Consider the following 114,056-nt stretch of genomic DNA (forward strand, 5'->3'; position numbering starts at 1 on the left):
TCCCCGCGCCGCTGCGCTTGTGTCTTTTCCCTTGCCGGGGGGGCGCCCCCCGGGGGTGCGCCCCCCCCCCGCCCGTGCGCGGAGACCTCCAGGCCGCCCTCGGGACATGACGGGCAGTGGGGGCGGGCATGCGGCATCGTTGCCGGTGAGGATCGACAAGGCAGGAGAGGAGGAGCGGAGCAACGTGGTCGCGGACCCGAAGCGGAGCGGCAGCAATCCGGAGGAGGAGCACCTCGAGGACCGTAAGCCGCAGTCGGACGAGGCGCACAGCGCCTTTACTCCGCCAGAGGGGGTGCCGCTGCCGGCGCCGCCGGAGGAGGAGCACCCGACATCGGAGTTCGCCGTGCCCAGCGGTTTCGCTCCGGAGGCGGCTGCCGAGTCGGCCCAGCTGGAGGGGTCGGCCTTCAACCGGCCGAAGGGGCGGACGACGCAGACCAGGCAGCCGTCCGGCTACCCGGCCTTCACGCCGCCGCACGGTATCCCGGTGATCCGGCTGACCAAGGAAACTCCCTGGCAGGACCGGATGCGCACGATGCTGCGTATGCCGATCGCCGACCGGCCGGTGCCGGAGCGGGCGGAGAAGCACGAGGACGAGACCGGTCCGGCCGTCCCCCGCGTCCTCGACCTGACGCTTCGTATCGGCGAGCTGCTGCTCGCGGGCGGCGAGGGCGCGGAGGACGTCGAGGCGGCGATGTTCGGGGTCGCCCATGCGTACGGCCTGGACCGCTGCGAGCCGACCGTCACCTTCACCCTGCTGTCGGTCACCTACCAGCCGTCGCTGGTCGACGACCCGGTGACGGCCAGCCGGACCGTGCGGCGGCGCGTCACCGACTACAACCGGCTGTCGGCCGTCTTCCGGTTGGTCGACGACATCTGCGCGGAGGACGTCGAGGTCACGCTCGAGGAGGCGTACCGGCGGCTGGCGGAGATCCGACGGAACCGGCACCCCTACCCGGGATGGGCGCTGACGCTGGCCTCCGGCGCTCTGGCGGGCGCGGCGAGCACGCTGGTGGGTGGCACCTGGCTGGTCTTCATCGCGGCAGCCGTGGGTGCGATGCTCGGCGACCGGCTGGCGTGGCTGGCTTCGGGGCGCGGGCTGCCGGAGTTCTACCAGTTCGTGGCGGCGGCGATGCCGCCGGCGGCAATGGGCGTGGCGCTGAGCCTCGTGCACGCGAACGTACAGGCTTCCGCTGTGATCACCGGTGGACTGTTCGCGCTGATCCCGGGGCGAGCGCTGGTCGCGGCGGTACAGGATGGCCTGACGGGTTACTACATCACCGCCGCCGCACGGCTGTTGGAGGTCTGCTACCTCATCGTCGGGATCATCTGCGGCGTGCTGGTCGTGCTGTACGGCGGCGTGCAGCTGAACGCGACACTGAACCCGGAGGAGGCGCTGGGCGGCGACTCGCGGCCGGTGACGCAGATCTGCGTCGCGATGCTGCTGGCACTCGCCTTCGCTGTGCTGCTCCAGCAGGAACGTCACACCGTGCTGGTGGCCACCCTGAACGGCGGAGTGGCGTGGGTCGTCTTCGGCGCGCTGCACGACACGGGCGGATTGGATCCGGTGGCCGCGACGGCCGTGGCCGCGGGGCTGGTCGGCCTCTTCGGACAGCTGCTGTCGCGCTACCGGTACGCGTCGGCGCTGCCGTACGTCACGGCGGCCATCGGTCCGCTGCTGCCGGGTAGTGCGACGTACTTCGGGCTGCTGGGGCTGGCGCAGGGAAGCCTGGAGACGGGCATCGGATCGCTGACACAGGCAGCCGCCCTGGCACTCGCCATCGCCATCGGGGTGAACCTGGGTGGTGAGATCGCCCGGCTCGCCATCAAGGTCCCGGGCGCGGCCGAGGCCTCAGCCCGCCGCGCGGCGAAGCGCACCCGCGGTTTCTGAGGGCCACGGTTGCCCACTGGGGGGCGGTGGCTGGGATGGGGTCTGGCCCCGGCCTGGCCGGGTCGGGTCGGGCCGGGCCGGTCGGTCGGGCCGGGCCGGGCCGGTCGGTCGGGCCGGGCCGGGCCGGTCGGTCGGGTGGGCCGGGCCGGTCGGTCGGGTGGGCCGGGCCGGTCGGTCGGGTGGGCTGGGTCGGGCCGGTCGGTCGGGTGGGCTGGGTCGGGCCGGTCGGGCCAGTCGGGTCGGGCCGGGCCGGTCGGGTCAGTGGCAGGTCCGGTCGCGGGCAGGTCCGGTCGAGCGCGGTTTCCCGTTTCGTGCGGCCGCTCTGAGGATTCCTGCGGCTGAGGCCTGAGGTGAGGTGCCTGCCCAGGGGTTCGGGAAAGGCCCGGCCGCTGTACTGCGGAACGCCGGGCGGGAAGTGACCTCCCCGCCCGGGCCGCGTCAGCGTCGGGCGTGGCGGCCGCGCTGGCCCGGGGCCTGGGGGTCCGTCGGCTCGGGGGCCGCCAGGCGCTCCTTCTTCGACTTGCCACGGGCGCGGAGATATTCGATCACGATCGGGACGACCGAGAGCAGCACGATGGCGACCAGGATCGCCTCGATGTGCTTGTTCACGAAGTCGATCCGGCCGAGGAAGTAGCCGAGCAGGGTCACCCCTGCGCCCCAGAGCATCCCGCCGATGACGTTGAAGGTGATGAACGAGCGGTAGTTCATCCGGCTGACGCCCGCGATGATCGGCGTGAAGGTCCGCACGATCGGCACGAAGCGGGCCAGGACCAGCGACTTCGGCCCGTACTTCTCGAAGAATTCGTGGGCCTTCTCGACGTTCTCCTGCTTGAAGAGCTTGGAGTCCGGCCGGCGGAAGAGCGAAGGACCGACCTTGCGTCCGAAGAGATAGCCGACCTGGTCACCGATGACCGCCGCGAGGACGACGAGCACACAGACCAGCCACAGCGGGTAGTGCAGGTATTTGTCGGTCGCGACAAGCAGGCCGGTGGTGAAGAGCAGCGAGTCACCTGGCAGGAAGAAGCCGATGAGCAGGCCGGACTCGGCGAAGACGATCGCCAGGATGCCGATCAGCCCGAACGTCTGGATCAGATAGTCCGGGTCCAGCCAGCTGGGGCCGAGCGCGAGGGTGGTCACGGTTGACAGGCTCCTGGATCAAGGGCGCAGGCTCAAACGGTGCCCGGGCGCAGGTACGGCTGGATATGGCGCAGTCCAAAGCTATCAACGCCCACGGAGGGCGTCGGGTTCCAGTCCGCCCCACGGCACCGGGCGGGAGCCGTCGCCGGATCCTGCTGGCCGGCCGGCGCCTTCGGCCGGACGGCTCAACGCGGATATCCCCGGATGCGTCCCTTCCGGCGACAAGTGATCCTTTTCGGCAGGAGGTGGATGCGATGGGCATCGAGGAGTTCGGCGGCGGACAAGGCCCCCAGTCCGACGTCCTGGTGGTGACGACCAACGACGTACCCGGTTACCACGTTCAGCAGGTCATCGGCGAGGTCTTCGGTCTGACGGTGCGCTCGCGACACCTCGGCAGCCAGATCGGCGCGGGCCTGAAGTCGATGATCGGCGGCGAGCTGAGAGGGCTGACCAAGACGCTGGTCGAGACCCGGAACCAGGCCATGGAGCGGCTGGTCGAACAGGCCCGCGCGCGCGGCGGGAACGCGGTGCTGATGATGCGCTTCGATGTGACGGAAGCAGCGGACGTGGGCACCGAGGTGTGCGCGTACGGCACCGCGGTGGTGCTGGCTCCGCAGTCCTGACGCATTGCCGCCCTGACGTATGACGCGGGGCCCGGCGCGCGCTGCCGGGCCCCGCGCGGTCAGACCTTGCGGACGGCGTTGGCCAGAATCGCCTCGCGGACGAACTCGGCGAGACCGGGCCTGATCTGCTCGAAGACTGCGGTGAAGTTCGGGTCCGCGACATACATCTCGCCCAGCCCGGTGTGGATCTCGTAGGTGCAGTCGTAGAAGTTCCGGCTGATCTGCAGCCGGTGCTCCTCCGCGAGATCCATCGCCTCCGGAGAATCCGGTGTCGCGCCGGCCTTCATGAGGGCGGCGAACGCGCCGCTGTTCTCGGCGCTCTCCGCCTTGATCCGAAGCCAGTCCTCCTTGGTGTATGTGGCGGTCCTGCGCCGGGACTCCCGATAGGCGTCGGAGCCGCCCCAGCGCCGCTCGGCCTCCTCCGTGTACTGCTCCGGGTCGTGGTCACCGAAGACTTCGAACTTCTCCTCGGGTGTCAGATTGATGCCCATCTTCCGTGCCTCCATGGCGTGTTCGACGGCTGCGGCCATCTCCTGCAGCTTGGCGATCCCGGCGGACAGCAGCTCGTGCCGGCGCCGCAGGTGTTCCTGCGGGTCCGCGTCCGGGTCGTCGAGCAGGGCCGTGACCTCGTCGAGAGGAAAGCCGAGTTCCCGGTAGAACAGGATCCGTTGCAGCCGGTCGAGGTCGGCGTCGTCATAGCGCCGATGGCCCGCGTGGCTGCGGGTGCTCGGGGAGAGCAGCCCGATCTCGTCGTAGTGGTGCAGGGTCCGCACCGTGCACCCGGCGAAGCCGGCGACCTGTCCGACGGAATAGCTCATGACCTCCGCTCCCTTGTCCGGCTCGTCCGGCGTGTGTGCTCAGCCTGAGCCCTCACGCCACGTGAGGTGCAACCCCCGAGTTTCTGGACTGTTTTGCCCTATTAGTACGCCTATGGTGTGGCGGTGGTTCAGGAAGCCTCCTCCCAGCCCCTCATCACCGGCCCACGATCGCTGCTACCGCTGATCCTTCCGGCGCTCGCGGTCGGGGCGGGGTCGGCCCTGCTGCTGCTCGGAGTGACCGCCGTCTCCGAGGAGCTCAAGGATGTGCTCTGGACGACCCTGCCGGACACGCTGGGCATCGGCAGCTGGTCCTCGGGTTGGATGATCGCTGTTCTCACGGCAACCGGCCTGGCCGTGGGACTGGTGGTGTGGAAGGTGCCGGGCAACGCCGGACCGGACCCGGCCACCACAGGGCTGGTGGACCCGCCCGTGCCGGCCCGGGTGGCCCCCGGGCTGCTGCTCGCTTCTGCGCTGGCCCTCGCGGGCGGGGTCAGCCTGGGGCCCGAGAACCCCATCACCGCGGCGAACATCGCGCTCACCTACAGGCTGGGGCACAAGTTACGCCCGGCGGCCCCGGCTGTGCTGTGGGTGTCGCTGGCCGCCGCGGGCACCATCGGCGCACTGTTCGGCACCCCCGTCGCGGCCGCCCTCATCATCACCGAGAGCCTGGTGGGCCGCCCAGGGCCGGGCGAGGGCCGGCCTCCGCCGTCGCTGTGGGACCAGCTGTTCGGGCCCCTGATCGCCGCCGGGGCGGGCGGAATCACGACCGTGCTGGTCGCCAACCCGACGTTCGACATCGACCTGCCCGGTTTCTCCGGCTCCAGGTACCAGGACGTCCTGGCCGCCCTGGTGATCGCCTCCGTAGGCGCCGTCCTGGGCATGGCAGCGGTGTACGCGTTCCCGTATGTGCACCGGGCCTTCCGGTGGCTGCGGAACCCGGTGGCGACGCTGACGCTCGGCGGTCTGCTGCTGGGGCTGCTCGGCGCGCTGGGCGGGAATCTCACGCTGTTCAAGGGCCTGGACGAGGTGAAGGAGCTCGCCGCGGACGTCGACTCATGGTCGGCCGGTGACCTCGCGCTGATGACCGTGGTCAAGCTCGTCGCGCTGATGACCGCGTCCGCCTGTGGGTTCCGCGGCGGGCGGATCTTCCCCGCGGTGTTCGTGGGCGTGGCGCTGGGACTGTTCGCCCATGCGGTCGTACCGCAGGTGCACCCGACGCTCGGCGCGGTGTGCGGGGTGCTCGGCGTCCTGATGGCGCTGACCCGGCAGGGCTGGCTGAGCCTGTTCACAGCTGCCGTGCTGGCACCCGACGCCGAAGTGCTGCCGCTGCTGTGCCTGGCCTCGCTGCCCGCCTGGCTGCTCGTTACCGGCCGCCCGATGATGCAGCTTCACGAGGACAGCAGCCCGGTGCGGTGACAGAGGTCGCCATGCGCAGCAACCGGACAGGCCCGGCAGGCGGTATGCCCTTATCGTCGCGACCAGAAGGAGGGAACACCATGGGCTCCCGTCATCAAGGCGGGGCTCGCCGCCGCATGCTGAAAGGGCATCGCCGATGATGTCGCTGCACAAGGGACCGGGCCCCGCCGGATCCGAACGGACCGGGCTGTCGGTCAACCCCTTCTTCGGACCGGCCGATCCGGTCGGCGGGATGACCGCCGCCCCGCCCCGCCACCGGCTGCCGGCGGGCCCGATGAGGCCCGAGTCCGCGTATCAGCTCGTCCACGACGAGCTGATGCTCGACGGCAACTCCCGGCTCAACCTCGCGACCTTCGTCACCACCTGGATGGAGCCGCACGCCGGTGTGCTGATGGCCGAGTGCCGGGACAAGAACATGATCGACAAGGACGAGTATCCGCGCACCGCCGAACTGGAGCGGCGCTGCGTGGTGATCCTCGCCGATCTCTGGAACGCCCCCGACCCGAGCGGAGCCGTGGGCTGCTCCACCACGGGGTCGAGCGAGGCGTGCATGCTCGCCGGCCTGGCTCTCAAGCGCCGCTGGGCCAAACGCAACGCCGACCGCTATCCCGGGAGCGCGAGGCCCAATCTGGTGATGGGCGTGAACGTCCAGGTCTGCTGGGACAAATTCTGCAACTTCTGGGAGGTCGAGGCCCGTCAGGTCCCCATGGAGGGCGACCGGTTCCATCTCGACCCGCAGGCCGCGGCGGATCTCTGCGACGAGAACACCATCGGCGTGGTGACCATTCTCGGCTCGACCTTCGACGGGTCCTATGAACCGGTGGCCGAAGTCTGCAAGTCGCTGGACGCGCTCCAGGAGCGAACCGGGCTCGATGTGCCGGTCCATGTCGACGGTGCCTCGGGTGCGATGATCGCCCCCTTCCTGGACGAGAGCGTGGTCTGGGACTTCCGGCTGCCGCGCGTCGCCTCGATCAACACCTCCGGCCACAAGTACGGGCTGGTGTATCCGGGAGTGGGCTGGGCGCTCTGGCGGACCTCCGATGCCCTCCCCGAAGAGCTGGTCTTCCGGGTCAACTACCTGGGCGGCGACATGCCCACCTTCGCGCTCAACTTCTCCCGACCGGGAGCCCAGGTCGCCGCGCAGTACTACACGTTTCTGCGGCTGGGCCGGGACGGTTTCCGCGCCGTCCAGCAGACGGCCCGGGACGTGGCTCGCTCCCTGGCCGAACGGGTCGAGGCCCTCGGCGACTTCCACCTGCTGTCGCACGGAGACGAACTCCCGGTCTTCGCCTTCACCACTGCCCAGGACATCGTGAACTACGACGTCTTCGACGTGTCCCGGCGGCTGCGTGAGCGCGGCTGGCTGGTGCCCGCCTACGCCTTTCCCCCCAACAGGGAGGACCTGGACGTCCTCCGCGTGGTGTGCCGCAACGGCTTCACCGCGGACCTCGCCGAACTGTTCATCGAGGACCTGCGTCAGTTGCTGCCCGAACTGCGCGGCCAGGCCGAGCCGCTGAACCGCCCCGCATCCGTCGACACCGCGTTCCATCACTGACCCCTCCGTCCACGCCCCCCGTGAGCGCCCTGCCTTCATTTACACCGCAGGCCCCGGCGAGGTTCCCGCTCGTACGCCGAGACTCGTCATCGCGCCCTCGGCCGCGAACCTCAGCCGCGAACCTCGGCCCCGACCCATCGCTGCGGACCCATCGCTGCGACCCAGGGCTGCGACCCGGGCCAGGACGCCGTGGCCCAGCGCGCCCAGGTCCGGCGCAGCCCGGCGCAAGCACGCTCAGCGGCTGAGCCCGCGGAACCGGTGGACTGCCAGCGGGAAGAAGACCGCGATCAGCACCACGGGCCAGACCACCGCCATCAGCACCGAGTGCTGCGCGACCCATGAGTCCCCGCCCCAGCCCGGGTTGGCGAAGAGCTCCCGGACCGCGGCTGCCGTAGCCGACATCGGGTTCCACTCGGCGATCGCCCCCAGCCAGCCCGGCATGTCCTCCGGCGAGGAGAAGGTGTTGGACAGGAAGGCCACCGGCCAGACGAGGATCTGCACGGCCTGTACGAGTTCCGGCCTGCCCGCGACGAGGCCGAGACAGATGCCGATCCACAGCATCGCCAAGCGGAGCAGGAGCAACAGCCCGACGGCGAGAAGCGCTTCCCCGGCCGTGCCGTGCCAACGCCAGCCCATCGCCAGCCCCACCCCGATCATGATCAGCAGGCTGAGCACCGACTGGAGCATGTCGGCGGCGCTCCGCCCCACCAGCACCGCGGACGCCGCCATCGGCATCGAGCGGAAGCGGTCGATGACACCCTTGTTCAGGTCCTGGGTGATCGCGATCATCGTCGCTTCGAGACCGAAGGCCATGGTGAGGGCGAGCATGCCCGGCACCAGGATCTCCTTGTAGTCCCCGCCCCGGGGGACAGTCATCCCGCCACCGATGAAGTAGGCGAACATCAGCAGCATCATCACCGGGAAGACCAGCCCGACGATGATCTGGACGGGCTGCCGCGCCCAGTGCGCGAACTCGCGCCGCGTCATCGTCCAGGAGTCCACAAGAACCCGGCCCGCCCTGGATCCGCTGGATCCGCCCGTGCGGGAACCTCCATGTCGCAGGCCGGGAGCGGGAGTTGCGGTGGTCATACGACAGCCTCCTTCGCGGCCTCGGGCGTGCCTCCGGTCAGATGCAGGAACACCTCGTCGAGGGTGGGTCGGCGCAGGGCGATGTCCTCCGCCTCGATCCCGGCCGCGGCCAGGGCACGTACCGCCTCGGTCAGCGCGGTGATCCGGTCGGTCACCGCCGCGCTCACCCGCCGGCCGTCCTCGTCGGTCTCGACGGCACCGGTCCGGACCGCCGTGCCGAGCACCGAAGCGGCGGAGGCCAGTTGGGCACCGTGACGCACGACGACATCGATACGGTCACCGCCGAGCCCGGATTTGAGCTCGTCGGCCGTGCCGCCCGCGATGACCCGACCGCCGTCGATCACGGAGATACGGTCCGCGAGCTGGTCGGCCTCCTCCAGGTACTGGGTGGTGAGCAGCACGGTCGTACCGCCGCCGACCAGGGAGCGGACCGCGCTCCACACTTCCGTACGGCCGCGCGGGTCGAGACCGGTCGTCGGCTCGTCCAGGAAGAGGATCTGCGGGTCCGTGATCAGGCCGGCTGCGAGATCCAGCCGCCGCCGCATACCGCCGCTGTACTGTCCGACCGCCTTCCTTCCGGTGTCTGCGAGGCCGAACCGCTCCAGCAGCTCATCGGCGCGCAGCCCGGCACGGCGCGACCCCAAGTGATGGAGCCGCCCGAACATCTCCAGGTTCTGCCGGCCGCTCAACTGCTCGTCGACGGCCGCGTGCTGGCCGAGCAGCCCGATCCGGCGGCGGACCTCGTCGGGCTTCCGCAGCACATCGAAGCCGCCCACCTCGGCGCGGCCCCCGTCGTGCCGCAGCAGGGTGGCGAGGATACGGACGGCTGTGGTCTTGCCGGCTCCATTGGGGCCGAGCACCCCGTGGACGGTGCCGCGCTGGACGGTCAGATCCAGCCCGCTGAGAGCCTCCTTGTCCCGGTATCTCTTCCGCAGTCCTTCGACGACGATCGCGAGATCGAGGTCAGCCAATGTGATCTCCTCCCCCTCCTACGTAGTCAAATTTGACTACAGGCCACGAAAATACTCCCCGCTCCAGCATTGGTCAAACTTGATTACTGACGCTCTCGGTCCGGCGTCCCCTGTGACGCGTACGGGTTCTCGACGCCTTCAGGCAGTACGCCGATGAACGGCTCCCCCTCGCCCGCGAAGGTGTACGCCCCCCGCTCGATCCGCTCGATCAGCCCGCTCGTCCACTCGGCGCCGGTGTCCGCGGAGTACACCCACATGTTCATGATCTCGCCGATGTGGCCGAGCGACTCCGGCCCCTCTTCGGGTGTGTAGAACTCGGTGACTGCGGACCGCCACTGCTGGAGACCGCGTACCCGCTCCTTGAGCAGCGCCACCGCCTCGGCGCGCGGCAGGTCGACCATGAAGCCGATGCCGGCGGACAGCACGTCGATCTTCTGGTCGTGGCGGGACAGGGCCTCGCGCAGCAGTTTGAAGAACTCCTCCTGGCCCGTGTCCGTGAGCTCGTACTCCGTACGCGGCGGGCCGCCCGCCGTACTCGGCGCGATCTCATGGGCGAGCAGCACTCCCTGCTTCGCCATCTGTTTCAGGGCGTGGTAGATCGAGCCGGGTTTGGCGTTCGACCACTCGTGGGCGCCCCAGTACTCCAGGTCGTTGCGCACCTGGTAGCCGTGCGCCCGCCCATGCTGGCGGACCGCACCCAGGACCAGCAGCCGGATCGCTGACATCGCCCGTATCTCCCCATCCAGCCTGTTGTGTACGGCGCCAGACTAGGCCCTGTCCGGCCTGTCGCGCCGGGCACGGGAGGCTGCCCGCAACGGCCCCGCCCAAGGTTGACCAGCGGCGGGAACGCCGGCCCGTCCGGGCGGCCGCCGCTGCGGGCGGCGGCCGTACGTCCGGAGCGCAGGATTCCGGAGCCCGGGGACGGCCCGGCTCAGGACGCCGCGCTGCTCTCGGCGGCCAACTCGTAGGCCGTCTTGCCGTCCAGGGACTCACGGATGATGTCGGCATGGCCCGCGTGCCGGGCGATCTCCTCCACCAGATGCAGCATCAGCCAGCGCATCGACACCTGACCGCCGGGCGGGAACCACGGCGCCTCGGGGAGCGGGAAGGTGTCGTCCAGGCTCGGCACCGAGCGGATGAACTCCTCCGTCTCCTGGGCGGCCTTCTCCCAGAAGGCGAGCATCCCGGCGATCGTCTCGCCCTCCACCAGCCGGAAGCTGTCCGCCCAGTTCTCCTCGGTCCGCTCGATGGCGGGCGGCAGCTGCCGGGCCATGCGGAGCCAGCCGAGCTCCGTCTCCGCGACATGCTTGAGCAGCCCGGACAGCGAGAGCTCGCTGCTGCTGGGCTTGCCGGCCGCCTGCTCCTCGGTCAGTCCGAGGACCGACCGGCGGATGGCGCCGCGCTGCGCCTCGGCGAAGGCCAGCAGCGCGCCGCGCTCGTCGCCGCGGGCGTGAACGTGAGTGACCATGGTGTCCGCCTTCCGGGGCTTCTCCGTGCCGTCCTGACACAGACGACGCTACGGAGCCTTGCGGTCAGTTGCTGTCCGCAAGGGTCGTGCGGCGCAAAACGGTGCCGGAAACCGCGAGAGTCCCGGGCGTCGCCCGGACGAGCCCGGGACAGGCCTGGAACCGGGAGAGGCCGAGAGCCCGGGGAAAGGGCCGAGAGCCCGGGAAGGCCTAGAAGGGGAAGCCGCTGCGGCCGTGCTGGATGGAGATCCACTTCTGAGTGGTGAACGCCTCCACCATGGAGTCGCCGTTCAGCCGGCCGAGGCCCGATCGCTTCTCGCCGCCGAAGGCGACGATCGGCTCGTCGTGGACAGTGCCGTCATTGATGTGGATCATGCCGGTCTCGATCCGCTGCGCGATGCGGACGCCGCGCTCGATGTCGCCGGTGTGCACCGCGCCGCTCAGCCCGTACGGGGTGTCGTTGGCGAGCCGTACCGCCTCGTCCTCCCCGTCGAACGGCACCACGAGCACCACCGGCCCGAAGATCTCCTCGCGCAGCACGGGTGAGTCGGCGGCCAGGCCGGTGAGCACGGTGGGGGCCACGAGATTGCCCTCGGTGGTCCCGCGCAGCAGCGCGGTGGCGCCCGCCTCGATCGTCTGCTCGACGACCTTGGAGACCGCGTCGGCCTGCGAGGAGTTGATCAGCGGGCCGATGTGGGTCTGCGGATCCGCCGGGTCGCCGACCTTCAGGGTCTTGATCTTGGCGACGAACTTCTCGGTGAACTCCTGCTCGACGCGGCGGTCCACGAGTACGCGGTTGGCGGCCATACAGACCTGGCCCTGGTGCACGAACCGGCTGAACACCGCGGCGTCCACCGCGTAGTCGATGTCCGCGTCCTCCAGCACGATGACCGCGCTGTTGCCGCCCAGCTCCAGTACGGCGTGCTTGAAGTTGGCCGCGCACACGGTGGCCACATGCCGACCGACCGTGTCGGAACCGGTGAACGAGATGACCTTCGGCACCGGGTGCTCGATCAGAGCGTCGCCGATCTCCGCGATGTCGGTGATCACGACATTCAGCAGACCTGCGGGCAGGCCCGCCTCCTCGAACACACGGGCCACCAGGCCGCCGCCCACGATCGGCGTGTTCTGATGCGGCTTGAGGACCACCGCGTTGCCGAGCGCCAGCGCCGGGGCGACCGACTTGATGGACAGCAGGAAGGGGAAGTTGAAGGGGCTGATGACGCCGACGACACCGACCGGGAGCCGGTAGAGCCGGTTTTCCTTGCCGTCCACCGGGGAGGGGATGATCCGGCCCTCGGGGCGCAGCGCCAGCTGCATCGCCTCGCGCAGGAACTCCTTGGCCAGGTGCAGCTCGAAGGCCGCCTTCAGCCGGGTGCCGCCGAGCTCGGCGATGATCGCCTCGGTGATCTCCTGCTCGCGGTCCTCGATGATTCGAACGGCCCGCTCGAAGACGAGACGGCGCGTGTACGGATTGGTCGCGGCCCACTCGCGCTGCGCGCGCTCCGCCGCCCTGTAGGCCTGGTCCACTTCCTCGACGGTGGCCACGGTTATGGAGGCCAGCTTCTCCCCGTCGTACGGGTTGAAGTCGATGATGTCCCAGGAGCCGCTGCCGGTCCGCCACTCACCGTCTATGTACTGATGGGCCAGTTCTTTGAAGTAGGACATGCCATCCCTGTCTGGAGGGCGGGGTGCCCGGTGGGGCACCCGCGGACGGATGCGGGCTCCTGATGACATGTCATCGTACTGATGAGTCAGAGCCGTTGGAGAATCTTGGCGAGCAACTCCCGGCTGCTTTCCGGCGTCAGGCTGTCGTCGTGCAGCCGCTCCATGGCCCGCTCGTACTGGGCGACCTCGTCGCGCTTGTCGAGGTAGAGAGCGCTGGTGAGCTGCTCCAGATAGACGACGTCGGGCAGGTCGGACTCGGGGAACCGGAGCATGGTGAAGGCACCGCTCTCCCCCGAGTGGCCGCCGAAGGAGAACGGCATGATCTGCAGGGTCACCTGGGGCCGCTCGGAGATCTCGATGAGGTGCCGCAGCTGGCCGCGCATGACTTTGCTGCCGCCGTACGGCCGGTGCAGAGCGGCCTCGTCGAGTACGACGTGGAACTCCGGGCCGCGCTCGGAGACCAGCAGCTTCTGCCGCTCCAGGCGGAGGGCGACGCGCCGTTCGACCTCGCTCCGGGAGGCCTCGGGCTGGCCGCGGCTGACGACGGCGTGGACGTACTCCTCGGTCTGCAGCAGTCCGTGCACGAACTGCACCTCGTAGCCGCGGATGGACGACGCCGCGCCCTCCAGGCCCACGTACGTCTGGAACCAGCCGGGCAGCACGTCGCCGTAACTGTGCCACCACCCGGCGACGTTGGCCTCACGGGCGAGGCCGAGCAGTGCGTCGCGCTCGGCACCGTCGGTGACGCCGTAGAGCGTCAGCAGGTCCTCGACATCCCGTGCTTTGAAGCTCACCCGGCCCAACTCCATGCGGCTGATCTTCGACTCGGAGGCGCGGATCGAGTAGCCGGCGGCTTCACGCGTGACGCCGCGGGATTCCCGGAGCCGCCTGAGCTGGGACCCGAGCAGGATGCGGCGCACCATCGAGCCGCTCGATCCACCCGCCCCGTCCGTTCCTCCCCCAGCGACCGCTGGGTTGTGCCCCCTACCCGGCTGCACTGTGCTCATTTCCCGACTGCCTGTCTCCGTTGGTGATGCACTGCGACCGTCATCGGCCGAAGTCTGCCATCTCCGGGCTCCGTTGCGTGCCCGTCCGGTTACACAGACGCGAACTGGTCGGCAGAGGCTACGAAACCCGCCGAAGGAAGAATTGGGTGCCAATCGCCACGTGAGCATATAAGCCGGGCGCGTGCACGTGCATTTGCCCTTGCATCTGCTGTACGCATTGGGAACGATGGTGCACGAGCACCAGCACGCCGCCTTGACCGATTCCTATAGGGCCAGGAGTGCCTCGCATGGGGACCGAAGGATCGACCATGCTCCAGCCGTTACGGCAGGGCCTCCCTCCCATCGACCCCACGACTGTGTCGAGTTCCGTCGCCTGTTCGCTCTCCCCTCACTACGAATCGGTCAAAGATGCCCGCCAGTTCGCCATGGCCGCTCTCGGCCGCTGGGATCTGACCGAGCAGTTCGACAGCGTGGCGCTGGTGGTCTCGGAACTGGTGACCAATGCCCTGCGCCACGCGCTCCCGGACGGCTCCGCCACCGCCGCACCGGAGCCGCTCGTCCGACTGCACCTGATGCACTGGGCCTCGCGCCTGGTCTGCGCCGTACGGGACCCGAGCGACAGAGGACCGGTCGTCGGCGAGGTGTCCCCCGGCGACCCGGACTGCACGGCCGAATCGGGCCGCGGCCTCTATCTCGTCGAAACCTTCAGCGACAGCTGGGGCTGGCATCCGCTCGCCGGCACCCTGCGGGGCAAGGTCGTCTGGGCGCTCTTCCAGCTACCGACGGCCTCCTGGACAGTACGGTCCGCGGATTCAGCCCCCCAGTAGCTCAGTCCCGCACGAGATGGTCGAATTCCCCGTCCTTGACGCCGAGGAGCATCGCCTCGACCTCCGCCGGGGTGTAGATGAGCGCCGGCCCGTCGGGGAAACGCGAATTGCGCACCGCCACACCACCGTCCGGCAACTTGGCGAACTCCACGCACGCACCCTGGGAGTTGCTGTGCCGACTCTTCTGCCAGACGGCACCCTGCAGATCCCTGGCCGCCATGCCGTTCCGGTACGGGTGGTGCACAGGACTCTCCCGGGTAGTTGCTGGGGGGTCCCCCGGCCGAAGGCAGGGAGAGATCAACTGCCCTGGATCATAGCTCTGTTCATATGCCGATGCATGAGCGAATGCACGTGCACGGCGGGTGCCCGATCGGCTACTTGGAGGAAGAGGAATACGGCAGCAGTGCCATCTCCCGGGCGTTCTTGATGGCTCGGGCCAGCTGTCGCTGCTGCTGAGCCGTGACGCGAGTCACCCGGCGGCTGCGGATCTTGCCGCGGTCGGAGATGAACTTCCTCAGCAGACCGGTGTCCTTGTAGTCGATATAGGAGACGTCGGCAGCGTCCAGTGGGTTGGGCCGGGGCCTGGAATTCCTGCGGGTGTCTTTGCGGAGCGCCATCTCTGTGCGGCCCTTTCTCTCGGAGGGGAATTACGAAACGGGGTCGAGGAGGCTGTCGAACGCCCGCGGCAGTCGCTTCCACGCCTCGCGGCCGGCCGCGTACTCGGCGTCGGTGAGCAGGCAGGACTCCAGGAGTTCGAGCAGTGCGTCGCGGTCGAGGCCGGGCGAGGTGAACACGAGGTGCTGGGCACGGTCGCCGTGTTCGGGCTCCCAGTCGAGCGCGGCAGCGGCTCGCCGCATCGGCGGAACCAACTCCCAGGCCGCGTCGGGCAGGGCGGCCAGCCAGGGGCCGGCGTTCTCCACGCACAGCGCGCCGCCCGCCGCGTCCCAGGACAGCAGCGTGTCCGGACGGTCGGCGAGCCAGAAACGGCCGCGGCTGCGGGCGGCCGCGCAGGTCAGGTCCTCCAGCGCCGCGTACAGCCGCTCCGGGTGGAACGGCCGGGTGCGGTGCCAGACCGCGGTCGTGACGCCGTGCCCCTCGGCCTCCTGGGGCAGCAGCGCACACGCCGGGTGCTGGCGGGCGGCGGCGGCCTCCGCATCGAAGCCTGCGAAGGCCGCGGCCGCCAGTTCTCCGGAGCCGACGGGCACCTGGCGGGCGGTCGGATGGAGCTGGCCGAGCAGCGCGAGGTCGGCCGGGTCGGGCTCCCCGTCGCCGTCGCCGTTTCCGTCCACGTCGCCGTGGGCGGGCGCGATGGCGAGCACCGGGGCGTACTCCAGCTGCCGGGCCCAGGTGTCGGCGACCGTGCGCTGGTCGCTCGCCGCGGCCGCGAGGCCCACCTCGGCGAGGTCGTCGCCACAGCTCAGATACGGCACCAGCAGCGCCGGGTCCACGACCGTGATCACGCCGGTCAGTTCCAGGACCTCACCGCTGAGCGCGGCCACCACTTCGGCCATCGCCTTGGGTTCGACCGAGTCCCACAGCTCGACGACGGCCAGCCGGCACAGCCCGCTGCCGGCGAGCCGCTCCAGTTCGGGCACGAGGTCCTCGCGCAGCGCGCAGCACGCGCAGTCGTTGACCAGCGGGGCCTCGCCCGTGCCGAGGACGCCGCCGCTGTCGCGGACCGTACGGCGGACGGTGCCCTCGGCGGCCGTCGCCAGATCGTGGTGGAGCGCCACGCTGCCGGGCACCAGATGCAGCAGCCGCTCGACGGCGGTCGCGCGGGCGTCGGAGTGCAGACCGCCGACCAGGACCACCGGGAGCCTGCCGGATGCGTCCGGGGCCTCCATCAGCGGGCCTCGCGCTTGCCGTAGCGGCGCTCGAAGCGCTCGACGCGTCCGGCGGTGTCCATCACGCGCATCCGTCCGGTGTAGAAGGGGTGGCTCGCCGAGGAGATCTCCACGTCGATGACCGGGTAGGTGTTGCCGTCCTCCCACTCGACCGTCCGCTCGCTGGTCGCGGTGGAACGGGTGAGGAAGGCGAAGTCCGACGCGGTGTCACGGAAGACGACGGGCCGGTACGGGGGGTGGATTCCGGGCTTCATGTGCTCTCTCCTCCTCAGCGCTCTTCGCGGAAGGTCACGTGGCGGCGGGCGATCGGGTCGTACTTGCGCAGCTGGAGCCGGTCGGGGTCGTTACGGCGGTTCTTTCGGGTCACGTAGGTGTAGCCGGTTCCGGCTGTGGACCGGATCTTGACCACCGGGCGTAGTTCGTTGCGAGCCATGAGGGCTACTATACAGAAATGGTTTCCATTTTCATTAGGAGGGATCAGCCTTGTCGGCCCACTGCCAGCTGACCGGTCGCAAGCCGGGCTTCGGCCACCACATCTCCCACTCGCACCGCCGTACCAAGCGGCGCTTCGACCCGAACATCCAGCACAAGCGCTACTGGCTGGCCAGCGAGGGCCGCCACGTCCGGCTCACGCTGAGCGCCAAGGGCATCAGGACCGTGGACGCGCTGGGCATCGAGAAGGCCGTGGCCCGCATCCGGGCCCGGGGAGGGCGAGTCTGATGGCGAAGCGGAGCAAGATCGCGAAGAACGACAAGCGGCGGGCGGTCGTCGCCCGGTACGCCGCCCGGCGGGCCCTGTTGAAGGCCGTCATCCGCAATCCGCGAACCCCGGAACAGGAGCGGGCCGCCGCACAGCGGGAGTTGAGCCGGCAGCCGCGCGACGCCAGCGCGACCCGGGTCCGCAACCGTGACGCGGTCGACGGCCGTCCGCGCGGCCACCTGCGCACGTTCGGGCTCTCCCGGATCCGGCTGCGCGAGCAGGCGCACGCCGGATACCTGCCCGGGGTGCGCAAGTCGAGCTGGTAGCGGCCGGCGGCCCGGCGCGTATCCCGGTTGCCTGAGCAGCCGGACCGAAGCCCGCGGACCCCTGCGAGGGGCCCGCGGGCTTCTGTGCCCGTGGTCAGCGGCTGATCGCGCTTCCGTGTGAGCGGTCGGCGGCCGACCGCGGATCCGTGGCCGCGGTCAGCCGCCGACCGCGCCGGGTGCCCGCGGTCAGCGGCCGCCCCGGTCCAGAAGGGCTGAACCGATCGCAGCCGTCAGGTCCTCCAGGGCGTCCAGGAGCAGTTCGGCCCCGCGCCGTACGACGTGGTCCTGGCCGTCCGTCGGCTCCCAGGCGTCGAGGGCCTCCTCCACCGGGTCCCAGCGCGGGACCCGGCGCTCGCGCACATCCCGCGCCCCCTTCGCCGTGGCCTCCCGGAGTGTCTCGGCGAACCGCTCCGCCGCAGGCAGGGGTGGTTCGCCCCGCTCCGGCAGATGAGCCTCCAGCAGCATCACCGCCCGTCCCATCGCCGCCAGCGCCTCATTCGCGTCGTCCGCCGACGCGACGGTGAGGTCGGGGTGGCGTACGGGCTCCAGCTTGGCGTCGGCCAGGGCCTTTTCCCAGGCGGCCCGCGCGTCCCGGGCGGCGAGGAGGGCCCCCCGTACATCCGCGCGCCGCCGGCCCGCGGGGTCGGCGTAACTGCCGATCACCGCTGCGGCGTAACGCCCGTTCGCCGCGAGCCAGTCCGCGAGCCGGTCCTGCAGCCTCGGGGTCTCCCAGGCGGGGTAGAGCGCGTACATCAGCATCGCCAGCGCGCCGCCGAGCAGGGTCAGCAGCACCCGGTCCGGCACCGTCTGCTGCCACTCGTCGCCGCCCATGCCGAGCAGGAAGACCACGTACGCCGCCACGCACGTCTGCGAGGCCACGTAGCCGGTGCGCATCAGCAGGAAGTGCAGCCCGGCGCAGCACACCGCCAGGGCACCGGAGAGAAGGGCGTCGGGCCGGGCGAGCTGGACGACGCCGGTTGCCAGGCACACGCCCACCACCGTCCCGGCCAAACGCGCCACCACGCGCGCGTACGTTTGGTGGAAGTCCGGTCGCATGACCATGACGGAGGCCATCGGTGCCCAGTAGGCGTGCCCCAGCGGGAGTGCCGACGCCAGCAGATAGCCGAGCGAGGCGACCACCGAGAGGCGCACGGCGTGCCGGAGGACGGGCGAGTCCCGGCGGAGTTCGCCGCGCACGGCCCGCATCGCGACCGGCACCATGCGCGGCATGGTGGGCCGCAGCAGCGGCTCCGCGGCCGAGGCGTCGGAGGCGAGGGAAGAGACGGACGCCGACGGCGGGCCGCCGCCGTCCGTGGTGTCCAGCACCTCCCCCAGCAGCGCGATCAGCTGAGCCGCCGCGCGGTGGGCCGGCCCGGTCAGCACTTCGTCAGCGCCCTTGATCCGCAGTGCCTCGACGGCCTCCTGCGGCACCCGGGCGGGCTCGCCGTTCCGGATCGAACGGGAGACCGCGTCGAGCACCGCCCCGGCAGCGGCCAGCAACTCCCGCGCCCGGTCGCGCTCCGGTCCCTCTGCGGCCGCCCCGACCGCCGGGTCGGCGAGCGAGGCCAGTACGGGCCGGATGCGCTCGGTGAGGCCGCGGCTGCCGTGCAGTTCTGCGGGGCGCCGTCGCGCCTCCCTCGGCGTCACGGCTGCGGCGCTGCGGGCCGTCATCAGTGGCTCCGGGTCGAACGGCGCGGACGGGTCGTGCCGCAACCGCCGGGCGAAGTCCGCCACTGCTGCGAACGCGTCGGCGAGGGCCTGCCGGCGGGCCGCCCATCTGCGGACCGGGATCAGCAGGATGAGCGCCGCCTGCACCACGCCGCCGAAGGCGATCACGGCGGCGTGGCCGAGCGCGTCCGGGACGGAGGTGGGCAGGGTGACGGTCACGAGCATGATGCCGACGATCAGCGACGCCACGACCCCGGGGACGAGGCCGGCGGCCCAGGCCAGCCCGGCGAGGAACGCCCATACGGCGAGCACGACGACGAACAGCGCGACGTGGGCGTCGGCGAGATAGCCCAGAAAGGTGCTGAGCGCGAGGCCGGTGCCGGCGGCGAGGGCGATGACGGGGCGCGGCCGCCAGCTGCGCACGAAGGTGGCCGTGCCGGCGGCGAACGCGCCGAAGGCGGAGGAGGCGGCGAAGGCCGGGGACTCCAGCCACAGCGCGAGCCCGGTCACCACCGCCACCCCGGCGGCCCCCCGCAGCGCGACCACCGGCTCGACCCGAGTGCGCTCGACCCTCAGCCCGGAGCGAGCGGTGTCCTTCAGCGCCCGCGTCCACGTCACAACGCCGAGGATAGGGGGAAGAGGCGCACACCGGCCCCACGCCGCAGTACCGGTCGCGGTGCCCCGCAGGACGGAGTGAGGCGGCTCCGCGGGCGCCTTCAGCAGACGGGCGGAAACGACGGTGCGATCGGCCCCGGGGGCCTGCGCCCCGTAGCCGGTCCAGCCGGCTGCGGGCGGCCGGATCGTGGGGCGGCGGCTGTCGTTCCCGGTCCGGTGGTCCCCGGTCTACGCCGTCTGCTCGTCGCCGCTGCCGTGACTGTGGGTCAGCCGTTGGTGCGGATCACCGCGTCGCCCAGAACCTCCTCCGTCGGGCCGCTCTCGATCACATGGCCGTCGTGCAGCACCAGGACGGTCCCGGTGCGCTCCGCCACCAGCCGCAGGTCGTGGCTGACCAGGACCAGCGCCAGGCCGTGCGCCTCGCGCAGCCCCAGCAGCAGGTCCATCACGGCATCCGCGGTGTCCCGGTCGAGCGCGGACGTCACCTCGTCGCAGACCAGCACGTCCGGGTCGGCGGCCAGCGCACGGGCTATGGACACCCGCTGGCGCTGCCCGCCGGAGAGCTCGTGCGGCCGGCGGGCCGCGTGCTCGGGGTCGAGGCCGACCCGCATCAGCAGTTCGGCGACCTGGCCGGGCACCGCCTCACGCGTGCAGCGGCGGTGCAGCCGCAGTGGGCGGGCGAGGGCGGCGGACACCCGTACCGCAGGGTTGAGCGCGCCCATCGGGTCCTGCGGTACGAGCTGCACCCGGCGGCGCTGTTCGCGGCTGCGGGAGCGTACGCCGGGCGGCAGGGTCTCGCCGTCCAGAGTCACGGTCCCGCCCGACGCACGCTGGAGGCCGACGAGCGTGCGCAGCAGGGTGGTCTTGCCCGCGCCGGATGCGCCGACGACGCCGACGGAGGCGCCGGGCGGCACATCGAGGCCCACGCCGTGCAGTACGGGCGTCCGGCGCGGGCCGACATGTGCGGTCAGGCCGCGTGCGGACAGCCCCTCCTGGGCGGGCGTACGGGCTCCCCGGTCGCGCTCAGCCGCGGCCTCCCTGTCCGGGCGGCGGTTCGACACGGCGGCCGGTGTGCGCAGCCGGACGGCCGTCGCCGGAGCCAGTTCCACCACATCGTCGGCCAGCCGCCCCACCAGATCGGGGTCGTGGCAGGACAGCACCACGGCGAGCCGGTGCTCCGCGGCCAGATGGCGCAGCAGACCGGCGATATCGTCGCGGAGCGCGCCGTCCAGGCCCGCGGTGGGCTCGTCGAGGAGCAGTACGCGGGGCCTGCGGGCCAGCGCGCGGGCGAGCGCGACACGGCGCTGCTGGCCGCCGGACAGCTCGCCGCGGCGCCGTCCGAGCAGCTCGGTCGTGGCGGGCAGCCGTACCTCTTCGAGGAGGCTCAGCAGCTCCTCGCGGGAGGCGTCCCCGGCGGTCTCGGCGAGGAGTTTGCGCACACGCATCCGGGGGTTGAGGCCCGAGCCCGGGTCCTGCCCCAGATAGGCGATGCGGTGCCGGCGCAGCTCCCGCAACTCTGCCGCTCCACAGGCCAGGACGTCCAGGCCGAGGACGTCCACGGTGCCCGCCGTACGGGAAGTGCCGGACGGCAGAAGGCCGGTGACCGCCCGCAGCAGGGTGGTCTTGCCGGAGCCGGAGGGGCCGGTGAGGGCGACGACCCGGCCGGTGTACGCCTCCAGGCCGCCGCCGGAGAGCAGGGCGGTGCCGTCGGCGGCGGTCACGGTCAGCCCCGCGACCCGTACGGCCGGTCCGCCGTCCGCGCCGCCAGTGGCCGTACGGGTGGGATATCCGGCCTTGTTGTGGGTCACTGGACCGCCACCGCCTTCCGGCCGGTCTGCGGGGCGAGCGCGGCGGCGGCGAGGTTGACACTCATCGCGAGAAGTCCGATGGCGATGCTGGGGGCCACGACGGCCCAGGGGTTGAGCAGGATGCCGGGGGCGTTCTCACGGATCATCAGGGCCCAGTCGGCGGTCGGGGGCTGCGGGCCGACCTGGAGGAAGCCCGCGGTGGCGACGAGGTAGACGGCGGCGACGAAGCGCAGTCCGAAGAGCACGAGCAGGGTCGACCGGAGATTGGGCAGCACTTCGCGTACGACCAGGTGCCACAGTCTCTCGCCGCCCGCGACCGCCGCCTCGACATAGCCGGTGGCGGCGACGGGCGCGGCCGCGGCGGCCACGAGCCGTACGGCGTACGGGACTCCGAGCGCCACTGCCGCGGTGATCACCGCCGCCCGGCCGCCGTCAGGCCAGGACAGGGTGATGAGCAGAATGCCGAGGACGGCGGGCAGCAGCATCAGTACGTCGGCGGTCCGCTCGACGATGCGCCCGAGTGCGGGCCGCAGCGCTCCGGCCGTGCCCAGCACGGCGGCCAGTCCGGTGACGAGCACCGTGACGACGACCGAGGTGGCGATCAACTCCCCTCCCCCGGAGAGCAGTCGGCTGAGGACATCCCGCCCGAGCTGATCGCCGCCGAGCGGGGCCCCGTCGGTGCCGGGGGGCGCGTACGGCGCGGTGACGGGCGCATCGACGGCATGCGGCGCGATCCACGGGGCCCCTGCCGCGACGGCCACGAGCAGCAGCGCGGGCAGGGTCCGTACGACGGTCCGCCGGATCGCGGCCCGGCCTTCGCGCGCGCGGGCGTCGGGCTTGCGGCTGCCGCGCGAGCCGGGCGCCATGGGCTCCGGAGCACGCGTGCGTGCGACCGGCCAACGACTTCCGCGGTCCCGGCGCGCGCCGGCAGCGCTCTCCGCAGCGGACCGCGGCTCCGGCTCCGGCCGCGGCTGCTGGCCCGGCTCCAGCTGCCGGCCCGGCTCCGGCTCCGGCTCCTGCTCCGGCTGCTGCCCATCAGGCGCCGCCGGCACTGAACGTAGCTGGGCGGCATCCGCGTCGTCCGCCGCCGGACCGGAGAGGTCGCCGGTGAGTGCTGAAGAGGTCTGGGCCGCGCGGTCGGGGCGGCCCGTGGTGGACCGCCGCCCCGGGTCGCGAGCGGCCTCGGGTTCCTGCCTCTCCTCGGGACGGCCTGCCGGGCCGTCGTCCCGCTTCGCCGACTGCCACGTCATATGCGTCCTCCGGCCGCTCGGGCCCGCACCAGGTCGGCGAGCAGCAGTACGCAGGTGATCACCGCGCCGGTCACCATCACCACCCCAGCGATGACCGGGGTGTCCCGGTCGCCCACGGCCCCGGCCAGGACGGCCCCGATGCCCGGGTAGTTGAAGACCGTCTCCACGACCACCGCTCCACCCAGCAGCATGCCGGTCGAGGTGGCGGCGCCCGCCGCGACGGCGGGGAGGGCGCCGGGGAGCACGTGGTGGGTGAGGACGCGGCGCGGGGAGAGGCCGTCGAGGACGGCGGTTTCGATGTGCGGGGCCTTCGCCTCGTCCGCGAGCGCCGCCCGTACGATCCGGGTGTTCCAGCCGATCTGCGGTATCGCCAGGGCGAGTACGGGCAGCACCAGCATCTCCCAGGACGCCGGGGCTCCGTCGGCGCCCGAGGTCGTGACCGCGGGCAGCAGGTCCGTCCAGAGCGCGAACACCAGCACCAGAGCGACCGCGACGACGAATTCGGGCAGCGCGAGTACGGCCGTGGCGGAGGCCGAGACCATACGGTCCACGGCCCGGCCGGGCCGCAGCGCCGCCCAGCACCCCAGCCCCAGCGAGACGCAGACCGTCAGCAGCAGCGCGAGCCCGCCCAGCACCAGCGTGTTGGGGAACGGCCCGGACAGCAGGTCCCGGACCCGCTCACCGCGCGCGGACGTGCCGAGGTCGCCGGTGGGCAGAGCGGTCATCCAGTCGAGGAAGCGCTCGGCCACCGGCCGGTCGAGACCGAGGAGTTCGCGCCGCGTCGCGGTGTCGGCGGTGCTCTCCCCGCGCTCGGACGTCGCGTCGGCCGCGTCCCCCGGCAGCAGTTCGACGGCGGCGAAGACCAGCGCGAGGAGTGCGGCGAGGAGCAGCGCCCGCCGCGCCAGCAGGCTGCCGAACCGCAGCGCCGGCCCGGTGAGCCGGCCGGCCGTACGAGCCGTGGGCGGCGCCCCGTCCCGTACGGCCGGGCCGGCGCTCAGCGGTCCAGCCATGTCCGCTCGAGCTGGACCCGCCCGTAGCCGGGCAGCTTGGGCAGGTCGCGGACCTTCGCCGCGGCGAGGTCGATGCCATCGGCCATGCCCCACAGCAGATAGCCGGAGCGCTCGTGCTCGATCTCCTGGAACTCCCGCAGGACCTTCGCCCGCTCATGCGCGTCGGCGGTGCTCACGGCCTTCTTGTAGGCCTTGTCGAACTCCGCGTCGTTCCAGCCGGTCTCGTTCTGTCCGGAGCCGGAGACCATCGTCTTGCTGGCGAAGAAGACCACGGAGTCGTTGGTGCCCCAGTACGTGGTGTAGAGGTCGCCCTTGAGCCAGGTCTTGTCCCAGAAGGCGGCCGACTCCTGCTTGACGACCTTCACCTTCACCCCGGCCTCGCGCACCTGCGTGGCGAAGAGTGTCGCGGACTCGGCGAGGCCGGCGATGTCCTCGGTGGTGTGCAGGACATACGTCTTGGAGAGGTCGAAGTCGGCTTCCTTCAACAGCTTCTTGGCCTTGGCCAGGTCGCGGGTGCGCTGCGGCAGGTCCTCGGCGTACGCCGGGTCGCCGGTGCCGAGCACGTCGTTGGCGACCCTGCCGTAGCCGCTCAGGACCTGCTTGACCATGGCCTTCCGGTCGACGGCGAGGCGCAGTGCCTCACGCACCTTCGGGTCGGCGAAGGGGCCGTCGGCGGTGCGCATGACGATGGGCATCGCCATGTCGTCGGGCCGGCGCAGGACCTGGACGTCCTTGCGGGACTCGGCGGTACGGGCAGCCACGGCACCAGCGTTGGACGCCAGGTCGATCTGACCGGCGAGCAGCGCGCTCGCCATGGCCTGCGGGCTCTCGAAGATCTTCACCTCGATCGCGTCGAGGTAGACCCGGCCGCCGTACCAGTCGTCGTTGCGGACGAGCCGTGCGTTGCCGCCGCGGTACCAGTCGAGCTTGAAGGGGCCGGTGCCCGGCGCCTTCGCCAACTCCTTCTCCTTGGTCCCCTTCTTGAGGACGAAGGTGGTGAGGCGGGTGAGCTGCGGGAGTTCGGCGTTGGCGTAGTCGGAGACCAGGACGACGGTGTTCGCGCCCTCGGCCTTGATGTTCGCGGCCTTGATGCCCGGGAGGCGGGAGGCGCCCGACGGGGTGCCGCGCAGCCGGCGCAGCGACCAGACGACGTCCTCGGCGGTGACCGGGGTGCCGTCGTGGAACGTCGCCCCCTCGGCGATGCTGAACCGCCAGGTCTTGAGGTCTTCGTCGGAATTCCAGCTCTTGGCCAGCCGGGCGACGGTGTTGTCCGTGCCGCCGGGGACGGTGAGGGTGTCGTAGATCAGACTGATGACGAGGTAGTCGCTCTCGTTGGCCTGGGTGCCGTGCGGATCGCGTGTGATGGCGCTCGCACGGCCGAGGGCCCCGACGCGCAGGGTGCCCCCGGAGCGCGGCCTGCCGGAGCCCTTGGCGGACGAATCGGTGGCGGAGTCGCCGGTTCCGCAGGCGGTGAGGAGCGCGGCCGCGCCCATGCCGCCGCCGGCCCACAGCATCTGCCGTCTCGTCAGATCCACTCTGTCCTCGCTTCGCCTTTTGCGCACTGAAACAATTACTCAGGTTTGCCTACCCGAACGCCACTCCCAGGCAAAGGCTGAGGCGCAATTCGTGCGTACTCCAACCGGCTTGCGCCCGGCAATCCGACTTGGGCGCTTCAGGTTAGGTTAACCTTGCCTAAAATCATATGGCGTTGATACTTTTCCGTCGACCCGCCCCGAGCCTCCGCCTGGAACAACAGTCGTTCACCTCGCCCGTTCCCCACGCGGGCGAGCTTTGCCGTGCCCACGCGCGCCAAACCCCCAAGCAACGAATGGATTCGCACATGCATACGGGAGCCGCGCCCGTACGTCTGCTGGATGCCGACTGCGCCGAGGAGCTCACGCGATCCGCCGAGGAGCTGCTGAGCGCATCCGGCTCCGCCACCGCCCCCGGACTCCTCGAGCACGTCCCCGAATCCGCCGCCGCGCTCAGCGACAGAATCCACCACCTCTGCAGGCCCTGTGACACCCCCGACGGTGTGTTCGTTCTGCGCGGCCTCACCGTCGACGACAGCGCCGTCGGCCCGACCCCCGGCCACTGGTCCACCGTCGGCGACGCGGGTGCCGTCTGGGACGTCGCCCTGCTGCTGCTCGCCACCGTGATGGGCCGTCCGATCGCCTGGGAGGGCCAGCAGGACGGCCGCTTCGTGCACAACATCGTCCCCTCGCCCGGCCACGAGGAGGAGCAGACCGGGGCCAGCAGCAGCATCCTGCTCAGCCCGCACACCGAGGACGCCTTCCACCCCGGACGGGCCCATCTGCTGATGCTCGGCTGCATGCGCAACGACGCCGGGATCGCGACGACGGCCGCCAGCATCCGCCGGGCCGAACTCGGCGCGGACGATGTCGCGCTGCTCTCCGAGCCCGTGCTGCCCATCCTCCCCGACGACTCCTACACCGAGGCGCAGGCCAGCACCGAGGAACCGCCGGGCGTCCCCACCCTGTGGAGCGCCGAGGAGGGGCTCACCCTGCGCTTCGACCCCGCCTACACCCCGCTCGATCAGGCGCCGCCCGCACACCGCGCCGCCTACGGCCGGCTGGAGGACGAACTGGCCCGGGTGTCCGTGTCGGTGAGCCTGTCGCCGGGCGATGTCCTCATCGTGGACAACGACGTCGTGGTGCACGGCCGCGTCCCCTTCCGCGCCCGCTACGACGGCACCGACCGCTGGCTCAAGCGGGCCTCCATACGCATCCCCGGGCGCCGCACCCGCCCGCTCCAGGAGCAGGACGAGCACGGATACGGCCAGGCTGCCATCGTGGCCCCCGTCTGAACACGTCTTCGACACAGAGGAGTTGGCCCCCGTGCCGGACACGAACAGCACCGCGCCGCAGGGCAACAGGTTCAACAGATCCCTGCGGATCCTCAGCACCAGCGACCTGTCCGGCATCGAGATAGGCCTGACCGACGTCGTCTCCGTGGTCGAGCAGGCCTACCGGGCGCTCGCCGACGGCGTATCGGTCACCCCGCCCAAGCTCACCGTGAAGCCGGACGACGGCCACTCGGTGTCGTACGCCATGCTCGGCCGCGACGGCGCCCGCGAGGTCGTCGCCGTCAAGACCTCCTACAAGCACGGTCTGAAGCTCGACCGTGACCAGCAGCACTACTACACGGCGCTCACGCTCTACGACGACACCACCGGGCTGCCGATCGCGATGATGGACTGCGGAAGGATCGGTTCGCTGCGCACCCCCGCGGTCTCGGCGCTGCTCGCGCGCGAGTGCGCACCGCCGGATGCCCGTACGGCGCTGGTCGTCGGCACCGGCACGCAGGGCCGGCTGGCGCTGCCCTTTCTGCTGACCACACTGCCGCAGATCGACCGGCTGCTGCTCTCCGGAACCCACCCCGACGGCATCCGTGCCGTACGCGAACAGCTGGCCGCCCACTTCCCGGACCGGGACGTGGACCTCGTCACCGATCTGCGCGCCGCGGCCACCGAGGCGGATGTCGTACTGGCCACGGCAGGCCCCTCAACCCCCGCCGCCATCGAGGCCGACTGGCTGAAGCCCGGGGCGCTGTGCGTGCTGGTGGGGCACGGCCTGGAGCCGTCCACGCTGCACCGCGCCGACCGCGTGATCGCCACCAGCGCCGCGCAGATGGCCGTCACCGGAACCGACATGGCCGACGGATCAGGCGGCTTCCCCGCCGTGGACGCCGAGTTCCCCGAGGTGATCGCGGGGCGCGCCGAGGGCCGTACCGACCCCGCCGAGCGGATCTTCGCCTACAACAGCGGTCTCGTCGTCACCGATATCGCCCTCGGCCACCGCTTCGCGGAGCTGGCCATCGCGCAGGGCCTGGGCACGGCGGTGCCGCTGTGGCAGTGAACGGTCCGCCCGCCACCGAACGGGCCCTCTCCCTTCCCGCATACGACGATCCGCGGACGAGCGCACTGCTCGAGGGCGACCTGCTGCACGAGCTGTCGTACGCCTTCGGCGGGCCGTTCCACTTCCTGCTCCCCGACCGCTTCGACGCCAACACGGCCGCCTTCAAGGCCGTATTGGAGGAGTCCGGCACCGAGGGCCGGATCCACTACGCGAAGAAGGCGAACAAGGCAGCTGCCTGGATCGAGCGCTGCGCCCTCTCCGGAACCGGTGTGGACGTGGCGTCGGCGGGCGAGCTGCGCGAGGCCCTGGGCCACGGCGTCCGCGGCGAGAACATCGTCGTCACCGGGCCCGCCAAGGCCGAGGAACTGCTGCGCACCGCCGTCCTCCAGGACTGCCTGATCGCCGTGGACGCCCCCGACGAGCTGGAGCGGGTCATCGCACTGGCGGGCGCGCTGCGCCCGGCACGGCTGCTCCTGCGCCGACTTCCCCCGGCGCAGGAGCACAGCCGGTTCGGCTTCGACGACGCCGGGCTGGAGGCGGCGCTGCTGCGCTGCCGCGAGGCCGCCGACTGGGTACGGATGGAGGGCTTCAGCTTCCACTTGTCCGGTTACGCGGTCCAGCCGCGGGCGGACCTCGCCGCACAGCTGATCGCCCTGAGCCTTCGGGCCCGCGGCCTCGGCCTCCAGGCGGACCGCATCAGCATCGGCGGCGGCTTCGCCGTCGACTACGTGTCCGCCGGGGACTGGGACCGCTTCCAGCGCGAGCAGCGGCCCGAGGACTACCACGCGGGCAAGACCTTCCCGGACTTCTACCCGTACCACTCGCCCGTCGCCGGCGCGGACGCCCTGCGGGCCGTCCTGGCCGCCACGCCCGCCGGGGAGCGCTCCACACTCGCCGAACTGCTGCGCGAGGCCGGGGTCGTGCTTCTGCTGGAGCCGGGCCGCGCACTGCTGGACGGAGCGGGCGGTACGGTCTTCCGCGTCCAGGGCGTCAAGGCGCGCGACTACGGCATCGTGACCGTCGACGGCACCAGCCTCAGCCTCTCCGAGCAGTGGTTCAACAGCGAGTTCCTGCCGGATCCGGTGCTGGTGCCCGGCGCGCCCACCGCTTCCGGGGGCCCGTTCCCCGCCTGCGTCGGCGGCGCCAGCTGCCTGGAGTCGGACATGCTCACCTGGCGCAAAGTCCCCTTCCCCGCACGGCCCGCCGTCGGCGACCTTCTCGTCTACCCGAACACCGCGGGCTACCAGATGGACTCCAACGAGTCGCCCTTCCACGATCTGCCCCTGCCGCCGAAGGTCGTGGTCGAGAGCGGTGGCGAGCGCCCGCGCTGGCGCCTGGACCGGCATCCGTCCTCCTGACCCTCCCCCTCAGGACCTCATATCCCCCCAGGACCTCATATGACAGCGATCCTCGAACCTGAACAGGGCGCCCTGATGCGTCCCGCGGTCGTCAGCCGCGTATCCGAACTCATCGGCGGCACCCCGCTGTTCGAGCTGTGCCGGACCGAGACCGGAAGCCGGCTGCTGCTGAAGCTGGAGATGTACAACCCGACCGGTACGGCCAAGATCCGGATGGCGCGGCAGATGGTGCTCGACGCGGAGGAGCGCGGCGAGCTGCGCCCCGGCGGGCGGATCATCGAGTCGACATCGGGCAACACCGGCCTCGGCCTGGCCGTGGTCGCCGCCGAGCGCGGCTACACCTTCACCGCCGTGGTCGACAACCACGCGTGCGCCGACAAGCTGCGCGGTATGAAGGCCCTCGGGGCGGAGCTGGTGTACGTGGTCGACGACGGCACCGAGGAGCTGGCCACCGCCGCACGTGAGGAGCTGGCGGAGCGGATGGCGAAGGAGTCGGGCAACGCCGTCTTCACCGAACAGCACAACAACCCGGCCAACGCCGTCGGTTACTACCCCGTCGCCCGCGAGCTCGACCAGGCACTCGACGGCCGGATCGACGTACTCGTCGGGGCCGTGGGCACCGGCGGCGGGCTGTGCGGAACCGCGCGCGAGCTCCGCAGGACCGTCCCGGGCGTCACCACGGTCGGCGTCGAGCCGAAGGGGTCCATAGCCTTCGGCGGGCCGGCGCACAACTACTACCAGTCCGGCACCGGCACCCCGGAGGGCGCCGAGCTCGGCGCACTCGTCGACTTCGACCTCATCGACGAGGGCATGAAGGTCGGCGACATCGAGGCCTTCGCGACCGCCCGGGTGGTGGCGCGCCGCACCGGGCTGCTGATCGGCGGCTCGGCGGGCGGTGTCATGTACGAGGCACTGACCCGGCTCGGGTCACTGCCGCCCGGCACGACTATGGTCGCTCTGGTCAACGACGGAGGAGAGAAGTACCTGGACACCGTCTTCGACGACGACTGGATGGACCGGCGCGAACTGATCGACACCGCTGTCGAGCGCGAGGTCGACGAGATGCTCACCGAACTCCGCGGGAACTGACACCGATGCCCACACCTACGCCGACCCCGACCCCGACCCCGACCCCGACCTCCGCAGCGTCCCCGATCGCCGCGCTCCGCCGCGACAGCCGGGAACTGGCCGTGCTCGCCGTACCCCTTGCCCTCACTCAGCTCGCCCAGGTCGCCCTGACCACCACGGACACCGTGATGATGGGGCTGCTCGGCGTCGAGGCGCTGGCGGCCGGCGGGCTGGCGATGGTGATCTTCAACCAACTGCGCACGATGGGCGTGGGCCTGGTCACGGCGGTCGGCAACCAGGTCGCCGCGGCCTCCGCGCGCAAGTCGTCCGCGGAAGAGGCGGCGCAAGCGGCGGAAGAGGCGGAGGAGGAGCGGTCCGGCGGGGCGCGGTCCGAGACGGCACCCACCGACGAGGCACGCGCCCTTGCCACGCGGCCCGACAAGGCGCGGGCGGAGGTGCGCGAACTGGTCCGGGCCGCGATGGCCCTGGCGACCCTCGCCGGCGTCGCGGGCGCCGTCCTGATGGTGCTCATCGGCGAGGCCGTGGCCCTCCTCGGCCAGGACCCCGTCGTCATCGACCGGATGCGGCCGGTGCTGCTCGCCCTGGCGCCGGGGCTGGTGCCCTGTCTCTGGTTCCAGGCGATACGGCAGTTCACCGTCGGGATGCGACGCCCGCAGGCGCTGCTGCGGATCACCCTCGGCTCGGTGGCGTTCAACGCCGCCCTCAACTGGGCGCTCATCCACGGCCTGTGGATATTTCCGAAGCTGGGGCTCGCGGGCATCGGCATCTCCACCTCGTCCGTGTACCTCCTGTCCTTCCTCGCGCTGTACGCCTCCGCCCGGCGCGACCCCGAACTCGCGCCGATGCTCACCCTGCAGATCTGGCGCACCCGCCCGGCGACCCTGCGCAAGCTGCTCGGTCTCGGCACGCCGATCGCCGCCACCTACGGGTCAGAGGCGGGCTTCTTCTCCGTCGTCGCCCTTCTCGTCGGCAGCTTCGGCAGCGCGGCACTCGCCGCGCACACGGCCGTCAACCAGCTCGTCTACATCGTCTTCCAGGTATCCGTGGGGCTCTCGCACGCCGCCTCGCTGGGCGTCAGCCGCGAACTCGCACAGGGGCGGACCGACTCGGCGCGCCGGATCGCCCGTACGGCCCTGATCTGCGGCGCGGGCGTGATGACGATCGTCGCGGCGGTGTACGCGAGCGCCCCGGAGCTCGTCCTGGGCCCCTTCCTCGACAGCGACGGCGAGGCTCTGCGGATCGCCACCGGGCTGCTGCTGGTCGCGGCCGTGATGCAGTACGTGGACTGCGCACAGAACATCGGTGTCGGACTGCTGCGCGGCCTCGACGACACCAAGAGCGGCTTCCGCATCACGCTCATCGGCTACTGGCTGGTGGGCCTGCCCGCCGCCTGGCTGTTCGGCAGCGCGGCCGACCTGGACACCCTCGGCACCTGGTTCGGCCTGTTCACCGGCCTCGCGGCCACCGCCGTACTCCTGCTGCGCCGGTTCACCCGAGCCCTGCCGGAACCGGCGCCCGTCCCGGCGGTCTAGGTCCTGGTCCTGGTCCTGTCCGGCGGATGATCCGCCGGACACGGCCCTACCGCTTGGCGCACGGGCGGCGCCGACGCGGGGACAGGACCGGGCGGTCACTGTTCCGGTACCAGCCATGGCTCCTGCGGAAGCGGGCTCCCGGTCTCGAGGAGACTTCAGGTTGGACAGCACCGCCGCCAGGCCCGCGGCGGCCTCGTCGCGTTCGGCTTCGTCGGCGAAGTTCTCCGCCTCGCTCCTCGGACGACCTCGACGGTCGAACAGCTCGTCGGACAGCTGGCGGGGGTCCAGGCCCAGGTCGCCTCGTCGGCCGAGTCGGGTCTCGCGCGTACTCGGCGTACACCGAAAGCTGGATGGTCGGCGGATCGATGCCGGGCGGCAGCGGCACGGACGCCGGCACGCGGCGCGCATCCGCGCAGGGGGCCGCGCCCCCGGTCGCTCGGGCCGAACCGTCTGCGGTGCGGGTACGCCCCGTCCGGGCGAGGATGAGTCCATGCTGCTGGCCGATATCGCCCGGACCTCGCGGGAGGTCGCAGCCACCTCCGCGCGTACGGAGAAGGTCGCCCTGCTGGCCGGGCTGTTCCGCAGGGCCGAGCCCTCCGAGGCCCCGATCGTGATCACTTATCTGGCGGGCCGGCTGCCCCAGCGCAAGATCGGTGTCGGGTGGAGCGCGCTGCGCGAGCCCGTACCGCCGGCCGCCGAGTCCCATCTGCCCGTACTGGAACTCCACCAGGCGCTCGGCCGGATCGCCGCCGTGTCCGGCAAGGGCGCGCAGACCGAGCGCAAGCGTCTGGTGCGGGAGCTGCTCGCAGCCGCCACCGAGGAGGAACAGCACTTCCTGTTCGGGCTGATCAGCGGGGAGCTGCGGCAGGGCGCCCTGGACGCGCTCGCCGTCGAAGGGCTGTCGGCGGCGGCCGGCGCGGCCCCGGCGGACGTACGGCGAGCGGTGATGCTCGGCGGCTCGCTCGGCGCCGTCGCCGAGGCGCTGCTCGCCCGCGGCCCGGAGGCGCTCGCCGACTTCCGGCTCGAAGTGGGCCGCCCGGTCCAGCCGATGCTCGCGCACACCGCCAAGGACGTGGACGAGGCGCTGGACAAGCTCGGCCCGTGCGCGGTAGAGGAGAAGCTGGACGGCATCCGCATTCAGGTGCACCGGGACGGTGAGAGCGTGCGGATCTGGACCCGCACGCTGGACGAGATCACCGGCCGTCTCCCCGAAGTCGTCACCGCCACACGGAAGCTGGCGGCCGAGCGGGCGATCCTGGACGGCGAGGTCATCGCGCTGGGCGAGGACGGTCGGCCGCGGGCCTTCCAGGAGACCGCCGGCCGGGTCGGGTCCCGGCTGGACGTCCCGGGCGCGCGGGCGTCGCTGCCGCTCTCACCCGTCTTCTTCGACCTGCTGTCCGTCGACGGACGCGATCTGCTGGCGCTGTCCACGGCCGAACGCCACACCGAGCTGGCCCGGATCGTCCCGGAGCCGCTGCGGGTACGCCGCATGGTGGCCGCCGACCCGCAGGAGGAGGCGACGCGCGCCCGCGCGCGCGAGTTCGCGGCCGAGGCCCTGTCCCGCGGCCAGGAAGGCGTGGTGCTCAAGGGGCTGGACTCGGGGTACAGCGCGGGACGGCGCGGCGCGAGCTGGCTGAAGGTGAAGCCCGTGCACACCCTGGACCTGGTGGTACTGGCCGCCGAGTGGGGCCACGGGCGGCGCACCGGGAAGCTGTCGAACCTCCATCTGGGCGCGCGCCGGCCGGACGGTTCCTTCGCCATGCTCGGCAAGACCTTCAAGGGGCTGACGGACGCCCTGCTGGACTGGCAGACCGAGCGGTTGCAGGAGATCGCGGTCAGCGACAACGGGTGGGTGGTGACCGTACGGCCCGAACTCGTCGTGGAGATCGCCTTCGACGGGGTACAGCGGTCCTCCCGCTACCCGGAGGGGGTGACCCTGCGGTTCGCGCGGGTGCTGCGCTACCGCGAGGACAAGACGGCGGCCGAGGCGGACACGGTGGACACGGTCCTGTCCTTGCGGGGGTAAGGACTCTCCGGGCGGCCCGCCGCATGCCACATGCCGCCCGCCGCATGCCACATGCCGCCTGCCGCCTGCCGCCTGCCGCCTGCCGCCTGCCGCCTGCCGAAGAGTCCTCCGGACCGGCGCTGTCCTTCGCCTATGGCTGCCCCGTGCCAGGCCCTCCCGCTCGCATCCGGCGAGGTATTTCCCCGCCCCGACGGGGCAGACGCATTCTCAGAAGGCTTTTGCCACGGAGCCGTGGAGGACCCCATGGAGATCTCGGGCATTATCAGCGCCATCGTCATCGGCATCATCATCGGCGTCCTGGGACGGCTCGTGATCCCCGGCCGCCAGCACATCGGCGTCCTCTGGACGATCCTCGTCGGCATCGTCGCCGCGCTCATCGGCTCCGCCATCGCTCAAGGTCTCGACGTGTCCGATACGGACGGCGTGGACTGGGTCGAATGGCTGATCCAGATCGGGCTGGCGGCGGTCGGAGTCGCGGCGCTCGACCGGGCCAAGGCGCGCCGCTGAGCCACACGGCGGGCAGTCGGGCAGCGCGGCGCGAACCCGCGCCCCGGCACCCGCCACGAGGCGGCTGATCTGCCCGGACCACGTCCGGGGATCTTGGCGCGCCCGCGATTCCTCCCGCGGGCGTAAGGCGGAGCGCCTCGGTGCAACCGGCCCGGCCCGCGAGAACAATGCGGTTCGTGAGGCTTGTGAGGATGTGCCGCAGATCGCCCGCGCTCCGTGCGGGCGATCCGTCCCGCACGCCGGCGTCGGACGGGCCGCCCGGCGGCACGGCGTGACGGTGCTCCAGACGCTTCGTCGCAAGGACCCCGGTTTCGTCACCGTACGGCAGGCCGCCCGCGTGACCCTCGTGGCCTGCGCGGGCTTCTACATCACCCGGTACGCGTTCGGCGACACGATCACGGCCGTGTACGCGCTGTTCGGCGCGGTGGCGCTGGGGGCCCTCTCGCGGTTGCCGCCCCCTCCTGTGCGGCAGGCCCGGATCTGCGTCGCCGCTCTCCCGGCCGCCTGCGTACTCGTCATCGCCGGGACGCTGCTGGCGGGCAACGCGTGGGCCGCGGCGGCAGGCATGGCGGTGGTGGGATTCGCCGTCAGCTTCGCGGGAGTGGCCGGGCCGGCGCTGCGGGGCACGGCCAACGGCATGCAGCTCTTCTACATCCTGCCGTGCTTCCCGCCGTACGCCCTGGACACGCTCGACTCCCGGCTGGCCGGCGTCGCCATCGGGGTACTCGGCCTCGCCGCGGCCCAACTCCTGTTCTGGCCCGCCCAGTCGCCCGAGCGGTACGAGGAGCGACTGGCTCGCGCGGCGGCCGCGGTCGCCGAGTGGCTCGGCGGGCTGCCTGCGTCCCGGCAGGGACTCGGCCCCGACGCGCGCCTCGACACCTCACCAGCCGCGGGACCGGATACGGGCACGGGCACGGGTGCGGATACGGGCACGGGTGCGGGGCACGGTGCCGGGCGGGCCGCCGCGCCGGACGAGGCCGCCGAGCAGGCGCGTACAGCTCTGGAGGCCCTGCGGCTGGTCCATCTGCCCTTCCTGGAGCGCCCCGCCTCGCCCTCGGTGCACGACCGCGCCCTCGCCCAGGCGGCCATGGCGCTCCGGCGGTTGGGCTGCCATGTGGAGAACCTCGCGAGTGCCACGCCCGTCGAGCCCGCCGCAGCCGGCCGCGCGCTGCTGGCCGACGTACGGCAGGCGCTGCACCGTACGGCGGACTCGTTGGCGGCCGGGGTGACACCGGCGGACGCCCCCGCGCTGCGCGACGGCCTCGCCGCACTGGCGAACGAACGGGCCGGTGCCCTGCGGGCCGACCCGGATGGCTGGGCACGGCGCGCGCAGTGGGACGTACTCGCCCGCCAGGCCGCACTGCACAGCCAGGTCTTCATCACTGCGGCCCGGGTCGCAGCCGAGGGCGGAGCCGCCGTCGAGCGGGTGGCGGCGCCCTTCCGCTACGCCCGGCAGTCCGCCGCCACCCTCTGGATGCGACGCTTCCACGCCCACCTCACGCGGCGGTCGGTCTACTGGCAGGGGGCCGTACGCACCGGCCTGGCTCTGGCGACCGCCCGGCTGGTGGTGGAGCCGCTGGAGCTGACACACGGTTTCTGGGTGCTGCTCGCGACATTGACCCTGATGCGTGGCACGGCCGCCGATACCCGGGCGTCGCTGCGGCAGGCGATGACCGGCACGCTCTACGGCGCGGTCGCGGCGGCCGTGGTGCTGACCGTCGTGGCGGATCACAGCGTGGTCTACCGGGCGGCCCTGCCCCCGGTGATGTTCGGCGCCTTCTGCGCGACGCTGCTGGGGCCGGCGGCGGTCCAGGCCCTGTTCACGCTGGTGGTCTCGATGGCCTTCGCCCAACTGTCGGAGGTCACCTGGACGCTGGCCGAGGTGCGGTTCGTCGACGTGCTGGTGGGAGGCGTGGTCGGCGCTCTGATCGGCATGGTCGCCTGGCCGCGGGGGAGCGCGAGCGAACTGCGCCGGCTGTCGGGCGAGTTCATCGCGCGCGCCGGAACGGCCGTGCGCAGCGCCGTCGATGCGGCGTGCTGCCCGCGGGGGGACACGGACTCGGCCGCCGCGGCACGCATGGCGGGCGAACAGGCCCGGCACACCATGGGGCTGGCGCAGGCGGCGTACGAGCTCCACCTGTCCGAGCGGCCCGACCCCGTTCTGCGGCACGTGGACTGGCAGGCGATTCTCGGAGCGGGGAAGGAGATGGTGCTGGGAGCGGAGGGTCTGGCGGTCCACTACCCGCCCGGGGCGCTGGACGCGGGGCCGGGGGTGCGGACGTACCTCACCGGCGCGGCCGACCTCGTCGAGGAGGGCGGCGAACGGCTGGCCGCCGGGCTCGGCGAGGGAGCAACGGCCCCCGCAGCCGGTCACCACCCGGGCGCTGCCCTGTCCGGTTACCGGTCGATGGACCGCGCGCACAGGGCCGTCCCCGAGCGCCAGGCGGCTGGGGGCAGTCCCATGCCCGTGCTGCCCGTGGTGCCCCCGGTCGACGCGACGATGGACAGCCATGCGGTCCTCGCCGCGACGAACACCGCGGTCTGGCTGCACCTGGTCACCGTGGATCTCCGCAGACTGGCCCGCGAGCTGGCAGCCGGCCCGCAGCCGTCCGAAAAGGTGGCCAATCCGTAGCCGCGGCAATGCGTACGACAGCCCGCAGTTGCCAGTGGCGCCAACCCGATGTGATGGCGGAGCCTTCCTTCAGTTCGTGGGTGGGGCCATCAACGCTTCTCGTTTGCATGGCGTCAGGCCGAGACGGCAAGGCGGCCCGCACCGGCTCTGGGACGAGGTGGAGTCGGCGCTCACGACTTGGTGCACGCCGCCCTCCGCCCACGGCTGACAGCTCTGCCCCGCGCCGATGCACGGGCTCCGCGGAGGCCCGGACTCCACCGACGCACACTCCACGACGCCCGGAATCCGCCGCCGCGCCACCCCCGGCGCGAGCGGCGGCCGGCTGCCGCGCCCGGATCTACAGCGCGTCGACCGCGCTCACCTTCCAGCCCTCGGACGTCTGCACCAGCGTCATCCGCACCCTGTTGAGGTCCAGGCGCGGCCCGGAGACCTGGGTGCTGTTCGTGATCTGGTTCATGAACAGCAGGACGACGGCCTTGTCCGGCGTGGCGGACACCACGGAAGCAGCCGGGGCCCCACCGCTGGAGGGCTTGGCCACTGTGGCCTTCACCACACCCTGGTACTTGGTGGAGGTCGGGGCGACCACCGTCTTGGTCGTCTTCTGGTACTGCTCGCGGAAGTCCCCGGTCAGATGGCTGCGCGCCGCCGCGAAGTCCTTGTCCAGATGCCGGTAGTCGTAGGAGAGGATCACCGGAGCCGCCTTCTGGGCCGCGGCCAGGGCCTCCGTACGCGCGGTGTCCGCCCGCCCGGCGTCGCGGAACTTCCATCCGAGCACCGCGACGGCGACCAGGCCGATCACCACGAGGACGGCGAGGACGGCGCTGACCAGACCAGGCCGGTGGCGGGACGACTTCCCGGCAGCCGCCGTGTCGCCGCCCTCCGCGGCCTCGGCGTCGGCTTCGGCGGTCCGGGTCTTCGCTCCGGCCCCCTCCTTGACCTTCTCCTTGGCCTTGGAGTCCTCCCTGAACCATGCTTTTTTCCTGGTCCGGGTCTCCTCCGCCGGTTCCTGCCGTGCGGACTCGTCGCCGGATTCCTCCGGCCGGTTTGCTCTCTCGGCTCGCTTGGCCGCGGCGCGGGCGGCCGCCGCCACGGAACGCTGCCGGGGAGTGCCGGTGCCGGAACGCCCTCGAACAGTCGAATTCGCCACGGTGTTTCTCCTCACTGGCGGTGGAGCGGGTGGTGCGGGTGGTGCGGGTGGTGCCGGTACTGCCGTTGCCGGCGCTGCTGCCGGTGGAGCGAACGCGGCCGGCCGGGGACCGCGGTGACCCGGCGGGGGTGCCGGATCACCGCGTCAGTCGCAGGAGCGACAGCAGCCACAGCGGCCGCGTCAGCCGACGAACTCGACATCCGAGGTCAGCCATCGCCCGCCCTCATGTACGAGGTCGAGCTGCAATCGGTAGTTGCGGGCCTGCCCCTGCGGCGCGGCCGCATTGGACACCTTGCTGTCGACGACGACCAGCACGCGGGCGGCGCGGTCGTTCGCCCGGGCGATACCGGCTTCCAGGACCTGCCCCTCAGAGACCGACTTGTTGGCGGCCACCAGCTTCGTCAGCTGCTTCGTCCGCGCGGAGAACTGCTTCTTGAACTCACCCGTGGCGCTGCTCAGGACGTTCTTGCTGTCCCGGTCGTAGTGCCGGTAATCGAGCGAGGTGAAGTTGAGCGCGGACTGCCGGGCCGCGGCCACGACGTCCTGGTTCCGACTCTCCTCCTGGTGCTGCTGGTACAGCTGATATCCGAAATAGCCGGACACCAGGGCCAGCACGACGGCCGCCGCAGCGAGTCCCGCTGCGAAGCCCCTGCCCCGGCGGGCGGCGCGCACCGCGCCGCCCCCGAGGCGGCGCACCAGCTGCGCCGTCCAGGCCAGGAAGCGGCGCAGCGGCCGTACCGCGGGCGCCTGGAAGAGGGCGGTCATGCCATGGGTCCAACCAGCAGCCATTGCCATGACTCCTTTCCGAACGTGCTCTGTGCTCCGCCCGTCGAGCCGATCTGGACGGACGTCCCACCGGGCCCGCTGAGGGTTCCGGTCTCCGGATCGTACGGGGTGACGAACGATGCCTGGTCAGCGCCGCCCGACGACCCCGAGCCCGCGGGCCGTGGGGCATTCTGCGCGCCGCGGACCGACGTCTTGCCACCGCGCGGGGCGGTGCACCGGGCGGAGGTGTTCGCCGAGCGCTCACCGGTCTCGGACGGGGAGCGCCGCTGGGTACCGTACCCCTGTCGGCACGCAGGTGGGTGGTCGCCGTTGGCCACCATTCCGAAGTGCGTGGTGCCGTCCCCGGGAATCACGGTGTAGCTGCCCGCGACGACCACCGGGAAGGTGACCAGCGACTGCTCCACGCCGGGGAGCCGGGCCACGGTGACCTGCCCGCCGCTGATCAGGTTCCCCAGCAGGACCGGCAGGGCCGACCGGTTCGCCTTGAGCAGCGAGTCCAACTCGTGTGCCGCGGACGTACCGCTGCCCATCAGCTTGCGGATGTCCCCGTCGCTGGCCTTGATCTGGCCGGTGAGGTCCGCCAGGTCGCGGGAGAACGACTTGATCGCCGAGCCCTTGTCGATCTGCGTCTTGAGGACCTTGTTCGAGTTGTCGATCAGCGAGATCGTCTGCGGGAGCGAGTCGCTCGCCGAATCGACCAGCGCGTTGCCCGAGTCGACCATGCGGCTCATGCTCGGGCCGGTCCCGGCGAACGCTTTGCCCAGCTCGTCGACCGTGATCTGCAGGTCCTTGTGGTCCACCGAGGTGACCAGCCGGTCCATGCTGCGGACCAGCTTGGTGGTCTGCATCGGCACCCGGGTGTCCCGCTGCTTGATGCTGCCGCCCTCCTGCAGATACGGGCCGCTTCGTATCCGCGGCTGCAGATCCACATACTGCTCGCCGACCGCCGAGCGGTTCGCCACCACCGCCACGCTGTCCTCGGGGATCTGCGGCCCGTCCTCGAGCTCGAGGTCCACCGAGATGCCCCGGCCGGCCAGCCGCAGCTCGCCGACCCGGCCCACGGGCACGCCGCGGTAGGTGACCTCGGCGCCGGAGAAGATGCCTCCGGAGTCCTTGAAGTCGGCCCGCACGGTGTATCCGCTGCCGGTGACGGTGTCGACCAGCCCGGTGTACTCGGCGCCTACGTACGAGCACCCGATCGCGGTGACAGTGGCGAAGGCGACCAACTGGGCCTTGACCGTAGGAGTGATCACGGTTGCATCCCCCTCGTCATGAGGTCGGCGAGCGCGATGGAGACACCGCTTGGGTAGCGCGATCCGCCGGAAAAGGCGTCACCGCCGTGCAGCGAGCTCTGGGTGATCCCGGGCACATCCGGCAGTTCGGGAGCTTCCGGGTCCTTGGGGTCCGTGGGGTCCTCGGGCTTCGTGGGATCGTCGGGGAGCCCTGGGAGCTCCGGCTTCTCCTCGCCCGGCTTCCTGGGCTTCTTGGAGTCGCCGCCACCGCTACCGCCGGTGTTGTTGCCGTAGATGCTCTTCAGATCGAGATCCGCGGTGATCTTGAGGTTGGTGTAGTCGCCCTTGATGGCGCCCGTGACATTGCGCGGGAACGGATACGACGTCATCAGCTCAAGCGCGTTGGGAAGATCGGAGCCCGCCTTGTTCAGCTGGTGCAGGATCGGCTGCAGATGCTGGAGGTTGGCGACCGTGTCGGCCTTGGAGGCGTTGATCACCTTGGAGCCGACATTGCCGAGTTTGGACAGCGAACCCAGCATCCGGGTGAGGTTGCTGCGCTGGTCGGCCAGCACCTTCAGGGCACCCGGCATGGTGTCGACGGCCTCGCCGATCGCGGTCTTCTCCTTCCGCAACCGCGTGGCCAGCCTGTCGACGCCCTCCAACGCGCGGATGATCTCGCCGCGCTGCGCGTCGAGGCCGCCGATGAAGGTGTCCAGCTGGGTGAGCAGGGACTTGACCCGGTTCTCACGGCCGTGGAGAGCCTTGTTCAACTCCTGGTTGATCGTCCTGAGTTGGGCCACCCCACCGCCGTTGAGCAGCGCCGACAGGGCGGACAGCACTTCTTCGATCTCCGGGTTGCGGCCGCTGCGGGAGAGCGGGATCTTCGCGCCGTCGGTGAGCCTGCCGACCTCCTCGCCGTCCGTGGGAGCGGCCAGCGAGACGTACTTCTCACCGAGCATGCTGGTCTGGCCGAGCTCGGCGACGGCGTTGCGCGGCAGCTTCACTTTGTTGCCGATGCGCAGCCGTACGCGCGCCTGCCAGCCGTCCAGCTCCACCTTCTCGACGGCGCCCACGGTGACGTTGTTGACCTTCACCGCGGACTGGGGCACGAGATCGAGGACATCCCTGAAGTGCACGGTGACGTGGTAGGCGTCGTCGTCGGCCGCGGCGCCGCCGGGCAGCGGAATGTCGGCGAGCCCGTTGAATCCGCAGCCGGTGAGCAGCATCGCTCCGGCGGCCGCCCACAGCACCGCCTTCCGGGCGTGCGCCCGCTGTACGGGCCTTCTGTAGCGGGCGCTCATGTCCGGGCCTCCAGGATTCCGCCGAACGTCTTGTCCACCGATGGCGTCCCCGCGACCGGCTTGGTCGCGCCGGTGTGCGGGTCGGCCTTCGGTAGATCGGGCAGGGAGTCGAACAGCTTCCGCAGGTCCGTGCAGTCGCGTGCCTTGCCGGTCGTCTTGAGCACCGAGCACAGCAGCGATGCCGGATCCTGAGGCTCGTGCTCGTCGCCGTTGTTCCGGGTGTCGAGCGCGCCGGCTGCGGGGTTGTAGGCGTTCTGCAGGTTGCCCAGTCCGGCGGGCACGACATCCATCAGCTCCGCCAGCGCGTCGCGCTGGGTGACCAGCACGCGGGTGACCTTGCTGAGGCCCTTCACATTGGAGGTCAGCGACTTCTTGTTCGCCTTGACGAACTCGGCGACGTCGGCGAGCGCGCCCGCCAGGTTCTTCAGCGCCTCCCCGAGGTCCTTGCGCTCCCCGGAGAGCTGACTGGCGACTTTCGCCAGGCTGTCGTTGAACGAACGGACGTTGTCGTCGTCGGCCGCCAGCGCGGTGGTGAACACCTGCAGATGCCGTACGGTCCCGAACAGGTCCTTCCTGCCGTGGGACAGGGTGGTGACGGCCTGCGAGAGGTCCTCGACCATCTGGTGCATGTGCCGGCCCTGCCCCTGCAGGTTGTCCGCGCTGACGCCGAGGAGCCGGGACAGCGCCCCGTCCTTGTTGGCGCCGCGCGGCCCGAGCGCTTCGGTTGTCGTGTGCAGGCTGTCGAAGACCCGGTCCAGCTCGACCGGGACCGCCGTCCTGCGCTCGGGTATGACCGCGCCGCTCTTCATCGCGGGGCCTTTGTGGTAGACCGGCAGCAGCTGGACATAACGGTCACTGACCACCGAGGAGTTGATGATCGCGGCCTGGGCGTCGGACGGGATCTTGCGCTCCGGCCCGTACTCCAGATCCACCCGGACCCGGTGGCCCTGTGGCGTGATCTTCTTGACCTCACCGATCTTCACGCCGAGGACGCGCACATCGGAACCGGGGTAGATACCGACCGTCCGCGGGAAGTACGCGGTGACCTTGATCGGGTCCGACTGCGGCCAGAGCGCTACGGTCAAAAGCCCGGCGATGACCGACAGCACGGTGGCGAGCGCCAGTCGGCGGACGAGGCGCCGGCTCATCGTGACCCTCCCGAAGATGGTGTTCCTGAGTCGCCGCTCCGTGGGACCACGGGCCCGGCGGGCACCAGGTTCTGGACATAACTGTCGAACCAGCGGCCGTTGCCCAGCGTGTTGGTGAAGAGCCGGGCGTAAGGCGCGAGCAGCTTGACGCTGCGGTCGAGGCTGGACTGGTTGCGCTCCAGCATCGAGACCACCTGGTTCAGCCGGCTCAGCGCCGGACCGATCTGCTTGCGGTTGTCCTCGACCAGGCCGGAGAGCTGGATGCCGAGTGCGCTGGAGCTCTTCAGCAGGGCGTGGATGACCCGGCGCCGCCTGTCGATCTCCCGGAACAGCTTGTCGCCGTCGGCCATCATCTTGGTGAGCTCGCCCGAGCGGTCGGAGAGCACTCCGGTCACGCCGTTGGCGTGATGGAGGAGTTCGCGCAGCGACTTGTCGCGCGAGGCCACGCTCCGGGAGATCTTCGACAGCCCCTTGATGGACGCTTTCACCTCGGCCGGTGAGTCCTTGAAGGTCGTGGAGATGGTGTTCATGGCGGTGGCCAACCGCTCGTGGTCGACCTTCTCCGAGGTGGTCGTCAGATCGCTGAACGCCTGCACCACGTCGTACGCCGAGGTCGTACGGCGCAGCGGGATCTCGGTTCCGGGTTCCAGGTTGCCGGGGCCCTTCGGCTGCAGCGCGAGGTACTTGGAGCCCAGGATCGTCTTGACCCGGATGGCGGCGCCGGTGTCCGTACCGAACTGCGGGTCGCCCTTGACCCGGAAGGTCACCTTGACGTGGTCGCCGTCCAGATCGACCTCGTCGACCTTGCCGACCTTGACCCCGGCGATACGGACCTCGTCGCCGTCCTTCAGACCGCCCGCCTCGGAGAAGGCGGCGCTGTACTCGTCCCCGCTGCCGATCAGCGGCAGGTCGTCGACGTTGAACGCGGCGGCGACCAGCAGCGTGATCGTGGTGAGGCCGATGGCCCCGATCTTGAGGGGATTACGCTCACGGAAGGGGATCATCGGCCACACCTGGCCTGGGTGGAATGGAACTCGGGGGTGATCTTCTCTCCGGTCTTGGGCAGCACGACCCGGCCGTCGAAGTCGCAGAGGTAGAAGTTGAACCAGGAGCCGTACGTGGCGGTGCCGGTCAACTTGTTGAGCTTGTTCGGCAGTCGCTTCAGGACGCCCTCCACGGTCTTCTCGTTGTCGTTCAACGTGCCGCTGAGTTCGGAGAGTTCGGCGATGTCGGCGCGGAGCGGCTTGCGGGTGTCGCCGATCAGGCCCGTGGTGGCCGTCGCCAGGTCGTTCATGCCGACCAGCGACTCACCGATGGCCTCGCGGTCCCCGGAGAGCCCGGAGATCACCCGCTGAAGCTGCTTGAGAAGCCCGGAGAAGCGGTCGCTGCGCTTGTCCACGGTCTTCAGCACGTCGTTGAGGTTGGTGATGACGGAGCCGATCAGCTTGTCCCGGTCGGCGAGCGTCGTGGTGAGGGACGCGGTGTGGGCCAGCAGGCTGTTCACCGTGCCGCCCTCGCCCTGCAGGGTCTTGATGATCTCGGTCGCGAGCCGGTTGGTGTCCTTCGGGCTCAACGCCGCGAACAGCGGCTTGAACCCGCCCAGCAGCGCGTTGAGATCGAGCGCGGGCTGGGTCCTGGAGATCGGGATCCGGCCACCGGGCTGCAGCACCTTCCGGCTGGACCCCGCCCCCTCCGTCAGCGCGATGTACCGCTGGCCGACCAGGCTCCGGTACCGGACGACCGCTCGGGTGCTGGTGAGCAGCGGCCGGTCCTGGAGGACGGTGAAGGTGACCTCGGCCCGTGTCCGGTCCTTGATCTGGATGTCGTCGACCTCTCCGACCCGTACTCCGGCAACCCTGATGTCATCGCCCTCTTCCAGGCTGGTGACATCGCTGAACACCGCGGAGTAGGTGTCCCGGGGGGTGAAGGAGATATTGACGATGGTGGCCGCGAGCAGCGTGGTCGCCAGCACGGTCACCACCGCGAACATGGAGAACTTGATCAGCGGTGCCGCAGTTTCTGTCGCCCTCATGCGACGTTCACCTCCGTTCCGCGAGCCATCGGACCGAAGAGCAGGGTCGCGACCGAAGGCACCTGGTCGGCGGGCACACCCATGACCGGGGCGACCAGCGAGCCGACGACCTGCTGTTCGGCCGCCGTGCCGGAGACACCGCCCATGGGGCCGGCTGCGGAGCCGCTGCTTCCCGACGTGCCGTCATCGAGCTTCGTCGGTGGCGCGGGACGGTTCGGGTGGGGCAGCCCTCTGCAGTTGGGGCCGGAGCGGTCGGCATACTTCGGCTCCTCGCCGGGGTCGTAGGCGGGTCGCGCTTGGACGAATTCCAGGGTGATGTGCATCTGTCCGCCCTTGAACGTCTGCTCGGCAGCCTTTTCCTGCCTCACCAGGCCCTCCAGCAGACAGGGGTACTGGGGCGAGTAGCGGTCGAACAGGGCGAGCGTGGGACGGGAGACCCGGCCCAGCGTGATGAGCCGGTCGGAGTTCTGCTCCAGGAAGCCCCGCCAGGTGTCGGAGGCGGTGGCGGTCCCGGTCAGGACCGACTCCAGCTGGGCCTGCTTCTCGATCAAGGTCCGGCTGTTGGAGACGGAGTTCTTCAGCACCCGCATCATGTCGGGGGCGGCATCCCCGTAGATCTCCGCCACATCGGCGAAGCGGGAGATGTTCCGCTGCATGTCGGGCATATGGGGGTTGAGCTTGCGGAGGTAACTGTCCAACCGGACCAAATTGTCACCGATCTTGTCCCCGCGCCCTTCGAGCGCGGTGGACCAAGCGGACAGCGTGGCGTTCAGCTTGCCGGGCTGGACCGCGCGCAGCAGCGGCAACAGGTTGTCGTTCATCTCCTGGAGCTCGATGCCCGCCTTGGTGCGGTCCTGGGTGATGACGTCGCCGGCGCGGATGTGCCGTTCCGACGACCCCGGAGGCGGGACCAGTTCGACGTACTTCTCGCCGAACAGGGTCTTGGGCAGCAGGCGTGCGTGGACATCGGCCGGGATGAGGCTGACGTGCTCCGGCTTGAGCGCGATGTCCAGGGTCGCCTTCTTGCCGTCGGCGTGCACCTCGCGGACCTCGCCGACGATCAGGCCGCGCAGCTTGACGTCCGACCGCGGGTCCAGTTGGTTGCCGAGGGTGTCCGCCTCCAGCGTGATCCGCACCACCGAGGTGAACACCTGCTGGTAGGTGGCGACGGTCAGCGACAGCAGCAGCGTGAGCACGGCGATGAAGACGATGCCGTACAGCCGCAGTTTCGTGGTCGGTATCGAAGTCGACATCGGCTACCCCGCTATCCGTACAGTCGTGCTGGCGCCCCAGATCGCCAGGCTGAGGAAGAAGTCGAGGATGTTGATCGCCACGATGGAGGTGCGCACCGCGCGGCCGACGGCGACGCCGACCCCTGCCGGGCCGCCGCTGGCGTAGTAGCCGTAGTAGCAGTGGACGAGAATGATCAGGACGGCGAAGACGATCACCTTCCCGAAGGACCAGAGCACGTCGACCGGTGGCAGATATTGCTGGAAGTAGTGGTCGTACGTGCCGGCCGACTGCCCGTAAAAGCCGGTGGTGATGGTCCGGGCGGCGAAGTAGGAGGACAGCAGCCCGACCACATACAGCGGGATCACCGCGACGAAGCCGGCGATCATCCTGGTGGTGACCAGGAACGGCAGCGAGGGGACGCCCATCACTTCCAGCGCGTCGGTCTCCTCGCTGATCCGCATCGCACCGAGCTGTGCGGTGAAGCCCGCGCCGACCGTCGCGGAGAGCGCGAGACCGGCCACCAGCGGAGCGATCTCACGGGTGTTGAAGTAGGCGGAGACGAAGGCCACGAAGTTGGACGTGCCGAGCTGGTTGAGCGCGGCGTAGCCCTGCAGGCCGACCTCGGTGCCAGTGAAGAAGCAGAGGAAGGCGATGACGCCGACCGTTCCTCCGACCACCGCCAGCGCGCCACGGCCGAAGCTCACCTCGGCCAGCAGCCGCAGCACTTCCTTCTTGTAGCGGCGCACAGTACGGCCGGTCCATGCTATGGACCGCCCGTAGAAGGCCATCTGCGAGCCCAGCTCCTCCAGGGAGCGCATCGGGCGTGCGAGCAAACGATCCGACAGAGCCATCCTCATCCCCTCTGCGGAACGATTTGGAAGTAGATCGCGGTCATCACGAAGTTGGTCACGAAGAGCAACATGAAGGTGATGACCACCGATTGGTTCACCGCGTCGCCCACGCCCTTCGGCCCGCCCTTCGCGGTCAGGCCCTTGTACGAGGCGACGATCGCGGAGATGGCGCCGAAGACCAGCGCCTTCAGCTCGGCCGCCCAGAGATCCGGTAGTTGGGCGAGGGTGGTGAAGGAGGCCAGATACGCGCCGGGGGTGCCGTTCTGCAGGATCACATTGAAGAAGTAGCCACCGGCCACGCCGACCACCGAGACCAGCCCGTTGAGCAGCACCGCGACCAGCATCGAGGCCAGCACCCGCGGTACGACCAGCCGGTGGATCGGGTCGATGCCGAGCACCTGCATCGCGTCGATCTCCTCGCGGATCTTGCGGGCCCCGAGGTCCGCGCAGATCGCGGTGCCGCCCGCTCCGGCGATGAGCAGCGCGGTGACGATCGGCGACGCCTCACGCAGCACCGCCAGCACCGAGGCCGCCCCGGCGAAGGACTGCGCACCGAGCTGCCGGGTCAGACTGCCGATCTGCAGCGCGATCACGGCTCCGAAGGGGATGGAGACCAGGGCGGTGGGGAGAATGGTGACGCTGGCGATGAACCACGCCTGCTGGATGAACTCCCGCACCTGGAAAGGCCGTCGCGGCAGGGTCCGCAGGACGTCCAGGGCCATGGCGAACAGGCTGCCCGTGTGCTTGAGCCCCGCTGTGGGCGAGAAGCTCATGCGCCCGCCACCTCCCGCGGGTGCCGTGCCGCCTCACGCTCGGCGATCATCTCCCACCGGGGCGAGCGGGTGACCCCGGGGCTGGGCAGCAGACGGGGGGTGACGCCCGAGCCGGACGCGCCCTTGCCGCCCTGGGGGCCCCGGTGGTCACCGGCGTGCAGGGCGGCGAGCTCCTGCTCGACCTGGGCCGCGTCCTTCTCCTCCGCCATCCCGATCGGACCCTGCATCCGGCCGTTGAGGAACTGCCGCACGACGGGTTCATCACTGGCGAGCAGATCTTCCCGGGCGCCGAACATCACCAGCTCGCGCCGGAACAGCAACCCGATGTTGTCCGGTATCGCCCGGGCCGAGGCGATGTCATGGGTAACGATCAGAAATGTCGCGTCGATCTGTGCGTTGAGATCGACGATCAGCTGGTTGAGATACGCCACGCGCACCGGGTCGAGACCCGAGTCGGGCTCGTCGAACAGAATGATCTCCGGGTCGAGCACCAGCGCCCGTGCAAGACCCGCCCGCTTGCGCATACCGCCGGAGATCTCGCCGGGCAGCTTATCCTCGGCGCCGATCAGACCGACCATGTCCATCTTTTCCAGGACAATCTTCTTGATTTCACTCTCCGACTTACGGGTGTGCTCCCGCAGCGGAAAGGCGATGTTGTCGTAGAGATCCATCGAGCCGAACAGCGCACCGTCCTGGAACAGGACACCGAACAGCTTCCGCACTTCGTAGAGGTCGTGTTCGCGCAGGGTGGTGATGTCCCGTCCCGCGATCTGGATCGAACCCCGGTCGGGCTTCAACAGGCCGACGAGCGTCTTCAGGAACACCGACTTGCCCGTCCCCGAGGGGCCGAGCATGACCGAGACCTCCCCGGCGGGCAGAGTCAGCGAGACGTCCTGCCAAATGACCTGGTGGCCGAAGGATTTCGTCAACCCTTCCACACAGATCTCGACACCCATCTGGGACACCCTTCAGCCGTGGACAAACGATTCGAGAGTCTGCACGCGGCTCGATGATCGGCGACGCGTACATGGGGCAGGAGTACGGAGAGCGAGAGCCGGGTGTGCGGACGAGAAGGAGGAGTGCCCGCACACCCGGCAGTTGAGATCACCGCGTTTTCAGGCCTGGCCAGGACGTACGGCCCGCAGAGTTCGCGGCGGTCGGCGCCATGGCGAGCGGAGGCCCGGCGGTCAACGCCGCAGAGCGGCCGGCGGCCGAGTACGTTCCACGCATGCTTCGAGCCACTGGGTGACTCTCCTCCCATGTCCGTGCTCCCGTCCCCGGAGCAGGTCTGTCATTTGCTCTACGGGGGCGGGCGGTGCGTCCGTCGCTGAAAAGAAGGATTTCTTTGCGTAGAAGCCCAGTTACCGCAGGTGACAGGGCAGATCGACGGGGCAGCGCAACGGGGCCGGGCAGCATCGACGACGGCGCGACCGGGCCGTCACGGCCGGGGCTCGGACTCGGGCGGGCTCAGGGCTCAGGGCTCTCGCTCAGGGCCCTGGCTCGGGCTCAGTGCCGGACTCCGGCTCGGGATCGGCTCACCGCTACGGCAGCCGCGTACTGTCCGGAAGGAGATCCCTGGACGTATCGCTGGGGCCGGTGGGACCGGTGGGACCGGTACTGGCGGTGGACCCGGTGGGGGCGTCACCCGGAATGACCGGCACCTCGGTCTTCGAGACGGTCTTCATCCTGGAGGACCGCGGAACGGAGGCAATCGACGGGACCGGCGGAACTTGCGGAACCTTCGCGCTGAACGACACCGCCGGGACCGACGACACGGAGGGGGCGGACAGCGTCGGCAGCGTCGGAAGCGACACCGTCTCCGGGAGCGCGGGCAGCATGCCTGCCGGCAGCGACACCGGACTCGTGGGAACCGGACCGCCGGTGTCCGGCTCGGCACGGGTGCCGTTCGCCGGGGGGATCTCCTGGCCGCGACCGGACTCGGGGGGCTTCGCCGTCTCCGAGTTGTAGGACCGCGGGGGGTCCGCGCTGTCCCATTCGTGTGCGTACGGAAGGGCCAGTCCCAGAATGGCCAGCGTCGCTGCGGTGGAGGCCACGGTCATCGCCTGAGCCGTACTCCCCGCCCGGGGCCGGCCGCGCCAGCACAGCAAGCCGGCGACGACCAGCGTCCCGGCCAGCGATTTGCGCAGGGTTCGCCGGGCCCTGGCGAGCAGCGACTCGACGGTCCGATAGCTCAGTCCCATCTTCCGGGCGACCTGGTCGACGTCCAGGTCCTCCGACTTGAGCCAGAGCGCCTCCGCCTGCCGGGAAGGAAGCTCCCCGCTGCGGCGCGCCAGCCACTTCGCCTCCGCTCGGTCGCACACCGCCTCGTCGACGGGGACCGGGCAGGGCGGGGTGAGCTTCGGCCAGCTGCGCGCCTCGGCCTCGCGGTAGACCTGCCGGTACCGGTCCACGCACAGGCGCATGGTCACCGTCGTCAGCCAGGCACCCAGCCGCTCGTGGTCGACGTACGGGTTCTCCACGGCGCGGATCATCGCCTCGTGCACCGCGTCCTCGGCGTCCTCGACGCTCATGGACCGGCGGCGCGCCACCTTCAGGAGATGCTCGCGGTGGCTCCATATGCGCTGCCAGCGCTCGTCCGAGCCACCGTCCGGTCCACCTCCACCCGATTGCTCGGGATACATATCCGTCGCCATAAGGGCCCCTTCGCACTGTTGGGACACATCAAATACCTGGAGCTCCCGGAATTGCGGTTTCGTGCATTACGGAGAACTAACGATGATGCGCAGGTCGCCATCACGGAAAAGTTCGTGCGGAGCACGGACCTCTCTGCTGGGAGCACCCGGCGGCCTTGGCCGAACACAATTGCGCCCGCTGCCGGACCCCTCGGACTCGGGCGCCGACGGGGGCCGACATTACCGCCCGGTACTCGCCTTGTGGAGGGGCCGGACGTGCTCAATCCGGATCGTTGCCAACCGTGCACAACACGGTGTCGAACAGGGAGTACGCGCCCCGGGCCGGTCCGCGACGGCAGGGAGAGCCCGCGAGACGGTGCAGGGCGGCGGACTCGGTGAGTCCGGACCGAGGCCCCGCGGTGCGGGGAGAACCGGTGCCCGCCGACGGTCCCGGGACAGCGCAAAGGCCCGCCCTCCGGAAGGGAGGAGCGGACCTTGGCGTGAACGCTTAGCGGTGAACGCTTAGCGGTGAACGCTTAGCGGTGAACGCTTAGCGGTGAACGGTGAACGGTGAACGGTGAACGGTGAGCAGAAGGCCGCCGGGCACTTCGGCTCTCCGTCCATTGCACCGCACATCCGGCGCACGCACCGTACGGGCCGTCCCCGCCCCAACGAGGGCTGCCCATACGGTCAGTGCGTCAGAAGGTGATCAGGCGTTGATGCCGCCGAAGGCGGGCGCAGCCGGGGCGGCCGGGAAGGCGCCGAAGACCGGCAGGGCGGGGATGTTGGCGGCGTTGGTCAGGTCGGCCGGGGCGGCGGGGGCCAGGCCCTGCGCGCCGGCGGCGGCGTCACCGGCGATGCCCTGCGCGTCGGTGCTGACGGTGGCGGCGAGGCCCTGCGCGAACGGCTTGGCATCAGCGGCGACACCCTTGGCGAACGGGGTCGCGCCGGCCGCGACACCCTGCGCGAAGACGCCCGCGTCACCGGCGACCAGCTGCGCGAAGGGTGCGGTCTGTCCGGCCACGTTGCCGGCGAGCACACCGGCACCGCCGGCGGCCTGCTGCGCGACCGGGGTCACCTTGACGACGGCCTCGTAGGCGACGGGGGGCAGGACGTCGGTGGCGGTCTGGTCCACGGTCGGGCGGGCACCGGCCACGGCACCCTGACCGGCGGCGGTCAGCTGCTCGAGACGGGAGGCGGCCAGGGCCAGGCCGCTGAGCAGGTCCTCGGTCTTGCCGGGGGCGGAGGGCGCGGCCGGCGCGGAGGGCAGGTCGGAGGGAGCGGTGGGGGTGGCCGGAACGGCCGGGGCGGCGGGCGCCGCGGGAGCGGCCGGGACACCCGGGGCGGCCGGCAGCTTGCCCTTGACGGTCTTGACGGTCTTACCGGCCTTCTTGGTGGCCTTCTTGGCTGCCTTCTTGGCGTCGGCCTCACCGCCGGTGACGCCCTGCAGCTTCTGCTGAGCGGTGTTCTTGGCGCCCGAGACGGTGCCGGTCACATCGCTCAGGCCGTCGGTGGAGGGCAGGCCGCCACCGAGCTTGCCGGTCGCCTTGCCGGCCGTGCTCTGGGCGGTCTCCTTGACGGTGTCGCTGGAGGGCGCGGTGTCCTGCACGGACCCGGCCACACGGGTCGCGGTGTCGGTCACGGAGCCGGTGGAGGGAACGTCGGGCAGCTCCTCCGCGGACGCGGCGGCGGTGCCGAGGGCCCAGAGGCCGGTGGCGGCAGCTGCGATGACAAAGGAACGACGGATGTTCTTACGCATGAGGGGGGTCCTTCGAAATCAAGGGGTTTCCGGGGGATGGGCAGACCTGTTCCGCCCCCGCAGCGGCAGGTCCAAAAGGCGGAGGAACGGCCTGCCCTAGCCCGGGAATTCGAGGATTTCGGTGGATCGCTCACGCGTCGGCGCAGAACTCGCCTCGCGCACCGCGCCGGCCGGCAGACCGTAGCGCGGGGTGTCCGACACCGGAGTGGCGTGCGAGTCCCCACCACGGGGGCCGCTGCTGTCTCCGGCGTTCTGGGACGTGGACCCGCTCTGCGCGGGTGCCTGGGGGAAGTGCGCCGGGAGCCGGTCCCGGTGCTGCTGCGCGTCGTCGGCGTCCGCCTGCTCCGCGCGGTGCTGCTGCGAGGAGAGGTCGGCGGCGAGGACGGTGGCGCGGTCGGCACGGCTGTCGGCGGTCTGCTTCGCAGCGCCTGCCGAGGTGTCGGGTGCCTGCAGGCCCGGGCCCTGGCGGCCGGTCTCCGGCCGCTGGCTGTTCTCGTCCCGGCTGCTCTCGGGCAGTCGTACGGGACCTCCGGTGGTGTCCTCGACGAGGTCACCGGCGGGGCGGGCGAGCCGCTCCGTCCGCCCCGCGATCGGCCGTACCGACTCCTTGACCGCGTCCTTCGCGGTCACGGTCTTCCGCTGCCCCTCGGGCTTCGCGGAGTGCCGCTGGGGGTCCTCGGCCAGATGCTCCTTGGCCTTCTCCCGTACGTGCTGGGCCGGAGCGAACAGCTTCCCGCCGTGCGACGAGCCATCCGACTCCGCCGCGTGGGCACTGCCGCCGAAGAGGAAGGCGAGTCCCAGCAGGCCCCCGAGAAAGAGAGCCACGAGCAACGCACGCCGCGCCACCACGGTGCGCGGACCGCGCACCGTGACAGGTATGACGTACGAAGCAGACAAGGGGGATACCTTCCGGTACGACAACAGGCTGCGTCCTCATCGGGTAAGTGCCCCGAGTTTTGCAGCAGTTCCGGGTGACGAGATTGATCCTTGCATGATCGAAGGGGGGCCGCGCAAGTTCCGTGTTACCGATGAGCCGCCATGTCCGATATGAGAAAACGCGATCGTTCCTCCGAACCCCCGTGGGAAACATTCCGGCAACCTGTGAGTCACCAACTCCCTTCCCCACGACGGTTCCCAGCCGGTATCCGACGAAGGAACCGCTTCACCGCGCACCCCGAATGCGTCGCCCTCAGCCGGGTTGTGATCAGCGTCATGACAATCCGGACCCGCCGACAGCACGGGTGTCGCCTCCGCGATGGCACGTAGTTTCGCTCACACGGCGAGCAATTCAGCGGTAAGCAGACCTGACCCCCTGGCCACAAGCTGAGACTGGAACTGTGACGGCGGCACGAAAGACACCCACCCCGCCGCAGACGCCGTATCAGCCGAACAAGAAAGCCCAGGTCAAAGAATACCTGGGCTTTCCTTGCGTGGAGCCGCCTAGGGGAGTCGAACCCCTGACCTACGCATTACGAGCACGCTAGGGATCATGTTGACCCGTGATGCGCGATCGCGTCACGTCCCGTCTTCGCAGATCAGAGCACCTGTCGCAATCCCGCTGTTCGTGCCCCGTGTTGCACCGTCCAAAGGCGTCCGCGCTCCCCTTGCGCTCCCCTGACCTTCATCCGTGACAGACCAGGACCGGACAGCCATCGCCTGTGGCACCTCAGACGGCTCTTGTCAGCCTCCCATAACGCTCACTTCCCGGGCAGCACGACAAATACCGAGTTGACAGTGCCCGTGACGTACGTCAGCACGCTTTCTCGGCATCTTGGGTTGTCGGCCCGCACCGAGGGCCGAAGTCAGGAGTGGTCATGGTGGTGGCTGGAGCCACCGCCGATTCTGCCGGGCTTCTGGCCGGGGGCGGTCACCACGAACTGACCCATCAGGCCCTGGTCCTCGTGGCACAGCACATGGCAGTGGTACATGTACGGGAACCCGGGGTCGCTGTGGTCGCGGAAGCACCGTCGAGCACCGGGGTCGCGCAGCCGCCGCAGACTCCGTCCTCGCAGGAGAAGTCCAGGGTGGGCCCGACCTCCTGAAGGGCGGTCAGCAGGCTGGTGCCTGGGGGCACCGCAACGATCCTGCCGCTGCGGGCGAGTTCGGCCTCGAAGGGCGTGTCCGATCCCGCACCGGACCGCGCGGCGGCGGCGAAGCGCTCCAGGTGCAGCCGCCCATGGGGGCAGGCCGCGGGCATGGCCGCTGCGACCGCGTCCATCAGCGGGGCGGGCCCGCAGCAGTACACCGCGACGCCCCGCGGCGCGTGGGCCAGGAGCTCGGCGAGGTCGGGACGCGGATCGGTGTCCGAGGCCGACACCAGGACTCGGTCCGGGTAGTCGCGCAGGAGGTCGTCGGCGTAGGCCATGGCCCGCCGTGATCCGCCCCGGTATTCCAGCCGCCAATCGGCGCCCCGGGACGCCAACCGGCGGATCATCGGCAGGAGCGGTGCGATGCCGACGCCGCCCGCGAGGAACAGATAGGACGGGGCGTCGGCGAGGGGGAAGTGGTTGCGGGGGCCGCGAACCGCGACAGCCGCCCCGGGGGCAAGGGTCTGCGCCTCGACGGAGCCGCCGCGGCCGCGCGGTTCGCGCAGTACGGCGATCCGGTAGACGTCCCGCCGCTCGGGATCACCGCACAGCGAGTACTGGCGTACCGTCCCCGACGGCAGGACCAGGTCGATATGCGCCCCCGGCTGCCAGGCCGGCAACTCCCCGCCGTCCGGGCGCCGCAGTTCCAGTTCCACGACCTGCTCGGCGGCTCGGCGGACGGCGGCCACGGTCACCCGCGTCTGCGCTGCGGGGACCCGCTTCGCACTCGGGCCTGCGGATCGCGCCGCCGCGGCCCGCGACCCCAACGGGTCCTGCCGCCGGGCTTGAAGACGGAGAGGAACACCGCGGTCCACAACAGAACAGTGAAGACAACCAGGCAGACCACCAGGGCGAGGCCCGTGCCGCCGGGCTCCTGGGACGGCTCGAGAGCCCGGAGCTCCTTGATCCACTTGTGCTCGAAGAAGGCCGCGAACAGCGGCAGGCTCAGGGCGATGACGAACTTCAGCAGCACCCACCAGTGCCGTATCAACCCCCACGGCGTGCCCAAGGAGACCACGACACCGGTGATCAGGGCCAGCGCCATGCTCGGGATGACCAGCGTGAGGTCGAACAGGTGCATGATGTCGTACGCGGTACGCCGCGTTCCGTGGCCGTCGGCGGTCAGCCCCACGACGGACATGACCACCATCGCCAGCGACAGCCCCATCCAGCTGACACTGAAGCCGATGTGCAGCATCAGCCAGACCTTGCGCGCCCTGCGCCCCAACTGCGGGAAGCGCGGCTTCATCAGCACGGCCAGCACCGCCGACCCGAGCATCCCGCCCAGCGGCTCGTAGTTGCCGAAGCTGAAGAGGAACTGCAGCGGGACGAAGGCGAGGTGAAAGACGATCAGCGTCCGGCGGGCGCGGGCCCCCGACGCCGGCCGTCCCAGCCCCCATCCGGCGACGGCCACCAGCGCCACCGCCAGCAGATACCCGACCACACCGGCCATCTGGAGCACGGGGAACGCGGGATCCGGGCGGACGTACAGGACGACAGCTGCGACCAGGCAGAAGAGGGCGAAGACTCCTTGCGCCGCCCGCGACGCACCGTTGTTCCGCCGACACGGGGCGCCGTCCGGACCGGCGATCGGGCCGGGCGCCGTGGTGTGCTCCGGGCGCTGCGCGGGGCTATGGGGATTCGTAGAGGACATGGCCTCAGCGTCGGCCGGGCGGCGCCTCTCGCACATCGGCCGTTCCCCGCCCGCTGATCGGCGGAAAGGCGCAGGCCGCACCCGTCCGCGTACAACGAAAGACTGACCCTGCCCGGTTCGCGGTCCGGTTAGGGTCGTGCGCCATGGAACGGAGTTCCCGGTACGCGGCGGCCGTCAGACGCTTCCGCCCGGTCATCGAGGTGCGGGTCGCGGTTGCCGTGGCCGTGGCCGTGGCCGTCAGCACGGCTACCCGGGACGGCGGTTCGGCGAAATTCGCGTATGTCGACTATCCCGGCGGGCAGCCGCCCCTGTGGCTGGCTGCCGGGCTGGGGCTGCTGGTCGGCGCGGCGGTCTGGCAGCGACGACGCCGTCCGGAGCTGCTGCTGGTCGCCGCTCTTACCGCCTTTGTGGTCCTGTCGGCGTGGATCGTGGTGATGCTCGCCCAGTTCACGCTGGCGGAGCGGACGGCCTCCTGGCGCAAGTCGGCGGTCGCCACCACCGCCGTCCTGGCGGTGGTGATCGTCCCGGTCTGGCGGATGGGCGGCCCCGATGCCAGCGCCCCCATGGGCCTGGCGATCGGTGTCGTCCCGGCACTGATCGGGCTGTACGTGGGGACGCGCCGCGAGTTGCTGGCGGGGCTGCGCGAGCGGGCCGAGCGGGCCGAGCGCGAGCAGCAGCAGCGGGTGGAGCGGGCACGCAGCGACGAGCGCGCCCAGATCGCCCGCGATATGCACGATGTCGTCACCCACAGGGTGTCGCTGATCGTGCTCCATGCCACGGCCCTGGAGGCGACCAAAGGCGACAACGCCGTCACCATCGGCCGGCAGATCGGCGCCATCGGACGCGAGGCACTAACTGAACTCCGCTCGCTGGTAGGCGTGTTGCGCGCCGACGAGGCGGCGCCGACCGCGCCGCAACCCGGTCTGGCCGACCTGGAGGCGTTGGTCGACGCCTCGCGCCGGGCGGGCACACCGGTCACCCTGGAGACGGCCGACCCCATCGGAGCGGCGGCCGCGGGTCTACCCGCCCTGATCGAGCATGCCGTTTACCGCGTCGTCCAGGAGGCCCTGAGTAACGTCCGCAAACACGCGGGACGGGCCAGGACCCGCGTCCGGATCTCCTGCACCCCGCAGCTGCTGCACCTGGCGGTGACCAATGAGCATGGCGCCGCCGGACCCGAGCAGGGCCTGCCGAGCGGCGGACACGGCCTGCTCGGCATCGCCGAGCGGATCCGGCTCCTGGGCGGCACCCTGGACGCCCGGCCGACCCCGGAGGGCGGATTCGAGATCTCCGCGCAGGTCCCGCTCGACCCGAATGCGGTCAGGCCGGAGGCAGTCCGATGAGCGGGAGTGACCCGACGCGGGTGCTGATCGTGGACGACGAGTGGATGGTGCGCTCGATGCTGCGCACCATCATGGAGTCCGCACCCGATCTGACGGTGGTGGGCGAGGCCGCCGACGGCGCCGCCGCGCAGCGCATGGCCGCGGCCCTGCGGCCCGACGTGGTCCTGATGGACATCCGCATGCCGGGGGCCGACGGGCTGACCGCCACCGAGCGGATCACACAGGCTGCCTCCGCCCCGCGCGTCGTTGTCCTCACCACCTTCGACCTGGACGAGTACGTGCGCGCGGCGATCCGCAACGGCGCCGTGGGCTTTCTGCTCAAGGACGCCTCGGCGGAGGAGATGATCACCGGGGTGCGCAGCGCCGCTCGCGGCGACGCGATGCTCGCGCCGCGGGTGACCCGGCGGCTGCTGCGGCACTTCGCGGCCGACGACGCGCGCGATACTCGGGACGACCGCCGCAGGACGGAAGCCCGAGAACGGCTCCAGGTGCTGACGGCGAAGGAGCGCGAGGTGCTCGCGGAGCTGGGCGGCGGGTTGTCCAACACCGACATCGCCGCCGCCCTCGGGATGAGCGAGGCGACGGTGAAGACCCATGTCAGCCGGATCCTCACCAAGCTCTCCTGCACCAATCGCGTCCAGGCGGCCATCCTCGCCCACCACGCCGGACTCCTGGATTGAGGCTTGACCGAGCAGGCCGCCACCACGGCCATCGTCGACCGCCTGACGTTCAACGGCACGATCATCGAGACCGGCACCGACTCCTAATGGGCGGTGAAGCGGGTCATCACCGACCGACTCCGGAGCCGAGGAACCCGCCAAGGCCAGCTGACCACCTGAGACGCGACTCGACGGCCCGCTTCAGGGCAGCCCCGGGAGGCAAAACAGCCCGGCCGGGGCCAGCCGGTCACTTTCGCCAGAACAGGTGGTGCGTCACACCGCTCGGACTGGGCACGACCTCCAGGTGGAACCGGTCGAGCAGCTCATCGGGTGACTCCCAGAGCCGTGCCCCGGATCCGAGCTTCACCGGCGAGACCGCCACATGCAGGGTGTCGACGAGGTCGGCATCGAGGAACTGCCGGATGGTGGTGGCCCCGCCGCCGAGCCGGACGTCCTTGCCCTGCGCCGCCTCCCGCGCCTGTGCGAGGACCGTGGCCGGGTCGCCGTCGACGAAGTGGAAGGTCGTGTCGGAGAGTGTGAACGAAGGACGCTTGTGGTGGGTCATGACGAACACCGGGGTGTGGAACGGAGGTTCGTCTCCCCACCAGCCCTGCCACTCGTGGTCCTGCCAGGGGCCGCGCTGCGGCCCGAACTTGTTGCGGCCCATGATCTCGGCGCCGATGTTGCGCGCGAAGTCCCGCGTGAAGTAGTCGTCGAGGCCGCGGCTGCCACCGGGGTCGGTGCGCCCGGGCCAGCTCGCCGTGGCGCCGGCCCAGGCGACCAGCTTCCCGGGATCGGCGTGGCCGAAAGGACGCTCAAGACTTTGGTCCTCGCCGGCACCGAATCCGTCACTCGAGACGGTGAAGTTCTGAACTCTCAGTAGCTGAGACATCTGTTCCTCCTGTGTTGTCGATATCGGTGGTGAGACTCTCCGGGCCGGGCAGACTCATCGCTGCATCCGTGACCGGTCAGAAGCTGGGCTGCCTGGTATTCGACGATCCGGCGGACCTCGACCTGCCCGTAGCGAGCCGTCGGCACCCGCTCGGCCCAGGACAGCGCGGCGTCCTCGTCCGCCACCTCGACCTCGATGTATCCGGCGACCGTGGCCCCCGCGCCGATCACAGCGCCGGCCCGCACCTGGGCCTGTCCGTCCCGAACCATGACGGTCTGCGCCTGGCCTGCCGGGTGGAACCCGGACTCGTGGACGAAACTCCCGGCCGCCTTCAACGCAGCATCCAATTCCACCCATTCGTCGATCTCACCATGCCCGGGCCCCGCCTGCACGGGGTCGCAGGGCGTACACCAGAGCGAACTTCATCAGCCGTGTCCCTTCACAAGATGTCCCTGCGACCACCTCGCGGTCGCCCGCATTGCCCGGTTGCGGCACCTGAAGATCTGCCGGGATGCCCGGCTCCTGTGGAGCCGGGCCCGGCCCCCTTGATCACCCGCCGCAGCGGATGGGGTCCGCGACGTGTCAGCGCACGACGTCGAAGACGTTCTTCTGCATGCCGTTGGCGTACGCCTCGTGCTCGACCAGCTTCAGCTGCTGCGCGTCCTTGTCGGTGGTGCTGAACAGGCGCTTGCCCGCGCCCAGCAGAACCGGGAAGACGAGAAGGTGGTAGCGGTCGATCAGGCCGGCGTCGGAGAGGTTGCGGTTCAGCGTGGCGCTGCCGTGGATGATGATCGGGCCGCCGTCGGTCTTCTTCAGCGCGGCGACCTCCTCCAGCGACCGCAGGATCGTCGTCTTACCCCAGTTGTCCACCAGGTCTCCCTCGGTGAGGGTGGTGGAGACGACGTACTTCGGCTTCTCCTTGTAGTCGGCGAACTCCGCCATGTCCGGCCAGACGGGGCTGAACGCCTCGTAGCTGGTGCGGCCGAACATCATCGCGGCGGCTTCCCGCTGCTCCCGGCCCTTGATCTCGTAGGCGGCCTCGATGAACTCGACGTTCTTGAACGTCCATCCGGAGTTGCGGTAGCCGGGCTCGCCGCCCGGTGCCTCCACCACGCCGTCGAGCGAGACAAAGGCGGAACTGATCAGAGTGCGCATCTTGAGTCTCCTGGTTTCTTGATGATTGGTGTGGCTGCTGTGGTCGGTGTCGGCCTCGCGGACCCTGGTCGCGGTCGCCGGTGCCGCCAGGAGGCAGCGCCGCTCCGGAGTGGGGGCAGCGGGCGGGGCGGGGTGTGGTGCCGTCCCAGGCTGCACCACGGCACGAGAGGTGATCAACACTCAAATGGGGCAGCGGCGTTAACCCGGCGCTAAACGATCCGGTCCGCCGAAGCGCGGCACCCGCCGCACCGAAGGCGGCGCGGAGCGGCTGACGCGACTGCGGCCGACCAGCAGTGCGCCGACCCCCGCGGCGGGGTAGCGTGGCGCGTTCTCAAGCAGGCCGAGTCACGGGAGTCGTCGTGGAGTTGCGGGACATCGAGATTCTGCTGGTGCTCGCCGAGGAACTGCACTTCGGCAGGACCGCGGAGCGGCTGCACATCACTCCGTCCCGGGTCAGCCAGTGCGTCAAGGCGCAGGGCCGCATAGGCGCGGCGCTGTTCGAGCGGACCAGCCGCAAGGTGGTGCTCACCCCGATCGGGCGTCAGCTGGTCGACGACCTGGCGCCGGTCCACCGCCACTTGCGGGAGAGCCTGCGGCGCGCCGAGCAGGCGGCCCGGGGGACGGTCGGCGTGCTGCGCCTGGGCATGATCGCCGCCAATGTGGACGATCTGCGGCCTTACTTCGACGCGTTCGCCGCCGCGCGCCCCGGCGTCGAGGTGCAGATCCGCACCATCGGATTCGCCGACCCCTTCGCCGGGCTGCGCGCCGGAGAACTCGACATCGCCCTGGTCTGGCTTCCCGTCCGGGAGCCCGATCTGACAGTGGGCCCAGTGATCCACATCGAGCCGGTGGTGCTCGCCGTCTCCTCCTCCCACTCGCTGGCGCGCCAGGCGTCGGTCTCCCACGAGGACCTCGCCGACCAGATCACCATCGGCGGCGCCGCGCCCGCGTACTGGCGCGAGGCCATGGTGCCGTCGCACACCCCCAGTGGCCGTCCCATCCCGGTCGGGCCGACCGCCTCCGACTTCCTGGAGATGCTGCCGATCTTGTCCACCGGCGAGGCCGTGTCGCCGGTGCACCTGCAGGCCACCCGCTACTTCGCACGGCCCGACGTCGCCTATGTCCCCATCCACGACGCCGCGCCGGCCCGATGGGCACTGGTCTGGCGCACCAGCGCCGAGACCGACGCCATCCTGGCCCTCGCGAAGATCGTCGAACAGCTCGGGCCGCTGGAGCAGTAGCGGCCGGCCGCAGGGCGCGACCCCGAACGCACCACCCGCCGCGCGATCACAGCCCTCAACCAGCCCGGCCCGGCTACAGCGTCAGCCTCGACCCGACCGACAACGCCGCCCGAGCCCCAGCGCCGAACATCCGGCGACCATCACTGCCACCGGGCCCCAGCTCTCCCCATGACCATCCTGAGTTGCGACTACTTACGCGTCAGAGGTCATCCACCAGGCGGACCCCAGGAAGACGAGCCCGAACCTCGTTCACTCCAGGCATAGCCACCCCTTGATCCGTTCCGGCAAGACGTCCGGTAGCTACCTCAGCTACCTGCCGACCAAGCACCGGCCAGACGGAATGGCTGGATCGCTCCGAGGCGCGCCCATCGAGCAGGCGACAGCGACTCAGTCGATGCGCTCTAGCGCAGGGCTCTCGTCCGTAAATCCGTTACGGCAATGTGCACCGGTGTTGCCGTCAAAGACTGCCGTCATGTCACGGGTCTCGGAGCTGCGGTTTCGTCCACGAGTCCGTGTTCCGTCGGTCGCGGGTTGAGGTACGGCAAGCTTCCCGGAGGAGGGGATGGCTTTATCCGCAGGAACGGACAGCACTTCGACAGTGGTCCAGGAGGTGTCTTGCCGTCGGCACTGGCTCGGAATATTCAGGGGTTCTGACAGCACCGGGCCTTCCTAGCGGGCCGAGCGCGGTGGTTGGTCAACGCCAGTCGTCGATCACATACGCGTCGGGGTGGCTGTACCCGGGTTCGTTGGGCCTGTGCATGGTCACGCCCTGCAACCAGGTGCGGAAACCGCGGTCGATCATGCGCCGGTAGGCATCCGGGTGGCCCAGGTTCATGCCAGCGTCCAGTTGCCTCAGCCCGCGCTCGGCGGCCAGCCGCTCGCACGCGTCGAGCAGTCGCTCGAACCGGTCGGCGGCCTCCGGACCAGGACGTACGGCGCCGAATTTGACGAAGCACACGTCCGCGCCAGCCTCCGACCCGGCTCCGCAGTGGCAGACGGCCAGGCCGTCGAGCTCGGAGCCGGCGCCATGGAGCAGGATGGTGTCACCGAGTCCCTGCGCGTGCGCGGCTACGATCTCGCGTTCCAGGCTCAGGCCCTCGTACACGGCTCCGGTCAGTGCGCTACAGAGGCTCAGCGCGTCGGGCCGCTCGGCGGCGGGCAGCTCGCCATAGAGCACCCGGCCGGGGACTGCGGCACCGTCTGTGACCTGCTTCTTCATGATGGCTGTGAGGAATCGAGGCCAGAAGCCGTACCGGCGGTAGAGCTCAAGATGCTTGGGACTGTGCGAGAAGGTGAACAGGCCGAGGTGGCGATTTCCCCAGGCGTCGAAGCAGTCGATGACCGGCTCCATCAGACGCCTGCCGATGCCCTGGTCCCACAGATCCGGACGTACGGTCAGCGGTCCGAAAAACCCGACGCTGCCCCAGTTGGCGGCGAAGTTCGATCCAACCACTTCGCCCTCGACCGTCGCCGCGAACGCCGCCTGTGGATCGGCCGCCCAGCGGGTGCGGACGTAGTCGACGGTCCCGAACGGATCAGGTGCCCCCAGGAAGGTCCCGAAGGCGACCCTGCAGATCTCATCGGCCCGATCCAGGTCCGCCTCATCCAGCGGGCGGACTGATACCGGGGCCGCGCCACTCTTGCGCTCCGCTCCTGGTGGGACCATCACTCTCTCCTTCCTACCCCCGTTCCATCGCACCACGGAGGTGCGCCGCAGGCGAGGTGAACGGTCCGGCGACACCCCCGAGGATCGAGGACCAAGCCGGTCTACCTTGCCTTTCCGCGGGAAGCGCAGCAGGAAGCCGGCGCCAGCGACCACCATGGCCGCCTGGATCGTTCTCTCCGACTCCACACGATGTAGTCATCACACACGTGATGACCTATAAGCGACCCGGGTCGGCTACTACGGGTGCCGAGGCTCAGGAAAGCCACCCCTGCCCTGGATGGGGAGTCAGCCGACGGGTGCTGTCCGTTCTCGTGAACATTGACCTCGCCCCCGGGCGGGCGCCTCCCAGAGTGCTGAACAACCGCTGTCGTGATCCGGGTTCTGGCGCAACTTCTGTGGCCAGCAACGGTGAGTCACCGTGCTCGACACACCTGTCCGATCAGATCACCTGTGCCCCAGGCGGTCACCGTGTCCGGATGCCATCTATGAACCTGCGTCACTCGATCCCATATGCGCTATATGGCTACGAGGGCGCAATCCTCGTTCAGCGCCAGCACCGGGAGGGCCAGGGCCTGTAGTCCCTGTTCCAAGCGCTTAGGGTTTCGTCATGATGACGCGACCGACCGCGGTGACAGGAGCATCGGGCCACGTTGGCGGTGCCGTCGTGAGACGGCTTGTGGATGCAGGGCACACGGACGTGCTCGCGTTGGTCCGGGAGCCGTCTCGATTCATTGATCTTCACCGAGTAGCGGCAGTGCGCCGAGCCGACTACACGTCGCGCGAGGAGATGGCAGCAGCTCTGACTGGCGTCGGAACGCTGGTCTTCATAGCCAGCGATGGCGAGGCAGCCCCGATGCTCGTCCATCACATCAACGTTCTGGACGCGGCCGCTCGGGCGGGAGTCGAGCACGTTGTGTATCTGAGCATCCTCGATCTTGAGCTGGACTCGCCGTTCTGTTTTGCCCCGGTGCACCGGGAGACCGAGAGAATGCTGCGTGACAGGCATCTTCCACACACGGTCGTGAGAGCCTCTATCTACGGCGAGTTCTTCACGCGCTGGGTCGTCGAGGCGGCAGCATCCGGCGACCTTGCTCTGCCCATGGGCGATGGTCGGGTGTCGCTGGTTTCACGTGGGGATGTTGCGCGTTGCCTGGCCGAGTGCGCTGTCCGCCGCTCCGGCGCCCTGGTGAAGGCAACCGGCGGACGCAGCTACGAGCTTGCCGAACTCGCTGACATTGCCGCTCGGTTCAGCCCGTACCCGGTCAAGAAGATTGACATCGAGCCGACAGATTTCAGCTCGCTGCTTTTGCGTCAAGGCGTCGCACCGTGGTGGGTCTACGCCTTCACCAGCATGTTCGAGTCGGTGCGTGAGCAACGCTTCGAGGCGGTCACCAGTGATGTCGCCACGTTGACGGGCCTTGCGCCGGTCGATTTCAGCACCAATGCTGAACTTGCCATCCAGGCATCGCCGCGTTGAGCAACAACGGTGTCATGGCGCGAGCAGGACTCGCTTCCGCAGGAGGGCGAAGCCCGCACGGCCGAACATCTGGCGTTTGAGCATCTTGATCCGGTTGACATGGCCTTCGACGACGCCCGAGTTCCAGGGGAGAGTCAGGCCAGCGATGACGGCGTCGCGGTCGCGGTCGATGCCTGCGGCGAGGGTGTGGAGGCTGGGGAGATCGTCCTGGCGGACGGCGTCAAGCCAGTCCGGCAGACGCTCGCCCTGGCGCTCGGCGAGCATGGCTGCGAAGGAGCGGACGTGCCTGGTGAGAGCATCGAGTTCGGGGCAGTTGGCCCGGACGCTCTTCAGGTGGAGCTGTTCGGTCTCGGAGAGGGATCCGGGCGAGGGCTGAACCCATCCGGCGACATCCCGGGGCGATGGGGGCCGGGCGGTCACGGGCCGTGGCGAGGTGCGCTTCTGGCGGAGGTAGGCGCGAACGCGCTGGTAGCTGCCCTTGTAGCCGAGCGGGACAATCTCTTCCCACAGTTTCCAGGCGTTGGTGCAGCCCTCGTTCCAGCGGTCGTCGAGGTAGATCTTGTACTCATCGAGGACGGAGGCCCGGGTCTGCCACTGACCGGTGAAGAGGTCTTCCGGCTTGGCGGCGTCTGCGTACCGTTTGACGGTTCGGCTCGTCATGCCGAGCTGGCGTTGGATCGCGCGACGGCTGTGCCCTGCCTCCACCAGGGGCATGAACGGTGGAGTGAATGGTCCGCGTACGGTCGGCAAACCGGTGACCGGTCGGCCACGGTGAGCCGGGCGACTCCTCCACAGGGCCGGGCTCGGCCTCAGGCGTCTCAGGTGTCTGAGGAACCAGGACGCGCAGGCACCGACGGTGCTGGGCGATGCTCCGCTCGGCGGCCTCACTGAGGTTGTGCCAGAGATGCCACCGGTCCGCGACCTGAACGGCCTGCGGTGCACCGGCGGTAGCGCCCTCGGCGAAGAACGGCGCACGGTCCCGGCACACGACCTCGATCCCCGGCCTCTGGGCCAGCCACGTGGCCAGGCTCAATGCCTCCCGGTCGGGCAGCAGGACGACGGGACGGCGGGTTTCGACATCTACGAGGACGGTGCCGTAGAGGCGGCCCTTGCGGGTGGCGTACTCATCGACGCCGACCACCCGCGGGGGGGGACTCCTCCGGCTCCGGAAGTGCATCGACCAGTCGCAGGACCGTGCTACGGCTGACAGACACGCCGAAGACGTGGGCCAGGCGGGCGCCGGCCCGGCCCGCGAGAGCGAGACCAATCGCGGCCAGAGTCGAGCGCAGCCGCTCGGTCCTCTGGGCGTGCCTTCGGGTCAGGCCGGCTACCTGCTCGACGAACGTGCGGCGCCCGCATTCGTCGTTCTGGCAGGTGAACCGGCGGACCCGCATCTGGAGTACGACGCTTCGTCCCGCGCTCGGGACATCAGCGGGAAACCGCAGGTACGAGCCGTGAACCCGGACGGACCACGTCCCGCAGCCTGGACACGAGGTACCCGCCGCAGTGCACCGAGCTTCAACGCGCACTGTCGCGACGAGAGGAGACCCAGACGCCCGCCGACCTCGCCGGCTGCCTCGCTCTCGCGGCCATCGCCACAGCGGCCGGCGGACGAGTGAAGGTATGTGTGCGCGGCCACTGGCGCGAGCCCGTGAACATCTACACCGCCGTTGCGCTGGACCCCGGCAACCGCAAGTCCGCCGTGTTCGACCTGATGGTGCGCCCCCTGCTCGCCGCAGAGAAAGCCCTCATCGAGCTGTCCGGCCATGCGCGGGCGGAGGCTGAGACCACGCAGCGGCTGGCCAAGGCCGCTGCGGACAAAGCCGCCGCCAAAGCCTCGAACGCCGACCCCGAACAGCGCGACCTGCTCACCGCCGACGCCGTCTCCCTCGCGCAGACGGCGGAGGAAATGACCGTGCCCGCCGTTCCGCAGCTCGTAGCCGACGACGTGACCCCGGAGAACGTGGGCACGCTGCTCGACCAACAGGGCGGTCGGATCTCCTGCCTCAGCGCGGAAGGCGAGTTGTTCGACATCATCGCCGGGCGCTACACCGGCAAGCCCAACATGGGCATGTTCCTCAAAGGCCACGCGGGCGACATGGTCCGCGTCAATCGGCAGGGCCGCGAAGCCCAGCACATCGACGCCCCCGCCGTCACCATCGGTCTGGCCGTCCAACCCGAAGTACTGGACGCCCTCAACCGCATCGACGGGGCCGACGGGCGCGGCCTGCTCGCCCGATTCTTGCACTCCAAGCCCGTCTCCCTGGTCGGCCGCCGCAACCTCACCCCAGATCTCCTCGACGAGGAGGCGGCGGCCACCTACGCCAAGCGTTTGGGCGGCCTCACACTCGCCCTCGCAGGCTGGACCGACCCCGCACTACTCCAACTCACCCCGGAAGCCGACGCCGTCCTGCTGGCCTTCCAGAAGGTCACCGAATCGCGGCTCGGCCCGGATGGGCCTCTCGCTCCGATCGTAAAGTGGGCGTCCAAGCGGGACGGGGCCGTGGCCCGCATCGCAGGGCTGCTGCACCTGGCCGCCCACCCCGAGGACGGATGGCACAAGCCCATCGAGGCCGCCACCATGGCCGCCGCCACCGAGCTTGGCGTCTACTTCACCGCCCATGCCCTGGACGTGTTCACCGTCATGAGCGCGGACCCCGCTCACGATGCGGGCCTGAACGTCCTGGCCACACTCGTCAGCAACCGGCCCGCGCAGTTCACCAAGCGGGAGCTGTTCCGGATGCTGCGCCGGGCCGACTTCCCCGCTATCGGGGACCTCGACCCCGCCCTGAGCCTGCTCGAAGAACACGGCTGGGTCCGCCAACTCCCGCCGCCACCCCGTACCGGACGGGGAGGTCGGCCGCCGTCGCCGCGCTACGAGACCCACCCCCGCATCACGTGGGCGCTCTGACAGAACCCCCAACCCGCTGACACAACTGACAGAACCCCTGACATCGGCCGCTGACCTGCACAAACATCCGTGATCGCGGTTTTGACAGAACTGAATTACAACTCGACAGAACCTCCGCGCTCCCTGCCGAGCATCCGCTGACACAACTCATGCACCGGAGGTTCTGTCAGCAAAAAATTCAGTTCTGTCAAAGATCACGGACACCATGAAATTGCAGGTCAGCGGCCTGCCAGGGAGGTTCTGTCAGTTCTGTCGGTGATTCCCCCTTCCCTGCCGAGGAGGCACCCCGGATGAGCACCGCGATTGCCGCCCCAGTCGACCGACTGCTGTACAAGCCGGAGGAGGCAGCCGAAGCGCTCTCGCTCGGCCGCTCCACCGTCTACGAGCTGATGGCTGAAGGCGCCCTGAAGTACATCAAGTTGGGCCGCACTCGCCGGATTCGGCGCGCTGACCTCGAAGCCTTCGTGGCGCACCTCGCCACACTGCCCAACTGACCCGAGCACGTCCCGCCCCGAGCACTGCGCTCGGGGCGCCTCCTGCATGGAGGAGCGCATGAGCCCCCGCAAGCCCAACATGGAATCGTCCATCTACTTCGGTACCGACGGCTGGTGGCACGGCCGCGTCACGATGGGCGTGAAGAACGACGGAAGCCCCGACCGTCGCCATCGCCGCGCCAAGACCGAGCCCGAAATCAAGCGCAAGGTCAGGGAGTTGGAGCGTCAGCGCGACCAGGAGCGTGCCCCCGCTGCGGGCCGCAAGCCGACGGTCGCCCAGTGGATGAACACGTACCTCACCGACATCGCGAGCCTGAAGCTCAAGCCGCGCTCCCTGGACGACTACTGGTCGAAGACCCGCAACGACATCGTCCCGGGCGTTGGCCAACACCGCATCGACAAGCTGCAGCCAGAGCACTTGGAGCGGATGTACCGGGCACTACTCGATGCCGGGCACGCCCCCTCCCACGTGGTGAAGGTGCACCGCATCCTGTCCCGCGCCCTGAAGATTGCCCACCGTCGCCGCATCGTCGGAGAGAACGTCGCCACGCTCGTGGACCCCCCGAGCGTCGACGAGACCGAGGCCAATCCCTTCACCAAGGAGGAGGCCAAGGCATTCCTCGAAGCCGCCGCAAAGCGGCCCACGTTCATGCGCTGGATCGTCGGCGTCGGTATGGGGTTCCGGCAGGGCGATACGCTCGGACTGCGGTGGCCGTACGTCGACCTGGAGGCGGAGCTGTTCCGCCCTGAGTGGCAACTCCAGCGCCTCACGTGGCGGCACGGCTGCGGCGACCCACACGCCTGCGGAGCACGCCTCCATCGCTTCGAACCCTGCCCGCCGAACTGCGCCACGCACAAGGGCTACAAGCGCGGCTGCCCGAAGCCCTGCACCAAGACGTGCACCAAGCACGCGAGCGCCTGCCCCGAACGCAAGGAGGGCGGGCTCGTCTTCACGCGCCCCAAGACCAAGAAGAGCCGGAACGCCGTCCCGATCCCGCCCGTCTTCATTCCGTTCCTGCGCGACCACAAGGATCAACAGGAGGAGATGCGAGCCGCCGCTGCGGAGCTGTGGCAGGAGCACCACGTCGTGTTCTCGCGGCCGGACGGACGCCCGCTGGACCCGCGCGCCGACTACGAGGAGTTCAAGGAGCTGCTCACCGAGGCCGGGATCGATGACCGCCGCCTGTACGACGGGAGCCGCCACACGGCCGGCACGATCCTGAACGAGCTGGGCGTCGACATGCCCACGATCATGGAGATCCTGCGGCACACCCAGATCAGCCAGACGAGGCGGTACGTGAAGGGCAGATCACACCTGTCGAAGGACGCGATGCGGCGCATGGGCGAGTTCTTCGTGCCTGCTCCGCAGGGTCCCCTTCAGGGCCCCACTGAGACCACAACTGAGACCGCCGATACCCGCGCGGCCCGCGCCCGGCGTCGCCGCCGCATCCGCTGAACGAGAAAGCCCAGCTCAGACCGGGTCTGAGCTGGACTTCAGTGGAGCCGCCTAGGGGAGTCGAACCCCTGACCTACGCATTACGAGTGCGTCGCTCTGGCCGACTGAGCTAAGGCGGCGAGCTGCGGATAGACCTGGCCGCAAAACGAGACCGGCATCCGCAACGGCGCCAAGTCTACACAGTCACCGGAGGTGCCCCGCACACCCGCAGGAGCCCGTGCGGAGGCGGATCGGGACCGGCACGAGCACCAGGAATGGCAGCAAATCTTTCCATTCCGGGCACTATGCCGACCTCGCCGCGAGGGACGCCCCCGGCGGTGTCCCAGGACCGCCAGTGGCGGCACCGGGCGACCCCGTTACACCTGGGCCCGGACAGTCAGCTGCACCGCTTGCCGTCGGCCGGGGCCCGGCCCTCCAGGAGATACGTGTTGATCGCCGTGTCAATGCAGTCGCTGCCCCGCACATACGCCGTGTGGCCGTCGCCCTCGTACGTCAGCAGGCTCCCCGAGCTCAGCTGATCGGCCAGGCCCCGCGCCCAGACGTACGGGGTGGCCGGGTCGCGGGTCGTGCCGACCACCACGATCGGAGGCGCGCCCTTCGCCTCGATACGGTTCGGTTCGCCGGCCGCCTTTACCGGCCAGTACGTGCAGTTCATCGCCGCCCACGCAAAGCCCGTGCCGAAGACCGGCGACGCCTTGCGGAAGGACGGCAGCTCCCTGCGCACATCGTCCGGCCCGCCGAAGGAAGCCGGGAGGTCGAGGCAGTTGACCGCGGGGTTGGCGAACATGAGGTTCGCGTACGAACCGTCCGAGTCCCGCTCGTAGTAGCGGTCGGCCAGCCTCAGCAGCGCGGCTCCGTCGCCGTCCATCGCCGACTGCAGGGCGCTGCGCAGCTCCAGCCACGCCCCCTCGTCGTACATCGCGGAGATCACCGCGGTGGTGCCGAGCGCTTCGCCCAGCTCACGGCTCTCGCCGGTCTGCACCGGAGCCATGTCGAGCTTCCTGAAGAAGTCCTGCAACCGCCTGCTCGCGTCCTGCGCGCTCTTGCTGCCGAGCGGGCAGTCCTCGCGCCCCACGCAGTCCTCGGCGAAGGCGGTGAAGGCGGTCTCGAAGCCGGCGGTCTGGTCGCGGTTCAGCCGCAGAGCCGGCAGGGAGGGGTCCATCGCGCCGTCCAGGACGAGCCGCCCCGACCGTCCCGGGAAGAGCCCGGCGTACGTGGCGCCGAGGAAGGTGCCGTACGACGCACCGACGTACGTCAGCTTCTTGTCGCCCAGCGCGGCCCGCAGCACATCCATGTCCCGGGCGGACTCGACCGTCGAGACATGGTCGAGGACCTCCCCGGAACGGTTGTCGCAGCCCTTCGCGAACTTCTTGAACGAGCCGACGAGTTCATCGGTCTCGTTCTGGTCGTCCGGGGTCTGGTCGACCTGCGTGTACGCGTCCATGTCCTTGTCGGACAGGCAGGTGACGGGCTCGCTGCGGGCGACTCCGCGCGGGTCGATCGCGACGATGTCGTACTGCGCGCGGACCGGCGCCGGGTAACCGATCCCGGCGTAGTTCTGCAGATAGCCGACCGCGGAGCTGCCGGGACCGCCCGGATTCACCAGCAGCGAGCCGAGGCGCTCGCCGGGGCCGGTGGCCGCCACACGGGAGACGGCAAGCCCCACTTCCTCACCCGCGTCCGGGTCGTCGTAATCGAGGGGCGCCTTCATCGTGGCGCACTCGAAACCCTCCGCTCCGCACGCCCGCCAGCGGAGCTTCTGCTCGTAATACGGCTTGAGACCGGCCGGGATCGCGGTGGGGAGCGGCTCGAGCACCTTTACTCCACCGGCCTTCATCCGGCCCCCGGCGCGCTCTCCGGACTGTGGCGAGGCCGACGCTCTCGGGGTGGAACTCCCGGACGAACAGCCGGAGATCAGGAGGCCCGCGACGGCGAGAACGGTGCCGGAGGTGCGGAGCAGACGGCTGGTGTCCATGCGATCCCTCAGTTCTTCACGTCGCGTGATCGGAGAGTATCCGCCTGGTCACGCTCCATGCGCTGTCCGCCGTCCCCATACGGGTGAGGGCCGGGTCCGTACGGCCCTTCCGCGCTTCCGACCTGCCGCCCTTCCGTCACCCCTCCTCCGATCCGCCCCGGCTCACCCTGCTCGCAGGGCCATCGTCATCGCCTCGACCGCCAGCAGCGGCGCGACATTGCGGTCCAGTGCGTCACGGCAGGCGAGCACCGCCTCCATGCGGCGGAGACTGCTCTCCGCGGTGGAACCCTCCGCGACCCGCCGCAGCGCGTCCTGCACCTCGGTGTTGGCGATCGCCACCGAAGAGCCGATCTGCAGGGCCAGCACGTCCCGGTAGAAGCCCGTGAGATCGGTGAGCGCCAGGTCGAGGCTGTCGCGCTGGGTGCGGGTCGCGCGCCTCTTCTGCCGGTCCGCGAGCTCCTTCATCGCGCCGGCGGTACCGCGGGGCATTCTCCCGCCGGTGCCGGCCGCGGCGCCGAGGGCGGCGCGCAGCTCCTCGGTCTCCTTCGCGTCGACCTCCTCGGCCACCTGCTTGGCGTCCTCGGCCGCCGCGTCCACCAGCTCCTGCGCCGCCTTCAGACAGCCACCGACGTCATCGATCCGGAGCGGCAGCTTCAGCACGGTGGTCCGGCGGGCCCGCGCGCGTTCGTCGGTGGCGAGGCGCCGGGCGCGCCCGATGTGCCCCTGAGTCGCCCGGGCCGACGACGCCGCCAGCGCGGGCTCGATGCCGTCGCGGCGCATCAGCAGGTCCGCTACGGCGTCGACAGGCGGCGTGCGGAGGGTGAGGAGGCGGCAGCGCGAACGGATCGTCGGGAGCACATCCTCGATCGACGGCGCGCACAGCAGCCATACGGTACGGGGCGCCGGCTCCTCGACCGCCTTGAGCAGCACGTTGCCCGCGCCCTCGGTGAGGCGGTCGGCATCCTCCAGGACGATCACCTGCCAGCGGCCGTTGGCGGGCGACATCTGGGCACGGCGGACCAGCTCGCGGGTGTCCTTCACACCGATGGAGAGGAGGTCGGTACGGATCACGTCCACGTCCGCGTGCGTGCCCACGAGGGCGGTGTGGCAGCCGTCGCAGAACCCGCAGCCGGGTGCCCCGCCGAGGGCCCGGTCGGGGCTGACGCACTGCAGTGCGGCGGCGAAGGCGCGGGCGGCTGTGGATCGTCCGGAGCCGGGCGGCCCGGTGAACAGCCAGGCGTGCGTCATCGTCGAGGACGAGGTCTCCACGGCACCGGGCTCGCCCATAGGAGTGGCGGCGGGCCGGGGGGCGCTTCTGTCCGCGGCCGCGGCGGTGACGATCGCGTCGGCATCACGCGCGGCAGCCGCGAGCTGCTCCGTCACCCTCCCCTGCCCGACGAGGTCGTCCCAAACCGCCATGTCTCTCCTGCCGCCACCTTGCCGTGCACGCTGTGCCGTACACCCTGCGGCTCACCATTGTGGTCCACCGGACCGACATCCGGAGCAGGACGCCCACACCGGCGCAGCGTCGGCCGGTGGGCGAGTGGGCGTGCCCGCACCAACGGCCGGGCGTGAGGGCAGTGCTCGCGCCCGTTGCACGGCCAAGGCGGGGGCGCAGCAGAGGTGCAGGAATCCTCGGCGCAGCCCCCAGCCGGCTCCGGGGAACTCGCGCCTGCGACTCCCGCCCGGCGGACCCGGACCCGGACCTGTCCGGGCGACCTGCGCATAGTCGCAGCCTCCGCCTGACTCCGTTTGGACCAGAGCCCCGGCGGAGCCAGGAGGCTGCTCCAGCCAACGCACCCCAGCCTTCGGCCGGTACGGCACCGCCGCATTGCCGACCCGTCCGGCTGCGCCCCGGTACGAGCACGACTCTCCGCCGCCGGTGCGTGCCCTGCGCCACGGTCAGCCGGGCATGACGGTGGGACATCCGTGCGTGGTGTGGAGCCTAGACACCTCCACCACACCGGAGGTCTTCGCCATGATCAAGACCCACGGCCGTTAACAACGGTCATGGGCAATACACCTAGCGCCGCCCCCCGGCGCCTCGGCCCCCGCCGCGGCCGTTGTCGTCATCGTCGCGCGGGCCGAGGAGTTCGTCGGCCAGGGTGGGGAGGTCGTCCAAGGGCGTCTCCTCCGCCCATTCCGGCCGACGGCGGGAGCGGGGCTGTGAGCTCTCGGCGCCCTGGCCGCCGACCTGCGGCATCTCACGCGTGCGCTCGGTCTCCCCCTGCCGCGGGGCCTCCGGCTCGCGGTCCCCCGCCCGGAACATCCAGGGCGGCACCCGGTCCGCCGGGTCCGCGGACGCGCCCGTGCGCGGCGGCCGGGCCTGGCCAGGGCCGGGCTCGTCCGGCCGTACGGGCGGCAGAACCGCCGTCTCGTCCGCGGGCCCGGACACCGGCGGCTGCGGCAGAACGGCCGTCTCCTCGGCGTCGGGGGTGCCCTCGGGACGTACCGGCGGCAGAACCGCCGTCTCGTCCTCACCCCTGCGCGGGTCCACCCGCGGCGTCGGGACCGTCTGTGTCACCTCGGATTCGCTGGTGGAGCCGGGGGTGGAACCAGAGTCCGAGCCGGATCCTGAGGCGTCGTCAGGGTGGCGGTCCTTCCCCACAGTCGGCGTCTCCACCGTCACGGCGTCGTCCGTCGGCGCTGCCGCCCTGCGCGCCCGCTCCGCCAGCAGCAGCGCCTCCTCCGCCTTGCGCTGTTTCTCCAGACGGCGCTCCTCGGCCTCGGCCCGCAGCCGGGCCTCCTCCTCGGCCCGGCGCCGCAGCCGCTCCTGCTCAGCGGCGCGCGCCCGCTCCTCCGCCTCGCGCCGTACGCGCTCCTCCTCGGCCAGCCGCCGGGCTTCCTCCGCACGGTGCCGGGCTTCCTCGGCCTGGCGCTCGGCCTCGAGTCGCCGTGCCTCTTCCAGCTCCCACCGCTTGCGCTCCTCCTCCTCGGCGCGCAGCTTCGCGAGCTGTTCCTGGCGCTCGCGCTCCAGCCGCTCCTCCTCGGCCTTCCGCGCGGCCTCCTCCGCCTCACGGCGTTTGCGCTCCTCCTCGGCGGCCTTGCGGGCCTCCTCCCGCGCCTTGATCTCCGCGTCCGACAGCGGCAGCACCTGGTCGAGCCGGTGCCGTACGACCGTCGTGACGGCCTCCGGCTCCTGCCCGGCGTCGACCACCAGGTAGCGCGCCGGGTCGGCGGCGGCGAGGGTGAGGAATCCGGCACGCACGCGCGCGTGGAACTCGGGGGGCTCGGACTCCAGCCGGTCGGGGGCCTCGGTGAACCGTTCCCTCGCGGTCTCCGGCAGGACGTCCAGCAGGACGGTGAGGTGCGGCACGAGCCCGTCCGTGGCCCACCGGGAGATCCGGGCGATCTCGGTCGGTGACAGATCGCGGCCCGCGCCCTGGTAGGCGACGGAGGAGTCGATGTAGCGGTCGGTGATGACCACGGCGCCCCGCGCGAGGGCGGGCCGTACGACCGAGTCGACGTGTTCGGCGCGGTCGGCCGCGTACAGCAGTGCCTCCGCCCGGTGCGAGATCCCGGTGCTGGACACATCCAGCAGGATCGAGCGCAGCCGCTTGCCGATGGCGGTCGCCCCCGGCTCGCGTGTCACGACGACCTCGTGGCCCTTGCCGCGGATCCACTCCGCGAGCGCCTCGACCTGGGTGGACTTCCCGGCTCCGTCGCCGCCCTCCAGGGCGATGAAGAAGCCGGTCGGGGCGGGGGCCTGGTCGGGCTCCCCGCCGCGCAGCGCGTCCCGCAGATCCCGGCGCAGCGGCACTCCCGACCGGTCGTCGGTCTTGCCGAGCACCAGCGCCGCGACGGGCAGCAGCAGCGCGCCGACGAGCATCAGCGTGAAGGCGGCACCGCCGTGCGCGAAGACGAACGAGCCGTCCGCGATCCGGTGCGGGCCGATCGCGGCCGCGAGCAGCGCCGCGGCGACCGCGCCCAGCGCCACGAAGACGCGGACGACGGCGTACAGATGATCGGTCGTACGGGCCCGCCGGTGCTCCTCGGACTCCTGGTCGATCAGCGTGTGCCCGGTGTTGGCGGCGATCCCGGCCGATGTGCCCGCGAGCAGCACCAGCAGCAGCACGGTCGTCGGGTCGGGGACCAGGCCCGCGGCGAGCAGGCCGAGGCCGGTGACGGCGGTGGCGAGCGCGAGCAGCCGGCGCCGGGACAGCGCGGGCAGCACCCGCGGAGCGAGCCGGATTCCGGCGACCGTACCGCCGGTCAGCGCGAGAACGAGCAGGGAGAAACCGACCGGCCCGCCCCCGAGGTCGCCGGCGTGCAGCGCGGCGACCGCGACGGACGCCGAGACCGCCCCGGCGACGGCGGCACAGGTGAGAACGAGCAGCGGGATCGCGCCCGTACGGCCCTTCTCGGCAGCCGCGCCGGCCTTCGGACGGCGCAGACCCTCCAGCGGGGAGCGTGCGCGCGGTGTCTGCGTGCCGGGCAGTTCGACGAAGTAGAGGACCGATACGGAGGCGGCGAACAGCCCGGCAGCGACATAGGAGCCGAGGGCGACCTGGTGCAGATGGAACCACTCGATGCCGACACCGAGCAGATTCCCGATCAGCGTGATGAGGACGAGCGATGCCGCGGCGATGGGCAGGGCCACGAAGCTCGTACGGAGGGAGAGCCTGCGCAGCGCGTCGATGTGGTCGGGCAGCGGCCGTACGGCGGCACCCTCGGCGGGCGGGGCGGGGAGCAGCGCCGGGGCGGCGCTCTCCTTGGCGACCGTCCAGAAGCGCTCGGCGACTCCCGCGACGAAGACGGTGATCAGAAGTACGGCGAGGGCGTTCTCGGGGGTCCAGTCGATCCAGAGCGGGGCGATGACCAGAAGCGCGAGCCGTACCCCGTCCGCGCCGATCATGGTCCAGCGGCGGTCCAGCGGCCCGCCCTGCCGTTGCCCGCTACTGCCTGCCTTCGAAGGCGCTCCGCGCCCCTTCGCCCCCGGTGCGGTGAGCGAGGAGAGCGGGCCCAGGAGGACCGCCCCGAAGAGAAGGGTTGCGACCAGCCGTGCTCCGAACACCGCGGCAACCGCGAGGGCTGCACCGCGATAGCCGCCACCCAAGGAGTCCTCGGCCACTGCCGCTTGGAGCGACAGCAGGAGGAGGACCAGCAGGGCGAGTGCGTCACCGATACCGCTGACGAGCTGGGCGCTCCACAGCCGCCGGAGCGGGGGGAAGCGCAGCAGGGCTCGTACGGCGCGCTCGCGTGAATCTGCGGCAAGGGCGTCGGATGTGGGGGTCACGACCGTTGGCTGCTCGGCTCGCGTCATCCGGCCAGCCTATCCGGACTGTCTGAATCCCTGTTGGCCTGTCCGAACAAGTGCCCGCCCGTCGCGAACGATCAGTGCGCGCGGGTTGCCCCCAGAGGGACGGGGCTGTCGCCTCCCACCCTGCCGTGAAGCCCCAACGAACCGCACCTGACCTGCTCGAACGCCCACTCAGCAAGGGAGCAATGACTCGACGCCCGGCGACCCAGGGCCGCCGGGCACGATGTCAGGCCGAGTCCTCCGCCTCCGGCACGGTCTTCGTGGCAGTCTTCTTCGCCGTCGTCTTCGCCGCGCTCGTCGTCTTCTTGGACGTCGTCTTCTTGGACGTCGTCTTCTTGGACGTGGTCTTCTTGGCCGCCGTCTTCTTCGCGGGGGCCGCCTTCTTGGCCGCGGTCTTCTTGGCCGTGGTGACCTTCTTCGCCGGGGCCTTCTTGGCGGCCTTCTTCGTGGTCTTCTTCGCCGGACCCTTGGCGCGCTTCTCGGCCAGCAGTTCGTATCCGCGCTCCGGCGTGATCGTCTCGACCTCGTCGTCGCGGCGCAGCGTCGCGTTGGTCTCGCCGTCCGTGACGTACGGGCCGAAGCGGCCGTCCTTGACGACGACCGGACGCTCGCTGACCGGGTCGGTGCCCAGCTCCTTCAGCGGCGGCTTGGCCGCGGCCCGCCCGCGCTGCTTCGGCTGCGCGTAGATCGCCAGGGCCTCGTCCACCGTGATCGTGAAGAGCTGTTCCTCACTCTCCAGCGACCGGGAGTCCGTGCCCTTCTTCAGATACGGACCGTAGCGGCCGTTCTGTGCAGTGATCTCCACGCCTTCGGCATCGGTCCCGACGACGCGCGGCAGCGACATCAGCTTGAGCGCGTCCTCCAGCGTCACCATGTCCAGGGACATCGACTTCAGGAGCGAGGCGGTCCGCGGCTTGATCGCGTTCTTCCCCGTCTTCGGGGTGTCCTCGGGCAGGATCTCGGTGACGTACGGACCGTAGCGGCCGTCCTTGGCCACGATGGCCCGGCCGGTGTCCGGGTCACTGCCCAGCACGCGCTCACCGCTCGGCTTGGCCAGCAGCTCCTTGGCCAGCTCGACGGTCAGCTCGTCCGGCGGCATGTCGTCGGGCACGTCGGCGCGCTGGCCGGTCTCGCCCTCGACCTCGGAGGCCTTCTCGACGTACGGGCCGTACCGGCCGACGCGCAGCACGATGCCCTCGCCGATGGGGAACGAGGACACCTCGCGGGCGTCGATCGCGCCCAGGTCGGTGACCAGCTCCTTCAGACCGCCGAGGTGGTCGCCGTCGCCGTTGCCGGCCTCGGCGGCCGCGCCGGCGGCGGACTCCTCCGAACCGAAGTAGAAGCGCCGCAGCCACGGCACGGCCTGGGCCTCGCCGCGCGCGATGCGGTCGAGGTCGTCCTCCATCCTCGCCGTGAAGTCGTAGTCGACGAGCCGGCCGAAGTGCTTCTCCAGCAGGCCGACGACGGCGAAGGAGAGGAAGGACGGCACGAGTGCCGTGCCCTTCTTGAAGACATAGCCGCGGTCGAGAATGGTGCCGATGATCGACGCGTAGGTCGACGGGCGGCCGATCTCGCGCTCCTCCAGCTCCTTGACCAGCGAGGCCTCGGTGTAGCGGGCCGGAGGCTTGGTGGCGTGACCGTCCGCGGTGATGTTGTCGGCGGTGAGCGGGTCGCCCTCGCCGACCTGCGGCAGGCGGCGCTCACGGTCGTCGAGCTCGGCGTTCGGGTCGTCCGCGCCCTCGACGTACGCCTTCATGAAGCCGTGGAAGGTGATGATCTTGCCGGACGCGGAGAACTCGGCGTCCCGGCCGTCGCTCGCCCGGCCGCCGACCTTCACGGTCACGGAGTTGCCGACCGCGTCCTTCATCTGGGAGGCGACGGTCCGCTTCCAGATCAGCTCGTAGAGACGGAACTGGTCGCCGGTCAGACCGGTCTCGGCCGGAGTGCGGAAGCGGTCGCCGGAGGGCCGGATCGCCTCGTGGGCCTCCTGCGCGTTCTTGACCTTGCCCGCGTAGATCCGGGGCTTGTCCGGCAGGTAGTCCGACCCGTACAGCTGCGTGACCTGCGCTCGGGCCGCCGCCACTGCCGTGTCCGACAGGGTGGTCGAGTCCGTACGCATGTACGTGATGAAGCCGTTCTCGTACAGCTTCTGGGCCACCTGCATCGTCGACTTCGCACCGAAGCCCAGCTTGCGCGACGCCTCCTGCTGGAGGGTGGTCGTACGGAAGGGGGCGTACGGCGAGCGACGGTACGGCTTGGACTCGACGGACCGTACGGAGAACGAGGTCTCCTGCAGCGCAGCCGCCAGCGCACCGGCGGCGGCCTCGTCCAGATGCAGAACCGTGGCGCCGTCCTTGAGCTGCCCGGTCGAGCCGAAGTCCCGGCCCTGTGCGATACGCCGGCCGTCGACGGTGGTCAGGCGGGCGTTGAAGGTGCCGGGATCGCTGGCGTCGCCCGCGCGGCCCGTGGCGAAGGTCCCGGTCAGGTCCCAGTACTCGGCGGAGCGGAAGGCGATGCGCTCGCGCTCCCGCTCGACGACGAGCCGGGTGGCCACCGACTGCACACGGCCCGCGGACAGCCGCGGCATGACCTTCTTCCAGAGAACCGGCGAGACCTCGTAGCCGTAGAGGCGGTCGAGGATACGGCGGGTCTCCTGGGCGTCGACCAGGAGCTGGTTGAGCTCGCGGGGGTTGGAGACGGCCTCGTCGATCGCCTCCTTGGTGATCTCGTGAAAGACCATCCGGCGGACCGGGACCTTGGGCTTGAGGACTTCCTGGAGGTGCCAGGCGATGGCCTCGCCCTCCCGGTCCTCATCAGTGGCGAGGTAGAGCTCGTCGGATTCCGCCAGCAGTTCCTTCAACTTGCTGACCTGGCTCTTCTTGTCAGCGTTGACGACGTAGATCGGCTGGAAGTCCTCGTCGACGTTGACGCCCAGGCGGGCCCAGGGCTCGCCCTTGTACTTCGCGGGGACCTCGGCCGCGCCATTGGGCAGGTCGCGGATGTGCCCGACGCTGGCCTCGACGACATAGCCCGGGCCGAGATAGCCCTTGATCGTCTTCGCCTTGGCAGGCGACTCGACGATGACGAGTCGGCGGCCGCGCTGTGCCCTCTCGTTGGCTGCGGCGGTCTCGCTGGTCGGGGACAACTTCGCTCTTCTCTCCGGTCGACGCCAGGTGGTATCGGCAGTGCGGTGACGCTGCGGAGTGTGACCGTACCTCCCGGCCCCGTGTCAAACGGGAAAAGCCAGCAACGCCACTCGAACGGTAACCCGACAAGCGTCCTGTCTGCCGCCCGGACCGACCGCCGACCTAGGAGCACCGTATGCGGGGAGTACGAACAGGAGCCCGCCGCGAGGCCCCGGAAGCGCGCAATCAGGCCAGGCCGAGGCACCAGATGCCGAGGCCGAGGGAGGCGACGGCGAAGAGGATCGCGAGGAGCACGGATGCGACGGGGCTCACGTCGTATGCCACCGGCGCGCGGAGTTTCACGCGCGCCCCCGTCCACAGCAGCAATGCCGCCCCGAACAGGATGAACACCGTCCCGGCGAAGATCGCGGGTCCGCTCTCCATTGCTGAATTACCCCCTTGTGCGTCCAACGTGGCGGAGGTTCGCACGCACGCACGGCGGATGCACCAATGCTGGGTGAACGTGGGTGAACAACGGTGATCGAGATCCGTCTCCTGCCCCATAACCGGCCACGAGCCTCCGAGCTCTCCCGGCCCTTCCGACGTTCCGGCCCCGCCCTCTCCGGTCTCCCGGTCTCCGGCCTCCCGCCGTCAGGCCTGCCGGCCCTGAGCCTCCTGGCCCCAGGCCTCCCGGTCCTCCGGAACCGGCTCCAGGAAGCCCTGCTGCACCAGGAGCCGGATCGACTCGGGCGTACGGTCGCGCAGCAGCACCGGGTCCTCACCGATGAGCTGAGCGATCGCGTCCAGGATGCGGCCCGCGCTCAGCGTCCCGTCGCACACGCCCGCGAAGCCCGCGCCGACCGTGTCCACCTTGGTCGCGCGCCGCATGCCGCGGTTCTGACGGAGCACCACGTGCTCGGGGTCCTCGGCGCCGGGAAGCCCGACCTGCTCCTGCACGACCTCGTCGGCCAGCCGGAAGCGGGCCGCCAGCAGCGCCGCGTCGTCGGTCTCGTGCAGATAGTCCTGCCGGTCGAAGTGCGCCCGCACGGATTCGCCGAGCGGCTGCTCGACCGGGTGCGGCCACTCCTCGGCGATCACGGACGGCCGGTCGGCGCCGGACTTGCGCAGCGTGATCCAGCCGAAGCCGACAGCCTTGGTCCCGCGGGCCTCGAACTCCTCCAGCCAGGCGTCGTACCGGGCCTCGTACTCGCCCGGATCCGCGCGATGGTCTCCGGCATCGCGCAGCCACAGCTCGACGTACTGCGTGATGTCCTGGACCTCGCGCTGCACGATCCACGCGTCGCAGCCGCCCGGCACCCAGGACGACACCTGCTCACGCCAGTCCTCGCCCTCGACGTGCTGCCAGTTGGCGAGCAGTTGGAGGTAACCGCCGTCGGCGAGGTGGCCGGCGGACTGCCGGACGAGCGTGCGGCACAGATCGTCACCGCCCATCCCGCCGTCGCGATACGTGAGCCGGGCGCCGGGGGAGATGACGAACGGCGGATTGGACACGATCAGGTCGTACCTCTCGTCGTCCTTGACCGGCTCGAAGAGCGAGCCCTCGCGGAGATCCGGCTGCGGCGCTCCGGAGAGCGCGAGGGTGAGCCGGGCGAAGCCCAGGGCGCGGGGATTGAGATCGGTGGCCGTGACCCGGGTGGCGTACTGGGAGGCGTGCAGCGCCTGGATGCCGGAGCCGGTGCCGAGGTCCAGGGCTCGCTCGACGGGCGTACGGATCGTGATGCCGGCCAGCGTCGTGGAGGCCCCACCGACGCCCAGGACCAGCTGCGAGCGGTCCACGCCCGTCACACCGGTCACATCCGTCACGCCCGCACCGATACCGCCAGCGCCGCCGACCGCACATCCCAGGTCGGAGACGATCCACCAGTCCTGGCCCTCCGGCCCGCCGTACGGGCGTACGTCCACACTCGCCCGCACCTCCTCCTCCCCGTCGCCGATGCCCCGGTGCCGCACCAGCCAGCCGTCGGCCACACAGTCCTCGACCGGCAGCACCGCCCGCACCCGCTCGTAGGGCACGGGCGCCTGCAGCAGGAACAGCCGGACGAGCGTCTCGAGCGGCGTGCCTCCCCGGGTCGCGCGCAGCGCGGGGACGGTCTCGCTGCGCGCGAGAGCGGCATAGGCCGGCGCGCCGAGCAGATCGAGCAGCCCGTCGGCCGTGAAGGCGGCTGCGCGCAGCGCGTCGCGCAGCCGGGAGGTGCGGTCGGCGTCGGGCGTGGGGAGAGTGTGGATACTCACCGGACCATTGTCAGGGATACCGGGGCTGCCGGGGCCGTGGGGACCGCCGGGAATGCTGGGACCGTGGGGCCGTTCGGGGCACCGTCAGGTCGCGGAGGGCGAAGTCGTGGGCCGCTTGCAGCCGGCCTGCTTGCTCATCGCTGTGCCGATCTCGCCGGACTGGAGCTTCTTGATCGCGTCGTCACCGACCTTGTTCACCGCGTCGAGTTCGTCGGCCACGCCCTTGAGGCCGTCGGCGAACTTCCCCTGGTCCTTGGTGTCCAGCTTGTCGACGGCCTTCTTCAGGTCCGCGTACGCCTTGGACGTGGCGTCGAGTTCCTTGACCGCGTCCGTCTGGATCTTCTCGCCGTTGTCGACCGGCGGGGTGCCGGCCTTCTCCACCGAGTCGGACATGGCGGCGTAGGCGTCCGAGATCTGCTGGAAGGCGGCGGAGTCGGCCTTCTTGATGTCCGCGGGCTTGCCGTCCGCCGCGGTGGAGGTGATCGACTGGTTCGCGTCAGTGATCTTCTTCAGCTGAGGCTGGACCTGGTCGCAGACCTTCCTGGCGTAACTGTCGACCTCGTCGCTGCCGTCGTCGCCGCAGCCGGACAGCGCCAGTCCCAGTGCCGCACTGCCGCACAGTGCGGCCATTAGCTTCTTGTTCACCGGATCGGTCCCTTCCATGACTCTCGGCCCCGGAACATACACGGCCGGGCGGACAGCGCGCCCAAGGCGCACCGCCCGCCCGCCCGCTGACCGGCCGTGAAGCCGCCCGGGAACCGCTACTTTCTCAGGAGACCACCGCCGGGTCGGCGGCAGGGTCGCCGGCCTTCGCGGACCGCTCAGCGGTGCCCTCGTCACCTACGGCGATTCCGCGCCGCTTCGAGACGTAGACCGCGCCCACGATGACCCCGATGGCGAGCACCGCGACGGTCACCCGTACTCCCACGCTGGAGTTGTCGCCGTAGGAGAACTTCACCACCGCGGGTGCGATCAGCAGGGCCACCAGGTTCATCACCTTGAGCAGCGGGTTGATGGCCGGACCCGCGGTGTCCTTGAACGGGTCGCCCACCGTGTCACCGATGACGGTCGCGGCGTGCGCCTCGCTGCCCTTGCCACCGTGGTGACCATCCTCCACCAGCTTCTTGGCATTGTCCCAGGCGCCGCCCGAGTTGGCGAGGAAGACTGCCATCAGGGTGCCGGTGCCGATCGCGCCCGCGAGGTAGGAGCCGAGGGCACCGACACCGAGGGTGAAGCCGACAGCGATGGGGGCGAGGACCGCGAGCAGGCCCGGAGTGGCGAGTTCGCGCAGCGCGTCCTTGGTGCAGATGTCGACGACGCGGCCGTACTCCGGCTTCTCCGTGTAGTCCATGATCCCGGGGTGCTCGCGGAACTGACGCCGAACCTCGTAGACCACCGAACCCGCCGACCGCGACACCGCATTGATCGCCAGCCCCGAGAAGAGGAAGACGACCGAGGCACCGAGAATCAGCCCGACGAGGTTGTTGGGCTGCGAGATGTCCAGGCTCAGGCCCATCTCTCCCGCCTCAGCGTTCACCTCCGCGACGGCCGTGGCGATCGCGTCGCGGTACGAGCCGAAGAGCGCGGCCGCGGCGAGGACGGCCGTGGCAATGGCAATGCCCTTGGTGATCGCCTTGGTGGTGTTGCCGACGGCGTCGAGGTCGGTGAGCACCTGGGCGCCCGCGCCCTTGACGTCGCCGGACATCTCGGCGATGCCCTGTGCGTTGTCCGAGACCGGCCCGAAGGTGTCCATGGCCACGATGACGCCGACGGTGGTCAGCAGACCCGTGCCGGCCAGGGCGACCGCGAACAGCGCCAGCATGATCGAGGTCCCGCCGAGCAGGAACGCGCCGTAGACGCTGAGCCCGATCAGCACCGCCGAGTAGACGGCCGACTCCAGTCCGAGCGAGATGCCGGACAGCACGACGGTCGCGGCACCGGTCAGCGAGGTCTTGCCGATGTCCCGTACGGGACGCCGGGTCGTCTCGGTGAAGTAGCCGGTGAGCTGCTGGATCAGTGCGGCGAGCACGATGCCGATGGCGACGGCGACGAGCGCGAAGACCCGGGGGTCGCCCTCGTGCCCGGCGATGGCGGAGTCGGTGACGCCTTCCAGGTCCGCGTACGAGGACGGGAGGTAGGCGTAGACGGCGGCAGCCACCAGTACCAGTGAGAAGACCGCGGAGATGAAGAATCCGCGGTTGATGGCGGTCATGCCGCTCCGGTCGGAGCGCCGGGGTGCGACCGCGAAGATGCCGATCATCGCGGTGAGCACGCCGATCGCCGGGACGAGCAGCGGGAAGGCCAGGCCGGAGTCGCCGAAGGCGACCTTGCCGAGGATCAGCGCCGCGACGAGCGTGACGGCATACGACTCGAAGAGGTCGGCCGCCATACCGGCGCAGTCGCCGACGTTGTCACCCACGTTGTCCGCGATGGTCGCGGCATTGCGCGGGTCGTCCTCGGGGATGCCCTTCTCGACCTTGCCGACCAGGTCGGCGCCGACGTCCGCGGCCTTGGTGAAGATGCCGCCGCCGACACGCATGAACATCGCGATCAGCGCCGCGCCGAGGCCGAAGCCCTCCAGCACCTTGGGCGCGTCGGCCGCGTAGACCAGCACCACGCAGGAGGCGCCCAGCAGGCCCAGCCCCACGGTGAACATGCCGACGACGCCGCCCGTACGGAAGGCGATCTTCATCGCCTTGTGCGAGACCTCGGTGAGGTCCTTGGCCGGCTCCCCCTCGGCGGGGGTCGCCTCGCGAGCTGCGGCGGCGACACGCACGTTGCTGCGCACCGCGAGCCACATTCCGATATATCCGGTGGCCGCCGAGAAGAGAGCACCGATCAGAAAGAACGCCGAACGGCCTGCACGCTGCGTCCAGTTGTCCGCCGGAAGCAGCATGAGCAGGAAGAACACCACGACGGCGAATACGCCGAGGGTGCGCAGCTGCCGGGCGAGGTAGGCATTGGCGCCTTCCTGCACGGCGGCAGCGATCTTCTTCATACTGTCGGTGCCCTCGCCCGCGGCGAGTACCTGGCGTACCAGCACCACTGCGACGACCAGCGCCGCGATCGCGACGGCGGCGATGACCAGCACGAGCAAGCGATTGTCACTGGTCAGTACGGCTGCCGCTAGTGATGAGGGGTGGTCCTGCTGTAGAGGGGTAAAGGGCCCCGCCATTCGTCCTCCTTGACGTTTGGCACATGGGCGCGCAGCAGTCCTTGCGAGTCCTCATGACAAGAACAGCCGCCACGCTCAGGCGTCCTGAGCTCGAGATGTGGACGGATTGTAGGGAGCTGAGCTAGATCAAAACAGTGCGCCTGGAGGAGAATTCGCCTGGACCAGCGAAGATCAAAAAGGATCCCGTCCGGAATTCGCCCGGACGAAGGAAGGCGTTCAATTCGCTGACTCCACAGAAATGATCTTTTGGTGATCATTGGAAGTGATCCATCCGGTGATCTTATAAACGATCACAGAGCCTGAGAGTGGCCTGCTCAGCGACAGCGCAGAGGGGGCCGAGGCAGCAGGGAGGTAGCGCCCCCGGAGGGGGCCGGGGCAGCAGGTCCGGGGGTGGTCGCAGGGGGGCGCGGCGGCAGGTGTTGAGGGCGCGGGCACGGACTGCGGCGGCATCGGACAGCAGGGCCTCCGCAAGATCTTCACCGTGGACGCCGACGGCTCCACCGCGGATCCCCCCGCATCCGGACTCTCGGCATCCGCTGCCGTTCGCCCTGGCCTCCGGCAGGGAGGCTCGAACGGGGAGAGCTGTTCTCACACACCAGGGCGTCACACCGGCGGGGACGTCGCACCGGGGGGCATCTCGAGATGGTCAGCAACGTACGGGAGGCCGCGCTGACGACGGCTACTGCCAGGCCGCCACACCGTGGCGGACAGAGCGCAATGTCGGGCCCTCGACGATCCGGCGGACAGGCCCTACGGAAGTACCGGGTCTACGGCAGTACGGGGTCCGGGGTAGTCGGCCAACTCATACGGATGCGGCCACCGGACTCGCCTGCACTCACCTCGACGTCGTCGACGAGCCCGCTGATGACCGCGAGGCCCATCTCGTCCTCGTCCTCGGCGCCTGATTCCTCGGCGCCGCCGCTCTCCTCGGCCCCGGGGGAGCCGGGCGACGAGCCGGAGACGGCATGGGGAGCCTCGTCACCGACCTCGATGGAGAACTTCTTCTCGTCCTCGATGAGCATGACCTTGACGGGAGCGAGCACGTCGTTGCTCTGGTGGAGGCTCACAGCACGCGTGCAGGCCTCGCCCACGGCCAGCCTCACCTCGTCCAGCACGGCCTCGTCGACTCCGGCCCGGCGCGCCACCGCAGCCGCCACCAAACGGGCGGTCCGAACGTGCTCGGGCAGGGCACTGAACAACAGCTCGACGGTGGCCATGCCATCCCCTCGGTCGTACGGGCGTACATCTCAGGGGGGCCGGGCCTACGGCCCGGTACCCCCCAGTCGCTTCCGCAGCGGAGCTGTCAGTCGGTTGCGGCGACAGCGTCGTCGACCGAGGTGTGAATCGGGAACACCTTGGTCAGACCCGTAATACGGAAGATCTTGAGAATGCGCTCCTGGTTGCAGACCAGGCGCAGCGAGCCCTCATGGGCACGCACCCGCTTCAGTCCACCGACCAGCACGCCGAGCCCGGTGGAGTCGAGGAAGTCGACGCCCTCCATGTCAACGACGAGGTGATAGTTACCGTCGTTGACAAGCTCGACCAGCTGCTCACGCAGCTTGGGCGCGGTGTATACATCAATCTCGCCACCGACCTCGACGACCGTACGGTCGCCTACGGTCCGGGTCGACAGGGACAGGTCCACGGATCCTCCAGCACCTTGCATCGAGCGGTCGCCCCCCATGGATCGGCAGCCGCGATGGCATTCAATCACTTACCAGCAGGCGTGCACGACGCCTTAGGCCCATTCTGCGTCACGCCAGTGACACACTCGGTGCCGATGGCCAACAATCAACTCCCGCCTGCGGCTGGCGTACGCCCTTCCCCCCGCTCGGTCCTCGACCGGCTCGCGGCGGGTCCCGATCGGGCTGTTCGCATCACTCATACGGAGCACTTGCCCCCACGTGCGGGCCGTCATGCGGACTGGCCGGCGGAGATCCGGGACGAGGTGACCGAGGCCATCGGACTGGCCGGGATCGGCCGTCCGTGGGAACACCAAGCGCGTACGGTCGAACACGCGCTGCGCGGCGAGTCGGTAGTGGTCGCCACCGGTACGGCCTCCGGCAAGTCACTGGCGTACCTCACACCCGTCCTCAGCGCCCTCCTGGACGGCTCCGAGGCTCCCAACGGGCGGGGAGCGACCGCCCTCTACCTCGCGCCTGCCAAGGCGCTGGCCGCCGATCAGCGGCGAGCCGTCGCAGAGCTGGCCGAACCGCTGGGCAGTGCCGTACGGCCCGCCGTGTACGACGGCGACACCCCGGTCGAGGAGCGCGAGTGGGTGCGCCAGTACGCGAACTACGTGCTCACCAACCCCGACATGCTGCACCGGGGCATCCTCCCAGCCCACCCCCGCTGGTCCTCCTTTCTGCGCGCCCTGCGCTATGTCGTGATCGACGAGTGCCACAGCTACCGCGGGGTCTTCGGTTCGCACGTCGCCCAGGTGCTGCGGCGGCTCCGGCGTATCTGCGCCCGCTACGGCTCCGATCCCGTCTTCCTCCTCGCCTCAGCCACCTCCGCGGACCCCGCGCGCGCCGCGACCCGTCTCACCGGCCTCCCGGTGGCCGAGGTCACCGATGACGCATCGCCCCGAGGTGAGCTGGTCTTCGCCCTGTGGGAGCCACCGCTGACCGAGCTCCACGGTGAACAGGGCGCCCCCGTCCGCCGCACCGCCACGGCGGAAACTGCGGATCTGCTCACCGACCTGGCAGTCCAGGGTGTCCGTACGGTCGCCTTCGTACGGTCGCGGCGCGGCGCCGAGCTGATCGCCCTGATCGCCCAGGAACGGCTCGCGGCTGTCGACCGCTCGCTGCCCGGACGGGTCGCGGCCTACCGCGGCGGCTACCTGCCCGCCGAGCGCCGTGCCCTGGAACGCGCCCTGCACTCCGGCGAGCTGCTGGGCCTGGCCGCCACCACCGCGCTCGAACTCGGCGTGGACGTCTCGGGCCTCGACGCCGTGATCCTGGCCGGATATCCGGGCACCCGCGCGTCCCTGTGGCAGCAGGCGGGCCGGGCCGGCCGCACAGGACAAGGTGCGCTCGCCGTGCTCGTGGCCCGTGACGATCCGCTGGACACCTATCTTGTGCACCACCCCGAGGCGCTGTTCCGCCGCCCGGTGGAGTCCACCGTCCTCGACCAGGACAACCCGTACGTCCTCGCCCCCCACCTGTGCGCCGCTGCCGCCGAGATGCCGCTCACGGAAGCCGATCTGGCCCTCTTCGGCCCCGCCGCCCCCGGGCTGATACCTCAGCTCGAGCAGCGGAAGCTGCTGCGCCGCCGGGCCACCGCCTGGCACTGGCCGCGCCGCGAGCGGGCCGCGGATCTGACTGACATTCGCGGTTCGGGCGGCGACCCCGTACAGGTCGTCGAGGCGGTGACCGGCCGCCTGCTGGGCACCGTGGATGCCTCCGCCGCCCACGCCGCGGTCCACGACGGCGCCGTCCATCTCCACCAGGGCCGCAGCTATCTCGTCAAACACCTCGACCTCCAGGACTCCGTGGCCCTGGTGGAGGAGGCGAACCCGCCGTACTCGACCACGGCCCGGGACACGACGACGATTTCCGTCCTGGAGACCACCACGGAGATCCCTTGGGGCGACTCGCACCTGTGCTTCGGTTCTGTCGAGGTCACCAACCAGGTCGTCTCCTATCTCCGCCGGAAACTGATCACTGGCGAGGTGCTCGGCGAGTCCAAGCTGGACCTGCCACCCCGGACACTGCGCACCCGCGGCGTGTGGTGGACGGTCACCGAGGACCAGCTCGAGGCAGCCAGGATCAGTCCTGAGCACCTCCCGGGCGCCCTGCACGCCGCCGAACACGCCTCCATCGGGATGCTGCCGCTGTTCGCCACGTGCGACCGCTGGGACATCGGCGGGGTGTCGATCCCGCTGCACCCGGACACTCTGCTGCCCACGGTCTTCGTATACGACGGGCACCCCGGCGGAGCGGGCTTCGCGGAGCGTGCCTTCCACACGGCGTACCGCTGGCTGCGGGCCACCCGCGAGGCCATCGCCTCCTGCGAGTGCGACTCCGGCTGCCCCTCCTGCATCCAGTCCCCCAAGTGCGGCAACGGCAACGACCCGCTGAACAAGCGCGCCGCCGTGCGGCTCCTCACCACACTCCTCGCGGGCGTGCCTCCGGAGGTTGTGAAAGCCGCGGAGTCGGGGGAGCCCGTGGACCGGGCGGAGTAGACACGGGCGCCACTGCGGCGGAGCCCGCCCGCGACCGGACCCGGGAAGTGAACAGTCCGGCCCGCGCCTCCGCGGTGAGGTCGGCGATCTCGCCGGTCACCGCGCAGCGCACCACCCGAGCGTTCTGGGCGGCTGCCACCCTCCGTGCCGTGGCACAGGCGGCCGGCTGCCCCTCGAGGGCGTGGTCCGCGGCGGCGAGCGCCGCCAGGTCCGCCGCGCCTCCCGCCCTGTGCCGGACCACCACGGCCTGCCCGATCCCCAGCACCGCGGTGAACACCGCGCACAGCGCCGTCGCCAGAACGGCCGTCCACACCGTCGCCGACCCGCGGTCGGCCGAAGCATTCACCGGGCCTCCGCCGCCGCGTCCTCGGCGAGGGCCGCAGCCTCGGCCCGCAGCCGGACGGACAGCGGCCCCGGCCCCGGCGTGGACGCCTCGACCCGCACGCGCACCAGGTCACCCTGGCGGTCGAGCCCGATCCGCGCCCCATGTGGTGCGGCCGAACGAGCCGCCGTCAGTGCGGCACCGCGCGGTTCCGACCGAGCTGCGGCGCGCGCCCCGGCGCGTGCCGCGTCGACACACTGGATCTGCGCCGCCGCGGCCATCAGTCCCCAGAACAGCACCATCGCGAACAGCGCAAGGACCGGCAGCACCACCGCCGCCTCGGCTGTCACATATCCCCCGTCTGACCGGTCAGAATTGCGCATCGAGGGCCCTCCCGATCACCGACTCGAGAGCCGCCGACACCGCCCCGCTGGTCACCACCTTGTAGAGGACGGCACCGAAGCCGCAGGCTGCGATCGTCCCCACCGCGTATTCGGCCGTGGTCATTCCCGCGTCCCGCCGTACATCGCGCAGCGCCCGCCACCACGTCCGGACCTTCATCAACATCTCAGCCCCCTTGTCTCGTTCTCCGTCATGTCTCGTCGGTTCATCGCGTCAGCCGCCGCTCAGGAGCCTGGTCGCCAGGCCGATCAGCACCGGCGCCACTCCGATCGTCAGGAAGGCGGGAAGGAAGCACAGCCCCAGCGGCGCGGTGGCCATCACCCCCGCGCGCCGGGCTCTGGCCGTGGCCTTCCGCGCCTCCTCCGCCCGGCATTCGGCTGCCAGCCGGGTCATTGGCTCCACTGCCGGTACGCCAGTCGCCTGGGCCCGCTCCAGGCAACGCGCCAGGCCGTACGCCCCGGGCAGCGCGCCCAGCCGGCTCCAGGCCAGCGCCGGTTCGGCCCCGAGCCGCAGCTCGGCCGCTGTCTGTGCGAGTCGGTCGCCGACCGGGCCGCCGAGCGAACTCCCCACGGCGTCGGCCGCTTCGCGCGGCCCCGCCCCGGCCGCCAGGCAGGCGGCCAACAGATCACCGGCCAGCGGCAGCCCGCTCTCCGCCCCGTCCACGCCGCCCTCTCCCCCGGGAGACTTCGCCGCGCGGAGGCGACACCACCTCCGTACGCCGTACGCCGCCGCAAGCCCGACGACGCAACCGGGCACGCCACCCACCAGCACAAAGGCAGTGAGTCCGGCGACCGCGGGAGGCCACCGGTCCCGCAGAGCACGGCCGGGCCCGTTCCAGCGGGTGATCCGCTCGCGCAGACCGCTGCACCGTCCCCGCCGGGGCATCTCCGCTTCCAGCAGTCGAAGCATCCGCCGCCGGGCCGCGCCTTCCCGACGGGCACCGCGCACGGCCGCGACCATGCACGCCAGAGCCACGACGGCCGGCACAACCGCGCACAGCCTGTGGACGAACTCGCACGTCATGCGGCCCTCGCTCGCCGCTTGCCGACCGCTGACCGTATGATGCGCGCCGTCCAGGCGAGCCCGGCGCATTCCAGCAGACCCCCGACCGCGAGACAGGCCCATCCGGGCGGGGTGTGGAGCAGGACGCGCAGCGGCTCTGCACCGAGGGCACTGCCCATGAGCAGCCCGAAGACCGGAAGCAGGGCCAGCATCGCCGCGGTCGATCTCGTACCTGCCAGCTGGGCGTACAGCTCTTCGCCCTGTTCCCGCTCCGCGCGCAGCGCCGCTGCCACCCGTTCGAGCCCGCCGGCGAGCCCCGCTCCACCGTCGGCCGCGACCTGCCAACAGGCAGCCATCCCGAGCAGCCCCTCACCACCCGGCTGTCCCGCCGCCTGCCGCAGGGCACCCGGCACGTCGCCGCCGAACCGGGCCGCTGCCAGCACCGAGGCCTCCGAAGGGCCGAGTGCCCCCGCTACGGCCGCTTGCAGCGCCTCGTTCGGCTGCCGCCCGGCCCGCAGTTCACCCGCCACCGCGGCGCACACCTCGATCACCTGGGCAGCGGTCCGGTCGCGGGTTGTGCGGCGCTCCCGCCGCTGAAGCCACCTCCGCGCCAGAGGTACAGCAGCCACGGCTCCGAGCAGCGGCAGCAAGGAGTCCCCGAGCAGGGCGACAGCTCCCCCGGCCGGCAGGCACCACAGCTCGCGCCCCAGCCGCCCCGGGGGCTGCGCCCGCCACCACCGGCTCGCCCCGGCGGACAACCTTCCCCACTGGCGGGAGAGTCCGTCCCGTCCCGGTGCTGCCGAACCACCGCCGGCGAAGAGCAGGCGCACTCTCCGCAGTTCCCGGTCCTGCCCCGACAACAGCCAGGCGGCCAGGCCTGCGCACAGCACGGCCGCGTACACCGGTGTGACACCGGATCCCACTCCGCTGCCGGTCACAGCGCACCCCCGCCCCGCGCGCACAGCCTCTCCAGGCGTCCCCAGCCCCGCTCGTGCCTGAACCCGTCCGTGCCCCAGACCGCGGCCGGTACGGTCCTGACGAACCCGGCACCATCCCGCTCCAGAACATGCACCTCGGCGATCCGCCGCCGCCCGGCACGGTCCCGTACGAGGTGGACAACCACGGACAGGGCGGCCGCCAACTGACTGTGCAGGGCGGCTCGGTCGAGCCCCGCGGTCGAACCGAGGGCCTCGAGCCGCGCGGGCACATCCGCCGCCGCATTGGCATGCACCGTCCCGCAGCCGCCCTCATGGCCGGTATTGAGAGCCGCCAGCAGATCGGTCACCTCCGCGCCCCTGACCTCACCGACCACCAACCGGTCGGGGCGCATCCGCAGCGCCTGCCGCACCAGGTCCCGCAGCGTGACCCGGCCGGTGCCTTCCTGGTTCGCCGGCCGCGCCTCGAGCCGCACCACATGCGGGTGATCGGGCCTCAACTCCGCGGAGTCCTCGGCCAGTACGATCCGCTCGTCCGGCCCGACCAGCCCCAGCAGGGTGCTCAGCAGTGTCGTCTTGCCCGACCCGGTTCCTCCGCTGATGAGGAACGACAAGCGGGCGTCGAGCACTCCCCTGAGCAACCGGTCCCCGTCCGGCGGCACCGTCCCCGCGGAGACAAGTTCCGCGAGACCGAACGCCCGCGGCCGCACCACCCGCAGCGACAGACAGGTCGAGCCGACGGCCACCGGCGGCAGCACCGCGTGCAACCGCGTCCCGTCGGGCAGCCGGGCGTCCACCCACGGCCGAGCGTCGTCCAACCGCCGTCCGGCCACCGCGGCGAGGCGTTGTGCAAGCCTGCGCACAGCTGCCGCGTCGGGGAAGCACACTCCGGTGCGCTCCAGCCCCTGACCCCGGTCCACCCATACTTCGCCCGGTGCGGTGACCAGCACGTCGGTGACATCCTCCTCGGCCAGGAGCGGCTCCAGCGGCCCGCTGCCGACGAGCTCGGAACGCAGCCGCCTCACCACGCCGAGCACTTCCGTGTCCCCGAGCAGCCGCCCCTGCTCCCGCAGCGCGGCCGCGACCCGCGCCGGTGTCGGCTCGGCTCCGGTCTCCGCGAGCCGCAGCCGGACCGCCTCCAGCAGCTGCACCGAAACGGCGCCGGTCACGGAGCTCGACGCGCTCATACGGCGACACCCCCGCCACCCGCCAGCGCCCGGCCCCAGAATTCCGAGCAGAACCGGGCCAGCGGCCCGCGCAAGCTGCTCCCGGGTGGCAGTCCGCCCTGCACAGCCCCCACCAGCCCTGGCTCCGGAGGCAGTTCACCCGCCAGCGGCAGTCCCAGCAGCCGCGCGATCTCCTCGTCGTCCAAGCCGGATCCACAGGGCCCCCGCACCACCGCTCGTAGATCGCGCAGCACCATGCTCACTGTCGCCGCCACCCGGTGTGCCGCGGCGACGGCCCGCAGCTCGGCGGGCACCACGAGCAGTCCCAAGTCCAGCTGCGCCAGAGCCTCGGCGACCGGGTCGTCCACCCGCCGCGGCAGGTCGACGACCACCACGCCACCGCCCCTGCGCGCGGCGCCCAGTACCGAGCGCATCGCCTCGGGCGTGATGACCACGGAGTCGCCCCGGTCCCAGCTCAGCACCCGAAGGGAGTGCAGTTCGGGCAGTGACTCCTCCAGCGCCCCGCCACCGACCCGGCCCCGTGACTGGGCGAACGCGGGCCACCTCAGCCCGTCCGCAGCTTCGCCGCCGAGGAGCACATCGAGGCCGCCGCCCAGCGGATCCCCGTCGATCAGCATGGTGCGCTGCCCCGTACGGGCCGCGGTCAACGCCAGCGCGCAAGCCAGGGTGCTCGCCCCGGCCCCACCCCGGCCGCCGATGACTCCCACCGTCAGCGCCTGCCGGCCGACACCCTCCGCCGCGTCGGCGATCCGGTCCACCAGCCAGGACTCGGCATCGGGCAGGAAGAGCACATGGTCGGCACCGATGTCCACGGCCTGCCGCCACACGTCGTGGTCGTCCAGATCCCGCCCGACGAGCAGCACCCCCGGTCGGCGCACCACTCCACCCAGCCGGTGCACCGCGTCGTCCCCGACCAGGACCAACGGCGCGCCTTCCCAGCCGCTGCCACCCGCGGGCGGCCCATGGGCGACCTCGGGCTCGGCGCCCGCCGCGGCGCACAACCGCAGCAAGTCGTCGAGCAGCCCCTCGTCCTCCGTGACGATCAGCGGTCGGCCCTGCTGTCCGCCAGCGGCCTGCAGCCGATCGGATGTGATGGATCCGGCCACGATCCGCCCCCTCTCGCTTTGCACTCTCACGTCCGCGAACTTCGCGGGGAATCACCGTGCAGCGATCTGAGAAATCACGTGGATCTTGGTCAAAAACTGTGGACAACTCGCGAGTTGTGAATATCCCGGTCACCTATACCGGTGACTTCCGCTCCGCAGTGCAACGATTACGTTCGGTCACGCGTCATGCTTGTCGAGGGCAGCGGGCCTGCACGGCCCAGAAGGGGGACAAGATCGGAAATGGACGACGAAAACGCGTCCGGACATGCGACGACCCCCGCCGGGGGGGAGAGCGGGGGTCGTCCCCACGGCCGACTCGGGGGGGGAGGAGTCGGACCGGGTTAGCACGGTCGCGAACGATCCGTGACTTCCATGGTGTACCCGAGAGCCTTCTCAGGCAAACCCACGCGCCGGAGCTTACGCCGAATGGCGGCCCCCTATGCTCACCCTCGTGGAAAACCACTCCTTGCCCCGCACAGCCGCCTTCTTCGACCTCGACAAGACGGTGATTGCGAAGTCGAGCACGCTGACCTTCAGCAGGTCCTTCTACCAGGGTGGCCTGATCAGCCGCAGAGCCGTACTGCGGACCGCTTACGCCCAGTTCGTCTACCTCATCGGCGGCGCCGACCACGATCAGACGGAGCGTATGCGGCAGTACCTCTCCGCCCTGTGCCGCGGCTGGAATGTCCAGCAGGTCCGGGAGATCGTCGCCGAGACGCTGCACGATCTGATCGATCCGATCATCTACGACGAAGCGGCCTCGCTCATCGAGGAGCACCACACCGCCGGCCGCGATGTGGTGATCGTCAGCACCTCGGGCGCCGAGGTCGTCGAACCGATCGGCGAGCTGCTCGGAGCCGACCGCGTGGTGGCCACCCGCATGGTCGTCGAGGAGGGCCGCTTCACCGGCGAGATCTCCTACTACTGCTACGGGCCGACCAAGGCTGAAGCCATCGCCGAACTGGCCGAAAGCGAGGGCTACGACCTGGCCCGCTGTTACGCGTACAGCGACTCGGTGACCGACATCCCCATGCTCGAATCCGTAGGCCACCCCTGCACCGTCAACCCTGACCGCGGGCTGCGCCGAGAGGGGGCGGCCCGCGGCTGGCCGGCGCTCTCCTTCAACCGCCCGGTCCGGCTGAAGCAGCGGGTTCCGGCGCTGTCGATGCCGGACTGGCCCGTACTCGCAGCGGTCGCTGCGGTCGGTGCCGCGACGGCCACCGCAGGCTTGTTCTGGTATGCAAGTCGGCGCCGAGCGGCTTATGCCCGTTTTTGAAGTCAAAAGTAAAGAACTGCAGCTGGGGCTTCCGCTTAATGATTCGCTGGAGTAGAAAGGAATCAACGGCCCGCGAGACCAGGGATATCCGGGAGGATCTTCCTCTGACGCATCAAGGCCCCACGGACCGAGCATGAAAGTCGGGCACCCACGCGACGCCGACCCGTCGAATACGGGCCAGCCGCACCAGGTGACGGGCAGAGTTCCCGACCTGATCGGTAAATATCCTGCACGCATGGTAACCCGGCGGACATGCCAGCGGCGGTACCTCTTTTCGGTACCGCCGCAACCCTTTTCACAGGCCGGTCAGGCCGCCCCGCGCTGAAGTGCCTCGCAGACCGCCGCGCTCTCCCGGGCACCCAGCTCAACCGCCTGCCCGCAGTGCGCGATCCACGCCGCCATCCCGTCCGGCGTGCCTGACACGTATCCATCGAGCGCCGCCGCGTAGGCCGCGCGCCCGAGCTCCGCGTGCCCTACTTCCGCCGGGCAGACGGACTTCGGGTCGAGCCCGCTGCCGACCAGCACGATCCGCTCCGCGGCCCGCGCGACCAGACCGTTGCACGAGCCGAAGGGCCGCAGCGCCAGCAACTCGCCGTGCACCACCGCGGCCGTCACCAGGGCCGGCGCCTCGCCCTCCCGTCGCGCCCCAACGCCTTTGTCCGAGCGCGCGCCCCCGGACGCGAGCAGCAGCTGCGCCAGCCCTTCCAGCCTGCCGGCCACCTCGTCCGCATCCGGCACCGCCAGCTCGACCAAGGGCTCCGACACCGACTCGCCCGCCAGCCGGGGCCGGCCCACGGTGTCATCCGGAGCCGCGCCTCCCGCGGCAACCAGATGCAACCGGGCCAGCGCACGCAGCGGCGACTGCCGCCAGACACTGAGCAGTTGACCCGCCTCGGCGGTCAGCCGCAGCGCCGCACCCACCGCCTGCGGCTCCCCTTCGCCGCCGAAGTCGCTGCGCCGCCGCACCTCTTCGAGTGCCCAGTCGGCACCGGACAGCGCCGCTGACCCGCGCGCTCCGCGCAGCGCGGCCTCCGCGGTGATTTCGTTGCTGCGGCGGCGCATCACACGGTGGCCGTAGACCCGGTCCACGGCCTTGCGCACGGAGTCCACAGAGCCGGCTACACCCGGAAGCTCGCCCAGAGCGGCCAGCGGATCGGCATTCACCGGGGGCCGGGGAGTCTCGCCCCGGGAAGACGCAGTCATGAGTACGACCCTACGCACTCGCCGCCCATACCCCTCGAAGGGGTGGACTTCTCCTCTCCCGGTACTCACTATCCGCATCCATGCGCATACCCTTGGTGAACATGAAGATCGCTTTCGTAGGGAAGGGCGGCAGCGGCAAGACCACGCTGTCCTCGCTGTTCATCCGCCACCTCGCAGCCTCCCGCGTCCCCGTGATCGCGGTGGACGCCGATATCAATCAACACCTGGGACCGGCCCTCGGCCTCGACGAGACGACGGCCGCCGAGCTGCCCGCCATGGGCGCCCGACTACCGCTGATCAAGAACTATCTGCGCGGTACGAATCCGCGTATCGCCTCTGCCGAGACCATGATCAAGACGACTCCGCCGGGCGAGGGATCGCGCCTGCTGCGGATCAGCGAGGACAACCCGGTCTACGCCGCCTGTGCCCGGACCGTGGAGCTCGAGGACAACCACGGCGTACGGCTGATGGTGACCGGGCCGTTCACCGAGTCCGACCTCGGCGTGGCCTGCTACCACTCCAAGGTCGGCGCGGTCGAGCTGTGCCTGAACCACCTCGTGGACGGCCGCGACGAGTACGTCGTCGTCGATATGACGGCGGGCTCCGACTCCTTCGCGTCGGGGATGTTCACCCGCTTCGATATGACCTTCCTGGTGGCGGAGCCGACCCGCAAGGGCATTGCGGTCTACCGCCAGTACAAGGAGTACGCCTGTGACTTCGGCGTCGCCCTGCGCGTGATCGGCAACAAGGTGCAGGGAGCGGACGATCTTGCGTTTCTCCGCGACGAGGTGGGCGATGACCTGCTGGTCACCGTCGGCCACTCGGACTGGGTCCGGACGATGGAGAAGGGCCGCCCGCAGCGTTTCGACCACCTCGAGCCCGCCAACCGCGCCGCCCTGCGAACTCTGCACGACGCCGCCGACAGCGCGTACGGGCGGCGCAACTGGGAGCGCTATAACCGACAGATGGTCCACTTTCATCTCAAGAATGCGGAGAGCTGGGGGAACGCGAAAACGGGCGCCGATCTGGCAGCCCAGGTCGACCCGGCCTTCGCCCTGGAGGAGAGCCTGGCTGCCGCCCCCCAGCCGGCCTGACGCCGCCGACCGCAGGCACTCACCGCACGGCTGATGGGACCGGCCGCGCGCCCGGACCCGGCCGCTCGTGCTTCCCCGGCGCGGTCTGCGCGCCGGGGAAGCACGAGCACCGCCCCCGCGGAAGCGTGGAGCGCCACGGAGGCCGGGGGACCACTCCGGGACACCTACCGCTTGGCCGGCGACTCCGGCTTCGCCTGGGCCTGGGGCCCCGCAGGAGCAACGGGCTGCGCGGAGAGAAAGGCCTCCCAGCCCTCCGCCGGCTTCTTGCCGACACCCAGGGTGCGAAGCCTCTCCAGCACCTGCGGATCCTGCGCGTCCAGCCAGTCGGCGAGCTGCTTGAAGGTCACACAACGCACGCCTTCCTGGGGGCAGATCGACTTGATGGTGTCCTCGACGGCGCGCATATACGTGCCACCGTTCCAGGACTCGAAGTGGTTTCCGATGAACAGCGGGGCACGGTTGCCGTTGTACGCCCGGTCGAAGGCCTGGCGCAGACCGTCGCGCATCTGCTCTCCCCAGGCGGCGTGCCGCGAGGGGTCGCCGTTCACCGTGCCGGACTGGTTCGCCAGGAAGTTGTAGTCCATCGACAGTGTTTCGAAGGTGCGGCCGGGCATCGGGATCTCCTGAAGCGGAAAGTCCCAGATCCCATCGATCTTGCTCGGCCAGACCTGGCGGCCCCCCCGGGAGCTGGCGTCGTAGCGGAAACCCATCTCCTTCGCGGCGGGGATCAGATTCCGCTGGCCCTCGAGACACGGGGCGCGGCCACCGACCAGCTCCTTGCTGTAGTCGAAGGGCAGCGATTCGGCGTTCTTGAGGCCGGCGTTCGTCCTCCAGTTCTTGACGAACCCCTCGGCCTGCGTGATCTCGCTCTTCCACTCCTCGGAGGACCAGGTGCCGACACCGCCGTTGGCACCGCAGAAGTGACCGTTGAAGTGGGTGCCGATCTCGTTGCCGTCCTGCCAGGCACCGCGGATCTGCTTCAGGGTGTCCCTGATTCCCCTGATGTTGTTGAAACCGATGTCCGAGGCGCCGGGTCGGTGTCTCGGTGGGGCGTAGAGCTCCCGCTTCTCGTGCGGCAGCAGGTACACGGCGCTGAGGAAGTACGTCATCTTCGCGTCGTACTTCTTGCCGACCTCGCGGAAGTGCGAGAAGAGTCTCTGGTTGTCCTCGCCCGCGCCGTCCCAGGAGAAAACCACGAACTGCGGGGGCTGTTGGCCCGGTACCAGCTTCCGGACCGCGGGCTGAAGGGGCTGCCGGCCGGTGTCGACGGTTGAACCGTCTCCGATCACTCGGACCTTGTCCGCGGCCGCGCCCTTGGGGGCGGAGGAACGTTTCTGCGCCTCGGTGGCGCCGGGCTTCGTCGCCACACCGCTGGAGCATCCGGCCACCGCCAGGGTCACCGCCGATGTGGCGACACCCAGGATCACTCTCCGTACGACTGCCATGAGCCACCTCTTTCCTCGGGCTTGTGCAGGGCCGACTCAGCGCGCACCAACCTCGCATGACCAGGAAGGAGGAATAAAACGACAAGCTGTAAAACATACAAATTCACTCGATAGATGTAATCAATGCCCATTTGGCCTAGAAAATCTCGTCTTGTTCTTTACCTTGCATTACGATTCGTTTACCGACAGTTGAGGATCGCCAGGGCAGCCACCACCGTGCCGAAGCCGGGCGATCCGCCATCCCGCCGCTGTACGCCGTGACCCACGGCCGCGCTTGACCGCGACCGCGCCGCCCCGGAGGAGACGGGAACCATGTCTGCATGTACGCCCACGCGCATCGACCGCCCCTCTCGTGCCTATCGATTCGCCCGAGCAAAACGGATTGACCGGATTCCGCAGGATCCGAATCCTCCCCCGGGCCACCGCCGTTCCCCCGGGGGCTTCCGCATCCGGCCCGCCGATCTCTCAGCGTCGATCACGGTCTTCCTGATCGCGGTCCCGATGTCCCTCGGACTCGCCGTCGCCATCGATGCCCCACTGCAGGCCGGTCTCGTCGCCGCGGCGGTCGGCGGCATTCTCGGGGGGCTGCTGGGCGGCACCCCGCTCCAAGTCAGCGGCCCGTCAGCCGGCCTGACCGTCGTCACCGCCGAACTGATCCAGGTCTACGGCTGGCGCACCACCTGTGCGATCACGATTTGTGCGGGTCTCCTCCAACTCGTCCTCGGCACTCTGCAGGTGGCGCGCAGCGCGCTGGCCGTGAGCCCGGCCATCGTGCACGGCACCCTGGCCGGGATCGGTGTCGCCCTCGCTCTGGGCCAGCTCCATGTCGTTCTCGGTGGCGAGCCGCAGAGCAGGGCGATCGACAACGCCCGTGCGCTACCCGGACAATTGGCCGATCTCAGCCCCGCGGCGCCTGCCATCGGGATACTCACCGTCGCCGTCCTGGTGCTGTGGCCGCGCCTTCCGGGGCGTACGGGCCATGCGCTGCGCCATGTGCCCGCGGCGCTCGCCTCGGTGGCCCTGGCAACCGGCGTTGCGGCAGTGGCCGCACCGGGGCTGAGCCATGTCGATCTGCCCTCCTGGCGGGCGCACATCCTGCCGGAGCCGCCCCACGGCGCGCTGCTGGGACTGGCAGCCGCGGTGCTCACGGTGATGCTCGTGGCAAGCCTCGAGTCGCTGCTGTCCGCCGTTGCCGTGGACAAGCTCACCGCCGACCGCCCGGGCCCCGCCGTGCCCCGCTCCGACCTCGACCGGGAGCTGCGCGGCCAGGGCATCGCCAATGCCGTGTCCGGTCTGCTCGGCGGGCTGCCGGTCTCCGGTGGCGCGGTGCGCAGTTCGGCCAACGTACGTGCGGGGGCCGTGAGCCGCGGCTCCAACGTGCTGCACGGCGTGTGGGTGCTGCTGGCGGCCGGGCTGCTGGTACCGGCACTGGAGTTCATCCCGCTGGCCGCGCTCGCGGCGCTGGTGATGGTGGTCGGCGTGCAAATGGTCAGCTTCGCCCATATCCGCAACGTGCACATGCACCGGGAGTTCCCGGTCTACGCGGCGACGGTCGCGGGCGTGCTGCTGATGGGGGTGCTGGAAGGTGTGGTGGCCGGGATCGCGGTCGCCGTGGCACTGGCTCTGCACCGGCTGGCGCATACCCGCATCACACTCGGAGAGGGCCCGGACGGTGCCCATCGGGTGCAGGTCCGGGGCCAGTTGACGTTCCTCGCGGTGCCACGGTTGAGCCGTTCCCTGGGGCAGGTACCGGACGGATCCACCGTGGTGGTGGAGCTGGACGGTTCCTTCATGGACCACGCGGCGTACGAGACGTTGCAGCACTGGCAGGATGCGCACACCGCTCTCGGCGGCACGGTCACGGTCTGCGGACGGGCCGGACAGCGCATCGCCGAGCCTCCTTCCCCGCACGGCTGCCGACCCTGGACGCCCTGGCGCAACCACACCTGCACTCTTGCGCAGTCCCCCGGACGGCCGAAGGTCGGCAGCGGCCAACTGGCGAGCGGCCTGAGCGCATTCCAGCGGAACACCGCGCCGCTGGTGCGTGAGGAACTGGCCCGACTCGCCCGTGAGGGTCAGCGCCCCTCGCAGCTGTTCCTGACCTGTGCTGACTCCCGGCTGGTCACCAGCATGATCACCTCAAGCGGTCCGGGTGACCTGTTCACCGTACGGAATGTGGGCAACCTGGTGCCGCTGCCGGGTGCCGAGACCACGGACGACTCGGTGGCCGCCGCGATCGAGTACGCCGTGGACGTGCTGAAGGTCAGCAGCATCACGGTGTGCGGGCACTCCGGCTGCGGTGCGATGCAGGCACTGCTGGGTTCGTCGCCGGGCGGGCCGCCGACTCCGCTGATGCGCTGGTTGCGGCACGGCCTGCCCAGCCTGGAGCGGATGAGGGGCCTGCAGGGCGCGGGCGGCCATCCCCCTGACGGAGTCCGGTGGAGGATCGCCGGCCGGCCCGTCGAAGACGATGTCGAGCAGCTCTGCCTGACCAATGTGGTGCAGCAGTTGCAGCATCTGGCGGCCCATGAGGCCGTGGCGCGCCGGGTGGCCGAAGGATCCCTGGAGCTGCACGGCATGTACTTCCATGTCGGGGAGGCCCAGGCCTATCTCCTCGACGAGGGTGAGGAGGTCTTCGCACGGGTGAGCCCGACGGCCGACGAGCAAAGCCTGGCCTGAGGCCGCGATCCGGTGCGGGCCGGTGAACCGGGCCGCACCGGGGTAGGTGACACCAGCCGGGCCAGGCACCTCGGCGCCACACAGGTCTAAACCAATTCCCGGAAGGCCCTTGTCACCTGGCCGGGGGACTGATGAGCTATGGCCTGGGACATATAGGCCACCCTGGGAATGGGAGATGCCGTGAGCAACGAAAGCCTGGCCAATCTGCTGAAGGAGGAGCGGAGGTTCGCGCCGCCTGCCGGCCTGGCCGCCGACGCCAACGTCACGGCGGAGGCGTATGAGCAGGCCAAGGCTGATCGGTTGGGCTTCTGGGCCGAGCAGGCCCGTCGGCTGACCTGGGCCACCGAACCCTCCGAGACCCTCGACTGGACCAATCCGCCGTTCGCCAAGTGGTTCGCCGACGGCAAGCTCAACGTCGCGTACAACTGCGTGGACCGGCACGTCGAGAACGGCCTCGGCGACCGGGTGGCCCTGCACTTCGAGGGGGAGCCCGGCGACGCCCGCTCCCTCACCTACGCCGAGCTCCAGCGCGAGGTCTCCAAAGCCGCCAACGCCCTCACCGAGCTGGGTGTCGAGGCCGGTGACCGGGTCGCCGTCTACATGCCGATGATCCCGGAGACGGTCGTCGCGATGCTGGCCTGCGCCCGCATCGGCGCCCCGCACTCGGTCGTCTTCGGCGGTTTCTCCGCCGACGCGCTCGCCACCCGCATCCATGACGCCGACGCCCGCGTCGTCATCACCGCCGACGGCGGCTACCGGCGCGGCAAGCCCTCCGCGCTCAAGCCGGCCGTCGACGAGGCGCTGGGCAAGGCCGGCACGGAGAACGTCCGCAGCGTCCTCGTCGTCCGCCGTACGGGCCAGGACACGGCCTGGACTTCGGGCCGCGACGTGTGGTGGCACGAACTGGTGGACCGCCAGCCGGACCAGCACACCCCGGAGGCGTTCGACGCCGAGCACCCGCTCTTCATCCTCTACACCTCCGGCACGACCGGGAAGCCCAAGGGCATCCTGCACACCACCGGTGGCTACCTCACCCAGGTGTCGTACACCCACAACGCGGTGTTCGACCTCAAGCCGGAGTCGGACGTCTACTGGTGCACCGCCGATGTCGGCTGGGTCACCGGTCACTCGTACATCGTCTACGGGCCGCTCTCCAACGGCGGAACCGAGGTGCTCTATGAGGGCACTCCCGACACCCCGCACCAGGGCCGCTGGTGGGAGATCGTGCAGAAGTACGGCGTCACGGTCCTCTACACGGCGCCGACCGCGATCCGTGCCTGCATGAAGTGGGGTGACGACATCCCCGCCAAGTTCGACCTGTCCTCGCTCCGCATCCTGGGCTCGGTGGGTGAGCCGATCAACCCCGAGGCCTGGATCTGGTATCGCAAGAACATCGGCGCAGACCGCACGCCCGTCGTCGACACCTGGTGGCAGACCGAGACCGGCGGCATCATGATCAGCCCGCTGCCGGGGGTCACCGAGACGAAGCCGGGCTCGGCCCAGCGCGCTCTCCCCGGCATCTCCGCGACCGTGGTCGACGACGACGCGATCGAGGTGCCGGACGGCGCCGGCGGCTATCTGGTCCTCACCGAGCCGTGGCCCGCGATGCTCCGCACCATCTGGGGCGACGACCAGCGCTACCTCGACACCTACTGGTCGCGCTTCGAGGGCCGCTACTTCGCGGGTGACGGCGCCAAGAAGGACGACGACGGCGACATCTGGCTGCTCGGCCGGGTCGACGACGTGATGCTGGTGTCCGGCCACAACATCTCGACCACCGAGGTCGAGTCGGCGCTGGTCTCCCATCCGAAGGTCGCCGAGGCCGCGGTTGTCGGCGCCACCGACCCGCAGACCACCCAGGCCATCTGTGCCTTCGTCATCCTGCGTGGCACCGCCTCCGAGGATGAAGGACTGGTCGAGGAGTTGCGGTCGCACGTCGCCAAGGCGCTCGGCCCGATCGCCAAGCCCCGGCGGATCCTGCCGGTGGCCGAGCTGCCCAAGACCCGCTCCGGCAAGATCATGCGTCGGCTGCTGCGCGATGTCGCCGAAAACCGGGCGCTCGGTGACGTCACCACGCTCACGGACTCGTCCGTGATGGAGCTCATCCAGAACAAGCTGCCGGGCGCCTCAGAGGACTGAGCGGAACGGCCCTGGCGCTTCGCGCCCTGCACACACCTACGGGGTGCTCGGTTACGACCGGGCGCCCCGTAGGCACGTAAAGTGAGGCCCGGGCAGCCCTTCGCGCCGCCGGGTAAATGATCGTTTGCGTTTGTCGATATCGCGACAAAAGATTCAGGGTGCGCCGGGACGTCTGGTCGGCACGTGCTTCAGCCGTACGACGGGAGCCTTCTGTGCCGAACCCGACCGGAGGTCGTATCCGTGGCCGCGCCCAACCACCGTAAATTTCTTGGACGCCTGTCGCTCCCGGAGCGGACGTTCCTGACGGATGCGCTGCGCACCGAGACCGTCGGTGGCGTCCTCCTGCTGGTCGCCGCGATCGCCGCGCTCATCCTGGCGAACACCCCCCTCAGCGACTTCTACGAGGACGTCAGGGACTTCCGTGCGGGGCCCGGATCACTGCATCTGAACCTCTCGGTCGCCTCGTGGGCCAAGGATGGCCTGCTCACCATCTTCTTCTTCGTCGCAGGCATCGAACTCAAGCGCGAACTGGTCGCGGGCGAATTGCGCGACCCCAGGGCCGCGGCCCTCCCGGTCGTCGCTGCGGCCTGCGGGATGGCGGTCCCGGCCCTCTTCTATGTGATCGTGAACGCGGGCGGCGACGGCAGCATGAGCGGCTGGGCGGTGCCGACCGCCACCGACATCGCCTTCGCGCTCGCCGTCCTGGCGGTCATCGGCACCTCCCTGCCGTCCGCGCTGCGCGCCTTCCTGCTCACCCTCGCCGTCGTCGACGATCTCTTCGCGATCCTGATCATCGCGGTCTTCTTCACCACCGAGATCGACTTCTTGGCGCTGGGCCTCTCCCTCGTGGGTCTCGTCCTCTTCTGGTTCCTGCACCACAAGGACGTACGGGGCTGGTACCTCTTTGTCCCGCTCGCCGCGGTGATCTGGGCCTTGATGCACGCCAGCGGGGTGCACGCCACCGTCGCCGGCGTCGCCATGGGCCTGATGCTGCGCTGCACGGTCCGGGAGGGCGAGAAGCACTCCCCCGCGGAACGCATCGAGCACCTCGTACGGCCCCTCTCGGCCGGCCTCGCGGTGCCACTGTTCGCCCTCTTCGCGGCCGGTGTGGCGGTATCCGGGAAGTCCATCGGCGATGTCTTCACCACACCCGAACCGCTGGGAGTGGTCCTCGGCCTCGTCCTCGGCAAGACCATCGGCGTGTTCGGCGGCTCGTGGCTCGCCGCCCGCTTCACCAGAGCCGAGCTCAACGAGGATCTCGCCTGGGCGGACGTGTTCGCGGTCGCCTCGCTCGCCGGCATCGGCTTCACCGTCTCGCTCCTCATCGGCGAACTCGCCTTCCCCGACGACCCGCTGCTCACCGGCGAGGTCAAAGCGGCCGTACTGATCGGCTCGCTGATCGCGGCGGTCGTCGCGAGCACGCTGCTCAAGATGCGCGACGTCAAGTACCGGAGGCTGTGCGCGGAGGAGGACCGCGACGAGGACGAGGACGGCATCCCCGACATCTACGAGCTGGACAAGCCGGAGTACCACCTGCGGATGGCCGCCATCCACGAGGCGAAGGCCGCCGAGCACCGACGGCTTGCCGAAGTGGCCGCCGGAAGCGCGGGAGACGACAGTCCGGCATGATCTGAGGGCAACCGGCCGGTAATCGGTGAGAAGTCCGGGCAGGTACCCGGCGGGAGTTACTCCAGCAGCAGGCAATCCGGCAGAAGAGAAGAGGGATGAGCGATGAGTGCAGTCGAGCAGGACGGCGACCGCAGCCTCGGTCAGTTGGTGGCAGAGGCGACGGCCGAGATGTCCGCCCTGGTGCACGATGAGATCGCCCTGGCCAAGGCGGAGCTCCGCCAGGACGTCAAGCGGGCGGGCATCGGCGGCGGTGCGATCACGGCGGCCGGGATCCTGGCGCTGTTCGCCCTGCCGGTGCTGAGCTTCGCCGCCGCGTACGGCATCCACAACCTCGGGCTCGGCCTGGCCTGGTCCTTCCTGATCGTGGGTGGCGCCCATCTGCTGGTCGCCGCGGTGCTCGGGCTCTTCGCCATGGCCAAGTTCAAGAAGGTGAAGCCGCCGCAGCGGAGCATCGCCTCGGCCAAAGAGACGGCTGCCGTACTGCAGAACGTCAAGCCGCATCCGCGCCCGGCGGCCGATGTGCTCCCGGTCGGCGTGACTGTGACACGCTCATCCGTATGACCGCTCCCGACACCAACGCCTCGGTCGTACGCCTCGACGGGCCCTGGACGCACCGGGACGTCGCCGCCAACGGCGCCCGGTTCCATATCGCGGAGGCCGGCGACGGCCCGCTGGTACTGCTGCTGCACGGCTTCCCGCAGTTCTGGTGGACCTGGCGGCACCAGCTGACCGCGCTCGCCGACGCGGGCTTCCGCGCGGTCGCCATGGACCTGCGCGGTGTCGGCGGCAGCGACCGTACGCCCCGCGGCTACGACCCGGCCAACCTCGCCCTCGACGTGACCGGAGTGATCCGCTCGCTCGGCGAGCCGGACGCCGCGCTCGTCGGCCACGACCTGGGCGGATATCTGGCCTGGACCGCCGCCGTAATGCGGCCGAAGCTGGTCCGGCGGCTCGCGGTCTCCTCGATGCCGCACCCTCGGCGCTGGCGCTCGGCGATGATCGGCGACGCCAAGCAGAGCACGGCGGGCAGCCACATCTGGAGCCTCCAGCGGCCATGGATCCCCGAGCGGCGGCTGGTCGCGGACGACGCGGCGCTGGTGGGGCGGCTGATCAGGGAGTGGTCCGGGCCCCGGCTTCCGGAGGACGAGGCCGTGGAGACCTACCAGCGGGCGATGCGCATCCCCTCGACGGCGCACTGCTCGATCGAGCCGTACCGGTGGATGATGCGGTCCATCGCCCGGCCGGACGGGATCCAGTTCAACCGCCGGATGAAGCGGCCCGTACAGGTTCCGACGCTGCATCTGCACGGCTCGCTCGACCCGGTGATGCGGACCCGGAGCGCGGCGGGCTCGGGGCAGTACGTGGAGGCGCCCTACCGCTGGCGGCTGTTCGACGGTCTCGGCCACTTCCCCCACGAGGAGGACCCGGTCGCCTTCTCGACCGAACTGGTCAACTGGCTCCGCGACCCTGAACCGGACCGCTGACCTCCGCGCTTCTCGCATGTACTTCCGACAAACGGCCAATTGCCCGAAGCATAGGCCAATTGGCGGGTCCGGAGGCGGTTACCGACCTTGGGGCACGGGCACGCTTCCCGGTATGGGTTGGACGCACGACTCCCGTAACGCCGGGGGTCCGGGGACTTCTCCCCGGGACAACGCAGTTCGTAGCAGCCGCGCCGCCGCGCGAAGCACTCCGCAGGGGGTGGTAGTCGCGGGGCATCCAGGGCGGATCGCCGATATTCAGTTGGGCATTCCACGTATTCTCCGCCGCCGCGCCCGCTGGGTGTCGGCGCGGCTTCGCCATCCACGCGGCTGAGCGCGCCGGCGCCTGTCCGGCGCCGGTGGCGCCGTAGGGGTCAGTGCAGGGCATCCGGTCGGGGCATCAGATCGGGCCTGTCCAGACAGCACGCAGGCGCCTCTAGAGTGCGCAGCCCTCGCTGTCCACCGACCGGGTGGCCGTACGGCCCCTGATGATGTCCTCGCGCACCTCGTCCGTCGTGAGGGCGTATCCGGTGTCCGGGTCGTCCAGTGACTTGGCGAAGACCACGCCGTACACCCGGCCGTCCGGGGTGAGCAGCGGGCCGCCGGAGTTGCCCTGCCGCACGGTCGCGTAGAGGGAGTAGACATCACGGCGGACCGTGCCGCGGTGGTATATGTCCGGGCCGCTGGCTCGGATACGGCCTCGGACGCGCGCCGCCCGTACGTCGAACGCACCGTTCTCCGGGAAGCCCGCGACGATCGCGCCGTCGCCGGTGCCCGCGTCGCGCTCGGTGAAGTCGAGCACCGGCGCCCGCAGCGAGGGGACGTCGAGGACGGCGATGTCGCGCTCCCAGTCGTAGAGGACGACGCGGGCGTCGTAGAGCCTTCCCTCGCCGCCGATCTGCACGGTCGGCTCGTCGACACCGCCGACGACGTGCGCATTCGTCATCACGCGGTTCGGTGAGAAGACGAATCCGGTGCCCTCCAGGACCTTGCCGCAGCTGCGGGCGGTGCCGACGACCTTGACGATGCTGCGCTGCGCACGGGTGGCGACCGGGCTGCTGGCGAGCTTGGGGTCGGGCGCGGGAACGGAGGTGATCGGTTCGCTGGAGAAGGGGCTGAACACCTGCGGGAAGCCGTTCTGGGCCAGCACGGAACTGAAGTCCGCGAACCAGGCGTTCGTGGACGGCGGGACCACCTGCGAGACGCCGAGCAGCACCTTGGAGTTACGGACCTCCTTGCCGAGCGTCGGCAGGGAGGTTCCGGCAAGTGCGGAGCCGATCAGCCAGGCGACCAGCAGCATCGCGACGACGTTGACCAGCGCGCCTCCGGTCGCGTCCAGCGCGCGGGCCGGTGACCAGATGATGTGCCGGCGCAGCTTGTTGCCCAGGTGCGTGGTGAAGGCCTGGCCGACCGAGGCACAGATGATCACGATGACCACCGCGGCCACCGCCGCGCCCGTTCCCGGGGTGGCGTCGTCGGTGACCTGGTTCCAGATCACGGGCAGCAGATAGACCGCGACGAGGCCGCCGCCGAGGAAGCCGATGACCGACAGGATGCCGACAACGAAGCCTTGTCGGTAGCCGATGATCGCGAACCACACGGCGGCGAGCAGCAACATGATGTCCAGCGCATTCACCGGGACACCGTCTCATGCACGCCAGTCGAGCGGGACTTGCTTTGTGCGGTCCCATGCTTCTTCCCAGCCCGCGAAGTGCAGAATCCGGTCGATCACACCGGCCGTGAACCCCCAGACCAGGGCATCCCGGACGAGGAACGCCGGACCGCGGTGGCCGCTCGGATGGGTGGTGGTGGCGCGGTTGGCCGGATCCGTGAGATCGGACACGGGAACGGTGAACACCCGGGCCGTCTCCCCCGGGTCGACCGGGGACACCGGGCTGGGGCTCCGCCACCAGCCGAGCACGGGCGCCACGACGAATCCGCTCACGGGGATGTAGAGGCTCGGCAGCACACCGAAGACCTGAACGCCGGAGGGGTCGAGTCCGGTCTCCTCCCTGGCCTCGCGCAACGCGGCTCGCACCGGCCCGACGGTTTTGGGATCACCGTCCTCCGGGTCGAGCGCCCCGCCGGGAAAGCACGGCTGCCCGGCATGCGACCGCAGACTGCCGGCCCGCTCCATCAGCAGCAGCTCCGGCCCGTCGTCGCCCTCGCCGAAGAGGATCAGCACGGCGGACGGACGTCCGCCGGACTCCGGCGGCAGGAAGCGGCTCAGCTGCTGCGGCTCCACGGTCTCCGCCGCCCGGACCACCGGCAGCAGCCACTGGGGCAGCCCGTCCGCGCTGACCACGGTTCCGTCGCCGCAGGCCTCCCGCGCGCGCGTCATAGGCGGCCTTCTGCGCACCGGGGCGCGCCCGCGGCGGCGTCCCGGTCGTCCACGGCCCCGTCCGGGCCGGCGTACGTCCCGCTCCGGCCCGCTGAGGGCGCCCGAAGGCGGCCGACAGACGGGGGCCACGGCGCCCGGTCCGGCTCACGGTCCGGGCTCGCCCCCGCGGCGCTCACTCCGCCCCCAGCGGCGGAGCCGGCTTGCCCGGGTAGTCCGGCGGGGGCTTCAGCCGCTGGCCCGGGGCGCCGCCCAGCTCGTACTTCAGCAGCTTCTTGGCCTTCTCCGGGTCGGTCTCGCCCTCGCCGTACGCGGGGCAGAGGGGCGCGATCGCGCAGGCGCCGCAGGCGGGCTTGCGGGAGTGGCAGACCCTGCGGCCATGGAAGACGACCCGGTGCGAGAGCATCGTCCACTCGCTCTTCGGGAACAGCTCGGCGACCTCGGCCTCGACCTTCTCCGGGTCCTCCTGCTCGGTCCACTTCCAGCGCCGGACCAGGCGTCCGAAGTGCGTGTCGACGGTGATGCCGGGGACCCCGAAGGCATTGCCGAGCACCACGTTCGCCGTCTTGCGGCCCACACCGGGCAGGGTGACCAGGTCCTCGAGACGGCCCGGCACCTCGCCGCCGAACCGGTCGCGCAGCGCGGTGGACAGCCCGATCAGCGATTTGGCCTTGGCCCGGAAGAAGCCGGTGGGGCGGATGATCTGCTCCAGCTCCTCCGGGTTGGCCGCGGCCATGTCCTCCGGCGCCGGATACACGGCGAAAAGGTCGGGGGTGGTCTGGTTGACCCGCAGATCGGTCGTCTGGGCGGAGAGGACCGTCGCGACGAGCAGCTGGAACGGGTTCTCGAAGTCCAGCTCGGGGTGGGCGTACGGGTAGACCTCCGACAGCTCACGGTTGATGCGGCGGGCCCGGCGGACGAGCGCGAGCCGTGACTCCGGTTTGGTTTTTGTACTTTTTGCGGTTTTACTCTTCTTGGCGGGCTCGCGTTCGCCCACAGCGGAATTCTGAGCCCGGCTCACCCTTCCGGCCCCCTTGCCCTGTGCTCTCACCGGCGTATTGGACACTCGGCCAGCCTAAGGCCCGGCACCGACATCCGCCCCGGCCGCCGGTGAACAGGAGCCCAATCGGACCCCTGCCGTATGGCTTCGGGCAGGGATAGGCCACACTTGTGTTTGATCACACAGTTTTACCGTCCGGCATTATGGGGGAGCACGGTCCCCTGACCATGTCGACAAGGAGAGATCTCGTGGACGACGTTCTGCGGCGCGCCCCGCTCTTCGCGGCGCTCGATGAGGAGCAGGCCGCCGAGCTGCGCGCCTCAATGAGCGAGGCCACCCTCGCCCGGGGCGAGGCCCTGTTCCACGAAGGGGACCCCGGCGACCGCCTCTACGTGGTCACCGAGGGCAAGGTGAAGCTCCACCGCACCTCCCCGGACGGCCGGGAGAACATGCTGGCGGTCCTCGGCCCCGGTGAGCTCATCGGTGAGCTCTCCCTCTTCGACCCCGGCCCGCGTACGGCCACCGCCAGCGCCCTCACCGAGGTCAAGCTGCTCGGCCTCGGACACGGCGACCTCCAGCCCTGGCTGAATGCCCGGCCCGAGGTGGCGACCGCGCTGCTGCGCGCCGTGGCCCGCAGGCTGCGCCGTACCAATGACTCGATGTCCGACCTGGTCTTCTCCGATGTGCCCGGCCGCGTGGCGAAGGCTCTTCTGGACCTCTCCCGGCGCTTCGGTGTCCAGTCGGAGGAAGGCATCCATGTCGTCCACGACCTGACCCAGGAGGAGCTGGCCCAGCTGGTCGGCGCTTCCCGCGAGACGGTGAACAAGGCTCTCGCGGACTTCGCGGGCCGTGGCTGGCTGCGCCTGGAGGCGCGGGCCGTGATCCTGCTGGACGTCGAGCGGCTGGCCAAGCGCTCGCGCTGACGCACGGGCGTCCAACGGGACCGCACGACAGCTTCGAGGGGCTCTGCCGGACGGCAGGGCCCCTCGCTCGTCCCCGTCGCCCGGACGCGCATGGCGAGGCGCACCCCGGCCCTACGGCGTACGTGCGTGGCCCGGGGCCCGACGATCAGCCCGAGGCCGTCCGATCCAGCCTGGGGCCCGTCAGATCAGCCCGTGCTCCGCCAGATAGTCCAGCTGCGCCCGCACCGACAGCTCCGCCGCCGGCCAGAGCGAGCGGTCCACGTCCCCGTAGACCTGCGCCACGACCTCGGGCGCCGTGCGGTAGCCGTTCTCGACGGCCGTCTCCACCTGGGCCAGCCGGCTCGCACGGTGGGCGAGGTAGAACTCGATGACGCCGCGGGCGTCGTTCAGCACCGGGCCGTGGCCCGGCAGGACCGCGTTCACACCGTCATCCACCGTCAGCGACCGCAGCCGCCGCAGGGAGTCGAGGTAGTCCCCGAGCCGCCCGTCCGGGTGGGCTACCACCGTTGTGCCGCGGCCGAGCACGGTGTCGCCCGTCAGGACCGCCGCGTCGGCCGGCAGGTGGAAGGAGAGCGAGTCGGCGGTGTGCCCGGGGGTCGGGACGACCCGCAGCTCCAGACCGCCCGTGGTGATCACATCCCCCGCGCCCAGCCCCTCGTCACCGAGCCGCAGCGCCGGGTCCAGAGCCCGTACGTTTGTACGGGTCAGTTCCGCGAAGCGGGCCGCCCCCTCCGCATGGTCGGGGTGGCCGTGGGTCAGGAGTGTCAGGGCGATCCGCTTGCCCGCCCGCTCTGCCGCGGCGACGACCCCGGTCAGATGGGACTCGTCCAGCGGGCCCGGGTCGATCACCACCGCCACGTCCGAGTCCGGCTCGGAGACGATCCAGGTGTTGGTCCCGTCCAGCGTCATCGGTGAGGGGTTCGGCGCCAGGACGCACACGGCCCGCGCCGTGGCCGGACCCTCGATGGCACCGCCGCGCGGCTGACCGGGCAGAGAGGCTGCGTACGTCATCCCACGGCTCCGCCCGACGATCCCGTGCCGGGGGAGACGTGCTGGGTGAACTCGTCATGTCCCGGCCAGCTCAGTACGATCTTGCCGTCCCGCAGCTCGGCCCGCGCCAGTACAGGCGCCAGATCACGCTCCCCCGCGGCGGCCAGCGCCTCGGCGGCCGAGCCGTACGACTGCAGCTCCCGCAGCGTGGAGATGGTCGGAGGCATCATCAGCAACTCGCCCCGGTCGTACCCCGCGGCCGCGTCCTCGGGTCGGATCCAGACCGTACGATCCGCTTCCGTGGAGGCGTTACGGGTCCGCTGGCCCTGCGGCAGCGCGGCCACGAAGAACCAGGTGTCGTAGCGCCGGGGCTCGAACTCGGGGGTGATCCAGCGCGCCCAGCCGCCCAGCAGATCGCTGCGCAGCAGCAGCCCGCGCCGGGCGAGGAAGTCGGCGAAGGACAGGTCGCGGGTGACCAGCGCGGCCCGGTCCGCCTCCCAGTCCTCCCCCGTGGTGTCCTCGACCACCGTGTCCGCCGAGGACCCGGCCAGCAGTACTCCCGCTTCCTCGAAGGTCTCGCGCACCGCCGCGCAGACGATGGCCTGGGCCGCCGCCTCGTCGGTGCCGAGCCGGGCGGCCCACTCGGGCAGCGACGGCCCCGCCCAGCCGACCGGCCGCTCGTCGCGCGGGTCCACGGAGCCGCCCGGATACGCGTACGCACCCCCGGCGAAGGCCATGGAGGCGCGTCGGCGCAGCATGTGTACGCGGGTCCCGGACTCGGTGTCGCGGAGCAGCAGCACGGTGGCGGCCCGTCGCGGGGCCACCGCCGTCAGCTCGCCGCTCGTGAGTGCCCGGATCCGGTCCGGCCACTCCGGCGGGTACCACTGGCCATTGGTAGGGGACATGGCCGGATGCTATGCGCTTCCGCGGGGATGTTCGAGAGGCCCCCGGTCTCTGCCTCGATCCCCCGTCGCCTGCTCCCGGGAACAGCAGCCCGGCAGGCGGTGCTCAGCGGTGCTCGGCCACCGCTCAGGCGTCCGCGATCTCGACCTGGATCTCGACCTCGACCGGTGCGTCCAGCGGCAGGACCGCGACGCCCACCGCGCTCCGCGCGTGCACGCCCTTGTCGCCCAGCACCTTGCCCAGCAGCTCACTCGCTCCGTTGAGGACGCCCGGCTGCCCGGTGAAGTCCGAAGCGGAGGCGACGAAGCCGACGACCCTCACGACCCGAGCGATCTTGTCCAGGTCACCGACGACCGACTTCACCGCGGCCAGCGCGTTCAGCGCGCAGGTACGCGCCAGCTCCTTGGCCTCGTCGGCCGTCACCTCGGCGCCGACCTTGCCGGTCACCGCCAGCTTGCCCTCGATCAGCGGCAGCTGGCCGGCGGTGTAGACGTACGGCCCGGTGCGGACGGCCGGAACGTACGAGGCGAGCGGCGCCGCGACCGCCGGCAGCGTCAGCCCCAGCGAGGCGAGCTGCTCCTCGACGGCACTCACGCCTGCTTCTCCCGCTTGAGGTAGGCCACCAGCTGCTCCGGGTTGTTGGGACCCGGCACGACCTGGACGAGCTCCCAGCCGTCCTCGCCCCAGGTGTCGAGGATCTGCTTGGTTGCGTGGACGAGCAGCGGCACGGTCGAGTATTCCCACTTGGTCATGGTGCCGACTGTAACTCCTGCGACCGACAGCCTTGTGCGTAGCCCGCCCCCGGACTGGTTAGGCTCCAAATCATGAGCAGGCTTCATGTGGTCAGTGGCAAGGGCGGCACCGGCAAGACCACGGTCGCCGCCGCCCTCGCACTCGCCCTCGCGACCGAGGGCCGGCGCACCTTGCTGGTCGAGGTCGAGGGCCGGCAGGGCATCGCGCAGCTCTTCGGGAACGAGGCACTGCCGTACGAGGAGCGGAAGATCGCGGCCGCTCCACGCGGTGGGGAGGTGCACGCTCTCGCCATCGATGCCGAACGCGCCCTGCTCGACTACCTCCAGATGTTCTACAAGCTGGGCTCCGCGGGCCGCGCGCTGAAGAAGCTCGGTGCGATCGACTTCGCGACGACCATCGCCCCCGGCCTGCGGGACGTCCTGCTGACCGGCAAGGCGTGCGAAGCGGTGCGCCGCAAGGGCAAGGACGGCAGGTTCGCCTACGACTCCGTGGTCATGGACGCCCCGCCCACCGGCCGGATCACCCGCTTCCTCAATGTCAACGACGAGGTGGCCGGGCTGGCCCGGATCGGCCCGATACACAATCAGGCGCAGGCCGTCATGCGGGTCCTGAAGTCCCCCGAGACGGCGGTCCACATG

100 protein-coding genes, 1 tRNA gene and 1 pseudogene (1 of these 102 running past the window's edge) are annotated in these 114,056 nt (G+C 70.5%); 33 read left to right on the forward strand and 69 right to left on the reverse strand.

The annotated features are described in order from the left end of the window. The first annotated feature begins 184 nt into the window (after nucleotides 1–184). The gene (locus ABZW18_RS06465; RefSeq protein WP_356183179.1) at nucleotides 185–1,888 is read left to right on the forward strand and encodes a threonine/serine exporter family protein; all 1,704 of its coding nucleotides are present in this window, start codon (nucleotides 185–187) and stop codon (nucleotides 1,886–1,888) included. Between the two features lie 438 nt (nucleotides 1,889–2,326). On the opposite strand, the gene ABZW18_RS06470 is transcribed toward ABZW18_RS06465, so the two are convergent. Continuing rightward, a complete protein-coding gene (locus ABZW18_RS06470; protein ID WP_356182924.1) occupies nucleotides 2,327–3,025 on the reverse strand; it encodes a VTT domain-containing protein in 699 nt (232 codons plus the stop codon). Nucleotides 3,026–3,279: 254 nt separating this feature from the next. Here ABZW18_RS06470 and ABZW18_RS06475 point away from each other — a divergent pair, with 254 nt between their 5' ends. After that, nucleotides 3,280–3,648, forward strand: a complete 369-nt coding sequence (locus ABZW18_RS06475) for a YbjQ family protein (protein WP_356182926.1) — start codon at nucleotides 3,280–3,282, stop codon at nucleotides 3,646–3,648. A 59-nt stretch (nucleotides 3,649–3,707) separates the two neighbouring features. Here the strand turns inward: ABZW18_RS06475 and ABZW18_RS06480 are convergent, their stop codons facing one another. After that, nucleotides 3,708–4,466, reverse strand: a complete 759-nt coding sequence (locus ABZW18_RS06480; protein WP_356182929.1) for a MerR family transcriptional regulator — start codon at nucleotides 4,464–4,466, stop codon at nucleotides 3,708–3,710. A gap of 123 nt (nucleotides 4,467–4,589) precedes the next feature. Between ABZW18_RS06480 and ABZW18_RS06485 the strand changes: the two genes are divergently transcribed. Together ABZW18_RS06485 and ABZW18_RS06490 are read left to right on the forward strand one after the other, a co-directional pair. Further along, a complete protein-coding gene (locus ABZW18_RS06485) occupies nucleotides 4,590–5,882 on the forward strand; it encodes an ion channel protein (RefSeq protein ID WP_356182932.1) in 1,293 nt (430 codons plus the stop codon). A gap of 139 nt (nucleotides 5,883–6,021) precedes the next feature. Then, complete coding sequence (locus ABZW18_RS06490; protein WP_356183182.1) at nucleotides 6,022–7,437, forward strand: glutamate decarboxylase; 1,416 nt, start codon at nucleotides 6,022–6,024, stop codon at nucleotides 7,435–7,437. Nucleotides 7,438–7,671: 234 nt separating this feature from the next. Here ABZW18_RS06490 and ABZW18_RS06495 read toward each other — a convergent pair whose 3' ends face one another. The 6 genes from ABZW18_RS06495 to ABZW18_RS06520 all read right to left on the reverse strand — a co-directional run bounded on the left by ABZW18_RS06495 (nucleotide 7,672) and on the right by ABZW18_RS06520 (nucleotide 13,554). Further along, entirely contained in the window at nucleotides 7,672–8,424 is a 753-nt protein-coding gene (locus ABZW18_RS06495; protein WP_356183185.1) for an ABC transporter permease, read from the reverse strand. Nucleotides 8,425–8,522: 98 nt separating this feature from the next. Then, nucleotides 8,523–9,497, reverse strand: a complete 975-nt coding sequence (locus ABZW18_RS06500) for an ATP-binding cassette domain-containing protein (protein WP_356182934.1) — start codon at nucleotides 9,495–9,497, stop codon at nucleotides 8,523–8,525. A gap of 83 nt (nucleotides 9,498–9,580) precedes the next feature. After that, entirely contained in the window at nucleotides 9,581–10,222 is a 642-nt protein-coding gene (locus ABZW18_RS06505) for a PadR family transcriptional regulator (RefSeq protein ID WP_356182937.1), read from the reverse strand. Between the two features lie 206 nt (nucleotides 10,223–10,428). Further along, complete coding sequence (locus ABZW18_RS06510) at nucleotides 10,429–10,965, reverse strand: DinB family protein (RefSeq protein ID WP_356182940.1); 537 nt, start codon at nucleotides 10,963–10,965, stop codon at nucleotides 10,429–10,431. A gap of 208 nt (nucleotides 10,966–11,173) precedes the next feature. Continuing rightward, a complete protein-coding gene (locus tag ABZW18_RS06515; RefSeq protein WP_356182943.1) occupies nucleotides 11,174–12,631 on the reverse strand; it encodes an aldehyde dehydrogenase family protein in 1,458 nt (485 codons plus the stop codon). An 86-nt stretch (nucleotides 12,632–12,717) separates the two neighbouring features. Further along, nucleotides 12,718–13,554 carry a helix-turn-helix transcriptional regulator gene (locus ABZW18_RS06520; protein ID WP_356182946.1) on the reverse strand — a complete coding sequence of 279 codons (837 nt, stop codon included), beginning with the start codon at nucleotides 13,552–13,554 and terminating at the stop codon, nucleotides 12,718–12,720. Nucleotides 13,555–13,925: 371 nt separating this feature from the next. Between ABZW18_RS06520 and ABZW18_RS06525 the strand changes: the two genes are divergently transcribed. Next, a complete protein-coding gene (locus tag ABZW18_RS06525) occupies nucleotides 13,926–14,465 on the forward strand; it encodes an ATP-binding protein (RefSeq protein ID WP_356182949.1) in 540 nt (179 codons plus the stop codon). Between the two features lies 1 nt (nucleotide 14,466). Here the strand turns inward: ABZW18_RS06525 and ABZW18_RS06530 are convergent, their stop codons facing one another. The 5 genes from ABZW18_RS06530 to rpmG all read right to left on the reverse strand — a co-directional run bounded on the left by ABZW18_RS06530 (nucleotide 14,467) and on the right by rpmG (nucleotide 16,742). After that, nucleotides 14,467–14,709, reverse strand: a complete 243-nt coding sequence (locus ABZW18_RS06530) for a DUF397 domain-containing protein (RefSeq protein ID WP_356182952.1) — start codon at nucleotides 14,707–14,709, stop codon at nucleotides 14,467–14,469. A gap of 130 nt (nucleotides 14,710–14,839) precedes the next feature. After that, entirely contained in the window at nucleotides 14,840–15,082 is a 243-nt protein-coding gene (rpsR, locus tag ABZW18_RS06535; protein ID WP_356182955.1) for a 30S ribosomal protein S18, read from the reverse strand. A 30-nt stretch (nucleotides 15,083–15,112) separates the two neighbouring features. Further along, on the reverse strand, nucleotides 15,113–16,309 hold the full coding sequence (locus tag ABZW18_RS06540) for a GTP-binding protein (protein WP_356182957.1): 1,197 nt from the start codon (nucleotides 16,307–16,309) through the stop codon (nucleotides 15,113–15,115). Further along, nucleotides 16,309–16,563 carry a type B 50S ribosomal protein L31 gene (locus ABZW18_RS06545; RefSeq protein ID WP_356182960.1) on the reverse strand — a complete coding sequence of 85 codons (255 nt, stop codon included), beginning with the start codon at nucleotides 16,561–16,563 and terminating at the stop codon, nucleotides 16,309–16,311. The genes ABZW18_RS06540 and ABZW18_RS06545 overlap by 1 nt, the downstream gene beginning before the upstream one ends. A gap of 14 nt (nucleotides 16,564–16,577) precedes the next feature. Continuing rightward, nucleotides 16,578–16,742: a 50S ribosomal protein L33 gene (rpmG, locus tag ABZW18_RS06550; RefSeq protein WP_356182963.1), complete on the reverse strand. Its 165-nt coding sequence runs from the start codon at nucleotides 16,740–16,742 to the stop codon at nucleotides 16,578–16,580. Nucleotides 16,743–16,792: 50 nt separating this feature from the next. On the opposite strand from rpmG, the gene rpmB reads away from it, so the two are divergent. Next, nucleotides 16,793–17,029, forward strand: coding sequence for a 50S ribosomal protein L28 (gene rpmB, locus ABZW18_RS06555; protein ID WP_356182965.1), 237 nt, complete (start codon nucleotides 16,793–16,795; stop codon nucleotides 17,027–17,029). After that, complete coding sequence (rpsN, locus tag ABZW18_RS06560; protein WP_356182968.1) at nucleotides 17,029–17,334, forward strand: 30S ribosomal protein S14; 306 nt, start codon at nucleotides 17,029–17,031, stop codon at nucleotides 17,332–17,334. Before rpmB ends, rpsN begins: the two co-directional genes overlap by 1 nt. Before the next feature lie 186 nt (nucleotides 17,335–17,520). On the opposite strand, the gene ABZW18_RS06565 is transcribed toward rpsN, so the two are convergent. From ABZW18_RS06565 to ABZW18_RS06585, 5 genes are all read right to left on the reverse strand, one after another. Continuing rightward, a complete protein-coding gene (locus tag ABZW18_RS06565) occupies nucleotides 17,521–19,620 on the reverse strand; it encodes an FUSC family protein (protein WP_356182970.1) in 2,100 nt (699 codons plus the stop codon). Nucleotides 19,621–19,883: 263 nt separating this feature from the next. Continuing rightward, nucleotides 19,884–21,425, reverse strand: coding sequence for an ATP-binding cassette domain-containing protein (locus tag ABZW18_RS06570; protein ID WP_356182973.1), 1,542 nt, complete (start codon nucleotides 21,423–21,425; stop codon nucleotides 19,884–19,886). Beyond that, nucleotides 21,422–22,228 (reverse strand): ABC transporter permease subunit, encoded by an 807-nt coding sequence (locus tag ABZW18_RS06575; protein WP_356183188.1) that lies wholly within the window; start codon nucleotides 22,226–22,228, stop codon nucleotides 21,422–21,424. The genes ABZW18_RS06570 and ABZW18_RS06575 overlap by 4 nt, the downstream gene beginning before the upstream one ends. Nucleotides 22,229–22,671: 443 nt before the next feature. After that, a complete protein-coding gene (locus ABZW18_RS06580) occupies nucleotides 22,672–23,685 on the reverse strand; it encodes an ABC transporter permease (protein ID WP_356182976.1) in 1,014 nt (337 codons plus the stop codon). Further along, complete coding sequence (locus ABZW18_RS06585; RefSeq protein WP_356183191.1) at nucleotides 23,670–25,199, reverse strand: ABC transporter substrate-binding protein; 1,530 nt, start codon at nucleotides 25,197–25,199, stop codon at nucleotides 23,670–23,672. The genes ABZW18_RS06580 and ABZW18_RS06585 overlap by 16 nt, the downstream gene beginning before the upstream one ends. 326 nt (nucleotides 25,200–25,525) lie before the next feature. Between ABZW18_RS06585 and ABZW18_RS06590 the strand changes: the two genes are divergently transcribed. From ABZW18_RS06590 to ABZW18_RS06625, 8 genes are all read left to right on the forward strand, one after another. Then, nucleotides 25,526–26,512: a TauD/TfdA family dioxygenase gene (locus ABZW18_RS06590; protein ID WP_356182979.1), complete on the forward strand. Its 987-nt coding sequence runs from the start codon at nucleotides 25,526–25,528 to the stop codon at nucleotides 26,510–26,512. 31 nt (nucleotides 26,513–26,543) lie between these two features. After that, on the forward strand, nucleotides 26,544–27,563 hold the full coding sequence (locus ABZW18_RS06595) for an ornithine cyclodeaminase family protein (RefSeq protein ID WP_356182982.1): 1,020 nt from the start codon (nucleotides 26,544–26,546) through the stop codon (nucleotides 27,561–27,563). Further along, the gene (locus tag ABZW18_RS06600) at nucleotides 27,560–28,921 is read left to right on the forward strand and encodes a Y4yA family PLP-dependent enzyme (RefSeq protein WP_356182984.1); all 1,362 of its coding nucleotides are present in this window, start codon (nucleotides 27,560–27,562) and stop codon (nucleotides 28,919–28,921) included. Before ABZW18_RS06595 ends, ABZW18_RS06600 begins: the two co-directional genes overlap by 4 nt. Before the next feature lie 39 nt (nucleotides 28,922–28,960). Then, on the forward strand, nucleotides 28,961–30,010 hold the full coding sequence (locus tag ABZW18_RS06605; RefSeq protein ID WP_356182987.1) for a cysteine synthase family protein: 1,050 nt from the start codon (nucleotides 28,961–28,963) through the stop codon (nucleotides 30,008–30,010). A gap of 5 nt (nucleotides 30,011–30,015) precedes the next feature. After that, the gene (locus tag ABZW18_RS06610) at nucleotides 30,016–31,542 is read left to right on the forward strand and encodes an MATE family efflux transporter (protein WP_356182990.1); all 1,527 of its coding nucleotides are present in this window, start codon (nucleotides 30,016–30,018) and stop codon (nucleotides 31,540–31,542) included. Nucleotides 31,543–32,032: 490 nt separating this feature from the next. Further along, nucleotides 32,033–33,568 carry an ATP-dependent DNA ligase gene (locus ABZW18_RS06615; RefSeq protein WP_356182993.1) on the forward strand — a complete coding sequence of 512 codons (1,536 nt, stop codon included), beginning with the start codon at nucleotides 32,033–32,035 and terminating at the stop codon, nucleotides 33,566–33,568. Nucleotides 33,569–33,811: 243 nt separating this feature from the next. Continuing rightward, complete coding sequence (locus ABZW18_RS06620) at nucleotides 33,812–34,075, forward strand: GlsB/YeaQ/YmgE family stress response membrane protein (protein ID WP_356182995.1); 264 nt, start codon at nucleotides 33,812–33,814, stop codon at nucleotides 34,073–34,075. A 277-nt stretch (nucleotides 34,076–34,352) separates the two neighbouring features. Next, the gene (locus tag ABZW18_RS06625) at nucleotides 34,353–36,707 is read left to right on the forward strand and encodes an FUSC family protein (protein ID WP_356182998.1); all 2,355 of its coding nucleotides are present in this window, start codon (nucleotides 34,353–34,355) and stop codon (nucleotides 36,705–36,707) included. Nucleotides 36,708–37,044: 337 nt separating this feature from the next. Here ABZW18_RS06625 and ABZW18_RS06630 read toward each other — a convergent pair whose 3' ends face one another. From ABZW18_RS06630 to ABZW18_RS06710, 17 genes and pseudogenes are all read right to left on the reverse strand, one after another. Then, nucleotides 37,045–37,854: a hypothetical protein gene (locus ABZW18_RS06630; RefSeq protein WP_356183001.1), complete on the reverse strand. Its 810-nt coding sequence runs from the start codon at nucleotides 37,852–37,854 to the stop codon at nucleotides 37,045–37,047. A 180-nt stretch (nucleotides 37,855–38,034) separates the two neighbouring features. Continuing rightward, on the reverse strand, nucleotides 38,035–38,643 hold the full coding sequence (locus ABZW18_RS06635; protein WP_356183003.1) for a hypothetical protein: 609 nt from the start codon (nucleotides 38,641–38,643) through the stop codon (nucleotides 38,035–38,037). Further along, on the reverse strand, nucleotides 38,616–39,893 hold the full coding sequence (locus ABZW18_RS06640) for an MlaD family protein (protein ID WP_356183005.1): 1,278 nt from the start codon (nucleotides 39,891–39,893) through the stop codon (nucleotides 38,616–38,618). The genes ABZW18_RS06635 and ABZW18_RS06640 overlap by 28 nt, the downstream gene beginning before the upstream one ends. Continuing rightward, the gene (locus ABZW18_RS06645; protein ID WP_356183007.1) at nucleotides 39,890–41,173 is read right to left on the reverse strand and encodes an MCE family protein; all 1,284 of its coding nucleotides are present in this window, start codon (nucleotides 41,171–41,173) and stop codon (nucleotides 39,890–39,892) included. Before ABZW18_RS06645 ends, ABZW18_RS06640 begins: the two co-directional genes overlap by 4 nt. Next, nucleotides 41,170–42,321, reverse strand: a complete 1,152-nt coding sequence (locus ABZW18_RS06650) for an MCE family protein (protein ID WP_356183009.1) — start codon at nucleotides 42,319–42,321, stop codon at nucleotides 41,170–41,172. Before ABZW18_RS06650 ends, ABZW18_RS06645 begins: the two co-directional genes overlap by 4 nt. Beyond that, entirely contained in the window at nucleotides 42,318–43,325 is a 1,008-nt protein-coding gene (locus ABZW18_RS06655; RefSeq protein WP_356183012.1) for an MlaD family protein, read from the reverse strand. Before ABZW18_RS06655 ends, ABZW18_RS06650 begins: the two co-directional genes overlap by 4 nt. Beyond that, nucleotides 43,322–44,353 carry an MCE family protein gene (locus ABZW18_RS06660; RefSeq protein ID WP_356183014.1) on the reverse strand — a complete coding sequence of 344 codons (1,032 nt, stop codon included), beginning with the start codon at nucleotides 44,351–44,353 and terminating at the stop codon, nucleotides 43,322–43,324. Before ABZW18_RS06660 ends, ABZW18_RS06655 begins: the two co-directional genes overlap by 4 nt. Then, entirely contained in the window at nucleotides 44,350–45,606 is a 1,257-nt protein-coding gene (locus ABZW18_RS06665; RefSeq protein WP_356183017.1) for an MCE family protein, read from the reverse strand. The genes ABZW18_RS06660 and ABZW18_RS06665 overlap by 4 nt, the downstream gene beginning before the upstream one ends. Nucleotides 45,607–45,609: 3 nt before the next feature. Next, a complete protein-coding gene (locus ABZW18_RS06670; RefSeq protein WP_356183020.1) occupies nucleotides 45,610–46,437 on the reverse strand; it encodes an ABC transporter permease in 828 nt (275 codons plus the stop codon). A 2-nt stretch (nucleotides 46,438–46,439) separates the two neighbouring features. Beyond that, on the reverse strand, nucleotides 46,440–47,210 hold the full coding sequence (locus ABZW18_RS06675; RefSeq protein ID WP_356183023.1) for an ABC transporter permease: 771 nt from the start codon (nucleotides 47,208–47,210) through the stop codon (nucleotides 46,440–46,442). After that, nucleotides 47,207–48,166: an ABC transporter ATP-binding protein gene (locus ABZW18_RS06680; RefSeq protein ID WP_356183026.1), complete on the reverse strand. Its 960-nt coding sequence runs from the start codon at nucleotides 48,164–48,166 to the stop codon at nucleotides 47,207–47,209. Before ABZW18_RS06680 ends, ABZW18_RS06675 begins: the two co-directional genes overlap by 4 nt. Before the next feature lie 585 nt (nucleotides 48,167–48,751). Next, nucleotides 48,752–49,864: a sigma-70 family RNA polymerase sigma factor gene (locus ABZW18_RS06685; RefSeq protein WP_356183028.1), complete on the reverse strand. Its 1,113-nt coding sequence runs from the start codon at nucleotides 49,862–49,864 to the stop codon at nucleotides 48,752–48,754. Nucleotides 49,865–50,552: 688 nt separating this feature from the next. After that, nucleotides 50,553–51,602 (reverse strand): hypothetical protein, encoded by a 1,050-nt coding sequence (locus ABZW18_RS06690; RefSeq protein WP_356183031.1) that lies wholly within the window; start codon nucleotides 51,600–51,602, stop codon nucleotides 50,553–50,555. A gap of 96 nt (nucleotides 51,603–51,698) precedes the next feature. Further along, nucleotides 51,699–52,499, reverse strand: coding sequence for a hypothetical protein (locus ABZW18_RS06695; protein WP_356183034.1), 801 nt, complete (start codon nucleotides 52,497–52,499; stop codon nucleotides 51,699–51,701). Nucleotides 52,500–53,404: 905 nt separating this feature from the next. Continuing rightward, nucleotides 53,405–53,551 (reverse strand): annotated as a pseudogene (locus ABZW18_RS06700) (multicopper oxidase domain-containing protein); the annotation flags it as partial. Then, complete coding sequence (locus tag ABZW18_RS06705) at nucleotides 53,488–54,036, reverse strand: iron-sulfur cluster-binding domain-containing protein (protein ID WP_356183194.1); 549 nt, start codon at nucleotides 54,034–54,036, stop codon at nucleotides 53,488–53,490. The gene ABZW18_RS06705 and the pseudogene ABZW18_RS06700, both read right to left, overlap by 64 nt. 344 nt (nucleotides 54,037–54,380) lie before the next feature. Then, nucleotides 54,381–55,343: a hypothetical protein gene (locus ABZW18_RS06710; RefSeq protein ID WP_356183037.1), complete on the reverse strand. Its 963-nt coding sequence runs from the start codon at nucleotides 55,341–55,343 to the stop codon at nucleotides 54,381–54,383. Nucleotides 55,344–55,486: 143 nt separating this feature from the next. On the opposite strand from ABZW18_RS06710, the gene ABZW18_RS06715 reads away from it, so the two are divergent. Both ABZW18_RS06715 and ABZW18_RS06720 read left to right on the forward strand, forming a co-directional pair. After that, nucleotides 55,487–56,686, forward strand: coding sequence for a histidine kinase (locus ABZW18_RS06715; RefSeq protein WP_356183039.1), 1,200 nt, complete (start codon nucleotides 55,487–55,489; stop codon nucleotides 56,684–56,686). After that, a complete protein-coding gene (locus ABZW18_RS06720) occupies nucleotides 56,683–57,366 on the forward strand; it encodes a response regulator transcription factor (protein WP_356183042.1) in 684 nt (227 codons plus the stop codon). The genes ABZW18_RS06715 and ABZW18_RS06720 overlap by 4 nt, the downstream gene beginning before the upstream one ends. Before the next feature lie 226 nt (nucleotides 57,367–57,592). Here ABZW18_RS06720 and ABZW18_RS06725 read toward each other — a convergent pair whose 3' ends face one another. The 3 genes from ABZW18_RS06725 to ABZW18_RS06735 all read right to left on the reverse strand — a co-directional run bounded on the left by ABZW18_RS06725 (nucleotide 57,593) and on the right by ABZW18_RS06735 (nucleotide 59,392). Further along, nucleotides 57,593–58,237, reverse strand: coding sequence for a dihydrofolate reductase family protein (locus ABZW18_RS06725; RefSeq protein WP_356183044.1), 645 nt, complete (start codon nucleotides 58,235–58,237; stop codon nucleotides 57,593–57,595). Then, the gene (locus ABZW18_RS06730; RefSeq protein ID WP_356183046.1) at nucleotides 58,222–58,590 is read right to left on the reverse strand and encodes a YciI family protein; all 369 of its coding nucleotides are present in this window, start codon (nucleotides 58,588–58,590) and stop codon (nucleotides 58,222–58,224) included. The genes ABZW18_RS06725 and ABZW18_RS06730 overlap by 16 nt, the downstream gene beginning before the upstream one ends. A gap of 229 nt (nucleotides 58,591–58,819) precedes the next feature. Beyond that, on the reverse strand, nucleotides 58,820–59,392 hold the full coding sequence (locus tag ABZW18_RS06735; RefSeq protein WP_356183049.1) for a dihydrofolate reductase family protein: 573 nt from the start codon (nucleotides 59,390–59,392) through the stop codon (nucleotides 58,820–58,822). A gap of 359 nt (nucleotides 59,393–59,751) precedes the next feature. Here ABZW18_RS06735 and ABZW18_RS06740 point away from each other — a divergent pair, with 359 nt between their 5' ends. Continuing rightward, the gene (locus ABZW18_RS06740; RefSeq protein ID WP_356183051.1) at nucleotides 59,752–60,633 is read left to right on the forward strand and encodes a LysR family transcriptional regulator; all 882 of its coding nucleotides are present in this window, start codon (nucleotides 59,752–59,754) and stop codon (nucleotides 60,631–60,633) included. A 694-nt stretch (nucleotides 60,634–61,327) separates the two neighbouring features. Here ABZW18_RS06740 and ABZW18_RS06745 read toward each other — a convergent pair. Beyond that, on the reverse strand, nucleotides 61,328–62,299 hold the full coding sequence (locus tag ABZW18_RS06745; RefSeq protein WP_356183053.1) for a GNAT family N-acetyltransferase: 972 nt from the start codon (nucleotides 62,297–62,299) through the stop codon (nucleotides 61,328–61,330). A gap of 610 nt (nucleotides 62,300–62,909) precedes the next feature. On the opposite strand from ABZW18_RS06745, the gene ABZW18_RS06750 reads away from it, so the two are divergent. Beyond that, nucleotides 62,910–63,776 (forward strand): NAD(P)H-binding protein, encoded by an 867-nt coding sequence (locus ABZW18_RS06750; RefSeq protein ID WP_356183196.1) that lies wholly within the window; start codon nucleotides 62,910–62,912, stop codon nucleotides 63,774–63,776. Between the two features lie 12 nt (nucleotides 63,777–63,788). Here the strand turns inward: ABZW18_RS06750 and ABZW18_RS06755 are convergent, their stop codons facing one another. Genes ABZW18_RS06755 through ABZW18_RS06765 form a run of 3 tightly spaced genes read right to left on the reverse strand, consistent with a single transcriptional unit; the run spans nucleotide 63,789 to nucleotide 65,305 of the window. Beyond that, nucleotides 63,789–64,436, reverse strand: a complete 648-nt coding sequence (locus tag ABZW18_RS06755) for a transposase (protein ID WP_356183056.1) — start codon at nucleotides 64,434–64,436, stop codon at nucleotides 63,789–63,791. Then, entirely contained in the window at nucleotides 64,342–64,953 is a 612-nt protein-coding gene (locus ABZW18_RS06760; protein WP_356183059.1) for a transposase, read from the reverse strand. The genes ABZW18_RS06755 and ABZW18_RS06760 overlap by 95 nt, the downstream gene beginning before the upstream one ends. Beyond that, nucleotides 64,901–65,305 carry a transposase family protein gene (locus tag ABZW18_RS06765; protein ID WP_356183062.1) on the reverse strand — a complete coding sequence of 135 codons (405 nt, stop codon included), beginning with the start codon at nucleotides 65,303–65,305 and terminating at the stop codon, nucleotides 64,901–64,903. The genes ABZW18_RS06760 and ABZW18_RS06765 overlap by 53 nt, the downstream gene beginning before the upstream one ends. On the opposite strand from ABZW18_RS06765, the gene ABZW18_RS06770 reads away from it, so the two are divergent. From ABZW18_RS06770 to ABZW18_RS06780, 3 genes are all read left to right on the forward strand, one after another. Next, nucleotides 65,305–66,687 (forward strand): YfjI family protein, encoded by a 1,383-nt coding sequence (locus ABZW18_RS06770; RefSeq protein WP_356183198.1) that lies wholly within the window; start codon nucleotides 65,305–65,307, stop codon nucleotides 66,685–66,687. The genes ABZW18_RS06765 and ABZW18_RS06770 overlap by 1 nt on opposite strands. Nucleotides 66,688–66,977: 290 nt before the next feature. Continuing rightward, on the forward strand, nucleotides 66,978–67,181 hold the full coding sequence (locus tag ABZW18_RS06775; RefSeq protein ID WP_356183065.1) for a helix-turn-helix domain-containing protein: 204 nt from the start codon (nucleotides 66,978–66,980) through the stop codon (nucleotides 67,179–67,181). Nucleotides 67,182–67,239: 58 nt separating this feature from the next. Continuing rightward, nucleotides 67,240–68,637: a tyrosine-type recombinase/integrase gene (locus ABZW18_RS06780; protein ID WP_356183068.1), complete on the forward strand. Its 1,398-nt coding sequence runs from the start codon at nucleotides 67,240–67,242 to the stop codon at nucleotides 68,635–68,637. A gap of 42 nt (nucleotides 68,638–68,679) precedes the next feature. On the opposite strand, the gene ABZW18_RS06785 is transcribed toward ABZW18_RS06780, so the two are convergent. The 11 genes from ABZW18_RS06785 to bldG all read right to left on the reverse strand — a co-directional run bounded on the left by ABZW18_RS06785 (nucleotide 68,680) and on the right by bldG (nucleotide 86,070). Beyond that, a tRNA-Thr gene (locus ABZW18_RS06785) sits at nucleotides 68,680–68,756 on the reverse strand. 257 nt (nucleotides 68,757–69,013) lie between these two features. Next, nucleotides 69,014–70,612 carry an alpha/beta hydrolase gene (locus ABZW18_RS06790; protein WP_356183071.1) on the reverse strand — a complete coding sequence of 533 codons (1,599 nt, stop codon included), beginning with the start codon at nucleotides 70,610–70,612 and terminating at the stop codon, nucleotides 69,014–69,016. 162 nt (nucleotides 70,613–70,774) lie between these two features. Further along, a complete protein-coding gene (locus ABZW18_RS06795; protein ID WP_356183074.1) occupies nucleotides 70,775–72,031 on the reverse strand; it encodes a DNA polymerase III subunit delta' in 1,257 nt (418 codons plus the stop codon). 604 nt (nucleotides 72,032–72,635) lie between these two features. Then, nucleotides 72,636–75,875, reverse strand: coding sequence for a dTMP kinase (gene tmk / locus ABZW18_RS06800; RefSeq protein WP_356183077.1), 3,240 nt, complete (start codon nucleotides 75,873–75,875; stop codon nucleotides 72,636–72,638). Between the two features lie 223 nt (nucleotides 75,876–76,098). Beyond that, a complete protein-coding gene (gene topA, locus ABZW18_RS06805; RefSeq protein ID WP_356183079.1) occupies nucleotides 76,099–79,017 on the reverse strand; it encodes a type I DNA topoisomerase in 2,919 nt (972 codons plus the stop codon). A gap of 226 nt (nucleotides 79,018–79,243) precedes the next feature. Continuing rightward, entirely contained in the window at nucleotides 79,244–79,441 is a 198-nt protein-coding gene (locus ABZW18_RS06810; RefSeq protein WP_356183082.1) for a hypothetical protein, read from the reverse strand. A 207-nt stretch (nucleotides 79,442–79,648) separates the two neighbouring features. Continuing rightward, nucleotides 79,649–81,250 carry a class I SAM-dependent methyltransferase gene (locus ABZW18_RS06815; RefSeq protein WP_356183085.1) on the reverse strand — a complete coding sequence of 534 codons (1,602 nt, stop codon included), beginning with the start codon at nucleotides 81,248–81,250 and terminating at the stop codon, nucleotides 79,649–79,651. 84 nt (nucleotides 81,251–81,334) lie between these two features. Then, nucleotides 81,335–81,895, reverse strand: coding sequence for a small secreted protein (locus tag ABZW18_RS06820; protein WP_356183087.1), 561 nt, complete (start codon nucleotides 81,893–81,895; stop codon nucleotides 81,335–81,337). A 124-nt stretch (nucleotides 81,896–82,019) separates the two neighbouring features. Next, the gene (locus ABZW18_RS06825; protein WP_356183090.1) at nucleotides 82,020–84,425 is read right to left on the reverse strand and encodes a sodium-translocating pyrophosphatase; all 2,406 of its coding nucleotides are present in this window, start codon (nucleotides 84,423–84,425) and stop codon (nucleotides 82,020–82,022) included. Nucleotides 84,426–85,192: 767 nt separating this feature from the next. Then, nucleotides 85,193–85,642, reverse strand: a complete 450-nt coding sequence (locus ABZW18_RS06830) for an ATP-binding protein (protein WP_356183092.1) — start codon at nucleotides 85,640–85,642, stop codon at nucleotides 85,193–85,195. 86 nt (nucleotides 85,643–85,728) lie between these two features. Then, entirely contained in the window at nucleotides 85,729–86,070 is a 342-nt protein-coding gene (gene bldG / locus ABZW18_RS06835; RefSeq protein WP_014178436.1) for an anti-sigma factor antagonist BldG, read from the reverse strand. Between the two features lie 54 nt (nucleotides 86,071–86,124). On the opposite strand from bldG, the gene ABZW18_RS06840 reads away from it, so the two are divergent. Next, nucleotides 86,125–88,611 carry a DEAD/DEAH box helicase gene (locus ABZW18_RS06840; RefSeq protein ID WP_356183096.1) on the forward strand — a complete coding sequence of 829 codons (2,487 nt, stop codon included), beginning with the start codon at nucleotides 86,125–86,127 and terminating at the stop codon, nucleotides 88,609–88,611. On the opposite strand, the gene ABZW18_RS06845 is transcribed toward ABZW18_RS06840, so the two are convergent. The 7 genes from ABZW18_RS06845 to ssd are packed head-to-tail and all read right to left on the reverse strand — an operon-like array spanning nucleotide 88,532 to nucleotide 93,565. After that, nucleotides 88,532–88,957, reverse strand: coding sequence for an Rv3654c family TadE-like protein (locus tag ABZW18_RS06845; protein ID WP_356183099.1), 426 nt, complete (start codon nucleotides 88,955–88,957; stop codon nucleotides 88,532–88,534). The genes ABZW18_RS06840 and ABZW18_RS06845 overlap by 80 nt on opposite strands. After that, nucleotides 88,954–89,316, reverse strand: a complete 363-nt coding sequence (locus ABZW18_RS06850; protein ID WP_356183101.1) for a TadE family type IV pilus minor pilin — start codon at nucleotides 89,314–89,316, stop codon at nucleotides 88,954–88,956. Before ABZW18_RS06850 ends, ABZW18_RS06845 begins: the two co-directional genes overlap by 4 nt. Beyond that, the gene (locus ABZW18_RS06855) at nucleotides 89,303–89,500 is read right to left on the reverse strand and encodes a DUF4244 domain-containing protein (RefSeq protein ID WP_356183103.1); all 198 of its coding nucleotides are present in this window, start codon (nucleotides 89,498–89,500) and stop codon (nucleotides 89,303–89,305) included. The genes ABZW18_RS06850 and ABZW18_RS06855 overlap by 14 nt, the downstream gene beginning before the upstream one ends. A 48-nt stretch (nucleotides 89,501–89,548) precedes the next feature. Next, nucleotides 89,549–90,358, reverse strand: a complete 810-nt coding sequence (locus ABZW18_RS06860) for a type II secretion system F family protein (protein WP_356183105.1) — start codon at nucleotides 90,356–90,358, stop codon at nucleotides 89,549–89,551. Beyond that, the gene (locus ABZW18_RS06865) at nucleotides 90,355–91,275 is read right to left on the reverse strand and encodes a type II secretion system F family protein (protein WP_356183108.1); all 921 of its coding nucleotides are present in this window, start codon (nucleotides 91,273–91,275) and stop codon (nucleotides 90,355–90,357) included. Before ABZW18_RS06865 ends, ABZW18_RS06860 begins: the two co-directional genes overlap by 4 nt. After that, nucleotides 91,272–92,459, reverse strand: a complete 1,188-nt coding sequence (locus ABZW18_RS06870) for a TadA family conjugal transfer-associated ATPase (protein ID WP_356183110.1) — start codon at nucleotides 92,457–92,459, stop codon at nucleotides 91,272–91,274. Before ABZW18_RS06870 ends, ABZW18_RS06865 begins: the two co-directional genes overlap by 4 nt. Continuing rightward, nucleotides 92,456–93,565: a septum site-determining protein Ssd gene (ssd, locus tag ABZW18_RS06875; protein ID WP_356183113.1), complete on the reverse strand. Its 1,110-nt coding sequence runs from the start codon at nucleotides 93,563–93,565 to the stop codon at nucleotides 92,456–92,458. Before ssd ends, ABZW18_RS06870 begins: the two co-directional genes overlap by 4 nt. A 439-nt stretch (nucleotides 93,566–94,004) precedes the next feature. Between ssd and ABZW18_RS06880 the strand changes: the two genes are divergently transcribed. Beyond that, complete coding sequence (locus ABZW18_RS06880) at nucleotides 94,005–94,841, forward strand: HAD family hydrolase (RefSeq protein WP_356183116.1); 837 nt, start codon at nucleotides 94,005–94,007, stop codon at nucleotides 94,839–94,841. 306 nt (nucleotides 94,842–95,147) lie between these two features. Here the strand turns inward: ABZW18_RS06880 and ABZW18_RS06885 are convergent, their stop codons facing one another. Further along, complete coding sequence (locus ABZW18_RS06885) at nucleotides 95,148–96,044, reverse strand: oxidoreductase (protein WP_356183118.1); 897 nt, start codon at nucleotides 96,042–96,044, stop codon at nucleotides 95,148–95,150. 101 nt (nucleotides 96,045–96,145) lie between these two features. On the opposite strand from ABZW18_RS06885, the gene ABZW18_RS06890 reads away from it, so the two are divergent. Continuing rightward, a complete protein-coding gene (locus ABZW18_RS06890; RefSeq protein ID WP_356183120.1) occupies nucleotides 96,146–97,138 on the forward strand; it encodes an ATP-binding protein in 993 nt (330 codons plus the stop codon). Between the two features lie 164 nt (nucleotides 97,139–97,302). Here the strand turns inward: ABZW18_RS06890 and ABZW18_RS06895 are convergent, their stop codons facing one another. After that, nucleotides 97,303–98,583: a hypothetical protein gene (locus tag ABZW18_RS06895; protein WP_356183123.1), complete on the reverse strand. Its 1,281-nt coding sequence runs from the start codon at nucleotides 98,581–98,583 to the stop codon at nucleotides 97,303–97,305. A gap of 312 nt (nucleotides 98,584–98,895) precedes the next feature. On the opposite strand from ABZW18_RS06895, the gene ABZW18_RS06900 reads away from it, so the two are divergent. The 6 genes from ABZW18_RS06900 (at nucleotide 98,896) to ABZW18_RS06925 (ending at nucleotide 106,845) form a co-directional block, all read left to right on the forward strand. After that, entirely contained in the window at nucleotides 98,896–101,262 is a 2,367-nt protein-coding gene (locus ABZW18_RS06900; RefSeq protein WP_356183126.1) for a SulP family inorganic anion transporter, read from the forward strand. Between the two features lie 180 nt (nucleotides 101,263–101,442). Continuing rightward, nucleotides 101,443–103,401, forward strand: coding sequence for an acetate--CoA ligase (gene acs / locus ABZW18_RS06905; protein ID WP_356183128.1), 1,959 nt, complete (start codon nucleotides 101,443–101,445; stop codon nucleotides 103,399–103,401). Between the two features lie 240 nt (nucleotides 103,402–103,641). After that, nucleotides 103,642–105,030 (forward strand): Na+/H+ antiporter NhaA, encoded by a 1,389-nt coding sequence (gene nhaA, locus ABZW18_RS06910; protein ID WP_356183131.1) that lies wholly within the window; start codon nucleotides 103,642–103,644, stop codon nucleotides 105,028–105,030. A 102-nt stretch (nucleotides 105,031–105,132) separates the two neighbouring features. Continuing rightward, nucleotides 105,133–105,591 (forward strand): phage holin family protein, encoded by a 459-nt coding sequence (locus ABZW18_RS06915; RefSeq protein ID WP_356183134.1) that lies wholly within the window; start codon nucleotides 105,133–105,135, stop codon nucleotides 105,589–105,591. Then, complete coding sequence (locus ABZW18_RS06920; protein ID WP_356183136.1) at nucleotides 105,588–106,514, forward strand: alpha/beta hydrolase; 927 nt, start codon at nucleotides 105,588–105,590, stop codon at nucleotides 106,512–106,514. The genes ABZW18_RS06915 and ABZW18_RS06920 overlap by 4 nt, the downstream gene beginning before the upstream one ends. A gap of 112 nt (nucleotides 106,515–106,626) precedes the next feature. Continuing rightward, a complete protein-coding gene (locus ABZW18_RS06925) occupies nucleotides 106,627–106,845 on the forward strand; it encodes a hypothetical protein (RefSeq protein WP_356183139.1) in 219 nt (72 codons plus the stop codon). Between the two features lie 102 nt (nucleotides 106,846–106,947). Here the strand turns inward: ABZW18_RS06925 and ABZW18_RS06930 are convergent, their stop codons facing one another. The 3 genes from ABZW18_RS06930 to nth form a co-directional block, all read right to left on the reverse strand. Then, complete coding sequence (locus ABZW18_RS06930; protein ID WP_356183141.1) at nucleotides 106,948–108,147, reverse strand: MarP family serine protease; 1,200 nt, start codon at nucleotides 108,145–108,147, stop codon at nucleotides 106,948–106,950. Between the two features lie 12 nt (nucleotides 108,148–108,159). Further along, the gene (locus tag ABZW18_RS06935; RefSeq protein ID WP_356183143.1) at nucleotides 108,160–108,852 is read right to left on the reverse strand and encodes a CoA pyrophosphatase; all 693 of its coding nucleotides are present in this window, start codon (nucleotides 108,850–108,852) and stop codon (nucleotides 108,160–108,162) included. Nucleotides 108,853–109,024: 172 nt separating this feature from the next. Next, nucleotides 109,025–109,846, reverse strand: a complete 822-nt coding sequence (gene nth / locus ABZW18_RS06940) for an endonuclease III (RefSeq protein WP_356183146.1) — start codon at nucleotides 109,844–109,846, stop codon at nucleotides 109,025–109,027. A gap of 251 nt (nucleotides 109,847–110,097) precedes the next feature. On the opposite strand from nth, the gene ABZW18_RS06945 reads away from it, so the two are divergent. After that, a complete protein-coding gene (locus ABZW18_RS06945; RefSeq protein WP_356183149.1) occupies nucleotides 110,098–110,772 on the forward strand; it encodes a Crp/Fnr family transcriptional regulator in 675 nt (224 codons plus the stop codon). A 180-nt stretch (nucleotides 110,773–110,952) separates the two neighbouring features. On the opposite strand, the gene ABZW18_RS06950 is transcribed toward ABZW18_RS06945, so the two are convergent. The 4 genes from ABZW18_RS06950 to ABZW18_RS06965 all read right to left on the reverse strand — a co-directional run bounded on the left by ABZW18_RS06950 (nucleotide 110,953) and on the right by ABZW18_RS06965 (nucleotide 113,417). After that, the gene (locus ABZW18_RS06950; RefSeq protein WP_356183152.1) at nucleotides 110,953–111,783 is read right to left on the reverse strand and encodes an MBL fold metallo-hydrolase; all 831 of its coding nucleotides are present in this window, start codon (nucleotides 111,781–111,783) and stop codon (nucleotides 110,953–110,955) included. Further along, a complete protein-coding gene (locus ABZW18_RS06955) occupies nucleotides 111,780–112,667 on the reverse strand; it encodes an NUDIX hydrolase (protein WP_356183155.1) in 888 nt (295 codons plus the stop codon). Before ABZW18_RS06955 ends, ABZW18_RS06950 begins: the two co-directional genes overlap by 4 nt. 124 nt (nucleotides 112,668–112,791) lie before the next feature. Then, nucleotides 112,792–113,259, reverse strand: coding sequence for a RidA family protein (locus ABZW18_RS06960; RefSeq protein WP_356183158.1), 468 nt, complete (start codon nucleotides 113,257–113,259; stop codon nucleotides 112,792–112,794). Next, nucleotides 113,256–113,417, reverse strand: a complete 162-nt coding sequence (locus tag ABZW18_RS06965; protein WP_019355547.1) for a DUF4177 domain-containing protein — start codon at nucleotides 113,415–113,417, stop codon at nucleotides 113,256–113,258. The genes ABZW18_RS06960 and ABZW18_RS06965 overlap by 4 nt, the downstream gene beginning before the upstream one ends. 72 nt (nucleotides 113,418–113,489) lie before the next feature. On the opposite strand from ABZW18_RS06965, the gene ABZW18_RS06970 reads away from it, so the two are divergent. Continuing rightward, nucleotides 113,490–114,056, forward strand: partial view of an ArsA-related P-loop ATPase gene (locus ABZW18_RS06970; protein ID WP_356183161.1) — the 5' portion only. The gene runs 423 nt beyond the window's last position; 567 of the gene's 990 nt are visible here — the first part of the coding sequence; it begins with the start codon at nucleotides 113,490–113,492; its stop codon lies off the right edge, out of view.

The sequence above is a fragment of the Streptomyces sp. NPDC004647 genome (genome assembly GCF_040609575.1).
Lineage (GTDB): Bacteria > Actinomycetota > Actinomycetes > Streptomycetales > Streptomycetaceae > Streptomyces.

Bases quoted from the DNA above. Each gene is read 5' to 3' on its own strand.
- ABZW18_RS06475 (WP_356182926.1), top strand. From the start codon at position 3,280: ATGGGCATCGAGGAGTTCGGCGGCGGACAAGGCCCCCAGTCCGACGTC.
- ABZW18_RS06480 (WP_356182929.1), bottom strand. From the start codon at position 4,466: ATGAGCTATTCCGTCGGACAGGTCGCCGGCTTCGCCGGGTGCACGGTG.
- ABZW18_RS06490 (WP_356183182.1), top strand. From the start codon at position 6,022: ATGTCGCTGCACAAGGGACCGGGCCCCGCCGGATCCGAACGGACCGGG.
- ABZW18_RS06495 (WP_356183185.1), bottom strand. From the start codon at position 8,424: ATGACGCGGCGCGAGTTCGCGCACTGGGCGCGGCAGCCCGTCCAGATC.
- ABZW18_RS06505 (WP_356182937.1), bottom strand. From the start codon at position 10,222: ATGTCAGCGATCCGGCTGCTGGTCCTGGGTGCGGTCCGCCAGCATGGG.
- ABZW18_RS06510 (WP_356182940.1), bottom strand. From the start codon at position 10,965: ATGGTCACTCACGTTCACGCCCGCGGCGACGAGCGCGGCGCGCTGCTG.
- ABZW18_RS06515 (WP_356182943.1), bottom strand. From the start codon at position 12,631: ATGTCCTACTTCAAAGAACTGGCCCATCAGTACATAGACGGTGAGTGG.
- ABZW18_RS06520 (WP_356182946.1), bottom strand. From the start codon at position 13,554: ATGGTGCGCCGCATCCTGCTCGGGTCCCAGCTCAGGCGGCTCCGGGAA.
- ABZW18_RS06525 (WP_356182949.1), top strand. From the start codon at position 13,926: ATGGGGACCGAAGGATCGACCATGCTCCAGCCGTTACGGCAGGGCCTC.
- rpsR (WP_356182955.1), bottom strand. From the start codon at position 15,082: ATGGCGCTCCGCAAAGACACCCGCAGGAATTCCAGGCCCCGGCCCAAC.
- ABZW18_RS06540 (WP_356182957.1), bottom strand. From the start codon at position 16,309: ATGGAGGCCCCGGACGCATCCGGCAGGCTCCCGGTGGTCCTGGTCGGC.
- ABZW18_RS06545 (WP_356182960.1), bottom strand. From the start codon at position 16,563: ATGAAGCCCGGAATCCACCCCCCGTACCGGCCCGTCGTCTTCCGTGAC.
- rpmG (WP_356182963.1), bottom strand. From the start codon at position 16,742: ATGGCTCGCAACGAACTACGCCCGGTGGTCAAGATCCGGTCCACAGCC.
- rpsN (WP_356182968.1), top strand. From the start codon at position 17,029: ATGGCGAAGCGGAGCAAGATCGCGAAGAACGACAAGCGGCGGGCGGTC.
- ABZW18_RS06580 (WP_356182976.1), bottom strand. From the start codon at position 23,685: ATGGCTGGACCGCTGAGCGCCGGCCCGGCCGTACGGGACGGGGCGCCG.
- ABZW18_RS06585 (WP_356183191.1), bottom strand. From the start codon at position 25,199: ATGCTGTGGGCCGGCGGCGGCATGGGCGCGGCCGCGCTCCTCACCGCC.
- ABZW18_RS06590 (WP_356182979.1), top strand. From the start codon at position 25,526: ATGCATACGGGAGCCGCGCCCGTACGTCTGCTGGATGCCGACTGCGCC.
- ABZW18_RS06605 (WP_356182987.1), top strand. From the start codon at position 28,961: ATGACAGCGATCCTCGAACCTGAACAGGGCGCCCTGATGCGTCCCGCG.
- ABZW18_RS06610 (WP_356182990.1), top strand. From the start codon at position 30,016: ATGCCCACACCTACGCCGACCCCGACCCCGACCCCGACCCCGACCTCC.
- ABZW18_RS06615 (WP_356182993.1), top strand. From the start codon at position 32,033: ATGCTGCTGGCCGATATCGCCCGGACCTCGCGGGAGGTCGCAGCCACC.
- ABZW18_RS06620 (WP_356182995.1), top strand. From the start codon at position 33,812: ATGGAGATCTCGGGCATTATCAGCGCCATCGTCATCGGCATCATCATC.
- ABZW18_RS06635 (WP_356183003.1), bottom strand. From the start codon at position 38,643: ATGGCTGCTGGTTGGACCCATGGCATGACCGCCCTCTTCCAGGCGCCC.
- ABZW18_RS06645 (WP_356183007.1), bottom strand. From the start codon at position 41,173: ATGAGCGCCCGCTACAGAAGGCCCGTACAGCGGGCGCACGCCCGGAAG.
- ABZW18_RS06650 (WP_356183009.1), bottom strand. From the start codon at position 42,321: ATGAGCCGGCGCCTCGTCCGCCGACTGGCGCTCGCCACCGTGCTGTCG.
- ABZW18_RS06655 (WP_356183012.1), bottom strand. From the start codon at position 43,325: ATGATCCCCTTCCGTGAGCGTAATCCCCTCAAGATCGGGGCCATCGGC.
- ABZW18_RS06660 (WP_356183014.1), bottom strand. From the start codon at position 44,353: ATGAGGGCGACAGAAACTGCGGCACCGCTGATCAAGTTCTCCATGTTC.
- ABZW18_RS06665 (WP_356183017.1), bottom strand. From the start codon at position 45,606: ATGTCGACTTCGATACCGACCACGAAACTGCGGCTGTACGGCATCGTC.
- ABZW18_RS06670 (WP_356183020.1), bottom strand. From the start codon at position 46,437: ATGGCTCTGTCGGATCGTTTGCTCGCACGCCCGATGCGCTCCCTGGAG.
- ABZW18_RS06675 (WP_356183023.1), bottom strand. From the start codon at position 47,210: ATGAGCTTCTCGCCCACAGCGGGGCTCAAGCACACGGGCAGCCTGTTC.
- ABZW18_RS06680 (WP_356183026.1), bottom strand. From the start codon at position 48,166: ATGGGTGTCGAGATCTGTGTGGAAGGGTTGACGAAATCCTTCGGCCAC.
- ABZW18_RS06685 (WP_356183028.1), bottom strand. From the start codon at position 49,864: ATGGCGACGGATATGTATCCCGAGCAATCGGGTGGAGGTGGACCGGAC.
- ABZW18_RS06690 (WP_356183031.1), bottom strand. From the start codon at position 51,602: ATGCGTAAGAACATCCGTCGTTCCTTTGTCATCGCAGCTGCCGCCACC.
- ABZW18_RS06705 (WP_356183194.1), bottom strand. From the start codon at position 54,036: ATGATCCGCCGGTTGGCGTCCCGGGGCGCCGATTGGCGGCTGGAATAC.
- ABZW18_RS06710 (WP_356183037.1), bottom strand. From the start codon at position 55,343: ATGTCCTCTACGAATCCCCATAGCCCCGCGCAGCGCCCGGAGCACACC.
- ABZW18_RS06715 (WP_356183039.1), top strand. From the start codon at position 55,487: ATGGAACGGAGTTCCCGGTACGCGGCGGCCGTCAGACGCTTCCGCCCG.
- ABZW18_RS06720 (WP_356183042.1), top strand. From the start codon at position 56,683: ATGAGCGGGAGTGACCCGACGCGGGTGCTGATCGTGGACGACGAGTGG.
- ABZW18_RS06725 (WP_356183044.1), bottom strand. From the start codon at position 58,237: ATGTCTCAGCTACTGAGAGTTCAGAACTTCACCGTCTCGAGTGACGGA.
- ABZW18_RS06735 (WP_356183049.1), bottom strand. From the start codon at position 59,392: ATGCGCACTCTGATCAGTTCCGCCTTTGTCTCGCTCGACGGCGTGGTG.
- ABZW18_RS06745 (WP_356183053.1), bottom strand. From the start codon at position 62,299: ATGGTCCCACCAGGAGCGGAGCGCAAGAGTGGCGCGGCCCCGGTATCA.
- ABZW18_RS06750 (WP_356183196.1), top strand. From the start codon at position 62,910: ATGACGCGACCGACCGCGGTGACAGGAGCATCGGGCCACGTTGGCGGT.
- ABZW18_RS06755 (WP_356183056.1), bottom strand. From the start codon at position 64,436: ATGACGAGCCGAACCGTCAAACGGTACGCAGACGCCGCCAAGCCGGAA.
- ABZW18_RS06760 (WP_356183059.1), bottom strand. From the start codon at position 64,953: ATGCACTTCCGGAGCCGGAGGAGTCCCCCCCCGCGGGTGGTCGGCGTC.
- ABZW18_RS06775 (WP_356183065.1), top strand. From the start codon at position 66,978: ATGAGCACCGCGATTGCCGCCCCAGTCGACCGACTGCTGTACAAGCCG.
- ABZW18_RS06780 (WP_356183068.1), top strand. From the start codon at position 67,240: ATGAGCCCCCGCAAGCCCAACATGGAATCGTCCATCTACTTCGGTACC.
- ABZW18_RS06790 (WP_356183071.1), bottom strand. From the start codon at position 70,612: ATGGACACCAGCCGTCTGCTCCGCACCTCCGGCACCGTTCTCGCCGTC.
- ABZW18_RS06795 (WP_356183074.1), bottom strand. From the start codon at position 72,031: ATGGCGGTTTGGGACGACCTCGTCGGGCAGGGGAGGGTGACGGAGCAG.
- tmk (WP_356183077.1), bottom strand. From the start codon at position 75,875: ATGACGCGAGCCGAGCAGCCAACGGTCGTGACCCCCACATCCGACGCC.
- ABZW18_RS06810 (WP_356183082.1), bottom strand. From the start codon at position 79,441: ATGGAGAGCGGACCCGCGATCTTCGCCGGGACGGTGTTCATCCTGTTC.
- ABZW18_RS06825 (WP_356183090.1), bottom strand. From the start codon at position 84,425: ATGGCGGGGCCCTTTACCCCTCTACAGCAGGACCACCCCTCATCACTA.
- ABZW18_RS06830 (WP_356183092.1), bottom strand. From the start codon at position 85,642: ATGGCCACCGTCGAGCTGTTGTTCAGTGCCCTGCCCGAGCACGTTCGG.
- ABZW18_RS06840 (WP_356183096.1), top strand. From the start codon at position 86,125: ATGGCATTCAATCACTTACCAGCAGGCGTGCACGACGCCTTAGGCCCA.
- ABZW18_RS06850 (WP_356183101.1), bottom strand. From the start codon at position 89,316: ATGCGCAATTCTGACCGGTCAGACGGGGGATATGTGACAGCCGAGGCG.
- ABZW18_RS06855 (WP_356183103.1), bottom strand. From the start codon at position 89,500: ATGTTGATGAAGGTCCGGACGTGGTGGCGGGCGCTGCGCGATGTACGG.
- ABZW18_RS06860 (WP_356183105.1), bottom strand. From the start codon at position 90,358: ATGACGTGCGAGTTCGTCCACAGGCTGTGCGCGGTTGTGCCGGCCGTC.
- ABZW18_RS06870 (WP_356183110.1), bottom strand. From the start codon at position 92,459: ATGAGCGCGTCGAGCTCCGTGACCGGCGCCGTTTCGGTGCAGCTGCTG.
- ABZW18_RS06880 (WP_356183116.1), top strand. From the start codon at position 94,005: ATGCTCACCCTCGTGGAAAACCACTCCTTGCCCCGCACAGCCGCCTTC.
- ABZW18_RS06885 (WP_356183118.1), bottom strand. From the start codon at position 96,044: ATGACTGCGTCTTCCCGGGGCGAGACTCCCCGGCCCCCGGTGAATGCC.
- ABZW18_RS06890 (WP_356183120.1), top strand. From the start codon at position 96,146: ATGAAGATCGCTTTCGTAGGGAAGGGCGGCAGCGGCAAGACCACGCTG.
- ABZW18_RS06895 (WP_356183123.1), bottom strand. From the start codon at position 98,583: ATGGCAGTCGTACGGAGAGTGATCCTGGGTGTCGCCACATCGGCGGTG.
- ABZW18_RS06900 (WP_356183126.1), top strand. From the start codon at position 98,896: ATGTCTGCATGTACGCCCACGCGCATCGACCGCCCCTCTCGTGCCTAT.
- ABZW18_RS06915 (WP_356183134.1), top strand. From the start codon at position 105,133: ATGAGTGCAGTCGAGCAGGACGGCGACCGCAGCCTCGGTCAGTTGGTG.
- ABZW18_RS06920 (WP_356183136.1), top strand. From the start codon at position 105,588: ATGACCGCTCCCGACACCAACGCCTCGGTCGTACGCCTCGACGGGCCC.
- ABZW18_RS06925 (WP_356183139.1), top strand. From the start codon at position 106,627: ATGGGTTGGACGCACGACTCCCGTAACGCCGGGGGTCCGGGGACTTCT.
- ABZW18_RS06935 (WP_356183143.1), bottom strand. From the start codon at position 108,852: ATGACGCGCGCGCGGGAGGCCTGCGGCGACGGAACCGTGGTCAGCGCG.
- ABZW18_RS06950 (WP_356183152.1), bottom strand. From the start codon at position 111,783: ATGACGTACGCAGCCTCTCTGCCCGGTCAGCCGCGCGGCGGTGCCATC.
- ABZW18_RS06955 (WP_356183155.1), bottom strand. From the start codon at position 112,667: ATGTCCCCTACCAATGGCCAGTGGTACCCGCCGGAGTGGCCGGACCGG.
- ABZW18_RS06965 (WP_019355547.1), bottom strand. From the start codon at position 113,417: ATGACCAAGTGGGAATACTCGACCGTGCCGCTGCTCGTCCACGCAACC.